Below are 115343 nucleotides of genomic sequence, written 5' to 3'. Positions count from 1 at the left end.
TTTATATTATCCATAGGTAGTGCTATTTCTCAGTCTAAAGATGATAAACGCTTTACAATTCTCAGAAATATATACTCCTGCAGCTTCGATTCTGCTGAAGCAAATATTAATGACTATATTTCTGAATACCCGAACGAACCTCAGGGACATTTTCTTTACGTCCTTTCCGACTGGTGGAAGATTAACATTGATAGAAAAAATGCTTCTCTCGACGATGCCCTCAACGAAAAAGTCAATAAGTGTATCGATTTCTGCGATGCTATTCTCGACAAGAATCCAAAAGATGTTGATGCTCTCATCTATAAAGGCGCCGCACTTGGTTATAGAGGTCTTTCAAAAAGCCTCCGCGAAAACTGGCTCTCCGCTGCGGACGACGGCAGGCAAGCTCTGAATCTTCTCGATGAAGCACTCGCTATTGCTCCGAAAAACAACGAAGCTCTTCTCGGTGTGGGTATCTATAATTATTTCGCCGAGTATATTCCGGATAGATATACTTTTCTTAAACCGCTAATGCTTATTTTTCCAAAAGGTGATAAATTAAAAGGTATCGAACAAATTAAAGAAGCTGAAACATCTAAACTTGCATGCTACGAAGCAAAATACATAATGGCATTTTTCAATATGCAATATGAAAGAAATTTTATCGAATCTGAAAAATACAGCAAAGAACTTTTTGATTTGTTTCCCTCTAACCCTGTATTCGAAAAAATGCTTTTCAACTGCTATTCCGGCTCGGGCAGATATTTAGAAGCCCTCGACGGCTGGCTAAAAGTTAGAAACAAAAATCTTGCTAAAGAAAACGGCTTTCAGTATGAATCTGTTCTTCGCGAAGCTGATTATTACATTACCCTTAGCCTCCTTAAACTCGGTAGAATTGATGAACTTGAACAGTACATCAATGAATGCGAATCACTCTCCGAAAAAATTGATTCAGAAGATACTTCTTTCAAAATCTATATTTACCTAATGCAAGGTATGAAAAACGATATAATCGGAAATCGAAGCAAAGCTATTGATTACTATAAAAAAGTCCTCGACTCCCGTGAATTCGGAAATAGCCACTCAGAAGCAAACCGCTTCATCAGCACTCCCTACCAAAAACCTTTCTGATTTATTAATAGAATTAAAATTAAATGCCTAAGAAGGAAATAAAAATGCTTAATTAATATTTGAATTAAAATTTATTGAATTCAATTCCTCTGAACTATAATAATATTATATCTGTTTCCAGACTATAATTTATTAATTAAATATTAAAATTATGAAAAGAATTTTATTCACTTCATTCATTCTAAGTTTGATGCTGATTGCTGTCACAGCAAACGCTCAGTATCTTTCCGAAACATTTGAATCATCTTGGACTGGAAATCCTGAAGCACCTTCAGGTTGGACACAGTCTCGTGTTGTACTTATTGGTAACGGTATTCCGGACGGCATTAGTACTACATCAGGTGAAAAAGACTGGCAGAGAAACGAAAATACCGGTACTGCCACATGGTCATTGACTCCATCTACTCCCGGTACTGTTCCTAATGCAGCAGTTTCGGGTACAGGTGTCGCCTGGATGCAAACAAGGGATTTTGGAGGTTCATCACAAAACTGGGGTTCAAGAAGGTTGGAATCCCCAACAGTAAATCTTACATCGTCAACCAGCCCTTATGTTAGATTATGGATGTATTCGGCAGACGGGAGTTCAACGATTAATTTTAAAATAATGGCGTCAAGCGACGGAGGCTCTAACTGGAAAGTACTTCAGCAGATTCCGTCTAACTTTGGACAAACAGCAGTAAATTCAGCTACTCCGTGGGAAAGAATTACTGTTGCAATTCCTTCCGATCTCAGGACTGCTAACATGAAAATTGGTCTGGAAATTAGTTCTGTATGGGGAACTAACAATCTCTTTATTGATGATGTTATAATCGAGGAATATACACCAACAACTATAACTTCTATTGCAACTGGAAATTGGAATTCTACATCAACCTGGTCGGGCGGTGTAATACCGACTTCTGATAACAATGTGGTTATAGATGCAGCACACACTGTTACTTCGAACGTAAATATTGCCAGAATGCAAAACCTTACAGTTAATGGTACTATGAATTACAGTTCCTCCACATTAACACTATTGAATCAGATATTTGGTAATTTAACTGTAAATTCAGGCGGTACGTATAATTCCTTTTTCAGCACTACAGGCAAACGTACGTACCTAACCGGAAACTTAAATAATGCAGGTACTATTAATTTTGGTATATCAGCAGTATCTACTTCAGAAGCTGCATTAGTCTGGCTTGGATTCGGAAATGCTACATTTACCAACACAGGTACAATTTCTTTCTCAAAGATAAATACTATTTGGCATGCTAAGGACGGCCAGATTACTTATAATTCTCCTGTTACTATTACTACAAGAGCAGTATTTGCGCTTGGTACCGTTAATCCAAACTCAAATTTAACGTTAGGAAATTCATCTGCTGCTACTACGATGACAATTGAACGTTTAAGAGGGTCATTAACATCTGCTCCCGCCTTCGGTTCAGGAGTTACGAGAAATCATTTGTACAATGACGGTACAGGTGTAACTAATCTACTAACAAATAATGTTGGACCATGCAACAGAATGAATACGGTTCCCGGTGTTGAAGTTGAAGATTTATCAGGTACAAATACTGTTACAGGGACTCTTACAATTAATACTCATGGTAATGTTGAACTTGCCTATCCTTTAAACGTTGGTACGGCAACTACTGGTAGTATGACTTTAACAAGAGGTATTTTTATTACTACTCCTGTTAATATATTAAGATTATCATCTTTTTTTACACCTCCGTCAGGTGTGGATGCTAGTAAGGTAACACCACCGACAACTCATGGCAGCTATATCTCGGGTCCTGTAAGAATTGATTTTCCAACTACTACTTCTACCAGAAACTTCCCTCTCGGAAGCGGTACAAATTATAACGATTCTGTTCCTACTTCAAATATAAGAAAACTTGTTTCTTTAGCTACAACAACTGCTTGGACATCCGGAACTTCAATTACGGGTTCCATAACAGGAAAACCATCCGGCTCTTTTGTAGCGGGTGATTCTTCCACAACAGTTACAGGCACCAGAAGTTATTACTTTGATTTGAACGGCGGATCTGATATTCCGACTACTGCTACTATTGCTATGATATTTGACAATTATGATTACGGAAACGGCGCAGGCAGTGATAGCCTTCTCGGCTCGCAGAACAATATTCGTATTATTCAATCTTCAGCATTGACGGGGACATGGTCTTCCAGAACAAATGCAAGCGGTTCCGGCTCGATTGTTGCTAACACAAACTACACAAGGACATCTCCGACTGTTGCTCCCGGACCCATTGGTCCTCTTGCAACAAACGGAGGTTATTTTGCTTGGGGAACTTCAGCTCTTTCAAACGATGCTGGAATTTCATTAATTTCACCCTCAGGTACATCTTTCTATGCAAACGGAACCACAAATATTCCAATGACAGGTAAAATTGTTAACAATGGAATTTCTGTAACAACGACTTCTATATCAGTAACAAGAAAAATAATTGGAACAGCTTATTCTGATACAAAAACAGTTCCGGCAGGATTAGCCCCAAGTGCAACTTCTGATATAAACTTCGCTGATTTTACTGGATTCACAATCGGTGCAACTTATACTATTAAGGATTCTCTTTATTTTGTTGGCGATGCTATTTCCTCAAACGATACACTTTCAGCAACCTTTACTCCTCAATTTGCTAAAACAACATTGGTCATATATGGTACTGATACAAGAAGCAGGGATTCATTAACTGCTCATATTAACGTAATCGGCTTACCGATAAGTGAATTCGATTTCTTAGCATCACTGCCAACCATTAGTTTACGCAACTGGAGAAGTGTTATTTATCTTATTCCGTCTGGCGGAACATGGACAAGTGTAATTAGAGATTCTTTAAAGTCATTTCTTGATAATGCAAATGACCCCGTTGATAAAAAAACTTTGTTAATATTTGGAAATGACATCGGTTATAACAACGACCCCAGAAGAAATGTTTCCGCAGCTTCTGCTGATACAACCTTCTACAGACAGTATTTAAGAGCTCAATATTGGTCTGATGATTGGGTAGATAATTTTCCTCTAACAGATAGTACTGTTAAAGGAACAGGATCTTTTGCTTCTCTTACAAATCAAAGAGTAAACGACCCTTATCCCGATTGTATTACGCCCGCATATTGGAACCAGGGAGCGGGTACACTGACCAGTGCTTTTATTCCGATAACAGAATCAGGTGACGGTGATTCATGCGTGGCTGTATCATACGTCGGTACATATTACAACGTATTTTACGGTTCTAATACATATTCTAGTTATAAAGCAACCGACGACTTGGATGCTCCGACTGGTATGCTATTTCAGACTATAAATACATGGGTTAATAATACATCAGGTGTTTTACCGGTTTCTCTTTCATCTTTCACGTCATCGGTTAACAAAAACTCTGTAGAATTGAAATGGAAAACCTCAAGTGAAATTAATAACTTGGGTTTTGACATTGAAAGAAAATCGATGAACGATGCTGCTTGGAAAAAAGTTGCCAATATAAAAGGGGCTGGTAATTCAAACACTGAAAAAAGTTATTCATATAATGATGCGAATTTACAAACAGGTAAATACAGTTACAGGATAAAGCAAATTGATTTTAATGGAAATTACAAGTATTATGACCTGCAAGGTGAAGTATTTGTCGGTGTTCCTTTAAAATACGACCTCAGTCAAAACTATCCGAACCCGTTTAATCCTGTTACGAAGATTAACTTCGAACTGCCGAATGACAGTAAAGTTTCGTTGGTTATTTACGATGTAACCGGAAGGGAAATAATGCGACTTGTGAATAATGAAGTTAGACAAGCTGGATATCATACTGTTGTTATCAACGGTAGTACTCTATCAAGCGGTATTTATTTTTACAGAATGAACGCAGAAGGCAACGGAAAGAATTTTAACATGACTAAAAAAATGGCACTCGTGAAATAAGGACATATGTCCTATCATATTATTTATAGATAGGTATTAGTATAAACATTTGGGGAGATTTAAAATACGAGTTATAATATTCGTTTAAATACTCCCCTTTTTTTGTCGCAAAGAATTATATTACTTCTATAAAACAGCAATATTTTATCTTAATTTCAGATCTAAAGTTGAATTCCCTGCCTTAAATTTCTAATAATAGAAAATTACTTCATTTAAAAAATTTAATTTAATTTACTTCATTATAGATTTTTCTACAAACACACAATTAAAATAATAATGCCATTACCTTTAGTCCTGCCTTAAAGTCTGTCTTTACACCTGCCTTCAGACCTGACTTTAGACCTGTCTTTAGACCTGACTTTAGACCTGTCTCTAGACCTGTCTTTAGGCCCGACTTTAGACCCGACTTTAGTCATAGGTTGTGATTATTTACCCACAGAAAGGCTTCAGCCCAAATCAATAACATAAAACTACCTCTCGATTCCAATCCATCCAATCCACATTAAATAAGATTGTAACTCAAAAAAATATGACTGTAATCTCTTTTTTTTAAAGAATTATCAAAAAGAACTTTGAAGTTCTGAAATGTTCTGTTTCTCTGCAAACCTCGGCAGTTATTTTATACCATCAAAATTAAGTAACTTTTCACCGGTACTTTCCTAAATATCTCTTCAATATATTCGTAAAATCTCTCATCTTTCTCCATCTTTTTTTCAAGCTAACCATAGAAATCAACCCAAATTATTCCACCCAAAATCTAAATATATAGTCTTATAGCTATATTTTTTCTTTCGAATACCTTAAAATCAAATTTCCTTTCCATAATCATTTATCTTGCGATTTTATTAACCTTCTCCACGATACATCGACCTAAATTCAATGAAATCTCAACGTAAAGTCAGTTTATCTACGCCATTTTTACGCCACATGTGCGCCACATCTACGCTATTTTCTTGATTCTTTTTTTGAAATGTTGTTTTGAAATGCTTTATCGAATTATGTAGTACCAATACTACATAATATCATAGATTTTTTCTTCTAAAATCTACTCCGCAAATCTAATTATTATTTTCTGAAAAGTCAAGCTATTTTTGATTCAACGAAACAATTTTTTTCTGCTTTTCTATTTCATTTACTGCTCCTTTTCTATAAATTATCTCATAAAAAACTATGGCTCGTTTCGATAGCGGAATATTAGGTTATATGAGACGTAAAGTCGGTAAGATTGTTGCACGTATTCGTTATAACAAAGTTTATATTGCCCAAAAACCCGAAAAAATCAAAGTCAGCCAAACACAAAAATCCATAAATAACCGTGCTGTTTTTTCACGCCGTCAAAGACTTAATTCCGCTCTACGTAAAGATAAGCGTATTCAGGAGTTCTGGCGAAAAACCGAAGCTCAGGGTCTAAACGATAATACTAAACTAATGATCCGAAACAAACCCTTCGTCAATAAAGACTTTCTCCTTCCTGGTTGCGGATTTACTCCGCCTTCCAAAAATAAAATCATTGTTAATAATATTGATTATTCGTCTTACAATTTAGCTTTCGACTTTAAAATCGAACGCTCCGATAAAAAAGTACTCGAACCGCCTTATAACATCTGGGCGGTCGTTATTGTCGATATATACTACGAAGATTGCATTAGATATATTCTAAGAAATAAAAACATAGTTACTAAATCAGAGTATACAACTGTAGATTCTGAACCCACCGATACATTTATTAATATCTTAATTAATTATAACAATAATGTTTTTCGTGAAATAGCAAATATTGCCGATAAACTCTACGTTATGATAGCAGCCGTTAAGTATAACGAACTCAAGAATAAATATGAGTGGTCTGACACTTTCTTTCAGGATATTTCCCATTTTGCTTACAAAAGAGAAAATTTTCTTGCTCTTTCACTTCCCTGCAAGTATCAAGACTGAATTCTATTGATTCTCCTCATTTTATACTTGACTGAAAATCAAAAAGAGATGCTTTTCATAATTGATTAATATCCATAAAAATATTATATTTATATTTCCAAATTTTAAAAATTGAGGTACATTTGATTAAAGTAATTATTCAGGATACAGAGTCTCTTGATAAAGCTCTTAAAAGATTCAAGAAGAAATATGAAAAAGCCGGGATACTTAAAGAATTCAGGAGAAGACAGTTCTTCGTCAAACCTTCTGTTGAGAAGAAGATGAACAAGGAACGTGCTATCAGGAAATCAAAGAGAATTGTAGAAGAGGAAAATACTTAATAAGTTCATTACTTTATTTATATTAGTTTTACGAATTCCCGCATACAGGTTTGTATGTGGGTTTTCTTTTTTAAATATTCCTTTATTATTATTTAGTAAAACAGTAACTTACATTAATTAATCTTTGTCGCTATGGAAAAAACTAAACTTCATATTTATATTACTCCAAGTCAGATTTCTAAAAGAGTTAAGCAGCTCGCTGCTGACATTAATAAAGATTATGAACATAAGATCCCTATTTTTATCGGAGTCCTTAACGGAGCTTTCCTCTTTATGTCTGATTTGATTAGAGAAATTAAAGTTAACTGCGAAATTGATTTTCTAAAACTTTCAAGCTATGGCGACAGTAAAATTTCTTCAGGTCAGGTGAAAACTCTGAAAGAGCTCAATTGCGAACTTAAAGGCAGAGATGTCATTATCGTAGAAGACATAATAGATTCAGGACTTTCTATGGATTTTATTCTTAAAACTATTAAATCTCAAAAACCCGAATCAGTAAGAATTGCGAGTCTGTTAATTAAAAAGGGTACCCCAAAATTTAACTTCAAAATCGATTATCTCGGTTTTGAAATTGAGAATAAATTTGTAGTTGGTTATGGACTAGATTTTGCCCAGAAATACAGGAATTTAAAAGGAATTTATGTGTTATAAATATTAAATTTTTAAGCATGGCACAAACGAATAAAGATAATAAAAACGAAGATTTTAATTGGAACAGAGTATTTAAAATTGTACTTGGATGGTCAGCTATTCTTGTTGGATTTTTTCTGATAATGATTTATACAAAAAGCGGTGATCCAAAAACTAATGAAGTTACGTTCGACCAATACCAAAAACTTTTAACAGAACAGAAAATTGAATCGGCTGTAATTAAAAAATCAGAAAATAATTATGAGTTTATAGGTAAACTTAAAGCCCCCGAAACTTTAACAATAAACGGAAAACAGCTTACAGTTGACAGAATTTCACTCTATCTTCCTTACACAAACACTGACGAAGCAGTAATTAAATCATGGAAAGACAACATACCTACCTATTCATTTGAAAAGAATGATGGTGGGTGGTTAACTCCCGTTCTTAGTGCTTTACCTTGGATTCTTATAATCGCTTTCTGGATTATCATTATGAGACGTATGCAGAACGGAGGCGGAGGTGGTACCAAAGGTATTTTCTCATTTGGTAAGTCGAAAGCAAAAATGATGTCAGGCACTCAGATGAAGGTCACATTTGCAGACGTTGCTGGTGCCGATGAAGCCAAACAAGAACTATCAGAAATCATCGAGTTCTTAAAAAGTCCGGGAAAATTTCAGAAACTCGGAGGTAAAATACCGCGCGGGGTTCTTTTACTCGGTCCCCCTGGAACAGGGAAAACTCTTCTTGCACGTGCTGTCGCAGGTGAAGCAGGTGTCCCCTTCTTCTCAATCAGCGGTGCCGACTTTGTTGAAATGTTTGTCGGTGTTGGTGCTTCTCGAGTTCGTGACCTGTTCGACCAGGGTAAAAAGAATGCACCTTGTATAATTTTTATTGATGAAATAGATGCAGTTGGAAGGCATAGAGGTGCTGGTCTCGGCGGCGGTCATGATGAACGTGAACAGACTTTAAATCAGCTTCTTATTGAAATGGATGGCTTCGAACAGAACAGCGGTGTTATTATTATTGCTGCTACTAACAGACCCGATATTCTCGACCCCGCTTTACTCAGACCGGGAAGGTTTGACAGACAGGTCGTTGTCGATAGACCGGACGTCAAAGGACGCGAAGGCATTCTTAAAGTCCATACAAGAAAAATTCCTCTGTCTAACGATATTAAAATTGATACTATAGCAAAAGGTACTCCGGGCTTCTCTGGGGCAGATCTTGCCAACCTTGTTAACGAAGCCGCCCTGCTTGCAGCAAGAAGAAATTCCGATGTTGTTACTATGAAAGACCTTGAAAATGCTAAAGATAAAGTCATGATGGGTACCGAAAGAAGAAGTCTCATAATCTCAGAAAAAGAAAAGAAAACTACAGCGTATCATGAAGCAGGTCACGTTCTGGTTGCAAAATATACACCTGAAGCTGACCCTGTTCATAAGGTTACTATCATTCCTCGCGGAAGAGCTCTTGGTGTTACAACATATCTCCCGATGGACGAAAAGCATACATACTCAAAGGAATACCTTGAAGCGATGATTACTTATGCTATGGGTGGTCGTGCGGCGGAAAAACTTGTTTTCAATGAATATACAACAGGGGCAAGTAACGATATTGAAAGAGCTACTTCACTCGCAAGAAAAATGGTGTGTGAATTTGGTATGAGTGAAAAACTCGGTCCTATAACATACGGTAACAAACAGGAAGAAGTATTCCTCGGTAAAGAACTACATGAACACAAGAATTACAGCGAAACTACTCAGATTTTAATAGATGATGAAGTAAAGAAAATTGTTCAATCGTGTATGGATAGAGCCATAAAAGTTTTAACTGAAAATATCGATGTCCTGCACAGGTTATCTCTCGTCTTGCTCGATAGAGAAATACTTGATTCAGATGAGATTGACAAGGTGATGAAGGGTGAAGAACTCCCGCCTGTCGAAAAAGAGACTGATAATAACGGTTCTGTAAAGGATACTGCTGAGATAGCGGGTACTGTGAAACCACCTGCTGAAACACCCGCAGCAGTTAATAACTAAAGTATTTTATTTGTATTTAAGTAAAAGCGGGTTTAGGCTCGCTTTTTTAATTAACATATTGAATTGAACGAAAAACTTGATATAAAGATTGAACTGTATAGAAAGCTAATTCATATATTTTCAACTGTTATTCCTGTAATATATTATTTTACTTCTAAAGAATTCATTCTAAGTTTAGTTGGTATAGGCACTGTAATTATGATTGCTCTGGATATACTTAAGGCTTATACCGTAACGTTTGAGAAACTATACAAAATGTTCTTTCATGTTATACTAAGAGAAGATGAAAAAGATTACAAGAGAAACCTTTTCACCGGAGGAACATATTATGCAATAGGTATTTTTCTGGCTCTCTTGTTATTTCCTAAGGAAGTTGCTATACTATCAATATTGATTATGATTTGGTGCGATACCCTCGCTGCTTTGATTGGAAAGACTTTTGGAAAGAGAAGAATTGTGGGGGAGAAAACTTTTGAAGGCAGTACAGCATTTACAATAACAGGATTTATTTTGATTTTTATATTACAGAATGTTTTCCCGGATTACAATTTTTACAAAGCAGGTTTCATTACTGTTCTCTTTGCAGCAATATTCGAACAATTAAGTATTCTGAAAATAAATGACAATTTAAGTCTGCCACTTTTTTCAGGTTTAGTTTTTATAATTATAAATAGTATTATCTAATATGGCTTTAAGATGTGGTATTGTTGGATTACCAAATGTTGGAAAATCAACATTATTCAACGCTCTCACGGAATCTCAGAATGCTGAGGCTTCTAACTATCCTTTTTGTACAATAGAACCAAATGTAGGTACTATCATCGTACCCGATAAAAGAATAGTCGAATTGGTTAAAATATTTAATCCAAAGAAAATTGTCCCTAGTACGATTGAGTTCGTTGATATTGCTGGACTCGTAAAAGGTGCATCAAAAGGTGAAGGACTTGGAAACCAGTTTCTGTCTCACATTCGTGAAGTTGAGGTTATAATACATATCGTTCGCTGTTTCGAAGATAATAATATCATACATGTTAGCAATAAAATCGACCCTAAAGATGACATTGAAATCATTGAGACCGAATTAATTCTTAAAGACCTCGAGACTATTGATAAACGTCTTGAAAAATCCGGAAAGAGTCTGAGAGTAGGAGATAAAAGAGTTGCAAGAGAAGTTGAACTACTAAATGGTTTAAAAGAACATTTCAATACTGGAAGACTCGCTAAGTACTATATCGAAAAACTTTCCCATGAAGATCAGCAGATAATGAGAGAAATGCAGCTTCTTACCGATAAACCGGTTATTTATGTTGCAAATGTTAACGAAGATGAAATTACTGGAAATCAATATACAAATATCGTCCAAAGAATTGCACAAAAAGAAGATGCTAAGTTCTTAGTCCTCTCAGTAAAAATCGAGTCTGAAATTGCGGCATTGGATACTATCGATGAACGAAATGAATTCTTACAGGATCTCGGCATTTCAGAATCCGGTCTTCACAGACTGATTCATGAAAGCTATGCACAGCTTGGTTTGATTACTTTCTTCACCGCTGGCGATAAAGAAGTACATTCCTGGACCATCGAAAAAGGACTTAAAGCCCCTCAGTCTGCTGGAAAAATTCACACCGACTTTGAAAAAGGATTTATTCGTGCTGAAGTTATAAAGTATAAAGACATGGTTGAGTATAAATCTGAAGCAGCTGTGAAAGATAAAGGATTAATGAAAGTTGAAGGCAAGGAATATATAGTTGAAGACGGTGATATTATGTTTTTTAGGTTTAACACTTAGCCTTGTTTTATTTTCAATATTTTTTAATTTTAATTTCAATATAGTATAATTTATGATATTTGTGAAAAAATCCCGAACACATATTATTTTGTTATATTACATACTAATTCCCCTTATCACAATTAGTTATTCTTCTTTATTAGCCGTTGATGATAGTTCAAAATTTAACATTGAATCTCTTTCGGGATTTTCAACAATAGATAAAGTAAAACTGTTGTCAGATTCTGCTGTTAAATACATCGATTCCAATTTCCCTAAATCAATTTATTTTGGAGAACTTGCTCTATCTTTCGTTGATGACGATACTCCGGATTCCCTCAAAATTAATCTTTATATACTTTTGTTCAGAGATAATCACATGCTGGGAAATTATGCTAAAGCTCTTGAGTATCTATATGCCGAACTGAAAATACTGGAAAAAGATTACAATCGCAATAAGTTAAACATCGCAACTTGTTACGTAAATATCGGAGAAACTTACAGGGCTGCAAATGACTATGACAATGCGATAAAATACATAACCGTTGCTATAGACATTTATTCAGGTATTAACAACGATGATTCGAATAAAGGATTAGTAAGTGCATACGAAAGAATGGCTGCTGTATACTTTGAACTTGCGGTTAATAAAGGAAATCTTGATTTCATTATCAAGTGTAAAGAATTTGCATTTATTTCAATTGAACTCGCTGATAAGTACAATCTTATACAACGTAAAATTAGTAATTGGAATATTTTAGGTGCTGCTGAAATGTACGATAATAAACCTGAAATAGCTCTTAAATACCTTAGAATGGCTCTCGCTGAATCACAATCTGAATCTGAGTATAATAATAGAATTAACATTCAATCAAATATTGGTGGCTGTTACGTTATCCTTAAAGAATATGAAAAAGCAATTGAAATTTGTGAACCCGCTTACAATGAGGCCAAAGAAAGATCTATTACCGTTTATATCAAAATGTCAAGCAAGATTCTTTACGATTCTTATAGTGCACTTAAACAATACGAAAAAGCTTTTTATTACCTGTCTGAATTTACAATAGCAAATGAAATAATTAGAAATGAAGAGAGGGATAGAAAAATCTCTATGATTGAGCAAAAATATTTAAATGAGATCAAAGACAGCGAGGTAAAAAAAGAAAGGGAAAGATATTTTATTCTTTCTGCTGCTGGCACAGTAGTTATTTTGGTGATATTATTGGGTATCCTTTTGAGAAACAGAGTTCTAAACAAAATTAATAAGCAATTAAAGGAAAACAGCGATTTAATTTCTGAACAGAAAACAAAACTGGAAGAAGTGAACGCATCACAGAATATGTTTTTTTCTATTTTATCTCATGACCTTCGCAATCCTTTCAATGGCATACTTGGTTTCCTCAATATCTTGAAAAATGATTTTGATAATTTAAGTATTAATGAGAAGAAACAGTACATAGATTACGTTAACATTTCAGCTAATCAGGTATTCAAACTCATCGAAAAACTGCTCGAACTTTCCAGACTTAAAGACGGCAGATACCAGTTTAAACTGGAAAATGTGAATATCCGCGAAATAACAGAACAGGTTTTACAACTTCAAAGAACTAATACTCTGAATAAAAAGGTCTCACTTGTGAATAATATCGCTGAAAATATTTTTATATATGCAGATAAAGTATCTGTTGATACTATTCTTAGAAACCTTACAGATAATGCCATAAAATTTACTCCGGCAGGTGGAAATGTTTCATTGGAAGCTGAAGTAAAAGATGGGAATGTTGTTATTTATGTTAAAGATAGTGGTGTTGGTATGGACATCAATGATATGAAAAATATTTTTAGACTCGATAAGAGAATAATATCTAAAGGTACCAATGATGAAAAAGGAACTGGTCTCGGTCTTTATGTTTGTAAAGAAATGATTGAAAGAATGAACGGAAACATTAAAGTTGAAAGTATAATCGGAAAAGGTAGTACTTTTATAGTCACTTTACCTAAAAAAGTTTGATCTATATCAGTCTATTCCTATTATTCGAAGACCATTCACTGTAAGAAACGTAAATAAATAAGCTAAACCAGTATAAAATACTACCTGCAAAATAGGTATTCTCCAGCCCCCTGTTTCTTTACGTGTAATAGCAATTGTCGATATACACTGTAATGCAAACACAAAGAATATTATCAATCCGGTAGTTGTAGCAGTAGTAAACAGTTTCTTGTCTGTATCACCATACTTAGCGTCACGCATCGCATTAACTAGTGATTCATTTATATTATCACCTTCCGCTGTTATCTTAAATATTAGTGCAAGTGAACTGACAAAAACTTCCCTCGCTGCAAATGTAGCAATTAAAGATACTCCTACTCTCCAGTCTAATCCAAGAGGTCTCATTACCGGTTCAATAAGCTTTCCTATTTCTGAAGCGTAAGAATTTGCTATTCTGTCTGCGTCAATTATTTCCTGAATTTGTTCTGAGTTCATACTTTCATCACTCTGTATAACAGGATTATTATTGGGGAAATATGTTAATGCCCAGAGAATTATCGAAAATACAAGTATCGTAGGTCCGGCTTTTTTGACATACTGAATTGCATTTGAGTATGTATTTTTCAGAACATTCCTGAACTTTGGAATTCTGTATACGGGTAACTCCATTATGAATGAAGAATTGTCTTCTGTTTTCAGAAATACTTTCTGATATTTATTAACAATTACTGATATTCCAAAAGAAGCGATAATTCCAAAAAGATATATAAGTGATAATATAATCCCACTTAGAAGAAACTTTCCGGGAAGCAGAAATGAAAGTAATAATCCATATACTGGTAACCTAGCGCTGCAGCTCATTAAAGGTATTATGAATATGGTAAGCAGCCTTTCCTTTCTGTTTGTTATAGTTCTTGCAGCCATAATTGCTGGTATCGCACAGGCAAACCCCGATAACATTGGTACAAATGACCTGCCGTTTAATCCTAATTTCGATAATGGTTTGTCAATAAGCATCGCTCCTCTCGCGAGGTATCCCGAATCTTCAAGTAATCCCAGAATAAAGAATAGCATAAATATCTGCGGTAGAAATACCATTACTGCTCCTGTTCCTCCTATGATGCCACTAGATATTAAATCCGTGTACCAATTATGTTCATGCCCGCTGACTACTAATGATGAAAGAGTTTGAAACAATGAATCTACTAAATCCATTAATGGAGATGCAATCCAGAATATCGAAGCAAATAATAGTCCCATTACAGATGCAAACGTAAACAAACCCCAGTATTTGTGTAACAGCAGACTATCTATCTTCAAAGTTAGTTCGTCAGGTTTGTTTAAAACACTTATTTGTCCTTTTATATGTAATGATTCATTTGCTTTTTCAAGATTTGTCTGTTCTTTTCTTTCAATTACATTATCTACTATTTCCTCTATTTCATTGTAAATTTCTATTATCGAATCATCTTCAAACTCTTTTGCAGATGCAATACTCGGTTTGATTTCAGCTGTCTCTGCCTTCAAATACTCTATTAGATTGTCAATTCCAAATCCCGTCCTCGAATTAATTTTTACAACTTTACACTTTAGCCTTTTGGAAAGTTCTGTTTCGTTTACACTGAATTTTTTCCCCGCAAGTATATCATTCATCGTCAATGCTACTATAACATTAAATCCACATTCAAGTATCTGTTTTACGAGTAGCAGATGCCTTGAAAACTGAGATACGTCAACTGTAACCACTAAAACAGCTGGCTTACCGTACACAGGGTGATCAAAAAGATTCGCTATAGTTACTTGCTCATCTGGGGAATTTGGAACCATGCTTACTATTCCAGGTGAATCCATTAAATTACTTTCAATATCAAACTTGTCAAGAAATCTTGTTATTGAATATTCAATCGTCGAACCTGGATAATTTACTGTTTTATACTTCTTTCCACTTAAATAATTGAATAGCGTGGTTTTTCCTGAATTCGGAGGACCAACGAGAGTTATTAATTTTAAGTTTAAATTAGTTTGAGGCATTCTATATGTTTACATCTATACATTCTGCATCGTTTTTCCTTATCGCAATCAATGTACCTCTTAATGATACAGCTAAAGGATCATTGAAAAAAGACCGGTTGATTAGTTTAATCTCCTGACCCGGGGTGAATCCGTATTCAAGTACTCTGAATGACGATGGATGGGAAAAATCAATCTTGGTTATTTTTGCTGTCTGTCCTGTATTCAAATCTGATAATTTCATATACTCTTATTTATATCAAATCTAAACAAGTTAACATGCATTTTCAAGGTAATCAAGTAATTGATATTGTCAAATAATATTCTCTATGAAAAAAGAATCCCTCTTTTGGAAGGTCTGATCATCTACTTTGCGGTATTTATCTTTATAAGTTCCTCTTCCCTTTTATTTCTGAATATATACAAAAGTACAATTCCCGATACTATCATTATTAGGGAAATTAATTGTGCTTGTGTAAATATTCCGATTACAATAGGATTTAACCTGATAAATTCTACAAGTAACCTTTCTGTTCCGCTAAATATTAAATAGATAAAAAACATCTGCCCGAAATACTTCATATGCTTTCTCATCAACATAAGTACAATAAATATTACAATTGCGGCTGCGAGCTCATATAACGGAGTTGGATGAACGAGTACTCCCGCATGTGTTGGGACAATACCCTTTACATAACTGTATCCAAGAAATTCAAAAGGAGTATTGTTCACAGGTAATCCGTAACACCCATCACCCGAAAGATGGCATCCAATCCTTGCGATACCGTAACATAACATCGTTGCAGGTGCCATAGCATCGATTACCTGAAGTAGGTTTAACTTCTTTATTCGGCAAAAAATAAAAATCAGAATAAAAGCTGTTATTAAACCGCCGTAGAATGTTAATCCCGAAGGAGAAAAAAGGACATCCGGATTAAAGTAAGAAAGAATTGCATTTCCCTTCCCAAAATTCCATTCTTCTATAATGTAAAAAAGCTTTGAGCCTACTAATCCTGCAATAATTGCAAGGAATGTTATAGTAACACCAATATTCTCATCAAGCTTCATTCTCTTCAGTTCTCTTGAAAATAGTGTACTGCCTATTAAAAATGCAATTCCCAGCATTAAACCGTAACTATGTACTGTTAAAGGACCTATCTTAAATAAATCAGGATACATTAAACCTCTACTTTCAGAAATTTTTTGGCAGGTTGCTTTGTAATTTTTATACCCGCTTTAGTTATTTTAATTTTAAATAAATTCTTATCTACATCAAGTTTTACCAGTTTTAGACAATACTCAGTGTTCTTGTAATCGAAAAGCTTGTACTCATAAACTGCATTCCCCGACTTTGCTATCGATATTACGGGTGCTGAAAGTCCTTCAATCAAGAATTCAATCATTTTATTATCAAGGTCAATTTTGGGAGTCACATTTATTCTGTATATAAAACTTCTGAATACTTTTGTTGTGATAAATGTAAACAAAATGTAATCCTTTTCCTGAACATTGTCTCTTCCCTTTCTTATATGAAGTTCATATTCGTACTTGAGTTTTTCTGGTCTTACTTGTTTTGTTCTCATAGATTAATTGAAATTGTAATTTGTTATCTCATCGAGCTTTATCCCACTCTCAGAACCATCAAGCATTCTTTTTATCTTTACTTCTCCTGTGTTTATTTCATCTTCCCCGATTACTGCAACATACTTACTTTTAATCTTGTTTGCTTCCTTCATCTGAGATTTGATGCTTCTGTTTAATAAATCCATTTCGCATTTTACACCTCTTTTACGAAGTTTGTTCGTTGCAACCAATGCTAATTTTCTTGCATCTTCTCCTGATGTTACCAAATATAGTATCGGAGTATCTTCACTTGCAAATTTGTATGCGTTCGATTGAAGTACTAATGTAAGTCTCTCAAGACCGCATGCAAACCCTATCGCAGGTGTAGGTTTTCCACCGAGTTGTTCTATTAATTTATCATACCGTCCGCCGCCCATAACTGCATTCTGAGCTCCAAGTGTATCAGAAGCAATTTCAAAAGTTGTAGATGTATAATAATCTAATCCCCTTACTAATTTATAATCAACCTCATACTTTATATTCAATGATTCAAGCCCATTCATCACATTCTCAAAATGCTTTAAATTATCAATCCCGAGAAAATTATTTATTGTCGGTGCATCTTCTATAATTTTAATATCTTTTGCATCTTTTGAATCCAATATCCTAAGCGGATTAGTAAAAAGTCTTCTCTTGCTTTCGTTCGATAATTCACTTTCAAACTTGTTTAAATATTCCTTCAGTTCATTTATGTATTCCGTTCTTTCTTCTAAATTTCCTATATTATTCAATTTAATCTTTAAATCGTTCAATCCAAAATTCGTCAGTGAAAATACACCAAGTGAAATAAGCTCAACGTCTGAAGTAAAATCACTGCTGCCAATTACCTCTGCACCAAACTGTGAAAACTCCCTGTAACGTCCTGCCTGAGGCCTTTCATGCCGGTACATATTTGATATGTAATACAATTTAATTAATGACGATACATTGTATAAACTATTTTCAATATAAGCTCTTATTACAGGAGCTGTCATTTCCGGTTTTAAAGTGAACTCATTTTTGTTAAAGGAGTACATTTCTTTTGAAACAATATCAGTTTCCTCTCCTATTCCCCTCCTGAACAATTCTGTCTTTTCAAATGTCGGAGTCCTGATTTCTTTAAAGTTAAAAAGTGCAGCAGTTTCCCTTAAACTTTTCTCAATTTGCTGTCTTATAAAAGCATCATCTGGAAGTATATCAAGAGTACCCTTTGGTTTCGATATCATATTTAAATTTGTATAAATAAAAAGTTACCGAATTACTCAAATATTTAAAAGGTAAAAGTATCGCATTTTGGGACTTTCTTATAAGTAAAAACAAAGTATGTAGGGTACCGAAATTTCGAATATAAATTAATTTATTCTATCTGTATATTTGTAAAATAAATTAAATCTAATCTCACAAAAAATGAACAATATTTTCTCTACTGATGTTTTTAAGAATCGTCATATCGGTCCGAATGATATCGATACAAAAGAAATGCTAAAAGTCGTTAAAGCCGAATCACTCGATAAGCTCATTGATGAAACTGTTCCTGCAAACATTCGCCTCAACAAGCCCTTAGACATTGATAAACCGATGTCTGAATTTGAAATGCTTGGTATGCTTAATTCTTTAGCTCAAAAGAATAAACTTTTTAAAAACTATATCGGTCTCGGCTACTATCCCGCAATTCTACCCTCCGTAATCCGGAGAAATATATTCGAAAACCCGGGATGGTACACGCAATACACACCATATCAGGCTGAGATATCGCAGGGGCGACTTGAAGCTGTACTGAATTTTCAGACCATGATTACTGACATGACAGGTTTACCCATCGCTAACGCTTCCCTCCTTGATGAAGCCACAGCTGCAGCTGAAGCTATGCTTATGACTAAAGCACTTCGTAAAGGTCCTAAAGCAAATGCAAACACAATTTTTGTTTCGGAAGAATGTTTTCCTCAAACAATTGATGTGATAAAAACAAGAGCACTGCCCGTAGGTATTAATGTAGTTGTTGGAAATCACAGAAAATTTGAGCTTACTGAAAATGTTTATGCCGTGCTCGTTCAGTACCCGGCTTCTGATGGTGAGATTTATGATTATACTGACTTCTTTGCTAATGCTAAATCTAAAAATATTTATACTGTTGTTATTGCTGATATTCTTAGTCTCGCAATATTAACGCCTCCATCTGAATTTGGTGCTGATATAGCGGTAGGTTCCACTCAAAGATTTGGTATTCCTTTAGGGTATGGCGGACCACATGCAGCATACTTAGCTACTCGCGATGAGTTTAAAAGACAGATTCCGGGCAGAATTATTGGTGTTACTATAGATTCTAATAACAATAGTGCATTACGTATGGCTCTTCAGACCAGAGAGCAGCACATTAAAAGAGAAAAAGCAACAAGCAATATATGTACTGCTCAGGTTCTTCTTGCAATAATGGCTGGTATGTACGCTGTTTATCATGGTCCCTCAGGAATAAAGCGTATTGCTAAAAAAATTCATAAGCTTGCTGAAGTCCTGAATAATCTCGTTAAATCATCTGGATATAAACAAACAAATAATCAGTTCTTCGATACACTAAAAATTCCTGCTGATAAAGCAAGGATTAATTCAATTAAACAACTAGCGGAAAGCAAATCTATAAACCTTAGATACGGTAACAATTTTATTGGTATCTCACTCGACGAAACAACGAGCCTCAATGATTTCTTTAAACTTGTTTCAGTCTTCGATGACAAGATTTCAAAAGAGAAAATCCTTGAAGCAATTAATAATACGGATAAGCACGAATGTATTTCTGCTAACCTCCAGAGAAAGAGTGAAATACTTTCTCATCAGATATTTAACAGGTATCATTCTGAAACCGAATTAATGAGATACATCAAATCTCTCGAAAACAAAGACCTTTCTCTCACGGGCTCAATGATTCCTCTTGGCTCTTGTACTATGAAGTTAAACGCTGCAACTGAAATGGCAGCTGTAACTTTCCCGGAATTTGCGGATATTCATCCTTTTGTTCCTGCAAATCAAGCTGAAGGATACACCGAATTAATTAATGAACTTGGTAAAGATTTATGCGAGATTACGGGATTCGCAGGTATTTCTTTTCAACCGAATTCAGGTGCACAGGGCGAATACACTGGGCTTATGGTAATTCGTCAGCATCACATTAAGAATGGACAGGGTCACAGAAATATTACTCTTATACCCGCCTCGGCTCATGGAACTAATCCTGCAAGCGCTGTTATGGCTGGCACGAAAGTTGTCGTTGTCAATTGCGATGACCATGGAAATATCGACATGAATGACCTTAAAAAGAAAGCTAAAGAAAACAAAGATAATCTTTCAACTATTATGGTGACCTATCCTTCTACTCACGGTGTCTTCGAAGAATCAATAGTCGAACTTTGTGATATTATCCATAAACACGGCGGACAGGTTTATATGGACGGTGCTAATATGAATGCTCAGGTTGGACTTACAAGCCCAGGGAAAATAGGCGCAGATGTTTGCCACTTAAATCTGCATAAGACTTTCTGCATTCCTCATGGAGGCGGCGGTCCAGGTGTCGGTCCAATTGCAGTTGCAAAACATCTTGTTGAATTTCTACCTTCTCACCCAGTCGTTAGAATTGGTAGCGATAATTCCATTACTTCAGTTTCTGCCGCTCCTTTTGGCAGTGCTGGTATTCTTGTAATTCCTTATGCGTATATTAAGATGATGGGTTCCGATGGTTTGACGGATGCTACTAAATACGCAATTCTTGAAGCTAATTACGTTAAAAATAAACTCAGCGGTTATTATAAAGTATTATACACAGGTGGAAATGACAGAGTTGCACACGAACTGATTTTTGATACTCGTGAATTTAAACACACTGCAAAAGTTGAAGTTGTAGATATCGCAAAACGTTTAATGGACTATGGTTTCCATGCTCCGACTGTTTCTTTTCCTGTTGCAGGTACTTTAATGTTCGAACCAACCGAAAGTGAATCTAAACAGGAGTTGGATAGATTTTGTGAAGCAATGATAAAAATCAGAGAAGAAATAGCTGAAATCGAAAATGGTTCTATGAGCAATACAGATAACGTTTTGCACAATTCGCCGCATACAGCAGAAGATGTTTCCAGAAATGATTGGACACATCCTTATTCAAGGGAAAAGGCTGCATTCCCTGTTGAATCTTTAAGGAAAGGCAAATTCTGGGCTCCTGTTGGCAGAATAAATGATGCTTACGGCGATCGTAACCTTGTTTGCAGCTGTCCTCCTATTGAAAACTACTTTAAAGAATAAATAATTTATTCTCCCCTTCCCAAGCCAGCTTGGGAAGGGGTTTGTTGATTAAATCGTGATCCGTAAAGAAAAAATATCTCTCTCACTAATCATTTTCTTTTCAATTCTCCACCTCGTCTGGCTTTTTGTACTACCCCTGCTGCCCTTCGTCGATTTACCGTTTCACCTTGCCGAGGCTGAAGTGTCAAAAAGTTTTAATAATCCCGATTATTTGTTCAGCACCTATTTTTCAATCCCATCAACTATTAAGTCAAACAGTATTTATATTTATTTTTGCTCTCTGAACGTTTTCCCAAATGTTGAAATCGCAAATAAGCTATTTTATGCAATATACATTATCCTCTTCCCTTTATCCGTATGGTCAATTATAAAAACTTTTAACGGTAATTCTTATTATTCAATCTTGTCGTACCTGTTCCTAATAAATCATAATGTCCACTGGGGATTTGTTAGCTACATGATGTCCTTACCAATTATTTTTTTCATATTCATTTCATTTTATAATTACTTTGTACTAAATAAATCCAAATATTTGTACTTTATTTGGATTCAGTTTATTTTAGTCTTCTTTCTACATTTTCAGATGGCTATCTTTATAGTTTTAATCTTCGCAGTTCTAACGATAATCTATCAAAGAAAATCCTTAAAACAAATCATATTGAATACTGTTTCAACCGTTCCAGTAATTGTCATAATGATTTATGCTTATTCAATAGATAGCCAAAATGGTACAACTCCATTATTTCCTTATATGTTAAACTATTATACCTCAAGTTATTTAAATACATTTTTTAATAGATTTAATGTGCTATTTGTAGTAGATAATTATTTCATTTTACGAAGATTTACAGGTGTTATTTATTCTCTTTTTATAACAATCCCCATAATATTAATTTTCATAGCTAAAATTTTTATTCTTGGTTGCTCAACGGTTCTAATGAATCATAATCTCAAATATCTTTTTATTCTGATTACTGTAACATTTCTATGCTTTTTTATTCTGCCCGACGTCATCCCCGGACAAAATATCATATTCGAAAGATATTCAGTCCCCTTTTTTCTTCTTATAATAATTATTTCATCAGTTATTCAAAGTAACATAAAATTTGAGAAAATTATTGCGATTATAATACCTTTCATCGTTTGTATTCATACTCTTTTCATTTCCGATTATATGTTTGAATTCAAAAACGAAACATCAGAGTTCACTACTGATGTATTTCCTGATAGCAGCAATTCGAGACTGGCTGGTGTTATACTGGATAATGATTTCCGAGGAAGTAAAGTATACGCACATTTCCCGATGTATTTTACAGTTTGGAAAAAAGGAATTACAACAGGACTTATTGATTACCGTTTTGGACTGATTAAAAGAAATGTTTCCCGTGATATCTTACCACAGTACATCGAATGGACAGAAAAACAAATAAATTATGATGATTACTATAAACCTGTCGATTACCTGCTTATTAAATCAAACTCAACCCCCATATATAAGAACTTCAAAATTATTAAAGACTTTGGTACCTGGAAAATTTATATAAACAATTCTATTATAAAATAATAACTAAAATCTGTTAAATCCGAAAATATGGTTTTTATGCCCATTTTTACATAATTATATCTATTTTTCTGTATGCTTGCGATACAACTATGATATAAATTTTTGCTATTATAGCATTAAAACAGGCTTTATTGAGTTTGAATTTTATATTACGATTCTGCACTTATTTGATCGATAATATTAAATATATTTATAAAATGAATGATTTTCAGAAAATATTTTCAAACGCACTAGCTCTCGCTCCGATGGAGGATGTTACTGAACCTCCTTTTCGATTGATAGCAAAACGTCTTGGGGCTGACTTGCTATATACGGAATTTATTTCTTCTGAGGGACTAATCCGTGACGCAATTAAAGCTCGTGCAAAGCTGTTTCACTACGAGGAAGAACATCCTGTTGGAATTCAAATATTCGGTGGAGTAATACCTTCTATGATTGATGCTGCAAAAATTTCAGAACTGGCTGATCCTGATTTTATTGACATTAACTGTGGCTGCTGGGTAAAAGATGTAGCTATGAGAGGTGCTGGGGCAGGACTTCTGAAAGATCTACCACGAATGAGACTCATTGCAGAATCTGTAGTTAAGAATGTCAACAAACCCGTTACTCTAAAAACTCGACTCGGTTGGGACAAAGACAATATAGTTATTGTAGATGTTGCAAAGTTAATGGAGGATATTGGAATTCAGGCTCTTACTGTTCATTGTCGCGTTCGTGGGCAGGGCAATAAAGGAGAAGCCGACTGGGAATGGGTCAAACGTGTAAAGGATGCAGGGGTAAAAATTCCTATTATACTTAATGGAAATATTAAAACACCGGAAGATGTTAAGTTTGTTTTCGATAACTATCAACCCGATGCTGTCATGATTGGACAGGGAGCAATATCAAATCCATGGATTTTCAGGCAGTCAAAATACTTCTTGAAAACCGGTACACACGAACCACTCCCTGGTATTCAGGAAAGAATTGATACTTGCATCGAACATCTAAAACTAGCTGTAGAACTCAAAGGTGAAAAGCTCGGAGTTAGAGAATTCCGCAAACATTATAGCGGTTATCTTCACAGCCTTCCAAATATTTCTAAATTTAGACTGGAATTAATGCAATTCGATTCCAGTGAACCTATCATTAATAAATTAGTTGATTTTAAAAATTATAATTACAACATTGTATCAACTTAAAATTAAAGGAGGATAATATGGGCGCTTTTTATACTTTAATTACAATTTTTATTCTTTTCTTTGGACTTATATTTTTTATAATATTTATAAGAATGTTCAGAGTTCTGAATGAATATGAGAGAGGTTTAATATTCAGACTTGGTAAATTTTCTCAGATTAAAGGACCTGGCTTAATTATTTTATTACCAATTCTCGATAAAATGGTTAAAATCAGCCTCCGTACTTTAGCCATTGATGTGCCTTCTCAGGATATCATTACGAGGGATAATGTTAGCGTAAAAGTTAATGCTGTTGTTTACCTTAGAGTAGCTAATCCTGAAAAAGCAATCATTCAGGTTGAAGATTATCTTTACGCATCTTCACTCGTATCGCAAACAACATTAAGATCAGTTCTTGGACAAAGCGACCTTGATGAGCTTCTTTCACATAGAGATATGATAAATGCAAAGCTGAAGGAAATAATTGACCGTGAAACTGAACCATGGGGAATTCAGGTCATGAATGTTGAATTAAAGAATGTTGACCTGCCTCAGGAACTTATCCGTGCAATGGGACGTCAAGCAGAAGCAGAACGCGATAAAAGAGCAAAGATTATTAACTCAGAAGGTGAATTTCTTTCAGCCACTAAACTGTCAGAAGCTGCACGTATATTAGGAGGTAATTCTAATGCCATGCAGTTGAGATATTTGCAGGTTATGACTGAAATTGCAGCTGAAAAAACTTCTACTATGATAATACCTTTACCTATGGAGATTATGAAGTACTTTACTAATATGAACACAAAAATTGAAAAAGAAGCTAATAAGTAATTAAAAAATGAAAAAGACTTTCCTAATTCTTGTATTGTTCTTCACATTGATTAATACTATTACTGAATCCAATTTAAACAATTTATATTCTGAAAATTTTACTTGGACTGATATGCGAATGAAGGAAATGACTCTTAGGGAAAAGATTGCCCAAATGATTATAACATATTCTGATGGATATTATAGTGGTAATAATGATAACAATTTTAAAAGACTAAGTAATCTTATCGAAAATGAAAAAGTTGGGGGCATTATTTTCTTTAAAGGCAGAGCACTTGAAGAAGCCAAACTTATTAATAAACTTCAAACTCTTAGCGAAACTCCTCTTTTAATTTCTCAGGATTTCGAAAGAGGAACCGCGATGAGACTGGAAGATGGTTCGCTCTATCCCAATAATATGGGTATCGGAGCTACTCGAAATCCGGACCTTGCTTATCAAATGGGCTTGCTAATAGCAAAGGAATGCAGAGCACTTGGTGTTCATCAGAATTACTCCCCTGTCGTTGATGTAAATAATAATCCTCTGAACCCGATTATAAACGTCCGTTCATTTGGTGAAGACCCTAATCTTGTAAGTGTTATGGGTGATGCTATGATTCGTGGCTTACAGGATGGAAAAGTAATAGCAACTGCAAAACACTTCCCTGGTCATGGTGATACTGATATCGATACACACAATGACCTCCCGGAAATCAGCAATGACATGCAGAGAATGAATGAAGTTGAACTCGTACCTTTTGTCAGTGCTATTAAATCTGGTGTAAAATCAGTAATGGTCGCTCATATTTCATTCCCTGCTCTTGATAAAACCCCTTTTATACCTGCTACCCTTTCACAGGAAATAATTAATGGTTTACTTATTGAAAAGCTCGGATTCAAAGGGCTTGTCATAACAGATGCTCTTAACATGGAAGGTGTAACAAAACACTTTAATGCTAAAGAAGTAGCAATAAGGTGCGTAAAAGCAGGTATTGACTTAATCCTTATGCCTCAGGGAGAAAAGAAAACGATCGATGCAATAGTAGACGCAGTTAAAAAAGGTGATATCTCAGAAGAAAGAATTGATATTTCTGTAAAGAAAATTCTTGATGCAAAAGAATGGTTAAAGCTTAATGATAACAAATATGTCAATGAAGATGAGGTGTTGAATAATATTAACAATCAGGAAGCACAAAAATTATCAGATAAAATTGCCGAAGAGTCAATAACCCTTGTTAGAAACCAAAATGTTCTTCCATTGTCTAAAAATAATTCGTTCAACAATTGCCTTATCCTATCTATGTTCACAGGCAAGGAACCAGAAAATGCACAGTATTTTTATGATGAAATTTATAGCAAAATTAAGAGTAAAAGCGGTACATCACCTGTTATCAAAATAATAGACAACGACATATCAAATCCTGAAGCAACCTTTAAGAATTTTAGTGATTATGATTACATTATCATCCCTTTGTTTATAAAAGTAAAGATGAAAACAGGAACTGTAGGAATGAATAATTCTCATGCTGAATTTATTAAGCAACTAACTGATGTATATGGTAAAAAGGTTGTTGTAATTTCGTTTGGAAATCCATACTTACTTTCTAACTTTGAAAATATTTCAGGGTATATCGCAGCTTATGGTGATAGTAAATCCGTTATTGATGCAGCAATAAAATCAATAGCAGGAGAAATTAATCCAAAAGGTAAACTGCCAGTCACAATTACTGATAATTATAAATTTGGATACGGTCTAAGCTATTAATATTATGATTGACAAAAAGAAACTTCAGGATATAAGAAAGAACTACAGCAAAAAATCACTCGATACAAAGGATGTCAATTTGAATCCGTTTCAGCAATTTGAGGATTGGTTTAATGAAATTCTAAAATCCGATATACTCGAACCAACTGCATTCGTTCTGGGAACTGCTGATATAAACGCAAAACCTTCTCTCAGAACTCTGCTCATGAAAGGTTATGATGAAGAGGGATTTTACTTCTACACCAACTACGAAAGCCGAAAGGGGAAAGAATTACAAGAAAATAAATTTGCTTCAATACTTTTTTTCTGGCCCGAACTCGAACGTCAAATTAGAATTGAAGGTAAAGTGGATAAAATTTCAGAGACCGAATCTTTTGAATACTTCAAGACAAGACCTTTCAAAAGCAAAGTTGGGGCATGGGCTTCGAATCAAAGCACGGTAATCGAAAGCCGAATGACGATTATTAAAAAATTCTTTTTGTATCTCTCCAAGTTTCATAGCAAAGACATTCCTTTACCACCCTATTGGGGCGGTTATAGACTAATACCCCATTATTTCGAATTCTGGCAGGGAAGAAAAAATAGGTTACACGATAGGGTCAGATACAGACTTCAAAACTCAACGTGGATAATTGATAGGCTTTCACCTTGAAATCAATAAGGAATTTGAAAACCCCTTATTAATTTAATACAACTCAAATACTTAAAATATCACATACGAAAATCCTAACGAGAGGATTTCCTTATACTGTGCCTTTAACGATTGATCTTTCTGATATATAAAATTAAAGTTAAAATTAACATTTATAAAATCGTTAACTTTTGCTGTTATTATATTATCCCAATTCACATCCCAGACATCAAGCGAGTTTAACCTTGAAAACAACCTAAGTCTTCCTGTATACATCATGTTTTTCATAAATTCATAGTTTGCCTCTGATACTGACTCAATACCGGTTTCTATTTTAAACTTCTCAATGTCAGTAGTATTAATATCATCACTATATGAATTGAATCTGTTTGTAAAGGTCTCCTGAAGACCAATGCCGAGACGTGTATTAAAATGCTTTTGATCATAAATAAAGCCTAAAGATTGATTTATATAGCCTGGGTCAAAGAATGCGCTAATTTGCTGCTCTGGATTAATTGAATAATCATAACCATTCGCTATTACTGTTCTTACTTCATTACTAAAATATGGATTTAATTTCCACCCGAATTCTTTTATAAGAACATTTTCAAGCCTGAGTTCATTATCTGTTGTATAGAACCTGTCTTTGGTCTTCGAAAATCCATAAGCAGCCTTTAACCTGTTCGATAAAAACCAACCGGGATGTCTGTAGTAATACCCAAAATTACCAATTGACGATAATGATATTGAATTCTCTCCTCCTTGTGTCCAGTTTTCAAAAGCAAATTGACTTAGATTAACACCTAAACTACCCTGAGGTGTCCAACCCATTTTTAATAAGGTATCTGTCTTGGGTTGTGCGATAATATTTGAAAAAGACAAAGCTAATGATAGTAACACAAAAACAGTAAATTTATTCATACTGAAATAGTTAATTTATTAGATCTAAAAAAGGTAGATAGATAAAAAAAGGGCTTTATTTCTAAAGCCCTAAATACGACTATTTAAAATTTATAGTTAAGTATGAGGAAGCAAGAGTAGTACCGTAACAGTCCCTTACATAAACATGGTAATAACCCGGTGTGTAGAATGTAACTTTCTTCCAAAACCAAACCCAGTCGTAGGATATACCATCCTGAGTAATGGTTGTGTTAAAACTTTCAGTATAATCACTATAAACATCATATATATCATAGTAAACTTCAGAGCACTCTACTGTGTATGGCAACCGAACAAGAAAATAAAAATAGCCTCCATTCCTTGGGATATTGAAAGTGCTGCTCTCTCCTTTTGGATATCCGGCATCGGTAACACCTTCACAGAAATATAACGTTTGTGTCATTGCAATTTCAGTAATGAAAAACAGTGCTACCAACGAAAATAGTACAAATAGTTTTTTCATAATTATAATTTTTTAAGTTTAACTTAATTAAATATAATAAGTAAATATTATTATTACAAGTAATATTAATTAATACTTGTATTCAGGGAATCATTGTTTATTTCCTTGGTAAAACATCTCCTCCTTTTGTGCTGTCTCGAATCAAAATATTTCCAGTGACTCTGTACGAGTAAATTCGTTTCAAGCTCAATGTTGCTCTCCGCCGATATTACTTTGTTTTTAATGCATGATCTGGTTATTTCTGTCATTAGGAGTGCATCTGCTCCTTTTCCTTGTAGTTCCGGTTTGATTGCACCCAAATATAGGTCAACGTATTTATTTGATTTGCTCAAAGCTTTAAGAATATGAATAAAACCAAATGGTAATAACCTTCCTTTCGATTTTTGCAATGCTCTTGTAAGTGATGGCATCCCGATTACAAATCCCTGAAGTTTATTCTCTGTATCAACTATTATTTTTAAATAATCTGGATTCACAAAGCCGAAATATTGCTTTATGTAATATTGTATCTGTTTTTCTGAAAGCGGTACGAATCCAAATAAATTCTTATAGGATTCGTTAATCGTTTCGAATAGTTGTTCCCCGTATGGTAAGAGATCTTTTTTAGACTTTGCTTCAAGTACACGAATTTTTAGTTTTTGCTGAACAATCTTTGCTATTCTGTCCGCTTTTTCCGGGATTGAATCGGGTACTTTTATTTCGAACTCAACCCAGTCAACTTCTTTTGTAAAACCCATTCTTTCAAAATGTCTGGGGTAATAATCGTAATTGTAAATAGTTGCAAGTGTTCCAACTTCATCAAATCCCTCTATCAGCGTTCCCTCATAATCCATATCAGTGAAGCCCAATGGTCCATGTATTATGTTCAATTCTTTTTCTTTTCCCCATTGAATTACTTCATTCAATAGAGCCAATGAAACCGACTCATCATCTATAAAATCTATAAAGCCAAACCTAATTGCTTTTTTATTCCATAACTTGATAAACTTATTGTTGATTATACCCGCTATCCTGCCCACAATCTTATCATCCTGATAAGCAAGCCATAATCTGGCTTCGCAATAATCATACGCAGGATTCTTGGTTTTAGTAAATGTATTAATTTCGTCAAATAATAACGGTGGCACAAATTGTTTGCAATCCTTATACAACTTCAAAGGAAATTTAACAAACTTTTTAAGATCCGATTTATTTCTGACTTCAGTTATCCTTGTTTCCAAATGTATGAGTAATGTTTGATTAAGTTAATGAAAAACTTGATTAATTAAAACCATAATCTTTGAAATATCAAATCGAAAATTGCTAAATTCATACAGAGATATAATAGCCCAATATTTTGTTATCGGGCTTGTTAATTCTATAATCTTTATTTTAAAACAACCATCCTTTTAACAGAGTTGTAATCACCGGCAAGTATCCTGTAAAAATACACACCGCTGGATACATTACTTGCATCGTACTTATAGTTGTAAGTTCCCGCATTCAGGTTCTCATTAACAAGAACTGATAGTTCCCTTCCAAGTGCGTCATACACAGCCAGTTTAACATTACTGTTTTTGGGGAGATCAAATATAATATTAGTAATTGGATTAAATGGATTTGGAAAATTTTGTTTCAAACTGAATAATTTTGGTATCTCTGACGAAATATTTTGAATTCCAACTGTTTGTTGTGATATAGAAATTGAATTGAGAGCTTTATAACCTGTTGAACCTATCTGAGTTGCTGCACCCGTTGAAGTATCATATTGGATCAATATTCCGAATGAGGCTCCGATTCCCGATGTCCCATATAATTTGCCCTGATAATTAAAAGTAATACTCGGTGTAATTGAGAATCCGGGAACACCTATCTGTACAGAAGCCGCAGTATTTTTATTTATTTTATAAATTTTGTTATTTGCCGATACTCCCCACATTTGTCCGTTAATCGGATTAATAGTGATCGCGTATAGGTTTGATATTGATGTATTCCCCACTAATTGTGTGTCATTAGTCTGAATGTTATACTTATACAAATAACCACTCGGTATAGCACAGTATAAATCATTATTTGTATCAAATGCTATTGCTCTTACTCCGCTTATAGGAATATCAATGTAAGGATAAGCATCTCCAAGTGTTGAGTTTATTCTAAATAATCTGCTTGTTATTGATCCTGCAGATATTCCAAAAATTATATTATCAGATGGACGAATACTAATAGAAGTAATGTCCGAGTATCCTGAAATTCCTATTAATGAACCTGTACCGGTTGATTTATCAATATTGATAAATGCTCCGTTAGATTGATTACCCGTAATTCCATAAATCGTACCCGCTGTTGCAGAGTTTATGAAAAATCCCTTAGCAAAAAGCAAAATTTTCCGTTGTGGGATTTGAGAATCGTTACTAAATATTGTCATAGAGTCACGAACAACTGCTGCTACCGATGGAGTAAATCTGAATTTTAATTCAGTAGTCTGATTATATCCAAGTTTTATTGGAAAACTAACACTCGAAAGAAGTTGAAATTGTGAATTTGGTAATTGAATACTACTTATAGAAAGTGTATCCTGTCCTTGAGAAGTTACCGATAATGAAACTGTATCAGACGGATAAGAAACTTCTCTGACTCCAAAATCAAGAGAATCTTTACTTGTGAATAATTTTGAACCTGAAAAAGGAATCAGCCTTATTCCTGATACCCATCCAGCCCAGGTATTTATTTGAGTATCTGCATACTGAGTCAATAACCAGAAATTATTCTGGTCAGTCGGGTCTCTCCAGATTCCTGAGTAATCACCCCATCTGTTTCTTTCGCTTCCAAAATCCTTTACATAATTAGACTTACCTTCTTGTATTAATTTGCTTCCGCTTAATCCTGGCGGATCACTGTTTAAGCGGGATGTATAAAATGCACCTATGTACTCTGTATTTCCAGAACGTGAATAAGTTATTGCAATATTATTATCCTTATCCACGGATAATGCAGGATAGAAATGCCAGTAACCATTAGCTCCCATTGCTACATCTTCGACGCTCTCATTAGTCGAAGTATTTATTTTCAAGTATCTGACACTCGAATATGATGTAAATGAAGAATTCCTGACAGAATGTACAGCCCAAAGAAATCCATCTTTAAAAATTGGCTCATACTTAAAGCTTACACCCCCTGCTTCTATTAACATCGTTCCGCCTCCAAGTTGACCTGCATTTGGTGGACCTGTGTAAGAGGTTACCGGTACGTTAACGGCTGTCATAACCGGATTCGTTATAGGATTTGAAATTTTGTATAATGTAACAAATGTTCCAGTATTAAAAGGAGAATTTACCAATATGTAATAATCTGTTGAGGGAGAGTACATAATTGTCGGTCTCGCTCCAAATGTTCTTGCAAAACTATTTGGTTCTCTTATATCCCAAATATCTTTCCAGTTAACTGGACCGGCATTGTTTGCATATATTTCAGATTTTGGTATAATTCTTATCTTTGTACCCTGGAAATTACCACCGAACGCAAACTGATTCGATGTCAGATATATTGCCTCATTATCAAAACCTACACCCTGATAGTCTCCCCAGCTGCCGGAAGGTGTTGAACCATTTACGGTTGATGGTAATGCGTAATTGTACCATGTGCCAAGTGGTATCGAATCTGCCGATACAGAAACAAGATAATACCCCCTTGATGTAGCATCATCCTGGTCAAGCCATACCATAATCCAACGTTTGCTAAAATGGTCATAAAGTATTTTCGGGTCGAAAGCACTTGCTCCGTTTAAAGTAGATGAAAACCAGGCATCTGCTGATAAGTTTTTCAGTAAATTCCCATTTTTATCCCATATTCTTATTCTTCCGTTATCAGTTCCGATTATGTGATTTGGACCTGCTGCTAAGTATAAATCTGGCGGAATATAACTTCCTGGATCATTAAATCCCTGAAAACTTTTGAATACCGTCGGTTCAGGACTATCATTTTGTATACCTATTAAAGGATCATTCATATAATTCGAACCTTCCGGTGCTTTTGGTGCTACACTATTCAAATAGTCTTGATATGGTGTAAAATTAATTTTATTTCTTACCTTTTTTCTTACATAAGGAGAAAGTTTCTCGCCTCCAATATTATACATTTGATCACCGGTTGAGACAATAACACCATTTGGAACAGAACCGGATGCTGGTCCCTGATATAATTGAGCCCAACTTACATTTGCTACTATTAGCAGAAATAATATTAATTTGTACATGAATTCTTTATTTATTAATTTTAATATTAAACAATTTTCTTGATTTAGAATTTCAAAATTTCATACGTAATTCTTTTATTAATTACTCTTTCTCTCGGTAATGACTATTTTGTTAAAACCATTTTCTTTACAGCTGCAAAATTTTCAGTCGTCAGTTTATAGAAATAAATCCCGCTCGATAAGTTTGAAGCGTTAAAATTAATCGTGTAACTACCTTTGCTCTTTTGTTCATTAAGTAAATTACCTGTTAATCTACCTGATGCATCATATATGCTAATATTAACATGCATACTCTTTGGAATTGCAAACGATATTGTGGTAATCGGATTGAATGGATTAGGATAGTTCTGATACAAATAATACCCCCCCGCCTCACTTTCATAATTGGTTATATTAGTGGGTAAGGGACTTCCTGCATTAATCCAGGCTGTATATATCAACCTTGCGAGATAGCTCGATGCGTTCTTAAACATCTTTATTGTAAAATTACCAGTTCTGTTCCAGAGCTGTTGTAAATAAGCTGAACCATAATTTCCGGCAATTGAATAAGATATACTATCTGCTTTTAAAAGTGAGTCTACGTATTTATAATTGCTGTATATAAATCCGAATACAAATTCGTTGACATTAGAAATATATCCGCTTGTATCTCCCGAATAAATAAGCCTGCTTGTATCTGCATTAATCATTTGTGTTTCGTAACGGCTGTGAACACCGGTTTGATTCGTATATTGGCCGTTATAGTTTCTTGTAATATGCAGTGGATTGTGAGCATCTGCAATGTAATGTCCTAAATCTGCTGCTTTTAACATTGCCATTTGCCAATTATGCTGTATAAAATACTTTTTTACGGAATCTGTTGCTGCAATAATCGCAAAAGGCAACGTTCCATTATCAATCACAAAATTAATTCCATAAATCGAAATAAGTGAATCCAAAGATTGCGGTATCCTGCCATTAGAAAGAAATCCTGAATAATTATCTATATCAATGTAATGTCTTGGACTTTCTGACGGATCAGTACTTTTCCTGTAATCTGCATCAGAACCATGCTTCGATAATGAATCGGACCACCAGTAAAAGGTACTCATGACTCCGGGAAATGAATATATTGATTTTTGATTAATTATCTTATGCCCGAAAAATCCCCAGCCATATATAGTTATACAAATAAAAAATAATATAAGAAATCTTATCCCAAATTTTTGCATCGTTAAAAATACAATAAAACCTGTGAATAATCTATATAAATGATACATTAACAGTGTTAAAAATGCCAAAATTTGACTGTATAAAAAGAAACACTAGTTGCTGCTCTCTTTAAGGTGAGCGTCAGATTCTCTTTCAAAATCAAACATTTTATGTAACAGAGGAATTTTCGTCGAAAAATATAAGATATTCATATAAGAATCGTCTTATGATCATCCAAATACCTCCAATAGTAGATTTTTTATGTGTGCCTGCGATATGCCTGCGATATGCTTGCGATATGCTTGCGATATGGAAATAAATTTATTTTGACTAAAATCCATCATACTTTCTGTCAAGAATGTGCTCTAAACAGCTATAATATCATATAATTAGAACGAATGATGATACTAGGACAAACTTATGTGATATTTAGTTATCTAAAAACAAGAATAATTTATAGCATTTATGTATTCCGAGGTAAAAATTATAAGGGGAAAAGTTAAGATGGAATAAGTCAAATAAATAAAAATGCCGATAACTCAGACAATAAGTTATCGGCTTTAATGCTAAAAAATACTATTTCCTAAAATATTATAAAGTGTGCTTATAATACTTAACTTGAATTTTCCCTGTCCCGTTGCAACTCATGCATTTGTACTTATCAACTCCGGTATTCGATACACCTCTTTGATTAACCGGGCGATTTGTACCATTACCGGTAAAAGATGGAGGTGCATTATATTTAAACCCTTCACCTAATATCCAGCCCCAACCCTGGCAATCAGGACAAGTAATATCCTTCCACTCAACAGTATATGTCTGCTTTGTATTCGGATCTATAACTTTTTCATTCTGAGCATTTACCGCAAACAGCGGCAGTAATGCAAATACGATTAAAAGAATTAATGTTTTCATTTTAACTCCCCTTCAAATATTAATTTGAAACAAGTCTTTAATTAATATAACGAAAATGTATCTATTTTGTTTCACTATATAAAGCAAATAATTTTATCTGTTTAATAATAAGGAAATAATGAGTTTAATCAGCTAATTAACCAATTTATATATTTTTTAAAAAGCCGGTGAATTCCGGCTTTTTAATTTGAAATTCGAATTAATACATGTTTATTTGATTAACATCATTCTTTTTGTACTAACAAAGTTTCCTGCTTTTAACTGATAGAAATAAACACCGCTGTTTAAGTTACTTCCGTTTAAGGCTACCTCATACTCCCCGGACTCGAGATTTTCGTTTATTAGAGAAACCATTTCCCTTCCAATTATATCATATACCTTTAATGAAACATGTCCGCTTTTCGGAATTGCAAATTTTATATTCGTTGTAGGATTAAAAGGATTTGGATAATTCTGCGATAAATCATATCTTGTTATTACCGAAGGATTCGAGGTTACGGACAGAGGAACGTTACCTTCATCAGCTCCTTTATAAGGTACCACAGTATTCCTGAGGTCATTATCAAAATCTGTTGTGATACCAACAATAGGGGTACCTGCAAGATTAGTATTTCCCAATGAACTGCCGGTTACATGTAAATCTGTTGTTGAAACAAAATTCACGTCGTAAAAAACTGAATTCTGATCGTTTGGTGTTGCTGCGGTTTTGTAGTCCGCAAGAGTATTATATCCTGTTGTCAACCAATATGCATGGTAGTTGTTTGGACCGGTTGCCGAATAATAACAATTGTTGTCGATATTTAAAGCTGCACCTGAGTTTAACAAAGCAAATCCAACATGATTAATATTACCGCCTGTTCTCATATTAATTGCAATGTTGTTTTTCATGTTCAAGGTTATAACAGCAGAACTCACCCTTATAGCTGCAGAAGTTGTATTGCCCACTGTACCTCCTGTATGTACACCACCGATTCTTGCAGTATTGTAATAAACATTTGCCGTATATGCATTCGTCGAACCTAACAATTCTATTCCGGTGTGGGTAGCTGCATTTTGATTATCAAGCGGCAATGATATCATATTATTCTCAATGTTTAAAATAGAACCTGCTGCCGGAGCTGAAAAGTAAATTCCTCTTATAGCAGTTGATGTTGAAGTTGATGTTGATTGTAAATTGTAGATCCAGTTTTTTCTAAAATTGTACGTACAGCCTGCAAATGTAGGTGCAATAATACCAGAGACAATGGTATTGTTAACACCGACAGTTTGATAAATTTTACAAGAATCTACATTAGTGTTTGCAGTAGCTGAAACGAACCAAATACCCGCATAACCCCAGTCATAAATTTCGCAATTGGAAATAGTTGTACTGTCATTTGGTGCAGTAGTCGTACCGGCAATACCAATACCGCTTCTGCCACCTTCCACTTTACAATACCTAATCTGGTTGTTTGAATTCCCGGTAGTAGTTGTAGTTCCTATGACAATAGTTCTTGGTCCAGCAGTACTTTGAGTATTGTTAACAGCGTGAACATATTTTATAACGTTATAAGAGGCGCTGTTTAATAATTGAATTGTATGTGCATTTGTTCCTGAGGTGGCTAAATTAACAAATTTCAAATCAGGTACACTTCCGACACCTCCGGGTCTTCCGTCAATAATTATATAATCAGCATCATTAAGAATCATTATACCGGTAGATGATGTACCTGTTATAACCTCGCCCGTATTACCGGCTGCGGGTCTTAATGTTATTGTATTAGATGCACTCGCCCCATCTTTTAGACCAAATGTGATGGGTAGTACTTCCATAGAGCCGTCATAGACAGTCAATATCTCTATTAAATATGCCTGTGTTAACGGTCCGGGAATAGCATTATATGCTTCCTGTATGCTACTATGCTGGCTTATAGGAGTACCCGTACCGCTCTTCAATGCGACTGAATTGGTCTGTGACGTAGCAGTGCCGGCAATCAATGCCATAAAACAAAATAGAATTATAGATTTTCTCATAATGTAAGTTAAAAAGTTTATAAAATAGTTGTGTAAATATTGAATATTTTATAAAGTTTATTAACAAAAGTCAATTGATAAATTGGGTTTATTTTGTGCGGTTTTTCCTGAGAAGATTAATCAAATCATTTAGTAAATTTGCCTGCTCACTTACTTTATGCATATAAACAGATTCCGAATCATCTGAATGTCCTGCGAAAATAATCGATCGGCTTGAGTTTATTAAAAACAAATCATTGCATAAATTCATCATAAGAGTCTCAAGGTCGTTTCCCTGAGCTCCAATACCGGGAATTAATAAAGGTATATTCTCTTTTGTTGACGAATATCTCTTGATTTCATTATAATGATTAGCACCGATAACGTACCCTATCTGATTTTTTGACCAAGTCAGTGCTTTAGTAGCAACTATATCAAAAAATTCTTTATTGCCGGACTTTAGTGCTTGGAAATCTTCCGCACCCTTGTTGGAAGTTCTTACAAGCAAATAGACAAATTTTTCTTTTCTTTTAAGAAACGGAAGAACGGAGTCATGTCCCATATAAGGGGATACAGTAATAGAATCAAAATTTAGGTTATCTAAATAAGCTCTGGCATAAAGTTCCGCTGTATTACCAATATCTCCTCTTTTTGCATCACATATTTTTATCAAATTCTGAGGAATTGTTTTTACTGTTTCTTCAAGAGCCTCTATACCTTTAATTCCCGAAGCTTCATAGAAAGCTAGATTAATTTTATAACCCGCACAATACTTTGACGTTGCTTCAATGATACGAAGGTTGAATTCGAGTATTGGATTCTTTGCGCTTCTAAATACAGTTGGAATTTTTTCGTAATCAGTGTCAAGGCCTATGACAAGATTTGATTTGGACTCTTTTATTAACTTTGAAAGTTTATCTTTGTACATCATAGAAATATATCCTTATGCCTATAAGTATTCATTGCTATCCCAACCATCAAGAGAAAAGAAAGCAATGATGAAACTCCATTGCTGACCAAAGGAAGCGGTATACCAATAACGGGAGTGATTCCAATTGTCATACCAATATTAATAAACATGTGAAAGAAAAAGATTGAACCGAATCCAATACAAGCAAGACTCAAAAATCTGTTCTTCGAGTAATAAGCATTGTTTAGCATTCTGAATATTACAATAATAAACAGAATGAGTATAACCATTGTTCCAAAGAATCCAAATTCTTCACCTACCATACAAAATATAAAATCCGTCCATTGTTCGGGAATAAATCTAAGCTGGGTTTGAGAGCCCTGCATATAACCTTTGCCCCATAATCCTCCTGACCCGATAGCGACTTTTGATTGAATAACGTTATATCCGCTTCCGAGAGGATCAGACGATGGATCAAAGACAGCTTTAATTCTGTTCTGTTGATATGGCTGCAGTTTTGAGAAAAGATAACTTACGGACAAACCCGAAATAATATTAAGTACAATTACGATTAATGATTGTATCCAGTGCTTTTTAAAAAAGAACAATGATATTAATATTACGATACAATAAGCAACAAAGAAATAAAAGTTTATAAAGGCAAGCACGACTGCAAAAACAGGAGTAATGACAGCGTATAAAAGAAATGGTGATACACCTGCCCAAAAGAACATGGGAATAAAGAAAGAAAGCATTACCAGCGTTGTACCTGTATCATTTTCCAGTTTTACCAACACTGCTGGAATTAAAACGAACATTAGCGCTTTAAAAATATCGAAAGGAATAATCTTTAGATTATCTTCATCTCCCTTATAGAAAAAATTTGCTATTGCCAGAACTGTTGCTACCTTAGCAAATTCAGAGGGTTGAATACCGAAACCAGCAATATAAAACCAACTCTTATTCCCGTTTATTGTTTTTCCAAATATCAAAACAAGGACTAAAAGAACCAGCGAGAATCCGTATAAATAGTAACTTATACTGGAAATATATCTGGGCGGAACGAATGAGACAACAACAACCATTACAAGTCCAATGATTGCGAAAGTCATTTGTTTAAGGTAATAATCAGCAGTTACAGGATTACTTTGAGTTGCACTAAATATTGCGAATATTCCGATAATTATCAGAGCAACAATAGCCAGGAACAGTGTAATATCAAATCTTTCAAAGATTCTTCTCTCCATTAATCGTAAGCCTCCGTACTGCTGCCTTCAATAAAAACATCGACTGTATTACCACTCAAAAACCTAACCATAATTGCACCAGCGATTGGAGCAGCTACCTGTGCTCCCCAACCTGCATTTTCTCCAAGTACACATATTGCTATCTTTGGATTGTCATAGGGTGCATATCCTACAAACCATGAATGATTAGCACCTTTAGTATTCTGTGCAGTTCCTGTTTTACCGGCAAGAAGATAATCATCGTTTTTAATATTCTTAGCTGTACCATTACCATTCACAACGAGAAACATTCCTTTTTTAACTGCATCAAAATAACTTTGCTGCAGGTCAATTTGTCTTTTTTTGAATTCAAGAGGATATTCCTGATTGGTGGATGAATTATAAATTTTTCTAACAATGTGTGGTTGTATATACTGCCCATCCATACAAATAGCGGCTGTGTAACTGACCATTTGAACGGGTGATACACCAAGTTCACCTTGTCCGATACCAAGACTAACTAGTAGTCCTTGCGACCATTTGTTAACACCATAAACTTTGTTAAAATAATCTTCGGAGGGTAACAATCCTCTCGTTTCATTTGGCAAGTCAATCCCCGTACGGTTACCAAAACCAAACATTTCAGAATAATCGTGATAATCCTTGATTCCGAGCATAAGACCGAGCTTATAAAAGAACACGTTAGAAGAAACTTCAATAGCTCTTGTAACACTTATTGCTCCATAGCTTCCGTGATCTTCAAAGTTCCTATTACCGTACATAAAAGAACCCGGGCAGCTGATTGTAGATGTTGTTGTGATTTTCTTAGAACCCATACCTGCAAGCGCCATCATCATTTTCCAGGTAGAACCTGGGGGATATTTCGTTTGAGTAACCCGATTAAATAAGGGCTTATCAGGATTGTTAAATAAACTGCTTACATCTTTGGCATCAGGAGCTCCTGAGAATACATTTAAATCATAGTCAGGTTTTGACACTAGGCAAAGTACCTCTCCCGTTCTTGGGTCGAGTGCTATGATTGCTCCTCTTCTGTTGGAGAATAGTTTCTCGGCGTACTCTTGTAAATCAGAATCAATAGTAGTGTAAAGGTCAGAACCATTTACCGGTTTGACATCACTATATCCGTCATTATACTGGCTAACTTCTTTACCATTAACATCAACGGAAATTAATCTACTTCCTTTTTCACCTCGTAGATATTTTTCATAAGTTCTCTCAAGACCTGCAGTACCAACAAGGTCTCCCTGCCTGTAATAACCCTCAGTTGAAGCAGCAAGCTGCTTTTCAGAAATTTCAGAATTATATCCAAAAATATGAGAGCCTCTGAATTTGTTGGGATAAGAACGGAGTGACTGAACCTGATACCCTACACCTTTTAATCTGTCACGATTTTCTTCAATAAAAGAAATTGTTTTAAAATCTAAATCTCTCTTAATAATAACCGGATTGAACCTGTTTGTTCCCTTAGCTTTGGAGAGCTGCTGCTTAATCTCTTCGGTTTCAATCCCAACTAAAGATGCAACCTCTTCTGTAAGATTTTTATCGAACTGAAATGGAGTTATCGTTAAAGTATAAGCAGGTCTGTTATCAACTATGATTTTACCCATCCTGTCAAACATTAATCCTCGAGCCGGGATTTCAGTAATTTTCTTAATCGAGTTCTTATCAGATTCTTTTCCGTATTCCTTTTGTTCAACAACCTGAAGCTGAACCAGTCTTACAACCAGTGCAAGAGATGCAACAAGTAATACACTTAACACGATGTATAGTTTTGTATCACGATTCACTTATAAATCTCCTGTCAATTTCTTTCTTTCGAGGAATTATAGTGTATATAAAACTGATAAGGGTGGTATAAGTCGATGATGTCATAACATAACTAAGCAGTACAAATGTAAAATTCAGTGGTGTTCCCTGAAAATAAAAGCTAAAATAAATAATATTCGCAACCAAGGAAGAAGAGAAAACGGTAATCATAAAATACCACTTGTAAATAAACTTATCATTTTCAGTTCTAAAGAATCCGGCAATAAATGCTGCGAGTGAGTATGATAGTGCCGAAAGGCCGAAGAAAGAACCGCTTAAAATATCGACAAGAAGACCGGTGAAAAATCCGAATAACATCCCCTGAATTTTACCTTCTTTTGCTCCAATGTAAGCAATCGCAATTATAACGAGGTCAGGTATAATGTTAAAATCTGACAAAGCAATGTAATTGATAAAAGTCTTTTGAATAAAGACAATAATTATTAGTATCCCTGTGTATTTTAGTAAAACTTTATAATCGAGATTCATTTTCGTCCAGGATTATAAGTTTTTTCCAGTAAATACTTTTCCTTGTTCGGGTAGGACTTAAGAACGAAAACGTTTTCGAGAGTATTAAAATTTACAAGCGGCTGTATTACAATCTTCATAAAAAGATTATCCAGATTTCCTGTTTCAGTTACTGTTCCTACCGGAATACCTGAAGGAAACAGATTGCTATATTCGGATGTAATAATAACATCGCCAATCTGCACATCGGCGGTTTTAGGCACATTAGTTATATTTAATGCTGTCACTCCATCAAACTGAAGAATTCCATCTACTCTGCTGCGCTGAACTTTGACGGTAATTCTCAAATCCTTGTTGTAAAGAATCTGGGCTATTGAGTAGTTCTTACTCATAGAAACAATTCTGCCAACAAGCCCTGCATCAGTAATAACCGGCATGTTCAGGTTCAAGCTATCTCCTTCACCTGCATTAATCGTTATTGTATTTCGAGTCTGGAAAACAGATTTGTTAACAATCTTTGCACTTACCAGACCCAGTCCTGAGGATTCCTTGAAAGAAAGAAGTTTAGACAGTCGGATATTTTCAAGTCTTGCTTCTTTGAGATTAGCGACATCATTTGAGAGTCTGATATTATTCTCTCTCAGTATTTTATTTTCTTCTTGAAGTTCGAAAACGTTAGGAATGGATGAGATACCGCTTTGTACTGTGCCAAACATCCCGACAGCAATTGCACGTAAGAACCTTATTTGAGTGTTATCGTTTGAGAAAATAAAAGCCAGAGAAAAAATAATAAGAACAGAAAGTATCAAATATTCTTTAAGGTTTAATATGAGTTGTCCTAATTTCTTCAATTAATATGTTCAAGCCTATCTGCTTAATAAAACTTTTCTGTATTTGCTAATGTCTTCAAGAATTTTACCTGTCCCTCTTGCAACTGCTGTTAAAGGTTCTTCAGCAACATGAACAGGAACACCTGTTTCGACTCTAATCCTTTCGTCGAGTCCCTGTAATAGAGCACCACCGCCGGTTAAGAAGATACCTCTATCGAGAATATCCGAAGATAGTTCCGGGGCTGTTTTTTCGAGAGCAACTTTTACGGCTTCAACCATCTGCTGAACGGGGGCGTTAAGAGCTTCCCTAATTTCGATAGAACTAACTTCAGTAAGCTTAGGAACACCTGCTACAAGGTCACGTCCTTTTACTTCGATAATAATTTCTTCTTCTAGCGGCATAACGGAACCGACCTGACATTTAATATTTTCGGCGGTTGTTTCACCAATTAGCATATTCTGGTTAGCTCTAAAGAATCTAATGATTGCTTCTGTCAATTCATCGCCTGCTACCCTTATGGAAACACCATTCGTGATACCTGAAAGAGCTATTACAGCAATTTCAGTAGTACCTCCACCTATGTCAATAATCATATTACCAAACGGTGCTGTAACGTCAAGTCCAATACCAATTGCTGCAGCCATAGGTTCGGAAATAAGGAACACTTCTTTTGCACCTGCCTTTTCAGCTGTATCCCTTACTGCACGCTTTTCAACTTCCGTAATACCACTTGGAACACAGATTACAATTCTTTTAGCAGGCATGAATCCCGAAGTAATTTTCTTTATAAAATCTTTAAGCATACCTTCAGCTATCTCAAAGTCGGCAATGACTCCGTCGCGCATCGGTCTGATAGTATTCAACTCTTTATGAACTCTACCCATCATCTTTTTTGCTTCTTCACCGATAGCAACAATCTTTCGTGTTGTAACATCGAAAGTAACGATAGAAGGTTCGTTTAATACTATACCTTTACCCTTCATATAAATCAATGTATTAGCAGTCCCCAAATCAATTGCTATATCATTCGAAAACATTCCTAAAAACGGCATATATAAATCCTTACTATATTTTTAAATTTATAATAAAATTATTTAAAATTGCGTAAATATAACTAAAATAAACATTAATGTAAAAACTTAAATTAATGTCTGAAATGTCTGTAACCTGTAAAAACCATGCAAAGGCCTCTAGCATCAGCTTCTTTTATTACTTCATCATCTCTGACAGATCCGCCTGGCTGAATAACTGCTGCAGCACCAGCTTCTGCTGTTGCTATAAGTCCATCCGCAAACGGAAAGTAAGCATCTGAAGCAACTACTGAACCATTAAGATTAAGTCCAAACTGTTTTGCCTTTGAAACTGCAATTTTTGTTGAATCGATACGCGACGGTTGACCTCCACCAACACCTACTGTCTGCTGATCTTTAACAAAAACAACGGCATTAGATTTTGTATGTTTTACGATTTTATATGCAAATTCCATGTCTTGCATTTGCTTAACTTCGGGTTGTTTAGAAGTAACACATTTAATCTCATCTTTATTAAAAACGATGTTATCTCTATCCTGATGTAGTATTCCACCTGTTATTTCCCTGCTTTCTTTAAAGCTTTCATAGAAATTAAAAATAATTAATCTTCTATTCTTCTTTTTCATTAACAAATCAAGGACTCCGTCGCCATATGCAGGTGCAAGAATAATTTCAGAGAAAATTTTGTCGGCTTCAATCGCTGTCTCAATATCAAGAGTTTTATTAAAGATTATTATTCCTCCAAAAGGTGAAGCAGTATCGGATTCAAAAGCTCTCAGGTATGATTCCCTCAAAGTCTTAGCGGTTGCCACTCCGCAAGGATTTCCGTGTTTTACTATTGCTGTTGTGGGTTCATTGTTAATGAATTCATTAATGAGTGAGTGAGCGGCATCCACATCCAGAAGGTTGTTGTAAGAAAGTTCTTTACCGTGGAATACTTCAAAGATGTCATCAAAGTTAGTTTTTTCAAAGCTTGCTTTCTGATGAGGATTCTCACCGTAACGAAGACCGGAATCATTTTTAGTTAAATCTCTGAAATAGTCTTTAATATCGTCATCGTATTTTGATATGAGAGTAAATGCATCCGCTGCAAGGTCAAGAGAAAACTGATTCGAAATGCTTCCGTTTGTTTTATCGAATTCATTCAGGTAATCGTCGTACTGAGACTGTTTAACAAGAACGCTGACTGAGGAATAGTTTTTAGCTGCAGCACGAATGAGACTAACCCCTCCGATATCAATCTTTTCTATTGCATCTTCGAGTTGGACTCCCGGTTCGGCAATAGTTTCAGCAAACGGATAAAGAGTAACTACAATCAAGTCAAAAGATTTAAGATTGTGGTTTGCGAGTTGTGAAATATGCTCCGGATTATCCTTTTGAGCAAGGATTCCAGAGAAGACGCCCGGGTGGAGTGTTTTCACTCTACCGTTTAGAACTTCGGGAAAGTTAGTGATTGATTCAACAGTAGTAACAGGAATATTATTTTCTGACAGAAATTTACTTGTACCTCCAGTAGAAACAATTTCAAAATTTCTGTCTATTAGTTCTTTTGCAAACTGCAAGAGTCCGTCTTTGTAGTAAACACTAATTAAAGCTGTCTTTTTCATTTTATAAAACTAATTTACCTTCTTCGATTTGTTTAATAACCTCTTTGAAATATTTATGTTCAAGGGTAAGAACCTTTTTCTGAAGAGTGAGCTCATCATCATTAGAATCAACATTTACTTTTTCCTGTAAAAGTATTCTTCCGTTATCATAAATTTCGTCGACTAAATGAATTGTGACTCCGGATTCTTTAGCACCCGAATCAATAACAGCTTTATGTACATTCATACCATACATGCCTTTTCCACCGAACGATGGAAGCAGAGCAGGATGAATGTTAATGATTCTGTTTTTGAATTTTCTAATAACAGCGGGTTCAATCATCTTCATGTAACCAGCGAGTACAATCAAGTTAATACTGTATTTATCCAGCAAGTCAGAGAAGAGTTTTGCATAATCTGAATCATTCAGGTCATGAAAAACTTTTCTACTGATATGAAAGCTTTCGACATCAAACTCCTTTGCAATATCAACGGCTCCGCAACGGGAGTTATTGGTAATTAAAAGTTTAAACTCAGACTTGATGTAGTTACTTTTTCTTGCTTCAAGCAAAGCCCTGAAATTAGAGCCAGAACCTGAAGCAAACACACAAATATTCAAATTCAAATAATTTAGTTAAGTTAAGAAATTTCAAGATGATATTAAATGGAAATAAAGGAATTATTACGATTTTTTTGAATTATGACCTTGAAAACACAAGGATGTATATCAAAAAGAGGATTTTATTCAAGTTTCACTAATACAGGCAAATAAGGGAAACAGAATAGAATTTCAACTACTGAGAGCCATCTGTATTACCGGATATATTTTTAATCTTTATCTTTTAAAATTACTTTATTTCGCTATCAAGGTACCATTTATTATTAAAAGCAGAAATATCGAACATTTTTGTATAAGTTGACGACCATTCAAAGCTATCGTCGATTTTCTTTGCAGCAGCGATAAATATATATAATTCTTTAAAATTCGGAATTTCAAATTCCGATAGTCTACTGTTGAAAGTTATCTGTACTTCTGTGTATTCAGAAATTTCTTCGGTAATATCTTTATATAAAAAATCTGCATAGACACCATCAATATTAGATGGAATAATACCATTAGTAAGCATAGCACAAATGAAAAGAGAGAAAGGAGCTGAGAGGTAATCATTATTTTTCCTGAACAGTTTGAAGCTGAATGATAAGGTATCTTTTCGCATAACAAGATTTTCAACTGATATAGGAATACTATCAGGAGTAATCACATTCTTTTCGGTTAATCCTTTATGAGTACATTTTGTTCGATTGTAAGAATGAACTTTAAAATAGGGTGAGCTGCCCTTGACATTTGCCGACTTCCAGAGGTCATAGATTTCTTTTTCATGAGTAATTATTTTGGAGAAAAAGTGAGAGTTAGCAAACTGTCTTCTGTTATTTTTAGCAAGAACAGAATTCTTCCAGGATTTTGCATGAGGTTTCTTACGTGATTTAACGAACTGAACATTATTTTTATAGAAGAAAGTCAGGTCGTTGAGAGTACCTTTTACCTTTCCGAGAATTGTATTGATTAATCTTGGCATACTATAATTAATTAAGGAACTTTTTTATACTAAACGATGTTCAAATTTATATAAGATAATACTTAGATGTAAAAGTTAACAAAGATGGCAATAATATGCAATACAAAATTTTATAGTTTTTAGGTCGCGAATTAGAGAAATGAAAGAAATTATCATTACACCGCAGTAACACCGCATTTTCACCGCAAATCAACTGCAAATCAACCGCATTTTCACCGCACTTTTACCGCATTTTTAGTACGAAAAAATCGCTTAAGAATCACCATTGAAATACCAAGCATAATTTGGAAATAGTTAGAGTAGAAGTCATAAATTGGTAATAATTTTTAATAAGTGACAAAAATGACATATTTATGTCGTTTTTGTCACTTTCTCGTATTTATGATGACGGGAAATGTTTACTATTTTTTATGATTTAAGGAGAGAAGATTGGATTAATTTATGAGTTATTTTATTGTATCCTGAAGTAAAAAAGGTGGTCTGAAAACAGACCACCTTGTATTATTGTTTCTTTATTTATTTTGCTAAATCAAAGCGATCGAGGTTCATAACTTTGTTCCAAGCTGCGATGAAATCCATTACGAATTTTTCGCCAGAGTCGGAACAACCGTAAACTTCTGCAAGAGCTCTCAGTTCTGAATTTGAACCGAAAACAAGATCAGCACGAGTCGCTGTCCATTTCTTAGCACCAGATTTGCGATCGAGGCCTTCAAAGATTTCTTTGTCTTCTGAAACCGGTTTCCAAACCGTACTCATATCGAGCAGGTTAACGAAGAAATCGTTTGTCAGAGTTTCGGGACGAGAAGTGAAAACACCGAGTTTGGAATTATCAAAGTTTGTGTTAAGCACACGCATACCACCGACAAGCACTGTCATTTCGGGTGCTGTTAACCTCAGCAACTGAGCTTTATCAACAAGCAGCTCTTCTGTAGAAACCGAGAATTTGGCTTTTAAATAATTGCGGAATCCGTCAGCGAGAGGTTCAAGTACTGCGAATGATTCAACGTCTGTCTGTTCCTGAGATGTATCCATACGTCCAGGTGAGAATGGAACTTTAACATCATAGCCTGCGTCCTTCGCTGCTTTTTCGACTCCAGCACAACCTGCCAGTACAATAATATCAGCAAGAGAAACCTTTTTACCTTTTGTTTGAGCTTTGTTAAATTCTGATTGAATTTTTTCCAGCTTTTCGAGAACCTTAGAAAGTTGAGAAGGATTGTTTACAGCCCAGTCTTTTTGAGGTGCGAGACGGATACGAGCCCCGTTAGCACCACCGCGTTTATCAGAGCCACGGAAAGTTGATGCAGAAGCCCATGCAGTTGAAACCAACTGAGAGACGGATAAGCCCGAAGCAAGAATTTTTGTATGTAAATCCGCTATATCTTTATCATCGATTAATTCATGGTCAATTGAGGGAATAGGATCCTGCCAAATAAGGTCTTCGATAGGAACTTCAGGACCGACGTAACGGGATTTCGGACCCATATCACGATGTGTAAGTTTAAACCAAGCGCGTGCAAAAGCATCAGCGAATTCATCGGGATTTTCGTAAAAACGTCTTGAGATTTTTTCATAAACCGGATCAAATCGCAATGCAAGGTCTGTTGTGAGCATAGTTGGCGCATGACGTTTATTGGGGTCGTGTGCGTCCGGGATTGAATTTGCACCAGCACCATGCTTTGGAATCCACTGATGAGCACCTGCGGGGCTCTTCGTAAGTTCCCAATCATAACCAAAAAGATTCCAGAAGAAATTATTGCTCCATTTAGTAGGGGTGCTTGTCCAAGTAACTTCGAGACCGCTTGTGATAGTATCGCCGCCTTTACCAGTACCGTAAGAATTTTTCCAACCGAGACCCTGCTCTTCAATGTCAGCAGCTTCGGGCTCAGGGCCGACATGTTTGGCGTCACCTGCTCCGTGAGTTTTTCCGAATGTATGACCGCCAGCGATAAGTGCGACAGTTTCTTCATCATTCATTGCCATACGAGCAAAAGTTTCTCGTATATCCTTAGCAGCTGCAAGAGGATCGGGATTTCCGTTCGGACCTTCAGGATTTACATAAATTAATCCCATCTGAACAGCAGCCATAGGATTATCAAGGTCACGCTCACCAGAATAACGTTTATCTCCAGCAAGCCATTGAGTTTCACTACCCCAATAAATATCCTCTTCGGGTTCCCATACATCTTCACGACCACCAGCAAATCCGAAAGTTTTAAAACCCATAGATTCGAGAGCAACGTTACCTGTAAGAATCATCAGGTCAGCCCATGAAATCTTCCTGCCATACTTTTGCTTTATTGGCCATAGAAGTCTGCGAGCTTTATCGAGGTTGACATTATCAGGCCAGCTGTTGAGCGGTGCAAATCTCTGCTGCCCAGTTCCTGCGCCACCCCGACCGTCACCAATTCTATAAGTACCTGCGCTATGCCAAGCCATACGAATGAACAGAGGTCCGTAATGACCAAAATCAGCAGGCCACCAGTCCTGAGAATCGGTCATAATTTTTTGGATGTCTTTTTTCAAAGCAACGTAGTCGATACTTTTAAACTCTTCAGCATAGTTAAAATCATCACCCATAGGGTCAGATAACGAAGAGTGATATCGAAGAGTATTAAGCTTCAACTGGTTTGGCCACCAGTCGCGGTTTTTAGTACCTGCAGCACCGACATTATGTCCAGCACCAGTTATCGGACATTTCCCGGTATTTTTGGAATTGTTTTCCATGATTAAATAAGTTTTAGTTTATAAGAATTTATGTTAATTAGTTAATTTACCGTTAATCTGTAGTTTTATTTCTTCAATTTTAAAACCTTTAATTTTCTTCTTTTTGAAATATTCTTTTAAGATGTTATCGAGTTCATCATCAAAGTAGTCCATAATTTTATCTGAATGAGTACAGTAAAGGTGATGGTGGTTTTCAAGAACCGCGTCATATTTCATGACGTCCTTATCGGTTTTGACCTTACGGATAATTTCTTCCGCGGCGAGGGTATCGAGGACTTTATAGACTGTACCAACTGCTATGTTCGGATGGCTTTTTCTAACCTGTTTAATGACTTTTTCGGCCTGAGGATGGTTTTTAAGTTTTATTAATGCACTTAGCACGGCAATCCTTTGCGGAGTAACTTTAAGCCCTTTTTCAGTGAGGCGATATTTTATTTCAGAAAACGACATATTATTGATTATTAAATGAGAATGATTCTTATTACATAATTATTAAAGATAGTAAAATGTTAATTAAGAATCAAGATAGTCGATTGTTGATTTTATCAGGATGAACAAGAACGAACGCTGATAAACGAAGAGGTTTTATAGAATTAGATTAGAGTAAGAGCGAACAATAATAAACAGGGATATAGATTTATTAGAATTACATCAGAGTAAGGACGCACTTGATTTACGAACAAAAAAGGCGATTCTGATGAATCGCCTTTTTGTTTTTACCTAAGCAATATTTTTCACTAATAATTACTTAATAAGAGTCATTTTCTTTACAGATGTGAAATCACCTGCCTGCAGTTTGTAGAAATACATACCGCTTGGAAGAGATGATGCGTTGAAAGAAACACTGTAAGAACCCGGAGCGAGATTTTCGTTAACCAGAGTCGATACTTCTTTTCCGAGGATATCATAGATTTTCAGAGAAACGTTTCTCAATTCAGAGACACTGAAGCCAATAGTCGTGCTCGGATTGAAAGGATTCGGATAATTCTGATATAACGAGAATGAAGAAGGAGATTCAGGATTACTGCCGATACCGGTTAAATTATCAAATGTCATAATGAATGCCAATGTCTTAAACAAATTCGTGTTATAGTCGATGACAACGCTATGATTGCTTTGATTCATATAATACATTTTATCAGACAATACAGTATAGTTACCCGGTAATAATCCTTCTACTTTGTAGATACCGTTTTGGTCTGAAACAGCATAATTTACGATATTATTATTTTCATCTAAAACATAAACAACTGCACCGATAATGTTGATACCAGTATTTGTTTTAACAGTTCCGCTAATTACTGCAAGACCTGTGTCCGGAAGCGGAATTACTCTAAAATCGATATTACTTACAATACCCGTAGAATCCACAATAACGGAGTCTGCCATCATCCAGTTTAAAGTAGGAACGTGATCGTACCTGAAGTATGAAGGTCTATATTCACCGAAAGGTTTTGCGAACAACTTATACTTTCCGGGGATCAAATTATTTATAACATAATTTCCTAGTGAATCGGAAAGAACGTTACCGTTTCTATTGATGTTAGTAATACTCGGAGTAATATGACCATATCGGAATGCCATAACTTTTGACATAACACCGATTGTATTTGCAGTATCTTTTACCTGCCCCGAGATTCCGTTCGGGAATACGTAAACATGCTGCAGAACGAAGTTTATGTTTGCTATATTACTGTTAACAAAAATCTTATCTGCTTCGAGGAGTGTACTCTTGTTATCCCAGTATTCCGGCAGATAATCAAAATTCAGCGGTTTTACGAATACAACCACGGAATCGCCGCCTCTTACGTTGAGCGAATAATTACCGAGAGAATCTGTCATAGCTCCGTATGAATAGAAGTGAGTATTGTTACCTCTAACTTTGTAGGCATGAACTCTGCTTCTGACAGGATTGTTCAAAGAATCCTTTACTGAGCCTGATAAGTTAAAAATGACAGGAGGAGTAAGAGGAGCAAGACCAATATTAATATTAACAGTATCATTTTCTGCGAGAATAATCTTATCAGCTGTCTGAATGTTAGGCTTATTGTTATAATATTCAAATCTAAATCCTTGTTTCGTAATATAAGCATAATATTGACCGACATTGAGAATAGCTTTAAACTTTCCGAGACTATCAGTATTAAACATAATACAATGAGTATTCGGTGTAGCAATAGCCGCAAAAAACTTGACCATAGCTCCTTTAACAGGTAGGTTTGTAGAATCATTGTAAACAATCCCTGTTACGACTGCTTTAACAGGCGGAGGCGGAGGGATGAGAGTAACCTGGACGGTATCAGAGGAAATACTCAGGACATTATTAACGACAGCTTTAACGAAATATGAATAAGTCTTATTCATCTGAACATTATAATCATTGACGAACTTACCATTTACATTACTGAATCTCTTCACAAATACTCCTGTATCACCTATTGCGCCAATTTTTCTGTAAACATTGAAACGCATACTTAATACAGGATGCACCCAGCTTACTTTTACGAATAGGTTGGCATTGGGTTGGACCATAACTACAGCTTTTACACTGTCAGGAGGAACAATTTGTGTCTGCCCCTCAATAACAAACACGGATAAAAGAAAAAGGGGAACAAAAAGTAAAAGTAACTTTTTCATTTCTTATGGGTTTAAAAGTTTAAAAAATATATAATTGTTTTTTTAATGACTTACATCCGTTTAAAAATCAATAAAAGGATAACAAAAGTCAAGATAAATTTTGTTGATTATTATTTTTTGTATGAGTTTAATATTTCTTGAAAAACATATTAGTAACGGGTATTAAGTAATTAAGAATAAAGTAATAGAAGGTTATTATGTAAAAAGTTGGTAATATATGTCATAAATTTTCAGTATACTGAAACACTAAAAAAGGGGGCTATCCCAAAAGGTCAGCCTCTTTTTGTTTAATGATGCATATAAAAATTAGTGAAAGAAATATAGAAAATCTACCTTCCCAAGCAAGAGCTTGGGAAGGAGATTTAAAATGAGGTGTAAAATTCAACGTTTAATATGAAAGAGGCTGACCTTTTGGGACAGCCCCTTTGTTTTTCCGACATTTAAAAGGTAAACAGAAATAATGCCGGAATTTATAAACAATTATTTGATGAGGAGCATACGTTTAACATCGGCGAAATCGTTAACCTGAATTTTATAGAAGTAAGCACCGCTCGTTAAATTTGAGCCGTTGAAATCGACAGAGTAGTGTCCTGCGGATTTAACTTCATTAACAAGATTCCTGACTTCCCTACCGAGCATATCGTAAACTTTAATAGAAACAAGACCCTGTTTAGGTAAAGCAAAATTAATTTTAGTTGTCGGGTTGAAAGGGTTAGGATAATTCTGGCTGATAGAATACTTATTAGGAATTTCAGAACCAATCTGTGAAATACCGACAAAGCCATTCGTGCTTGTATAGTAGAGAGCACCTGAAGCAGCAGACCCAATTTCACCCACAACGACACCCACAGACTCTTCCCTAAGAGATACACCGTACAAATGCCTGTTTTCGCCGTTCAACTGGTCAACAAAAGTAATTCCTCCATCGTTAGCAGTCATAATTTTTCCGTTATCTCCGCAAACTGTAACAATATTTTCATAATTATCAATAGAGCGAAGGTGTTCACCTGTGAGGTACTGAACATTAACGCTCCAGGTTTTACCCCAGTTTGAAGATCGCAGGATTGTTCCGTTATTACCGCAAATCATAGCAATTGCAGGAGACAGGAAAACCACATCGTTAAGATAATCGTAACGGTTAGTATTTCTCACAACCCACGTGGAGCAGTGATTGGAAGTATTCCAAACCTTGCCATCAGTACCACAAATGATACCCCTTCCGTCAGTGAGATATTCAGGTGAAAAAGCGATAGAGTGCATAGTGAACGGAATATCAAATCTTTGAGTAAATGAAGTACCCCCGTTAAATGTTTCAAAATAGGTACCCGCATATCCAATAAAAATTGCATGGTCTAAATCCCCAGGAGGAACACCGATACCTCTGATAGTATGGTCAGGAGTATCAAAAGGTCTGACGACTGACCAAGTATCTCCGTAATCCGTGGATTTGATAATAACACCGCCCATACCTGCAGCCCAGACGACACCTTCTCGGTTAGGGTCGAATTTTACATCGTTCATCCAGATATTAATGTTGGAATAAGTAACAGTCCATTCTTCACCTGCATCCGAAGTTTTGATAACAATACCGCCCTGACCGACGGCGACTCCAATTTGAGAATTTAGTTCAGAAAAGTCAACTCCAAACAATGAATAAGGAACACCAGTCTGGTAAAGAGTCCATGGAATAGAAGGTGGCGGCGGTGAAGTTGTGAAATTCCAAACAGAAGATGACGGACCCCAGCCTGATTCATCGCCAGCAAAAACACGCCAGTAATAAGTTGTACTATTACCAAGCACACCTGCACTGGGAGTGAACTTAGAATTTACGAGAGCATTTTTATTAATTACGTTTGTAGAAAAGTCGGCAACGGTAGAAACCTGAAGTTTATACTTCGTCGCATTAGGTACATCCGCCCAATCGAGCAAAGGACGCAATTGAATAGAGTTTGCATTGTTAAGCGGCTTTAATAATACGGGAGGAGTCAAATCCAACAATGAAGGATTTGTACCTGCGTGCGCACTCTGCCAATTAAATAAGGTACCTGATAGTGCTGCAAAAGTCGTAAAAATAATTACGGCTGTTAAAAGTCTTTTCATAATAGCAATATTTTAATTTAAGTTAACATATTATATATTATATAAATAACATAGTTATCATTTGTCATCGAAAAATATATAATCCCCAATGATAAATTTAATTATAATCCATATCCGCATAATAGTGTCCGTTAAAAGTTGCATAATGCGAAAAAATGAACAAATCAATATTTGAATACAACCATTATTACAGCAAATACTGAGCCGAATATTTTGCTTGAAAAATGAACGTTTTTGATGTTATTTAAAGTGATACAATAGTATGCAGACTTTATCTTAAGCAAACCAACTATGTTATTTGCAGTCACATTGAATTTAAAGATAAGAAACTATGGGGGAGATTGGAATACTGATTACGCGAATCAGATGGTTTGTGAAGATAGAATTATTTATGGGGCAAAAACCTGATACTATGGGATATTATAAGTCCGTTGCCTAAATGCAACGGCAACTTTTTATCGGGATTTTATAAATCCGTTGCCTAAATGCAACGGTAAGATTACACGAGAGAATATTAGTTCATAAAAGTTTATTTATTTACTAATAGTCGTTGCCGTAGAGAATCCGTAAATAGGTCATTAACAAGTCTTCGACCTGTGTTTCACGCAGGAGACCGTTATAATATAATATAATGGTACAGTCTTTTTCATTACTATGATACATCGAGGTCATGTAACCCGGCAAATCGCCCGAATGCCCGTAGAATGATCCATGACGGATTAGACCGAGACCGTAACTATCTTTTGCATTCAAATAATAAAAATCTTCGTTAAGACGTTTTTGCTGAAGTGAGTCAGGAAGTAATCCACCGCGTACAAGAGCTTCAACAAATCGTTGGAGTTCACGCGGTTTAGAATAAGCAGAACCGGCAGCCCAACCCCAAGAAAGGTCGAAGTATTCGGTTAAATCCTGCCCCGGAACATAGTCGATAAAGAAGTACCCTCTTCCGTGAAGTCCCGGCAATTCAGTACCGCTTGTGAGAAAACCAGTATTAGGAAGATTTAATTTTTGAAAAATTCTTGTATTGATTTCATGTTCAAGAGAATTATTTGTAATCTGCTGTATTATTTTACCAACAAGAATAGTGTTTGTGTTAGAATAATTGAATCCTAAACCCGGAATTGAATCGAATCCATTTGCGAATCCCTTGTCTATAAGCTCATCTACAGACCAGATTTTTAGCGGATTTGCCCACATCTCTGAAAAGAAATCAGGACCGGTATAGTTGCGGATTCGGCTTGTCATATTGCATAGCATCCTTATTGTAATACTGTCAGATTTTGGATATTGCGGATAGAACTTTGAGAGTTTATCGTTTAGTGTCAATTTCCCCTCGGAGACGAGCTGAAGTAAGACGGTAATGGTCATTGTTTTAGTAACACTTCCAACGCGGAAATTAAAGTTATAATTTGATGCGATACTATTCTGCAAATCTGAATAACCGGAAGCATAAATCCAGTCGAAGCCGCGTTTTTTATCAACGACAAGAGCAACAACACCAGGAATGTGAGTATTATGAGTAATAGAATCAGCAGAATTTTTCAGCTGAGAAATAATTTCGTTTACATTAACATACGGCGAAGACGATGAGAAATCGTCACTGCATGAATTAATTAGCAGAAGTAAAACTACTAATATAACCGCATATAAGTGTTTCATATAAAATTATTTAATATTTACGATACTTGTTTCTTCCATCATTGAATTTGTAACTGTGATTGAGTCCTTAAAATCGGGATTTAGGTATTCACGGATTTTTGTGTATTCTTTAATAACAAAAGGAATACTTGCAGACATAAGGAAATCTGGACCATCATTTACAGAAAAATGAAGGTGAGGCATTGTAGAATTACCCGAGTTACCGAGAAGAGCAATAGGCATCCCCTCTTTTACGCGTTCACCCTTCTTGAAAAGAATGGACCCGGGAATGCAGTGAGCATAAACGGCATAAAAACCATTATCGAGTTTCAGTATTATATGATTGCCTGCATACTCTTCAATATTGTTAAACGTAACGTCCTGAGCATCACCTTTATTTTCTTTCTGACCTTCGAGAACATGATAAACCACACCGTCACCTACCGCGTAAAGAGAATTGCCATAACAGAAATAAGAAGAATTCATTTTCGGGTCACCTTTTGAAAACTCATTATTTTCATTTATTTGAACTATATCCGAGGCATAACGTTCGCCGTACCCAACTTTACCATGCATGAAAAACAGTGTAAAGAAATGGTACTGCAACGTTGACTGATTCATAAAAATATAATCATTGCCTTTAACTGGAGAAGAGATTACCAAAGGTTTTTCGTCCTTACGCGGGGAGAAAGTACCTCCTTCAACGATTAATTCTTTATTGTTCACGGTATCTTTCATGAAGAACTTATGCGAAACGTCAGAGGGTAAAGGATTATTAATTGGAATGGGGAGTTGTATAGACATATAATAAGCATCTATTTTATCGAAAGTAATATCTTTAGAAGAAGGCAGCGGGTCTGTATAAATTGGCGGTAAATCATCTTTCTCAATCGTAAAAAGCTCTGCTTTAGAGTTATTGTCCAGCACAACAACTTTCATGAGAATAAGACCTTCATTTTTCCATTCCCACATTTTTAAGGTGTAACCTATACGAGTATATTTTTCAGTAACAAACGGAACATCATTCATGAATATTTCAATTTTTGATGCTGACTTATCAGAGTAATCTTGAAATGCAAAAGAAGTTAATACAGCCGTGACAGCAATTAATAATACAATAAGTTTTTTCATAATTTTACAAGTTTAATTAATTTTTCTTAAATTTCCAAAAGAGTCTGCGATTAGCATAGCATCGAGAACCTTATCGACAGTAACTATGCAGGATTCATGAAAAATGGAAGAACCCTCTATACATGCATTTTCAGCAGCCTTCATTATGTAATTTCTATCAATTTTAGTAATTCCAAGTTCTGATAATGTTGTTGGCAATCCGATTGACTCGCAGAATGAATAGACTGTGTTTATTTCTTCCGAAGATGCTGCATTAAGATGTAGTCCAGTAAGGACTCCGAACGCTACTTTCTCACCGTGATAATATCGATGAGTCTCTTCGAGAGCAGTAAGTCCGTTGTGAACGGCATGAGCTGAAGCAAGACCGCTGCTTTCAAAACCGATTCCGCTAAGGAGTATATTGGCTTCAGTTATGTATTCAAGTGCCAGGGTGATTTCATGGTTTTCGTTTGCAGTTTTTGCGGAAACACCATATTCCAGAATTGTTTCGTAACACAACTTTGCGATGTGCAAACCTGCTAGAGTTGTTAAACCGCCGCATTCGTTTTTTGATTGCGAATTCGCACAAGACCTTGCTTCGAACCATGTAGCAAGAGCATCACCCATACCTGCAACGAGAAACCTGACCGGTGCATTAGCGATAATATTCAAATCAACAATAACTGCAGAAGGATTTTTCTTCTGATAGTGGACAGCTTCGAAGACACCTGAGGGTGTGTATGTAACAGCACAGCCGCTGCAAGGTGCGTCGGTAGATGCTATAGTTGGAACTACTATAACAGGAATATCTGCCCTATCGGCTGCAATTTTAGCAGTATCAATAACCTTGCCTCCACCAGCGCCAATTATGACATCGATACTTTTCGATTTAATAATATGTGCAATTCGGTTGAGTTCATCCTCACAGCATTCACCGCTGAAAAGCTCGAAAGGAACATTCATAATTTCCTGAGATGCGAATTTGGGAAAGATATTATTCTTAACAGATTTTGAACACAGAATTAGTCCTTTGGAACCGAAGAGATTAATAAGTTCAAGTAACTCAGTGATAGCACCTTGCCCCTGAATATACTGACCCGGAAAAACAGCTTTCTTATTCATCAATTATTTTATTTAATTTCTGGGGTATAAGCCGCAAGTAAAAATTATGGTATTATTTAAAAATATGCAATGCAGATTGGGAAAAGTGAGTAAGTGTCCCGAATAGGTGTAAGGGATAGTGAAACAGCGGAAATTTATAAACTTTATGTGTATGTTTAGGATGAAGGATGAAATGGAACGGAATAATCCAAAAAAAGGCGGTCAATGAATGACCGCCTGATTAATATTCATGAATGTACAGGAATAAATTTATCGATAATTATTTGATTAACATCATTTTCTTAATATCGGTAAATCCTTCTGATTGCAGCCTGTAGAAATAGACACCGCTTGAAAATTCTGATGCGTTGAAGTCAACTGTATAGCTACCGGCTGACTTTACTTCGTTTACGAGTGTTCTAACTTCCCTACCGAGTACGTCGTAAATCTTTAATGTCACGAGTCCTTGCTTCGGAAGAGCAAAGTTTATTTTTGTCGCCGGATTAAATGGATTTGGATAATTCTGGCTTAAAGAGTAAACATTCGGAATCGTTGAGCCGACCGGATTAATGCCTACTGCAGTATTAATAACAAAGCATACATTAGGACGGGTTGATGAAGTTGATGTAGCTGTAAGACTACAACCAACAGCATTGTCAAGGTGATTATGAACAACAGTACCAGTCTGCGATGTTCCTGCGACTGTACTATTGCTTGACCAATCAGAATTATCAAAACAAATTTCAACAAGAAGATTACCTGTTCCATTCCAGTAGTAAGGCGTAGCAAGTTCAATATACTGTAGTCCGCTACCCGGAGGTGTGTAAGCAGACGATGTAAATACTTCACTCCATCCGATATTAGTCCAGGATGAAATGGTGGAAGCAGTTATAGTCTGCATCTTTACTGAAAAACCATTCATTGCCGGTGAACCTACGGTCAATATAGTAAACCCAATTTTATTTATAAATCCAGCGCCACCGCCTCCTGCGATAATTTCATCGGCTTTGTATAATATCTGTGTTCTCGAATCTTCGTAAAGTGTATAGAATGGATAACTTGTTGAAGTTGTACCTGTACCGATACACGATGTAGCCTGTGAAATAATCTTAAAAGTCCTCAAGGTAGTTGAATCCGTATTATGTGCGGCAGAGTTATCACGAGCAAAAACTCTATAAAATATCGAATCTCCAGCCTGAACGTCACTACCTAAAGAATTGAAAGCAGCAGAATATGTTGAGCCCCCTGAATTCAATAATTTAAACTGTTTAACACCCGTGCCTGTATTATTTTTGTACCACTTTACCCATGCTGAATCAACACCGATATTATCAGTAACTGTAGCGGTTACGGTTGCGGGCCATAAAGTTTTCGGTACGTCAGTAAGTGTCGTATGAACTATAACAGGTTTTGTAGTGTCAGGAGCTGCTATAAAAGAAACCGTGTTTGCGGGTGCTCCTGAAGGATAAGTTACAGTTCTGTTTAATGCGTCAGTTGCAGTCATGTAATATCTATAAAGACCTGCGCCCGAAAGCGGAAGATTAGCATTCCAGTTATCACCACCGCCGTTTGTCATTGTAACGTTTGAGGTTAAAACAGGATTATCTTTTGAGTAATAAAGTTTAACTGAAGATGGAGTAATCGGACTACCTGCGGGAATAATTACACAGTTAACTTCTCTGTTTCCTGAAACTTGCTCCGTATTACCGAGTGCCGTATGAGTTATTGCAGGACCGATATCAACTGAAGCAGTCCATGCCTGAAAATTACCGAATTTATTATCACACCAGAAAGGCCAAATTTTGTTATTTCCTGAAGTGATACCAATATAATCACCCATATATGTACCTGAGCCGCCTTCACCGCGCGGTCTCCAGCGATGGTCGGAAATTAAAATATCAGTCCACGTTAATCCGCCGTCGATTGAACGTGACATGTATGTTTCGCATGAATCGCCATATGAAGGATAATTTCTATTATCATAATAAACAACATTAACACCGCCGTTTTCATCAACTCTGATTGCAGGGAAGAACTGAACTTTACCGTTGTTCATTGCATCCTGGTTGACTCTAATACCTGCTGACCAAGTAGTACCGCCGTCAGTTGAACGATGAATAACAACGTCTGCATCGCTGCCTGCGGGTGCAAGATTGACCTGAGGTAGAACAATATAAATATAACCATTGTATGGTCCGCCGCTTCTATCAACACCAATACGCGGGAAACCGTTAACTCTGACACCCCAGCCATTGTATGAGGATGTACGTATACCATTACCATCAAAAGCATTTTCTGTAACAGTCCAGTTTGCACCGCCGTTTGTTGACTTTGCAAAACCATAGTAATCTTCAGTGTATGGACTAGATGAGAGTGGTGCTGCCCAAGTTACGTAAATAACACCGCCCGGACCTGTAATAATATCGCAGCCCTGCGAGTAATGATTTGAAGGAGGATTATTAATTTGAGACATTGTGCTCCATGATACACCGCTATTAGTTGTGTAAGAAAATACTATAGGAGGATTAGAAAGAGCAAAGTTACTCCAGACTGTGTAAGACCTTCCGTAGTAAGGACTTGCGGGATAGTCGTCAGTTCCTGAAAAGTTTTTATCTGAACTAACGCTAGTAATTGTATATGGCATCGACCAGTTTACGCCGTAATTAGTCGAATACTGACCGTACATAAAAGTCGTACCCGTAGTATTTAATGACGTAAAAACAATGACACCATTTTTATCAATAGTAGGTGCAGGGTCAGAAGTTGATCCAGGCTCGTTCGGCATTAAATCCGTGCCGTACCAGTTAAGACCACCGTTAGTTGTAACGTAACAACCCTGACCATAAGTAGAGCCGACGCTTGTATTTGCTGAACCAAACATAAAGTTCGGATTTGCAGTTTGACTTACGAGAACAACTTCATTCTGCTCGTTTGAATTCGGTAATACCCTGATATTGGGACTGACCGCCATTACACCCATCGGAGTATAATAAAGTGTCTGCTCTTTGTTTGGATTTTCCCAAGAAACGAATTTCTGAGGAAGTTTATTGTAAATCCCAAGAGGTTTTGAGGTTTGTGACCATTTTTCCTGAGAGAAAGCGATATTGCACACTAATGCGAGCAACATCAGAGAGAGAAACAATTTCTTCATTTTTTGTTATTTTAAATTGATAAAGGGAGATAATTTAGCTATAAATAATCTTAAGTTAAACGCAATTAAGTCTATCCTGAATGCGATTGCAATCCTTTGAAACAGCAATAATAATTTATACATTGACATTTAGCTGTAGAATAAAAAAATTAGTCGAAATTAAAATCATGAATATGAATATATTAAAATTACGCTTAAGATTTATAATAGTACTGATATCATTAATACCCTTAATATCGCAGTCTGGCTGTGATATAAAAGAACCGACAGCCCCCGAATGGGATATAACAGGCAATTTACCAATCATAAACAGGTATTATTACATTTATGATATGCTTAAGCATTCAACAAATATACTGTACGATAGTCTTAACAGTAACGTCATACTGACCGGAACAACGGCAAATACTGACCTCTTCAGTGAAATTAAATCAGACGGAGTTGGTCAGTCATTTTATAACGTACCGACAAACCTTACACAAGACTCTACGATATTTATTCAATTTGATGATTCTACACAGGCATCATTTATAAGTTTTCTGAGCGGTGAGTTAATTTTAAAATTCTGGGGAGCATCTATTAATTCTTACACAGTTAATTTTTCTTTAGAAAACCTTCGTTCGAGGAATGATACAACATTGAAATACACTAATACAATACAGGTACCCACAAATACACAAAGGCAGATAAATATTCCCTTACTTAACTGGGTATATAAATCAAACAACGGGGTATCGAATATAATATCATTGAAGTTAAGAACGATCTCAAACACGAATGAACCCACAACGTTTAGCTCGGAAGTCACTCCGTATACTGTGGAAAGAATCTTCGGCAGGATAAAGCCAACTTACATTGAAAGAGAATACAGCAGGACAGATTCTCCTTTTGGTACTGACGTACCAGAGGGATTTATAAATTTTGCCGATGTTGACGGTAACAACACATACATTTCATTAAAAAGATACGAGAATAATTACCAGCTTGATTTCGAACAGGTATCAATACAGGGTGTGAATAAGAACGGCAACAAGGTTAATTTAAGGTATAATCCCGGAGGTAATCCGACGATGAATGATACACTATTCAACCTAAAACTGGACAAGGATAAGGATTCGAGTGTTTTTTATTTAACAAACTTAAACAGTAATGTTGCAGAATTTATCGGCAATATTCCAAAAGATATTTATGTGGCAAAGACAATTTTAATTAATAAGCCATATACTATCGGGAGCACAAATTATCTTGACAGCTTTTCAACCAATACGAATTTTTCCGTTCCGATTAACATGAATATTTCGCAGACAAATGCTGTAATTCAGGAAGACACGACGGATTTTGGTATAAGCGATGAGGACCAGAGGAAGAAAATGCAAAACTGCCAGAGTATGGATATTGAATTAAGAATGTTCAATGCGATTGCTTTATTTGCTATATCAAAAATAGAAGTACTTGACTCATTCAACGTACCTTTGTTTTCTTTGTCTCAGATGTTAGGCAATTCATCTGATTCCACTATATGGGTAAACCGCGCACCAGTGGATATTAACGGGTTTGTAAACGGCATAAGTCTGCAGACATACAGGACGACTGTACCAAAAGAAGTAATAGATAAATTACTTCGAGCAGGGAAAGTTGTATATAATACAAGGTTCTATACTGATCAAAATCCAACATCTTACATTCGAGTTGTCAAAAATGATTATACGAAGCTATTGGGTATCGGCAAAGTAATTTACAGAATAAAGGAGGATTAAAAAACAGAATGAGAATACTTATGAATAAACATATTATACCTTTAATAATTATATTTATCGTTTTCATTTCCGATTCATTTGCCCAGTATCAGTTTACTGTGCGAAATTATTCTATGGGCAGGGCTTCGACAGCAGCTTCGTACAGCATAGATGCTATAGGTTTTAATCCCGCAAATATTATCAACCAAAGAAGTATTGATACGAGTGTTGTAGATTTTAGTGTTGCGACCAATTTCGGATTTATGTTCGACGCAACTTTTGCTCCTTTGAACCTGCTTGACCAATATTTCACAAAAAATGCAGACGGGTCGAAAAAATACTTAAACTCAGATGATAAAAACGATATTATAGAACAGGTTGGAAACTCCCCTATTAATTCTATCGGGAATATTAAACCTATATCTGTAGTTGTAAGAACGAAAGCCGGGACGTTTGGTTTTGGGATTGAAGAAAGAGTTGGAGGACATTTTTATTTTGACAAGGATTTTTTAGAAGTGGCATTCTTTGGTAATGAAGTAAATAGAAAATATGATTTCTCCGAACTTGATTTTAATACTTCGTGGACGCGGCAGATATCATTCTCATACGCAAGAAAATTAGATATTAAGAACAATAAAAACTTTAAGTACATTAATCTGGGTGCATCATTCAAGCCTCAACTTGGTTTCTACTATTCTGAAATAATTAATAACAACCTTTGGATATTCACGAATGACAGCAATCAAATCTCCGGTTCAGGAAGGATGACCTTGCTGTATTCAGGTATTTCATCCGAAAGAAAGTTAAAACCGCCTCTGAATAATGCGGGTTTCGGATTGGGATTCGATGTCGGATTATCGACAACACTTGAAAACTTTTTCAATATCGGAAAACTTAATCTTGGTTTCAGTGTTACTGATATCGGCTATATAAGCTGGAAATCAAATGCAGCAAATTACTATTACGACGGAAGTTTTTTAATTACCGATATAACGAAGAAAGAACAGCTCGATTCGCTTGAAGATGTTATTAACGGAACGAGGTCTCCTATTAGCGGTTTTACAAGGATGCTCCCGACTACAGTCAGAATTGGTGCACAGTATAAATACTATTCGGATAAACAAATGAGAAACGGTAAAACTCATTCAGAGGATATGGAATTAATGAGTTTTGCGCTTGACTACATCCAGGGATTTACTGACAATTACGGCGGAACGACAACTCCAATCGTTGCGTTCGGATATGAGATTAATCCGCTAAACTTTCTTTCGGGAAGACTTGGTTTGGTCGCCGGTGGGCGAGAGAAATTTGAGCTTAGTTTTGGTTTGGGTGTAAATGCAGGAGCGTTTTCGATGGATTTCGGAACGTACAACATACTAAGCGTATTTGCTCCAAAAAAGACTAAGAATTTCTCACTTGGACTAAACATGAATTTTAAAATTTAGAATTGGAAAACAACATCAAGATAAAATCTGTAGAAGAAGATTATGAGGAAACGGTAAATATATTTACTGAAGGGTTCATGGAATATCCTTTGCATCTTTTACTTTTCCCTGAATATAAAGAAAGAGAAAGGATTACGAGATGCATATACGAAATGATGGTTTATGATATTGTACCAGGTTTAAACTTACAGTTAAAAGGTTTGTATTTCAGAAATCAGGTTGCAGGATGTCTAATTTACACTAGACCCGATGTAAAAGAATGGGATGATAAAATGAACGAGGCAGTTAAGAAGATGAGAATAAAAGCAAACAATCCAAATGTTAAACACATCGGTGAATATGCCATGAAAACCGCATTGTATAAACCTAAAGAAAAGCACATATATTTAAATGAACTCGCAGTGAAAAAAATATACCGCCAAAAAGGATTCGCACGTTTGCTCATGGAGAGTGCTGAAGATGATGCTTTAAAGTATCCGGAAACTCAAAAAACAGTGCTGGATACTACGAATATTTTAAACGTTGAAATTTATAAAAGGATTGGCTATAATGTGTTCCATGAATTTAATTTCATGGAATTGACAGGTTATACGATGGTTAAAGGAATTAACTCAAAAGAACAATAAAGTAATTATTTAACAAATCAAATTATTAGGGAGAACAATTGAGAAAACTTATTACTTTTCTATTTGTACTGTTTATCAGTGCAGGCGTAACCAACGCTCAGAATCTTGAAGAAAAACTTCAGAAAGTCGGTCCGAATTATGCGAAACTTTACCTCCAGCCACTCGTTGATGCTTTAGGAACAAACCTGAATTCGAATTACTTTTTTGACGCTCATGTACCGTTTGACAAAAAAGTACCTATAGGCTTCAATGTTGGTATCAGGTTTAGACTTATGAACACTTTCATGAGCAGCGACGACCAAAAATTCAGTTACAGTTATGCTGATTCGATTGTTGCAGGCGGAAGTTACACTAAAGGTACTTACAGAGTCCAGGATGCACCAACAGCAATCGGGGAAAAGACTGCAGCCATTGGAAAGTTTTACGACGATAACGGTAATTACGTATCTGGACAGGATATTACGTTAATCGGAGGAGTACTTAAAACAACATCCGTACCATTCTTTATTCCGGAAATTACTTTTGGAACTCTGTACGGAACGGACGGTTCGATAAGTTTCCTGCCGAAAATTAAAGTCGGCGACGTCGGTTCTGTCTCTTATTTTGGATTTACGCTCAGACATAATCTTAGCCATTACTTTCCCAAAAGTCCTGTAGACTTTGCAGTGCAGGGAGGTTATCAGGGTATGAATTTTACAGAGCCCGATAACAACGACCTCTGGAAGTCAGGAAATTTCTTCATTAACGGACAGGTAAGCAAAACCTATAAATTCCTCACAGGATATGCCGCACTTCAGTATGAAAGTTTTAAAGCCGACTTCTCTTATAATTATGTAAGCTCAAATGGTACGAAAACACCAGTGAAAGTAACAGTTGACGGGAATAACAATTTCAGGTTTGTAATAGGAGGAACGGTTAGAACAGGTTTCTTCGCATTCAATCTTGACGCAAATATCGGTAAAAGGTTTGCGATTTCATCGGGTATTAATTTTATAATTTTATAAGAGATTAAAGAACGTTTAAAGGGTATCCGCAGCAAGCGAATACCCTTTTGTTTATGAAAATCCTCAATTAATCAGTACCCGACTGCCTTACCGCTTCCGCGTTTATCAGAGTGACCTGATAGCGTTCCGTCCCGATTAAACACGATTGCTTCAACCCTTCCGAAATCAGATACTATTTTTAAATCATAACCAAGTTCGGAAAGTTTTTTAATTTTATTCCTTGACAACAAAGTTTTTTCAATTTGAAGTAAATCAGGAAGCCACTGATGATGAAAACGGGGAGAATCAACTGCTTCGCTAATATTCAAATCAAATTCTATTACATTCAATAATGTTTGAAGTACAGAAGTAATGATTTTGCCGCCTCCGGGTGAACCGACTGTCATAAAAGGTTTAGAATCTTTGAGTAATACAGTGGGGGTCATTGAGCTCAGCATTCTCTTACCCGGCTCTATCGCATTTGCTTCATTACCAACTAAACCGAAAATATTCGGTACGCCGGGCTTTACTGAAAAGTCATCCATTTCATTGTTAAGCAGAAATCCCGCTCCGTCAACAACAACTTTGCTCCCATACGTATCATTAAGAGTAGTTGTAAGTGAGACCATGTTCCCTTTTGAGTCGGCTACTGTAAGATGAGTCGTTTGTGTACTTTCCTTGTTGATATTTCCAGGTTTAATGATATCCGAAGGAATAACCTCACCAAATTTAAAATCTGCAAATCTTGTTTTTGCGTATGACTTTGAAATCAAAACATCAACAGGAACTTCATAAAAATCCATGTCACCCATATATTCACTCCTGTCTGCGTAAACGAGTTTCATCGCTTCTGAAAGAAGGTTTACATATTCTATGCTTGCTATGCCCAATGATTCCAGGTTGTAGTTTTCGAGTATATTTAGCAAGTAAATTAAGCAGATTCCCCCGCTCGAGGGCGGTCCCATAGTTATAATATCGTAATTTTTGTACTTCCCCTTTATAACTTTTCTTTCGACTGGTTTATAGTTTGCAAGGTCTTCATGTGTAATTATTCCTTTTCCCTTTTGCATCTCTCCAACTATCATATCAGCAACGTTGCCTTTGTAAAATCCATCCCTTCCTTTTAATGATATTTCTTTCAATGTATTTGAAAGGTCAGTCTGAATAAATAATTCATTCTGATGAAATTTCTTCCCGAATATCTTTGAGGAGCCTTCAAATTTATCAAAATCTTCTCTGTGGCTGTTTATCGAGTTTGCATGTTCGCTGTTGATTTTAAAACCCTTTTCAGCGAGATTGATAGCATAAGAAAGTACCTTTTCTCTCGGCATAGTTCCGTATTTCTCAAGTGTATAAAGTAAACCCGCAACAGAACCGGGTACTCCCGATGCAAGATACCCCAGAGTGCTTAAGTCAGCAATGACGTTACCATCGTTATCAAGGTACATATTCTTCGATGATAATCGAGGTGCTGTTTCCCTGAAATCAATCGATGTTTCATACCCCTCCGCAGAACGCAGTACCAGAAATCCACCTCCGCCTATATTACCCGCCTGAGGATAAACAACTGCAAGCGCAAATGCTACACCAACAGCTGCATCAATAGCATTCCCACCATCTTTTAAAATGCTTATCCCGACTCCGGAAGCTATTTCATTAGCTGAGCTAACAACCGCATTCTTATAATATACATTCTGAGAATAAAGATATGAAACGGATAGAAAAAATATTATTATGATTCTGGTTATCATGACAAATCATTGTCCTTTAAATTCGCAACGACAGGCGGCAAGCCCTTAAATTCATTACGCTTTATCATTCTTTGAACTTTTTCTATGTACTCCTTTTCAAAACCCATACCTTGCAAATCCGCATCTGATTTTCCTTCATCTACCATTGATGCAAGTAATTTATCAACACTCGCATATGTAATCCCCATTTCCTCTTCATCTGTTTGACCAGCCCATAAATCAGCAGAAGGCTTCTTATCTATTATTTCTTTTGGAACGTTTAAGTGCTTTGCAAGCTCAAAAATCTGTGTTTTATACAATTGACCGAGCGGATTAATTGCACAAGCTGAATCACCGTGTAATGTTGAATAGCCAAGAAGTAACTCAGTCTTGTTCGAAGTCCCTACTACAAGTCCGCTTTCTTTTGCCGACTCATCATAAAGTACAATCATCCTCATTCGTGCCATCACATTACCTTTTCTAACTATTGAAACATCACCTTCGAGCGTATCTACATAAGCATCAACCATTTTCGAGATATCAACTACCTTCGACTTTACGTTTAAAATCTTAACAACTTTTTGAGCGTCTTCAAGACTGTTTTTACTGCTCGTTTTATACGGCATCATTACGCATAACACGTTCCCGGGTCCTAAAGCCTTCGCTGTCAAGAATGCGGACACAGTCGAATCAATACCTCCTGATAAGCCAATTACAGCTTTTGTCAGTTCGATTCTTTTGAATTCATTTTTCAGAAAAGCAGTAAGAATCTGCTCAACTTTTTCATAATTAATCATAGTAATAATATTTTTCAGGGAAATTAAACAATAGAAGGGAATAAAAAAAGCCGATAGATAATCTACCGGCTTTTAAAAATTTGATGACAATTATTATTTAGATACCTGATACACTATTTTTCTTATTGTATCAAACTGAAGGTAGGGAAACATTTCCTGAATTTTATCAATTGCTTCGCCTGCGCTCATTTCACGTCTCATATCTTTATACATTTGTCTGATTTTATAGTCCCTTATTGCTTTTTCATCGAGTAGTTTATATTTCTTCAAAGTATTGAATACTTCATCGTCGATAAGTTCACTTAGAGGATTGTCATTCTTTGATTTAGTTTTTGCTGCCGGTTTCAAATTTTATCTCCTTTGTTATTGTTTATAAATCTCAAAAAGAATTAAATTTTCATTTACAATATACAAAAATAGCATAAAATCAAGAGATAATCAATACGTTAAGTATTATACAGGCTTTTTCCGTTGATTATAACACGTATTCAACATAATTTTATTATTTATAAAACAATTATTTCATACTATGAGGCGTTCAATTCTAACTATATTATTATTGATTTTTGCTGTAAATATTCTTGCGCAGGAATCAGAACATCTTTCTTACAAAATTTACAGCAACAGGAACTCATACTCTGTAAAAGATACTGTTAAAATAGCAATTAAAGTTAAAATTAATGAAAAGTACCACATAAATTCATACAATCCCTCTGACGATTCATACATTAAGACAGAGGTAATTTCAAAATCAGAGAATCTTAATCAAATAGCGGTTTTTTATCCGCAGCATAAAATGTATAAATTCTCTTTTTCAGATACGGAAATTCCTGTGTATGAAGGTGAAATTTTCATAGGACTTACATTTTTACCGAAAGAAAATGCAAAGGAAGGTGAGAATATAATTCAAATAGAAATGACATATCAGGCATGCGATAACAATGCATGTTACCCACCTAAGACAGTAAAAAGTGAAATAAAAGTTAATATCTCAAAAACCGGTTCTATTGCTAATAATGAGATTTTTGAAAAGATCGACTTTTCAAAACCTGCAGGAACAAATAATCAGGTATCAGATAAAGAATCGTCTTTGAAAGAAAACGTAAGACAGGAAGGGCAAAATCCTGATGAGATGAAAGTTTCAAATTTCATCGAAGAAAGAGGATTGCTTTTGGGCATACTCATTATTTTCATCTGGGGGCTTGCTTTAAACCTTACTCCATGCATCTATCCATTGATTCCAATCACGATTAGTTATTTCGGTGCTCAGTCCAGCGGCAACAAACTGCAAAGTATTCTAATGGGTGTCTTTTATGCTGTCGGGATGGCTGTAACTTATTCATTAATGGGACTTATTGCTGCTTTGACAGGAAGCATGCTCGGAACTGCTTTGCAAAATCCAATAGTCGTAATTTTTATTGCAGCAATTTTTCTCGCACTGGCATCCTCAATGTTCGGTTTGTGGGAAATCAGGGTTCCGCAGTCTCTTGCGCTCGCGGGGAATAAAAACCGCTCGGGATACTTCGGTTCTCTAATGATGGGTTTACTCGTAGGATTTATTGCCGCACCATGCATAGGTCCTATTGTGCTGAGTTTGTTGGTTTACGTTGGCAAACTCGGAAATCCATTCACGGGTTTCTTCCTTTTCTTCATTTTATCATTAGGGTTAGGTGTTCCTTATATTTTTCTTGCGGCTTTCTCAAGCTCAATCAGTAAACTTCCTCGTTCGGGTGAGTGGATGATAAGTGTAAAAATTATTTTCGGACTCGTGTTGATTGTCATGGCAATTAATACACTTGGTCCCCTAATGCCTGAGAGTGTTTATAATATCGTTTTCCCGCTCTCGATTCTGTTATCGGGTGTTTACCTTATCATATTCGATAACAAAGGTCTCAACGCCAAAGTGTACACTAAAGTTAAGTACATAATTGCTATTTTAGGTATCGCAGCGGGTACATGGCTTTTAAAACCCGAATCACATTCGGCTGAAGTCGCATGGACAAACCTGACCTCTCTTCAGCAAATTGAATCATCAGTTAAAAATGAGAACAAACCCGTCGTAATAGATTTTTACGCTGACTGGTGTGCACAGTGCAAGGAACTCGATAAGTACACGTACACTGACGAGAAAGTTGTTGAACTTTCTAAAAATTTAAACAATATTAAGATTGATTTAACAAAGGAAAATCCCGATATTACGGCTAAATACGGCATTAAAGGACTTCCTGTAGTTATTTTCATGAAACCAAACGGCGAAGAGATAAAAGAACTTCGAGTTACAGGATTTTTAGAGCCTGAAGAATTTTCTAAAAGAATTGAAAAACTATTAAATGAGAAATAAGATAACCTTAATAATAATGATGGTTTTCCTGGTTATAGGAAATCTGTCAGCTCAACACATAAAGGACAGCGATAAAAGTTACAGGCTTTTGGAACTTTCGAATGAACTTCTCAAGGATTCATTGAGCAGCCAAAAGGAGTCAATTAATTCTGGCTCTGACAAAAAATCACCGGCTATTTCGATACTGCTTTCTGCACTGCTGCCGGGTGCAGGGCATTTTTATGCAGGTCGAATGGACGTCGGAGCTTATTTCCTTGGTGCTGAAGCAGCAATGTGGCTTGGAATTTTCGGCGTTAATTACTACGGCGGTATATTAGAAGACGATTCCCGTTCTTTTGCTGCTGTACATGCAGGATTAAATAAAGATGGAAAAGATGACGATTATTTTGCGAATGTCGGTTCTTTCCTTAGCATTTATCAGTACAACAACGATAAACTGCAAAGTGGCCAGTACGATAAAATTTATGATATTAATACTCATTTCTGGAACTGGGATTCTCAGTCTAATCAGGGAGAATTCGACCAGCAACGGAAAAAAAGTGAGCGAACTTACAATCTGAGTACAATTTTTGTAACAGGACTTATAATTAACAGATTGGTAAGCGGAATCAGTTCTCTGGTTTTAACAAATAAAGTAAATTCTTCTGGTATAAAAGTCAGTAGCGGTTTCACACAATCACCCGGAAATAAAATAGACGGAATTAAACTAAACTTCGTAAAGTCTTTTTAATATTATCCATACGTGAACAATTATAAAATCACGGTCGAATATGACGGTAGTGGATTTTACGGCTGGCAAAGACAGAAAAAGTTCAGGAATACAATTCAGGAATGTATAGAAGAAAATTTAAGTAAACTCTTAAAAGTAAACATCTCTGTTACTGGTGCGGGAAGAACGGATGCAGGAGTTCATGCTTACAACCAAACAGCAAATTTTAAAACTGATTCTTCAATTCCTGATTCAAACAAATTCCTTTATTCTTTGAATTCTCTACTCCCATCTGCAATTACAGTTAAATCAATAAGAAAAGTTAGTAATGATTTCCACTCAAGGTATTCTGCGAAGAGAAGAGAGTACTTATACAAGATTACAACTCGTGAAATTTCTATCGGAAGGAAATATTATTTAAAATTAAATTACAAACTTGACTTTAAAGTTATAGACGAATTTATTAAAATACTCATCGGATATCATTCTTTTAAGTCATTGTGCAGGAATAAAGAAGATAAACACGGTTTCTTTTGTAATCTTATGAAACTGGAATACAGGATAAATAAATCAAAGAATACAATAGTCTTCAGGATTCTTTCGGACAGGTATCTGCACTCTATGGTTAGAGCAACTATAGGTGTGCTGATTGACCTCGGCCGAGGGAAACTGCAATTAAAAGATACTTATAATAAATTAATAAAAGGTGAAAAAATCAAGACTACATATCTACCTGCTAACGCATTATTTTTAAATAAAATCTATTATTAATGAATAAAATAATCATCACAGTAATAATTGCTGTTCTTTTTGCCGCGGGTGTTAAAACTAACGCACAGGACTCGTTCGGAAATTACGATAATATCGATAAAAATAATTCCATGCAGATAATAAAAGAAAAGTTTCTGGAAAAAGAGTCTCACGCAGGTATCACAAAACCTTTATCTTTAAACGTAGATTCCTCAAAATTGAAAAGCCCTATTCTTGGTGCAACTATGTCAGCTGTCATACCCGGAACAGGACAGATTTATGCAAAGAGCTTCATTAAGTCAGCAGTATTCCTTGCCGTTGAAGCAGGTTTGTGGATTACTTATGCTGTTTTTCAGGGAAAAGGCAACGACCAGACAAAATCTTACGAAAACTACGCTAATCAGAACTGGAATATGAGAAAGTATGCTCAATGGCTTAAAGACCAGAGTTTTCAGCGTGCTGACCAGATAAATATGTCTGCCGATGATTATACTTTAAGGCTTCAGATTAATTACTGTGAGGAAATAAATTTTTCTCATCAATTACCTCCTCCGGGCGATCAGCAGTATTATGAAGTTATAGGTAAATATCAGAATTATGTTACCGGATGGTCAACCGCTGACGTATCAGTTATTAATAAAAATAACTACGGAACAACAAAACTTTCTCAGGTAAGCTTTTACATGGATGAAAGACAAAAGGCTAACGATTATTACAATAACGGAACCACAACTTTAATGGTCGTTGTTCTTAATCATCTTGTATCGGCAGTGGACGGATTTCTTTCCGTTAATTCTTATAACAATAAGTACGTTCTTAAAGGAGGTGTCAGCTTTCAGCCTGTGTATTCGTATAAGCTCGGGAAATCAGTCGTTACACCTTTTGCAAATGTAAGTTTTACATTTTAAGCCATGTATGAGGATTTAATAGTAAAAGCACTGGATGCAAGAAAGACGTCGCATTCTCCGTACTCAAAATTCAAAGTCGGTGTAGCTCTGCTTACAAAAGATAATAAAATTTATACGGGAGCTAATGTAGAATGCTCTTCCTATTCGCTAACCATTTGTGCAGAAAGAGTCGCCGCTGTAAAAGCGATTACAGACAAGCATAAAGTCTTTAAAGCTGTAGCAATAGCTTCAAGCGGTAAGGAATTGATTTTTCCCTGCGGTGCATGCAGGCAATTCCTTTCCGAATTTTCAGATAATATGGACGTTATACTAATTAAGTCGAAAAATAACTACCAGATTTACAAATTACAAAATCTTTTCCCTCATAAATTTATATTCAAATTACTTTAATGAAAGGGACGTAACATGGATATGAATGAACATTTGCAGATTAGAACTTTTAAGAAAACAGGACATATTGAAGTAATTTGCGGCAGTATGTTCTCCGGCAAAACCGAGGAGTTAATCAGAAGAATTCGAAGAGCCGAAATTGCTAAACAAAGAGTAAAGGTTTTTAAACCTAAAATCGATAACAGGTACAGCGAGTTTTCAATCGTTTCGCATAGCGAGCAATCATACCCTTCCGAAGTAATAGAAAACGCAGAGGAAATGCTCGAGAAAAGTTTTGATGCTGAAGTTATTGGTATTGATGAAGCTCAGTTTTTTGAGAACAATCTTGTTCAGGTATGCCAGGACCTCGCTGATTCGGGGAAAAGAGTTATTGTTGCAGGTCTTGACCAGGATTACAAAGCTGTCCCGTTTGAACCTATGCCTCAGCTTCTTGCTGTTGCTGAGTACATTACAAAAACTATGGCTATCTGCATGGTTTGCGGTGCTCCAGCTAACCGTACTCAGAGAGTTACAAAAAATTCCGATAGGGTTCTTGTCGGTGCTGCAAATCATTATGAAGCAAGATGCAGATTGCATCATAATGTTTCAGAATAAATTATCACTAAAAAGCTTACAAATATTTTTATATGAATAAATTATATATTTTTGTTTTACTGATTTTTGCTGTTCTTCTTTCTTCTTGCGGCAAAAAGAAAGAAACATCAGAAGTGAGTAATGACCCGTCAAAGTTTAAAGTCGGATTGGTATTTGATGTTGGCGGTAGAGGTGACAAATCTTTTAACGATGCGGCATACAACGGTCTCGTCAGGGCTAAAAAGGATTTCGGTATCGATTTTGAAGTTATCGACCCGGGAGACGGAGCAGACAGAGAATCCGCACTCAGAAAACTTGCAAGCAAAAATGATATCAGTTTGATATTCGGAGTTGGATTCATTTTTACTGAAGATATTACTAAAATTGCTAATGATTTCCCGAATAAGAAATTCGGATGTATAGATTACTCAATTAATCCCGATACCAAAATACCTGATAATCTTTCTGCACTCGAATTTAAAGAGGAAGAGGGTTCATTCCTCGTTGGAGCAATAGCAGCACTGAAAACGAAAACGAATACAATAGGATTTATAGGGGGCATGGAATCATCTCTTATTCGAAAGTTTGAAAAAGGATTTTCCCAGGGAGCAAAATTTGTAAAACCTGAAATTAATGTAATCGTCACCTACATCTCTGTTACTGGCGAGGGCTTCAAAAATCCAGGCAAAGCAGAAGAAATTGCAATTAGCCAGTATTCAAAAGGTGCTGATATTATCTATCATGCTTCAGGCCTTTCGGGTATCGGATTGTTTAAAGCGGCTAAAGAAAACAACAAACTCGCCATTGGGGTTGACCTGAATCAGTACGAAGAAGCTCCCGGTTTCATTCTAACGAGTATGGTTAAAATAGTTGATGAAGTAATCTATCAGACTATTTCAGACTTTAAAAACGGTACTTTCAAAAGCGGTATCAAATCTCTTGGTCTTAAAGAAAAAGGTGTAGGATACGTTTACGACCAGAAAAACAAAGAATTGATTCCGGATGAAATTAAGAATAAAGTTGACGATATAAGGGATAAAATTATCTCAGGTGACATAAAAGTAAAATCCGAGTAAATAAATTATATCATAATATTAAAACCGCTGATTCATAACAATCAGCGGTTTTTTTGTTCAAAAATTTCATTCTAATTTAACTGCAAAAGAAAAGTATATTTTACTGTATCGTAATCCTTACATTTAATCCCCCCTCGTTATTCGTCCTTGGCTGCGTGTTTGCATTTCCCTCTGTAGGCTCTGACTTCGAATACTTGTAAAATACCATGATCTGTACCTTCGAGCTTAACGAATATGATATAGAAGGATTAAATGCTGTAACAGTTGAACCCGCACCGAGTATTGTCTGCTTTCCCTCATTCGGCTGGAATTTATAATCCGTGGGCTGATTCTTGTTCTTCGATATCGTTAATGAAAATGTTATGTCATTCTTTAATGACAGCCCGAACAACGGAATGTCAAACCCCGATTTTGCAAAGTTTGCATTCAGGCTCCAGTCACTCGTTTTGTTTTCCTGAATTAGACTGCTTGAAGGTGTAAGTATATTACTCGTCGATGAGTTTATCCTTAAATTCGCCGTAAGATTGCCCCCGAAAACCTGCTTAAATGTTACGTTCAGCCCTATCAGCGGATTAAAAGATTGTGTAACCGATTGTCTTTGTATAACTTCATTGTTGTTCGCATCAACGAACGACGCTTCCGAAAATTCTGATGTGAAAGAATTTTCAAGCGTTACTGTCTGTGCAAATTCCGAGAATAACGGAAGTTTTTCAAGCCCCGTCAATGTAAGGTTCCAGTTTGGAAATGGAAATGAACCGATCTGACTCTTGAACTCCGATGAAATTTTTTGTATGTTTTCATTTACGTCTCCCGAAGGTTCGTAATTAAACTTCTCTACACTCCCCGCAAAGAACATGCTGTAGCCGTCAGTTCTGTTGCTGCTGCTGTTTATCGGCGTTCCTAAGCCTCCAAGACTGTCCGTTATAAACGTACCGGAATTGTTAAAACCCCAGATTTTCTTAAATGAAAGATTCATCCTTATCGTCTGTGGAAGTATCGGCGATATTGTTGTATTAAAAGTAATATTATTCGATAAGTTATAAACGTCCTGTATATTAAGTCCCCCCACCCTCTTCCCGGGGTATCTGTTAAATCCTAACTGATACATTCTCGCAGGTCCGTATTCTTCGACTGTTTTCAATGCCATCCAGAAATTACCGAATCCCGGCCTGCCAACTACTCCCGGGTTTACGACTGAATTCGTCTGATTAAAATTAACCGTCACAAGGTCGGGTATGAATGTACCGAGTATTTTCAATATGTCGGCAAACTGTATTTTGTCATCAACATTGCTTGCGGAACGCAGATTTTTATCGCTCACTAAACCCCTGTACCCGCTCGGATTTTTCTGTATTCCGAATAAATTAAGCATTTCGTTGAACTTGATAGTCGCACCCGTCGTAAATGTATTCGCAAATCCAACATTGTATCCCACATTCGTTACAGTATTCGGGTTCGTCCATGCATATGTAACATTATAGTTCATGTTGATATCAAGAAACTTGTTTATAACAGGTATGTTAAATTTCGGGTTGAATGTCGTCGTCTGCTGATAGTCGAGGTCCTTTCCGAAATTTATCAATCCGTTATTAAAGAATACTTCATTTAGTATTTCTTTCTCTGATTTCTGTGTTCTTGCGGAGTCATTGTACGTTTCAAAATCTACAAGGTCGCTTCCTACTTTGAAATTGTAAGTTCCCGTTAAATCGACTATCCAGTTCTCAATAAACTTCCAGTTGAACCCGAATCCTCTGTTCGCCCTGAAAAGCCTGCTTATCGGGTCATCCTGAGCCAGTAACCTCTGCCGGGATTCGCTCCTTGTTCGGTTATAATCAATCGTTGCATTAAATCCTTGACTGAATGCAGGAATAAATGGCAGCAGCGGAAAGAACATGTATATTTTTGCATCCTTGTACTGTTCACCAAGATTAACGAGACTGTTTAAGTTTAAATTCAGTATTTCCGACAGCCCGAAATCTGTGTTGTAATTCAAGCTTCCCGTTACGTTAAAATCATCCTTCCTCTCAAAAGTGAAATCGCGCTGCGAGCCGTATGAACCCGTAAAGTTTATTGAAAATGCATTAAGAAATGTCCTCGTTATATACCCCCCGCCCGGAAATTTAAAACTCATTCCTTGTATTGATATATCGTTCCTCACAATGAGTGTCTGCGTGGATTTTATAAAATCCTCTCTTTGCTTTGAAGCAAATTCAGGATCATTTGTCTGTGCAAGTACCTGTTTATACCTTTCATCAGCCGCCTTTTCAAGCTCAATGTCAGAACCGGGGTAGTATCTCGGATTTATCATGCTTTCGCTGTGTCTGAATGTTATCGGTATGTTCAGAAAATCTTTCCATTCAGGCGAAAAAACCGATGCAAGCATATTATTGATTAATGAATGAGCATTCAAAGATATCCCAAGATCCCAGTTTTCTCCCGTTGTTCTCGAACCCGACCTCGCATCGAGCGCATGAAAGTTCGGGTCAACTTTTGACATGTTGAAACTAACATTCGCAAAATTTGCTATCTTCAGGCTCGTGTTTACATTGTATGCATATCCGTTATCATCGTTCACCTTTAAAACCCTTATTTCGTTAAACCAGACACTTCCCGATATCGATGAGTTTAATCCTGTTCGGTTTTTCTCTACACCTACAGTAAACTCTCGTATTGAATTTAACGCAGGTACACCTCGAACCCTGTAGTATGCTCCCGGTGGCCCGTTCGGTACAGGCATATCAACCACCTGATTCGCGGAATCCCTCGATATCTTTAAACTTGTTAAATCCGCAAATACTATCGCTACTTCATTCTGTGCACTCCAGGGCTGCCCCGGACGAATGTCTGGATGTATCGGTGCTCTGTACTCATAAAAATTAGTAGAGTCTGAACCAAACCTTACAACCATGGTAGCATCGTATATTAACTCATTCGTGTAGTTAAAAGTCGGGTCTCCGTTCACAAATAGCTTCATCATCTTGTAATTAAACAAATCAAGTACCTGGCTTCTGTAGTCTTTAACCGCAATCTTCTGCATTCCAACAGTTAAGTTATTGAAAGATATCGCTAACGACTGCTCGTTCGATTTAGTATTGACTCCGTTCGTGTTTCTGACAGTCTGCCTTAATACGTCTCCGGGTACAGGACTTTGATATATCTGTGAATTTTCTTCAATACTCACAACCGATATGTTGTAAGTTGTATCCGACTTATCTGGTTTATACCACTGGTTTCCAACGAGATTGAAATCGATAAGTCCTAACCTTACTTTTCCGTTTGCACCCTTTATCCATACTCTTATATACTTTACGTTTGAAAGTGTTGCCGCATTTATTTTCTTCTTGAATTCCGATAATGGTATCCTGTACTGGAACCAGCCGCTTCCCGGAGCACCTCGTCCTGAAATTAGCTTATTATTCGTTGTATCTAAACTAACGAAGTATTGGTAATACTGGTTCGTCGGGTCCATCGTTCCGTTCCTGTCAAGGTCTTCAGCATCAGGCCTCGTACCTCCTTCCGTAAACCTGTTACCCTCTGTTCCGTTAATCAGGTTTAAATCTATTGTCTGCGATTGCGAGTTATTATCAAGCGCCGGATCTTCATCTCCGTAGATACTCTTGTACTGAGCCATCGTATAGTTTGTACCGTTGAAACGGTTAAACTCATCAAGTTCTTTATCGCTTCGCATGTAATCAAGTCCTATATCCTCGATTTCCTGAAGCGTACCGTTTTCTATCGAATCCTCGGTATCCCGCTTTCCATTCGGTATTGCGTCTTCGGAAATCAATCCAAGGTCTATGTACATCCTCGCATTGTTAAGATTAGCATTCCCGAAATTTTCAACACGCATGTTAAACTCAATGAAATTAATATTCTCATTTATCAGGTCTGATGAGGTCGTGTTCAGGTACTTCATGATTCCGTTCCAGTTATCTCCCTTATTTATCGTATCATAATTAACCTGATTGTAATTATAGGTCCCGCGCTTAGAAGGGTCATAATCGAGATAAAACGGCGATAGCCTGTCCTGTCCGGCTTGTACATCCCTTAATGGATATACCGACCTCACCTCAACATCGTTTGGCAGTGTATACCATTTTAAACTTGCTCTTTTCATCTGAAGTGTATCCACCGATGTGTTCAATGAATCTACAGGTATTGACGAAATGGTCCACGTCTGGTAACCGGTTCCAAGTGATATTATTTTCTTCGCTCCCTCCATGTCATCAATGTATGCAATAGCTTCATTGTTATCCGAAGGTATCTGACTTTTCTTCGTGTTAGGGTCAGGAGTCAGGTATGCAAACTCACCCCTTAGCGAAAGCACTGATTCTTCTTTAGTGTTAAAACCCGGTAGCATGTTCAATGCTTTTGTAATAAAATTGGGCTTTAATTCTGTCGTTAAATCAATGCCGAACATTGAATTGTTCGTTGGCTCCTCACCAATTCTGACCTTGTCGTTCAGTGTTTCTTGTATTAGATTCACGAACGTAAAACCAAGATTTGTCTTATCGTTAATCTTGTAATCTCCGCGAAGCCCTATAAATGTCTTCGAAGCGAGTGTGAATAAATCGTTTGATTCGTAAGTTATTCGCAAATCCTTCGACGCCAATGCTGCTGCATTCCTTATTATCACTATCCCTGTCGTATAATCAACCGAATAATCTACGTTTTCTGTTAACTTCGTCTGTCCGAGAAATACTGCAACACTTCCCTGAACAACATTTAATCCAAGATTGAAATTACTGCTGAGTCCGGATTCTCCTTTTGCACTTCCTTTTATCGTGTAAAGGTTTGCCTTTAATGAAAGCTGTGAGTTTGTTTTCCTCTGTGTGTAAATTTCTTCATAAACCAAAGATGTATCACCGCCCGCATTACTTATGTTGTCAGCAAACGGACGAAGATTTGGAAATATTATATCTCCCGATTCTGTCAGTATTGTCTTCCCTACCCTGAAATCGAACACTCCGTCTGGTGGGGGCAGAGACGTCTTTCCCGTGTACCTGTCAATGTTTAACATAGTCGAAAGTGACTTGTTGTCCATTCCCGCAATGTTTTTCTGCCAGACGTTGTTGTTGTTGTACAAAGCATCAAGTACAAATCCGTCTTCTATTATTCGCGAAACCGGAAGCCTGTATATGTTCTTTAGCTTCAGCTCCCATGCGACTGGAGTTAAGTCCGGACTCTGATTATCTACCTTTACTAATTTCAGTATCAGCGTGTCGTTCGATAGTGAATTGTAAGAACCTTTTCCGTAAACATCATTCTTATAATCTGTGTAAACTACCCCGACATGAAAGTTCTCTGGTATGCTTATCCTTAAACTTATAAATCCCGCAAACTGGTCAAGGTAATATTCTGTCATTTCAAGTTTTCTGAAATATCCCGCAAACTTATCTCCTACTATTATTTCAGGTCTCTTTATTGAATCGCTGTATCCGCCCGCAGGTAACTTTCCAAGCATTACCTTTCCCACTGCAAATCTCTTCGTCGGCTCCGTTACGTCGCATTGTACCCATACTTCAAATGAATTAGTTAATGTGTTTATTCGATGCTCGTTAACAAATGCCGAATATTGATTCCCTAACGAGTCATTAAATACTTCAGTAAACGACTGCTTATAAAGTATATCCAAAAAGAAATGATTATCAGAATAATCCCAGACCTTTAACTCAAAATTCTGGTCCTGTACTCCCTGTGTGAACGTTTTTTCTTCCTGCTTGCTCTTTTTCTGAGATACTACAGTCGAAAGCGTCAGAGGTCCAAGTTTAAACTCACCCCTCACACCGAACAATGCCTGTGTTGACTGTATTAAAGATGATTTTGTATCAAGTGATACGTTACCTGCTTCAATCTTCTGTATAACTTCATCCGCATATCCCGTGTACTTAATCTTTAGTTGATTCTCGAAATCAAACACACGCTGAGTATTCCAGTCTGCATCAATTGTTAATTTATCTCCTATTGAACCCTTCGCCGTTACCTGTACTTCCTGTTTGAAGTTAATATTGTTCTGATTGTTGCTTATAAATGATAAAGACGATGCATCGCTCTGAGAATTCTGGTACGATGCAGTAATATCCACAGCTCCATTTATTCTTAAGTTAAATGTAGGAGGTCCGAATATTGTTTCCGTCTTGAACGGCAATGGTATCGTTATATCAGTAAATTTCTCAAATAAACGCGATAAATCGTCAGTTACTATTCCCTTAAATTTTTCATCATACAATTCATTAAAAATTCTGTCCTGTGTCTGCACCTCCTTCCTGTCAAGATATTCGTTTATATCCATCACAAGAGGCGCCTTTATATCCTCGCCATTGAGAGTTTGCGTAAGTATAACCTTGTTATTATCGCCAAAGATTACATCCGTCTTTATTAGGGATGAGTTCTCCAGTAATAATGGATGTGTCTTTTCCTTTAATTTTATTCCGTATGAATATTCAGGCTTGTATTGAAAATACTTTATTCGTGCAGTTGAATCTACCGGCTGAAGGAAGGTCGAATCTATGGCTAATCCGAGTGAATCCGCTATTTTCTTCCTTATTGAATCGTTTAACTCGTATTTGTAGTTAGAAAATACTCCAAGGTCTCTTCTTCCTTGAGAAAAAGTAACATTGTTTATGGTTAAAATAATTACTATTATTGTCAAGGAAAATAAAAACTTCCTGAATAGGAACTTGTCAACCTTATATTTTGTATTTATAATATTAAAACTCAAAAATAATGATAAAACGTAAAATCAGAGTCTATATTAATCCTTTTTTAATTAATAAAATAAGTTTTATTTTTGCAAATCAAATCAAATATCCCTGACATATTACTACAATTTTAATCTAAATTAAACAATAATAAACAGTAAAATATATATTTTCAATGATTAATAGAAGAGAAAAATTTTCTTTCTTTTACATTACTTTAGCATTATTGTGCCTTTTCTCAGGTTCTGCATTCTCGCAGTTTGATTCTCATCCTGAAGAAGATTGGTTCACGATAGAAACTAAGCACTTTACTGTCACCTACCATACAGGTGCGGAAAGAACTGCTCAGATTATTGCTAAAATTGCAGAAGAAGTTTACGGTCCGATTACAGATTTATACCAGTTTCCCCTTAAAGATAAAGTCAATTTTGTCGTTAACGACCTTTCTGACGTCGCTAACGGTGCTACTGATTACTTTGGAAACAGAATTGAAATTTTTGCTTCCGCTCTCGATTTCGAACTTAGAGGTACCCATAATTGGCTCAGAAATGTCATAACGCATGAATTCACTCACATGGTTCAGCTGCAGGCATCTCTGAAGTTCACGAAAAATATGCCCGCTATTTACCTCCAGTTTATCGATTATGAAAACGAAAGACGACCCGACGTGCTTTACGGTTATCCTAATGCTATTATTTCTTATCCTATTTCAGGAGTCGGTGTTCCTGCATGGTTTGCCGAAGGTACAGCTCAGTACCAGCGTCAGCAATTGGGCTACGATTACTGGGATGCAAACAGGGATATGATTCTTAGAAGTTACGCTCTTGATAATAATATGCTGACATGGAATGAAATGGGACAGTTTTCTTCAATCACAAGCTTAAAAGCCGAATCTATATACAACTCCGGCTATGCTTTAACTCAATACATCGCAAGAGTTTACGGCGAAGATAAACTTAAAAAGATTACCAAAAGCCTCGGCGACTTCACTAACTTCAGCGTTGATAAAGCTATCAGAGAACACCTCGGTAAGGATGGCTCTGACCTTTATAATGAATGGAAAGCTTTTCTACAAAAAGATTACGCTGAAAGAATTGCCGACGTGAAGAGTACCCAAATGGACGGTCAGATAATACATCTTGAAGGCTTTGCAAACTTTTATCCTAAAATTTCTCCTGACAGTAAGAAGATTGCTTACTTGACTAACAGTACTTACGATTATGCTACTACACAGCTTATTGTTCTCGACCTTAATACACAGGAAAAAGACGTTGTTGACGCTCCCGTCGCTTCTAATTATGCCTGGTCGAATGACGGTAAGAAAATTATTTATGCCAAAAGAAACTCTCCGCCATCTATCGGCGATGCAGTGCTCTTCGATATCTATGAATACGATTTTGACGTAAAGAAAGAAAGAAGACTCTCGGAAAATTTAAGAGCTTTCTCACCTTCTTATTCCCCCGACGGCTCAAAGATTCTTTATATCAGCGGAAGCGATGGTACTCTTAACCTTTTCGTGGCTGATAAAAATCTTAACAATAAAAAACAGATTACATTCTTTAAAAACGGCGAACAGATTTATAATCCTGTATTTCATGCCGACGGTAAAACTGCTGTATTTGATTTCTCTCATACTGAAGCCAGAAAAATTGCTAAGGTTGACGTTGAATCCGGTAATATGGAATTCATATTCGACTCAGAAGTTATTGATTTTAGAACCCCGGTGGTTTCGTCCGACAGTGCTAAAATGTACTTCTCATCCAACGAAACCGGTATATTTAATATTTATTCCTACGATTTTTCAACCAAAGCCGTAAAACAAATTACTAATGTTATCGGCGGTGCTTTCATGCCTTCAATCGATAATAAAGGAAACATTGCATTCACTACATACAAATCCGACGGTTTTAAGATTGCTTATCTCAAAAACTTTTTGGAAAAGAATAAAAGCGATTTCGGCCACTATAAAGCTCCCGATAAGCTCGTTCCTAAGTATTCATCACTCGATACTACTGGCGGGAAAGAAAATAAATACGACTGGAAATACCTTCGTAATTTTAACGATGATGACGTCAAGAAACTTGAAAGCAAAAACTATAAGAGCATCTTTAATCAGCTTTCAATATTTCCTGTTCTCAGATTCGATAACTACACAAAGGATAATAACTTTCTTGACGCTATTAAACCCGGTATTTATCTTTATTCCGACGAATTAATGACAAGATTTTCCATCTTCGGTGGCTTTGCAATTAACAGAAAAGCTGAACGAGATATTTTCCTCGAATTTACTTACAACAACGGCTTCCCTATCGGACAGAAGTTCTTTGCTAAAAATCTAAGCTTCGAACCTAAGTTCACTCTCGCAGGTTATAACATTACTCGTAAAACGGATGCTTTACTCTATGCAGGAGTCGATACTCTCAGCGTCGGTGTTGCTTACGACTTGCTCGAATTCGAACTCGCTATGGACTTCAAACTCATTAATTATAATCACGATTTCAGGATTACATACGGCATCTCAAAATACGCTTCGAGCATAAACAATTTCTACCTCCCAAGCAGCGGTATTGCTGTCAGTGCCTCTTCTCAGGACTATTTCAGAGCTCAGCGTATTTCCCTCGACTATAAATACGAAAAGAGTTTTTATAACAAAAATTCTGATATCAACCCGGCAGGAAGAAAAATTAACCTTAGATACGAATACGAAGCAAGCAGCATTAATCCTGAACTTCTCGTTGACGACCAGGGAAATGTATCGACAATCTTTACTCATAATAATCTCCACAAAATTGAAGGTGTATGGTCTGAAGGTATTTATCTCTTCAGAAATCATTCCCTGAACATGAAACTTCGCGGTGCCGCAATACTCGGCAAACCCGTAGATAGTTTTTATGATTTCTATGCAGGCGGTATGATTGGAATGAGAGGTTACCCGTTTTTCTCACTAGGTGGCGGAAGAGTTGCACAGGCTAACCTTACGTATAGATTTCCTCTTATTTCAAGAATCGATACAAGGATATCACCGCTTTACCTCGATAAACTATATCTTTCGCTGTTTGCTGACTACGGCGATGCTTGGTACGGAACCGCCCCTCAGCTTAACGAATTTAAAAAAGACATCGGATTCGAACTCAGACTGCAGGCGTTCTCGTCTTACGTATTCCCGACAAGTATTTTCTTCAGCATGGCTTACGGTCTTGATAGCTTCACAAAACGCTTTCAGGGTACTGACGTAACATACGGCAAAGAAGTAATTTACTATTTCGGTATGCTCTTCGGCTTCGATATGTAAACAAAATTTCGTATGGGGCTATCCCAAAAGGTCAGCCTCATCATATTAAAAGTTGAATTTTTCACCTCCTTCCCAAGCTCTTGCTTGGGAAGGTATATTTTCCATATCTCTTTCACTAATTTTTAAATGTATCACTAAACAAAAAGAGTCGGACCTTTTGGGACAGCCCCGACTTTTTATAATCTGGTTATCCGCGAAATACAATATTTCATTTCCCACCCATTTTCAATATTTTACACAATGTTATTTGAACTCGCAGTTTTCGACTATAATACAGCACAGAACGCTTATTCAGCAAATGTGAACAGAATAGAACTGTGCGAAAATTATAATGAAGGAGGAATCACTCCTGACATTTCTTTTCTAAAAAAAGTTCTCACTCTTGGTAATATCGATATTTTCGTAATGATAAGATGCCGCAGCGGAAATTTTGTTTTCAATAATGATGAGGTAAACTTCATGCTTAATCAAATTAATCTATTCAAAAAATTAAATATTCAAGGTTTCGTCTTCGGCGCATTGACATCCGATTCAAAAGTTGACATCGAATCCTGCCGCTCTGTCATAAATGCAGCTCATCCCCTCCCCGTTACATTTCACAGAGCCTTCGACCATTGCTCAGATATGCATAAATCAGCAGAAAAAATCATCAGTTTAGGCTTTAAACGAATTCTAACTTCCGGAGGAAAACCAAACGCTTTCGAAGGCAGATTCATCATAAAAAACTTAATCTCTATATACGGCAATCAAATTATCTTTATCCCTGGCGGTGGTATCCGTAATCACAACCTCAAAGAAATAATCAAGACTACAAGCGCCTCAGAATTCCATTCCTCAGTTATCCTCACACATTGACAAAATATTCACTTTTGTGACAATTTCGTCACTCCCTTATTTGACCATCCCCTTAATATTGATACAACCTTGGGCAAACAGTGGCATTTCAGTAGCCTAAAAATGCGGTTGAAGTGCGGTGGCAATGCGGTTATTTTGCGGTTGAAGTGCGGTGTTATTGCGGTGATACTGCGGTCGTTATTTCTATTTTTATTCTTAAGACCATTTTTCTCAAAATGATACTACTATTTCTACAATCGACATACTTAAAACACTCATTATAATAAAAATGTTCCCTGTTCTGTAATCCGAAATTCAAATCAGGGAACACATTAAATTACTCCAATAAATATCTATTCCAAAAGCATCATTTTTCTTGTTTCCACGAAATTATTCACCTGTAATTTAAGAAAATATACGCCGCTCGATAACTTCCCCGCATTATAATTGTATTTATAAATTCCCATCTGCATCTCTTTATTAACTATTACATCAACTTCATTCCCCCGTATATCATAAACTGAAATCTTAATCATCGATTGCTTTGGTATTTGAAATTCAAATGTAGTTGTTGAATTAAACGGATTCGGATAATTCTGCTTCAAACTGTAAACGCTCACCATACCCGGATTCTCTTCTATTCCCGATATAGTCAATATCCCCTTCTTAATAAATATATCCGATGCAACCGTTCCAAACCTCGAAGCCGTCGGATCAAATGCAATCGCTATATCCCCGTTTCCTTTCGCCGTAACCGATGAAGACCCTTTACCTAAATAGTTCACCGCATCCTCCCATATAAGAATCGGATCGCTAAACGTCGCTCCGGGAAGTCCATGAACAAGGAAAAATCCTTTCGGTGCAGTCGCATTGCTATTTTGAAATGTAAAATATATTCTCCCAGTCTCATCAACATCAAATCCCCTCCAGTAACTCGGATACCCCAACCCTGCCGCCGTCACAGCATAAGGAGTCGAAAAAACTCCCTCTGAATTCCTTGTCAATAAATATACACGCCTTTCCGATGTATGCCTGTAAATAACATGAACTGAATTCGTCTTTGGGTCAAGACAAATACTCGGATATTCAGCATTGCTGTTAATACCTGTCGGCCGCTCTGTCAGCACACCGTTGCTGAATGTGTAATACTTCAATGCATAAGGAGATGATGCTGAACTGTTAGTCGTATATACAATATGAACTACTCCGTTTGTATCAGCAACACATTCAATATCATTCTCGCTTCCGGTTTCTGCAATCCCCATCTGATATTCTTGACTTAAAACTCCTGTAACGTAATTATAATTCCTGTAATATGCATAATCGACAACGCTGTTCACAAACGTATAATATACAAAATGCACGAGACTGTCATTCTTTCCCGCACACATAAATGGCGTTGCCTTATTCACTCCGCCCGTCGTTATCCATATCGGCTCAATAAAGACATTAGAATCGTTTCTGTTATTTGAATAAATAAGCTGAAAGTTATTACCTGCATCCCTGCGCTCCCATCCTATATGAACTTTCCCGTTCCTGTCAAAATCATGTATCGCATAATTGTCATCAATCGAATTGTTCGTTAACTTCGTTGGCACAAATGTACCGGATTTATTCGTCCAGTAAAATATCTCCCTCGTATTGCTCTGTGTGCTGAACTGCGAAGAGTTCACCAAATGTAAATACCCCTGACTATCGAATTTTATCAAACTTCTGTAATTGTAATTCGAATCCTTTATCAACGTATCAAGTGGGAAATTCAACTGTTGAGAGGAAACTGTGTTCACAGCAGCTGCTGTTAAGATGAATAGCACTAAGCTGATGATTTGTTTTTTCATTTTCTATAAATTTATTTCTATAGAATTTAATTTAATTTTACAATCATCGCAATATAAATTACTTTTTAAATCAACCTCTTCTACACCGCTTGAAGAATGCATTACGCACTGCCAGTCCTTGCAGTGAAGTAAGCCAAAGTTGTGCCCAAGCTCATGCATGATTTCTTTGAATGTCCTTTCAAGCAGAAGCTCAGGATTCCTTTCTGAAGTATAAAATTCCTCGTGAAGCCTGCATGTGCTTACAATTGAGTATCTTCCCCTGAGTTCTGCCTCACCGTATATGTGAGTCAGAACAGGTACAAATAAGTCCTTCTCCGTGAGTATTAAAACGTATCCCTCAGTTTCTGAATACACTTTCTTTACAGTTTCAATTATATTCGTTGAATAATACTGCTGCCTTTGAATGTTGTATGTTTCTTCTATATCAATATACGTGTTCAATACTTCTATCGAATTAAAATGTAAACTTAAACGAAGCTTTAGTTCTTCAAGTAACTGAAGATTTGCGAACTTCAGCGGTAGTATCGTCAGATTCATTACTTAAGCTTGCGTAATCCGTACTTGTTTATCTTGTTGTAAAGCGTAACTCTTTCAACTCCCAGTATCTCTGCACTTTTCGAGATGTTCCATTTGTTTTCACCCAGTACTTTTATTATATACTTCTTTTCTACATCTTCAAGACTACCAACCGAATCATCTTCAAACCCGTATGCGTCCCCGTTAATTTCAAGGCTCAAATCTTCAAGCTGTATTATTCTTCCTTTGCCGATTACTATTGCCCTTTCAATCGTGTTCTCCAATTCCCTCACATTTCCGGGAAAATCATACTTCAAAAGAAAATCCATCGCTTCGTCTGTAAATCCGGTTATATTCTTGTTCATCAGTTCGGAATATTTCTTCAGAAAGTAATTAGCCAGTAATGAAATGTCGTCTTTTCGTTCTCTCAACGGCGGAAGTATTATTGTAATCACGTTTAATCTGTAGTATAAATCCTTTCTGAACTTACCCTCTTCCATCAGTTTTTCGAGTTGCTCGTTGGTTGCGGTTATCAACCTGAAATCGCTCTCTACAAGATCGTTGCCGCCTACCCTGCTGAATTTCTTCGTTTCTATTACTCTTAGCAAATCAACCTGTGTCTTCTGGGATATGCTTCCTATTTCATCCAGAAATATTGTCCCTCCGTTTGCTATTTCGAATTTTCCTTTTCTTCTGAAATGAGCACCCGTAAACGCTCCTTTTTCATGGCCGAATAGTTCGCTTTCAAGTAATGATTCTGAGAGCGCTCCGCAGTTTACCGTTATTATCGGGAAATATTTTCTTCTGCTGTTTGCGTGTATCGCCTTTGCTACAAGCTCCTTACCCGTACCGCTCTCTCCCCTTATTAATACTGTTGAATCCGAATCTGAAACTGTTCTTATAAGTTCTGTTATCCTTTTCATTTGTGGACTTTCCCCGACCAGATTCTCAGGTACAGTCATATCTTCAAGTCGTCCTTTTAGTTTCTTGTTTTCCGTCTTTAGCTTAACACTTTCCAGTGCATTCTTAACAATGTTATTGAGCTCATCAGGATCTATTGGTTTCGTAACATAATCGTATGCTCCATCCTTTAATGCCTGTATGGCAGACGGGACTGAAGCAAATGCGGTAATCAATATCGATACACAATTTTCATCTATCTCTCGGATTTTCTTCAAAAGCTCAAGACCGGTCATTCCTGGCATCTTCATATCCAGTAATGCGAGATCATATTTATTTACTGAGAATTTTTGAAGTGCTTCGTTGCCGTTTTCTGCTGTGTCGATAATATAACCTTCCTCCTCGAACCAATGCTTCAGAGATTCTCTTACTATTCTCTCGTCGTCTACAATTATTAATTTGTGCTCCATATTATCTCAAATTCTTTTGTTATTTTATAGGTATTTTTATTTTAAATGTCGTTCCCATTACTGAGGTTTTTTCTACTGTTATCGATCCTTTGTGTGAATTCACTATTCCGTAAACAACCGACAGCCCTAATCCTGTACCGCTTAATTTATCTTTTGTTGTGAAAAAAGGCTCAAATATAAATGGTAAGTCTCTTTCTGCTATTCCCGGACCTGTATCTGTTACACGTAAAATCGCATTTTCACCGTCATGCGACAGGGATACTTTAAGTGTGCCGCCTTTGCCTGTCATTGCTTCAATTGCATTTATGAACAATGATAAAAGTGCTTGCTGGAGTTTCTGTGGATTACATGTCAATACCAGCGAATCAATATCAAACTCCTTCACAAGCTTTATACTATTCATCTCAAGGTGATGCTCTATGAGAACCGTGCTCTTCTCGACTATTTCAACAAGATTGTACTCTGAAAAAGCATCTACTTCCCTGTGTGAAAATAACAGCAAATCCTTTACTATGTTACCGCATCGTGATGATTCGTCAACTATTAGTTTCAGGTATTTGCTCATCTTCTCTATATTTTCATTCGTTTCAAGTTGCCCAAGTTTCTTTAGTATTAACTTACTGTAAGTAAGTATCCCTTCAAGAGGATTATTGAGTTCGTGTGCAACGGTTGCCGATAATTTACCAAGCGATGCCATCTTTTCCATCTGCACTACTTGCTCATAAATTGATTTTAATTCCTTCGATTTTTCCTCAACCTTAACATTTAAATTCTCCGACCAGTCTTTAATCTCATTGTATGCCTCTGCAAGCTGCTTCGACATTGCGTTAAATTCCTTCGCAATTTCTCCAAGTTCGTTCCGCGACCTGATTAATATCCTGTAATCCCAGTTTCCCTTCCCAAGTTCGTTTATACCTTCCTGCAGCTTCTTCAGTGGTCTGTTAACTAGGAATAATATAAATACCCCTACAAATCCCGAAATAATTATTGTAATGAATACAGATGATAATATCGTCTGCTTCTTGTTTTCTTCTACTGTTGCATCCGCATCCTTCATTGTCATCATCACATCAAGTACTCCGAGTAAAGTAGACTTTGAACTGTGCGCATGACATTCTGATGTGTAACAATCTTTGTTGTTTCTGATTGGATTAATTAATCCAAGTATCCTTTCTCCGTTTTCCGTCTCAAAAATCCTAATACTGTCAACAGGCGAGGATACGTACTTTCTTGATGTCTTATCATGGCAAACAATACACGCTTCTGCTGTCATGTCCACTGTCTTCATTAACTCGGTCGAATCTGTCGAATATGTAATGACACCTGTCTTATTGTATATCCGTACTCTTTTGACACCCTTTTCACGTCCAACAGCCTTTATAATCTGGTATATATCTTCTCTGTTGTTATGTAGCATACTGTATCTTGTCGAGTTCTTTATTAGGTCACTAATGTTGTAAGCCGTTTGCATGTATAACTTTGTTATGTCTCTCTGTAAATTATATACAGTAAAATATGTGTAAGTGGTTAGAAATGCTACCAATAGTAGAAAGGTGGATAAAAATAGCTTAAAGCTGAGTTTATTAAAGAAGCGGGGTTTCATAATAAAATTAATTATACAATATTAATCAAGTTTCCTGTTTAATTCAATTTATAAATTAATCCTAATAAAAAAGGGTACTGTTTTGGACAGTACCCCTTAACACAGTTTAACTTATTTTTACACTTTCAGGAAAAGCTCTTCGAAATCTTTTATCACGTTCTCGTCAAAGTAGTTTATTGCGCCTTCCGCTATGTTTCCACCGTCGTACATTGTCGCTGTTGCGAGTCCTGTTGGTTCAGATGAATAAATTAGTAAATCTTTTAATCTTCTGAATTCACTCTTGACCCATTTTGTGGCTGAACTTGAGGATATTAAATTTGATAAATCTTCTTTCATTGATACCGGTTTTATACATACGCACCATTTCTCAGGATCCTTGTATGAACCGTCAAAGTTATTCACTTCCGTAACTGTTCCGTGAATTGGTGAGCGAAATCTCAGGTTTACATGATTTACGTTGCTTTCGAACAATACATCACCCTTTTTTACTTCAGTCCCAACATTAACAAAATTCTTCGGATGCACTGATCCAAGTGAATTTAGAAGAAAACCGTCTAATCCGATTCTTGCCTTACTTTCATTTTCCAAATTTACCCATGTATGACCCTTTGAATAATAATATTCCCTCGGCATTATTGTGTCTTTTGAGTTAAATACTTGCATTGCTCTCGTATTACCGGCTCTCTTTGGACTTCTGTTAAATACAATGATGTCTATTAGTACTAATACTGCGAATGTTAAAATTACTAATACTGCTACCATGATAACCCCCAGTTGTTTAATGATATATTATTTATTTTTATTGTTTTCATCGTCTATATATAAATTATACTATCAAATATCGTGCCAGTATTACTTCTTAATTTAATGCGTTTAAATTGTTTAATGTAACTTATTATGTACAAATTTTATACGTGTGTTTAATATAAATACACTCGTTTAATATAAGAATATTATACCCTGTTTAAACAATATATTGTAGTGTATAATAAACAAACAGTGGTTTTGTATAATTATTATACGTTTTGGTTTTATCGATAATGTACAGGAATTGAAGGTTTAATTATTCTCAGTTGGAGTCTTCACCGAAACCTGTACTGAATTTGTAGTTCTCTTTTAACGAAAAGTAGAATCCTGAAACCATAATACCTAAGAATCCTAACAAATGACATACTATTGCATACCCGATAGCTGTCTCAGGATTAATCCCGTATATGCTTACTAATGCAGTTTTTACAAACAAATAATATGAACCGGCACTGTTCCCGGGTAATGGTAAGGTCATTGCAAATGACATTATTACCAAAATTAGGTTCGCGTCAAGGTATGTAAGGTCTATTCCAAAAGCAAAGAATGAAAGATAAGTCGATAAAGCATAACTAATCCAAATAAGAGCTGAAGTAAAAAATATGTAAAAATATGACTTTGGATGCTTTACAAACAGAAATCCGTTTATAAGTGATATGAATATTTTTTGAATCTTTGGTTGATATTTTGCCGGTAAAATCCTTTTTGTTATCGTTTCTATTATGTCTTCTGTCTTTTCAAGGTTGAAGATCATCAATACAACCACGAATACAAACGCTAATATTACCAATGATGACCATAATGAAATCATTTCTATATCGTATGGATAGAATGCTACTGATATCTTTTCTCTGAAAAAGAACAGACAAAATCCAAAAACAAAAAACATTGTCAGCATATCAATAATACGCTCCACCACGATAGTACCAAACGTTGAGGCTTTAGAAATTCCCTCTTTCTGAGCAGTTAATACTGGTCTTGCAACTTCTCCTCCCCTTGGAATAAGAGCGTTCATCATGTAACCTATCATTACAGACGGGAAAAGACAGTAAACCTTAATGTTTGGCTTTAAAGGATCTAAAAGATATTTCCACCGCCAGGCTCTAATATAACTGCCAAGAAACGTACCAATAAGCATACCTACAATTGCATAAATATAACTCGTTCTTGAAAGTTCCAGAAGTAGACGCTCAAAATCAACGTCCTTAAAAGCAAGATACATGAAAAACAGTAAAAGAACTGTAAGTAAAGTGAATTTAAATATTGTCTTTGTTTTTTTCATTCAAACAGACTAAGATAACATTACCTTAAGTCTATTATTTCAACATCTGCAGGTGGTGAGAATGTGAATTTCGATGAACTAATTCCGCTGTCTAGGTTTATTTTCTTTAATGTGTAAGTATCCGTTCCCTCTTTTGAAACTATGGAAATCTTTCTAATGAGGTTCTCTTCTTTGTCAACCCATATTTTTGCCGATTTAACATTACCTTTGCTCCTTGGTGTAAGTTTAAGCAAATAACAATCAATCCCAGATATAGTTTCTGAACCTTCAAGGTCTGAGTAAAAGTTTTCTGGATAGTTGAAAAGAAATTTATTCGGTGAGAATGTGTTGCCGTCTTCTTTGTAATTATCTATTATTACCTGCTTCTTTTTTATCGAATATGACCATGAAGTCACACCGTCTGTTACTAATACCTGTCCTTTTGTCTCAATTCTGTACTTACTTTCCTTCTGTATGTAAATTGTACCCGATTCTGATATATTTTTACCTGTATGAGAAAAACTGGCTTTTGCATCATTTATGCCGTTGTAATTTGCCTGAACTTTCTTAATTATTTCCTGAGCATCCTGCCCGTTTACTGAGTTGCATAAAAATATAAATATTAACAGATATAATATGTTTCTAATCTTCATTTAATTTATAATTTAACTTTACTTTTACAAAATTAACAATTTTTAATAAATAAATCATTGTATTATTGTTACTTTACAAATGCAGGGGCCTTCCATCCTCTTTTCTTGAAACTTTCAAGTTCAAGAGTAATCGAGCCTATCGTAACATTAAATTTCGCTTTAAGAGGTACTCTGTAATCATCGTCTGAAAACCAACCTGCAAATTCACCGGTTAATCCGAATACACCCACAAAATCCGCAACTCCGGCTACTCTGATGCACCTTGCATCGTAATTTAGCATATCAATTTCTACTTCTTCTGGTTTGAAATTGTATGAATACCTAACAGACGACTCCTTTTCATTAATGTAAACAGGTACATTGAATCTGTTGCTGCTGTTTTTCGTCTTATCCTGTATTGACTGAAGCCTTGCATTGTACATAAGCGACAAGCCATCCTGAAAATTTTTCTCCAAGTCCATGTTAAAGTCTTGCTTTACGCTTTCGTATCCGTCAACTTCTTTAAGAGTTCTTATTTTATTGTCATCGTAATCAAAAGTGTAATATATGTTTGTAATAGATTTTTCTTTGAATTCGGTTGCAGTGAATTTATTCGAATGTACCTCGCCCTTATTGTAATTCATCTGAGACTCGAATATATAGTTGATGTTCACAAGAGGTATTGCTTCAAAACTCTTGATTGATGCAGTAGCTGTGTAAACATCATTCTTATCTTCTTTATTTTTTCCAGTTATTTTGAACTTGACTTCACCCAGTTTAATAAATCCGTAGTAAACTGAATAATTCAATTCTTCACCTATCTCCAATATCTTCTCGCTCTGCGGTATTGCAGGGGTTACCAGCATAAAAATTAACAATATTAGAAATGTTTTTTTCAATCTATAACTTAATTAGCTTTGCTGCTTCCTCAATAAGGTTTATTGCTTTCAATACTTGATCGTCCGACAGCATAAACACAGCATAAAATCCTTCGTTACCCCAAATATCGCGGGCTATTTGCGCTTTAATGGAAGTTTCAAGAAATTTCTTGTCTATATTAAAACCCGATTGATCAAACGGTATTTCCCGTGATTTGCCAAGTTCTGTCAGGTTATCTAGCATTTCACTGCTAACAGTGTACCCTTGTATAAATTCTTTGTAATTCTTATACTTGCTCTCAATACTTTTTCTATTGCTTGTCATGTATTTCTCTGTATATTCATAAATTAAATTAAGTCTTCTCAGCTGTACTGAATATTTTGTAAGTGTATCCAGTTTCACAAAGAAATCCGGAGTAATACCTCCACCGCCAAATACTGTCCTGCCTCCGAATGTCTTGAAAACCGGTTTTGTAGTATCTTTCGTGTCTTTATCATGATTAAAATTCTCACCCTGAAGAGTGTCAAGTCTCATTGGATCTTTGTATTTTCCGCCTTCATATGGCTTCTGAATAGTCCTTCCCGACGGAGTGTAATACCTCGCTGTCGTTACTCTAATCGCTGAACCGTCTGAAATCTCAAACTGCCTTTGTACCAAACCTTTTCCGAATGTCGTTTCACCAACTACAAGACCTCTGTCCCAGTCTTGTATTGCACCGGATACAATCTCACTTGCCGAAGCCGATCCTTCATTTACAAGAACAACCAATGGTATATCCGTAAACTGCCCTCCGCTCGAATTGTATACTTCTTCAAATTCTTTTATTCTGCTCTTTGTATAAACTATTTTCTTACCTGCAGGTAAAAATTCACTCGCCATTTTAAATGCCTGATCCAGAAATCCGCCCGGATTGCTCCTAAGGTCAAGTATTAACTTTTTCATACCCTCACCTTTAAGCTTATTCAATGCAGTGACAAACTCATCGTATGTTGTTGCAGCAAATCTCGATACTTTAATGTATCCAATATTCTCATCTATTATAAACGATGCATCTACGCTGTATAGAGGAATTTTATCCCTCGTTACTGTAAACTCCAGTAATTCATTCATTCCCATCCTTACTATCGATAGCTTTACTTTTGTACCTTTTGGTCCTCTCAGTTTTTTGGGTACGTCTTCACGTGTAATCTTAACAGCAGAAACATCATCAATCTTCACAATCTTATCACCTGCAAGTATTCCAAGCTTTTCTGAGGGTCCACCGCTAATCGGAGAAACAACTGTTAAAGAATCATTTATAACATCAAACTCTACACCTATCCCCTCAAAACTTCCCTGAAATTCTTCGTTTACTCGCTTTAACTGATCAGAACTGATGTATATCGAATGCGGATCAAGTTCATCAAGCATCCCGCGTATCGCACTCTCGGTTAACTTTTGACTGTCAATATTATCCACGTAATACCTTGAAGTAAGATTTAGTACTTCACTGAATTTTCTTACCTGATCCGAAACTTTATCATCGGATATAGCATCCTGTATTTTCATCCCTATGAAAATACTAACTACTGTCATTATTATAATGACCGGAATTATTATCTTTTTATTAAACATATTTGATATTTGTCTATAACATTTAATACATATTATACGGAAATAAGTTCCTGTTCAATTAATATTTTAATTAATGTAAAAACAGTAATCTAAATCCGGTTTCTGTATACTTTTAGAAATATTAATCTTTATTCTTAATTATATACTAAAATAACTATTAATTAATCAATATTCAAAAGAATACGAACCAGATTATAATTAATATAGGTAGTAAAATCAGCAGTGAATACCTGTACATATACTCAATAAATCCCGGCATTTTAATTCCGCTGTGTTCGGAAATTGATTTTACCATAAAATTCGGGGCGTTTCCAATGTATGTCATTGCTCCAAAGTATACAGATGCGATTGAAATTGCGGAAAGAAATTTCACATTATTAACTGAAAAATTAAGCACCATTAATGGATTATCAATTGACAGTTTGTCAGCACTCATGGCACCCGTAAGAAAATTCAGGAATGTCGGAGCATTGTCCAGAAAACTTGTGAGCATACCTGAATACCAGAAAACATTACTAAGCTTGTCAAGACCAAACCTGACAGAATTCTCAGATACAAACGTAAGCGCCGGTATCATGGTTACAAAAATCCCGAAGAACAAGATTGCAACTTCTTTAATAGGTCCGAATGTAAAATGATTCTTTATATGTACTTTTTCAGGTGTAAACTTGTAAGACAAGACAGCCGCTAATAGCATGATTATTTCTCTTAAATATTTTGGTTCATTTATTAGTACAGATAATACTATTATTACTAATGGTATTATGTTCCACTTTCCCTCAATCATCACTCTCTCACCCATTTTTTCAATTTCATCCTGCTCTTCGTATTTCACTTTATCAAAGAAATATTTATCTATAATAAAAAATATTATCAAAAGTAATGCTACGGTAAAAAGCCAAATGTGATAAAGATTTATAAAATACCATATGAAAGGTATACCTTTTAAATATCCTATTAATAAAGGCGGGTCGCCTACTGGAGTCAAGGAACCTCCGACATTACTCACTATAAAAATGAAAAAGATGATCTGGTACGGTTTAAGTCTGTATTTATTAGTCTCTAAATAAGGTCTTATTAAAAGCATGGATGCTCCTGTCGTACCGAATAAATTCGAGATTACTGCACCGATAAACAGCAGTAATGCATTTCTAAGCGGTGTTGATTTTCCCTTAAGTTTTATATAAATACCACCCGAAACTAAATAAAGACAGAATAAAAGAGTTATGAAACTAAAATATTCATCGATGGAATGAAAAACTTTTACAACATTTCCCTCAAAAATTATGTAATATGCTATAACAATAATAGCTAATGAAAAGGATATAATGGAATATTTTCTCTCCCAGAATTCATGATACGTTATCGGTAGTATTGCAATTGATAATAATAAGAATAGAAATGGTAATATTATCAGTATGTCAGAACTCAATTAGTCTTAGGTTCTTTCGGATGTATTTGTAAGTCCTTTAACATTTGAATTTTAGCATTGTCATAATTCAAGAGCACTTTCTTTACTGATTTCTCCGATACCTTCAGGAAAGTATTCGGATATACTCCGATCCATACAATGAAAACGAGCAGAGGAATAATTGTAGCTAATTCTATTCCTGTTATGTCGGTCATATTTTTATTTTCTTCCTTCTCTAACGGTCCTAACATTACCCTCTGGTACATCCAGAGTAAATAAACTGCAGCAAATATAACAGCCGTAGCAGAAAATACTGTATACCAATATGAACCTAAATTATAAGAATTAAAAGAACCGACAAGTATTAGAAACTCTCCGATAAATCCGTTAAGCCCAGGAAGTCCTATCGATGACAAACTGACAACTAAAAGAAGAGCTGCAAACTTGGGCATTACTTTTCTTATCCCACCAAATTCAGCTATTAGTTTTGTGTGTCTTCTTTCATATATCATTCCGACAAAAAGGAATAAAGCACCAGTTGATAATCCATGATTTATCATTTGAATAACGCTGCCTTGCATCGCTACATCCGTTAATGCAAATATACCAAGAACAATAAATCCCATATGGCTAACAGATGAATAAGCTACGAGTTTCTTCATGTCTTTCTGAACTATTGAAAGTAAAGCTCCGTAAATAATACCTACAACCGCAAGTACCGCAATGTAAGGCGTTAATTTAATCGATGCAGCTGGAAAAAGATTGAGCGAGAATCTTATCAAGCCGTATGTCCCCATTTTAAGCAGCAATGCTGCAAGTATTACGCTTCCTGCTGTTGGTGCTTGTACGTGTGCATCCGGAAGCCATGTATGGAAAGGGAATAACGGCACTTTAATCATAAACCCGAGTGTAAATAATATGAATAATACTATCTGTTTATCAACAGGAATGTACTGTGTAAACGTAGCAATTTGCTGCAAATCTACCGTAAATCCTCCTGCGTATGGTGCTACTAAAAACCCTACCCATATTATACCTATTAGCAATAAAACACTTCCAAACATTGTGTATAGAAAGAATTTTACTGTAGCATACACTCTTTCCTCTCCGCCCCATATTCCTATAAGGAAGTACATCGGTATTAGTATGAACTCCCAGAATACATAAAATAGTATCATGTCAAGTGACGTAAAAACACCTATTAAAGCACCCTCAAGTAAAAGCATCAGAAAGAAGTACTCGCGTACCCTAACTTTTATCGTTTGAAATGAAGCAATAATTGAAATAAGAAAAATTAGAGTCGTTAACATAATCAGCAAAAGCGAGATTCCGTCTACACCAACATAATAGTATGAATTTATTATCTTAATCCATAAAATCTTTTCTACAAACTGAAACTCACCGAAGTCTGTATTAAATGAAAAATAAAGCACCACTGATAGCGCAAAAGTAATCATTGATACAACTAAAGCGTATGACTTAACTGCCTTCTCATTATCCTTCTTAAAGAACATAACTGGTATTGCAAGTATTATGGGCAGAAATATCAGTATACTAAGTATGTTTGCCAATTATTTCTATTATTTAATTATTTGTTTTACAATATCCTAAAGAAGCCCTTTTAGGGCTCCTTCTCAATACTATCCTTTCATTCTAAGACCTTGCTCTTCATTAATGAAGATCCATCCAACGATTTTGCCAATATTTATTTCCTCAAAATTATGCCAGTAATTATGATGGAAAATTTCTCTCGAACTGAATGTACTGTCATAATTTTTCTCTGTTTCTTTCATTATGTTTATAAACCGATGCCTCCAGTTTTTCCAGTTTGATTCTCTGAGGTCAAGCCAGCAGTCTTTGGTCCACTTCTCTACATTTTGCTTTGTAAGTTTTAAGGTGTCTCCTTTAGACATCGCAGGTATTTTCACATCAGGGCCTCTGAATATTCTCTTCCCGTCGGGCAGCAATATTGGTACACCGATTGAAACAATTTCGTTCCTTAATCCGTTATTCTTCTTTATTAAGTTATAAAGCTTAATAGTATTGTTCTTAGGTGAATCATTAATAAATTTCTTGAAACTTCCGTAAACTAACTTAATCAAGTGTGATTCATAGAGCAATTTTGTAAGCCTCGGCGGACCTAACATTTCAAATGCAACAGAACTCGTTTTATGCTTCTTCTCAAGCTGTTTTATCTTCTCAACTGCACTGTGTTGCAAAAATCCTGCTCTGTAAGAGGGTTCCATTGTAGATGAATCGAGAGCACTTATTATATCGTTACCTGTATTCCCGCCTGTTAACTCACGATATATATTTTCGGCTATCTCTTGCGGGGTTACAAACTCCATTTGTCCATTCGTGGTTATTGCTTCAAATTCTCCTCTTGAAAAAATTCCGTTCTCGCCCGTATCAATGTATACTGTCTTTAGAGATCCGCGTTTTCTGTATTCTTTCTCTGATTTTGGGGAAAATGTACTGCCAAGTTTTTCAGGTTTATTGATATCTATTTCGTAAACTGGAATAGGTTTCCCCTTTCTTTTTATTTCACCGTATGTGATTTTCTTCCAGGCTATCGATGCCGTAGGTTTAATTTCCTTTATCATAGGACCTTTGGGCGTTCTTGCCATCAGAAACAAAAGAAGAGTTTGAGCCCCTGCAACCGATGACTTGCTCAAAAGAACTCTGGACGGTTTTTCCTCACTGTGTGTAAACGGAATGTTTAAACCCATACCTCCTGTACCGCTCGTTCCTACTTTAAAATAATACTTTGTGTTGAACTTCAGCATTGAATTGTAAATTATCTGAACATGCCTGATTAACTGGGGTACGTATGACGAGCAAATCATCTTTTCCGATGCTACTCTTAGTTCATCAAAATCTTTATTTTTGCTGTTGGTTATTTTTAATACATCATAATACGATTTGTAAATATTCTGGTATGCTATCGCAGTAGCAGTATTAATGCAATCGATAATAATATCAGGTTTGAATTTTTCTAGAAGTTTGTACAAAGCTGAAGCCTTTAGAATATGCTCGTCCAGTTCATTAACAATATCAGCAATAACAACTGCACGTTTCTTGTCGTCATTCATGTACGACTCTCTGCCCATGTCTTTAAAAGACTCGCGTACGAATATGTTACCCCATGCAGGTACGAAAAAATTCCTCTTCCTGAACTCTTTGTTCAGCAATGAACAGATATCTTCTGCTTCTGTTCTTAAAAGTGACGTAAGTACTACTTGTTTTGGATTTCCTTTCACAATACGTCTGGCTATTGCGGAACCTACTAGCCCCCAACCGCCAAGTATCAGGACCTTCTTATTTTTTATATCCATAAAATTTTATAATTATTTGATTAGGGAAATTTTCAGACAATACTACATATAGAGATATGGTTTCCAACCCTCATCTATACTGCCTACAAAGTTCTTTATAAAAGTGATATGCGACGGTTTCTTCGGAACAGACCTCAAATTCATCCTCGCCTCATCTGGCGTTCTGTTCCCTTTCTTATTGTTGCATTTAACACACGCCGTTACCAGATTTTCCCATATCTCTTCACCGCCGCGTGACTTTGGAATTATATGGTCAACTGTAAGGTTTACAACTGAACCGCAGTACTGACACCTGTGATTATCACGGCGTAATATATTTTTCCTCGAAAGAATAATTTTCTTATATGGAACTCTAACAAAAAGTGCTAATCTTACTATACTCGGACAGTCAAAACTCCTGTATACCGTGTGCACTTTTGTTCCGTTTTGTGTATATACTATTTCGGCTTTTCCCAGATAAGATAATACTATAGCACGCTTCACATTACATATTGTTACCGGTTCATAATTCTGATTCAGAACTAGAACTTTGTCATTCAGTACATTATTACTGCTGCCATATTTTGCAGCTTCATTACCGTGGAAGACATGCCCCCTTTCTAATTTCAATTATTTTGTGAAATTAATCATAATGCAAAGAATAATCAATTTAAAAGAAAATCCTTATAAAATGATTTTATGTGTTAGTATTAAATAAAAAACCCGCAATACTTTTCTATATTGCGGGTTTCAAACAATTTCTAATCCCTGCTTATACTCAACTTTACTTAATTAACATCATCCTCTTAATATCGCTTAATCCATTGCTCTCAAGTTTGTAAAAATATACACCACTCGTTAAACCTGTCCCGCTAAAATCAACTGTGTAATTTCCTGCATTTTTTACTTCATTAACGAGCGTCGCAATTTCCTTACCAAGTATATCAAAAACCTTTAAATTAACAAGTCCTGATTTCGGCAATGCATAAGAAATTTTTGTTACAGGATTAAATGGATTCGGATAGTTCTGAGATAATCTAAATTCGATAGGTGCTTCAGTATTCACAATATTAGTTATCGTTCCTGAACATCCTGTCGCAGCCCACATATTAACAGGTCCCGAGGCAGAATACAAAGCAAAGCAACTGTCATTACTAACAAACCTTAATCCGACTGCAGGTGAGTATGCACCTGTAGTAAGAGCAATTCCATTCATTTTTGCAGAATTCGTTGTAAATCCTCCGGAAGAATTAACTGAGATATACTTAAGTGAGTCTGTTGCACCCCAAAAGAAAAATCCTATTCTGTGTGTATTAGCTTCCCTTACACCCATTATGTCGGGTGGCGATACACCTCCGGAGGCTGTCCATATAACACTTTGGAATATTGTATTAAAATTACCGTAATTTGTTGTTCTGAAATACTTCACTCCTTCAGTCGTACCTGATTGATTAAAAATACAAATTATACTGCCGTTGTCAATCCCATTTGAGGATAACTTTGCAGAATGTTTGTAATTATTTGGTTCACTTCCGCCTACCGAACTTATATACTGTCCTGATACTGATGGGGATATACCACTAATAGCCATCTTGGAGAAAAATATTTTTGTACTGTCCGGAACACCACTATAAGAAACTATAAGTGAATCACTTGTTCCATTTTTGAAATATGCTATATCAGTGTAAAGCATTCTTTGTGGAGCGGTTGAACCACCTTGTTGCCACCAGATTTTATCTGCTTTATAACTCCATACTGGGGAAGTAGTATACGGCGAAGTGCATCTTACAAGCTTTTGAGTATTAATACCTCCAGAATCAAACGATATTGCGATATATAACCATGAATTACCTGGATAGGAGGCATTATCGGAAGTTATTCGGGGCATATAATATCTTAACGCTGCATTATTTCCGGGCCATGAAAACGCATAAGCAACTCCTGCAAATGTTGTTATGTTTAATGATAATCCTCCTACAAAATACTTTCCGGTTCCGCCTGTTCCTCTTAAACCATAAACAACATGAAGAAACTTATCTCCGGTTGTGCTTTCTATTATCTCGCAATCTATTTCTCCCTGATTTATTTTATCTGTACCTCCTAAAGTTGCCAAAGCATAAAGTACCCAAGTTATTCCTCCATTTGTTGAATAAAAAATCCTTAAAGAATCAGGACTTGCAGATGAACCCGCGCCCTGAAAACCTGCTACAGCCCATATTTTCCCGGCATTTGCTCCGCGCTGTTCTGTCGCAGTCGCAATTCCTTTCATACCGTTTTTAATAAGTACTGCTGAGTTACCAATTGCATCCACCTCCTGTATTTCTGAACTTTGATACAAATTTCCATTGTAAAACTTCCCCTGTTCAGTTACACCTTGTTTAGTTTCAGCATCGATTTGCTTTTGAAGCTCAATATAATTACTTCCTACATTATTTCCACTTAATTTTAATGCACGCATTTTTGTTTCAAATTGGAAATATCTTTCTGATAAATTTTGTGGAAGTGTGTTATCACCCTTTACACCTTCTGTATTGGATGAACCCGTACTTGGTCCAACATGATTAATTGCATTTTGAACTTCTTGAGAAAATGTAATGATTGGCAAAAGTACGAAGGCTAATAAAAGTAGTAATTTCCTCATTGTTACCCCCTGATAATATTTTTTTAAAAATAACTTATTTTAAGATACTGTTGTTGAAAAAACAAATTCAAATTAATTGCTTGAATATTTTTTCTAATCCTGTATCTCTAAATTCAACGTTATAAATAAATCATATATAATCAAGTGAAATATTTCCCCCCTAATAAGAAAATATTTTTTTAAAAAAGTCTATTTAAGAAGGTTTAAAACTTTACTTAAGAATTCAACATCCTTTTCTAAAGCTTCAAGAGGCTTGTTGTTAACTACTACGAAATCTGATTTTTCTATTTTTTCTTTCTCATCTAATTGAAAACTCATTATCCTTTCAATGTCCTTCTTCTTTGCACCGTCTCTATGCATAATTCTTTGCAGTCTGTTCTTCTTGTTCGAATAAACCATAATTACATAATCAAGATATTTGTGAAATTCTGTATCGAACACAAGAGCAGATTCTATTATGATAATCTTCTGTTTTATACCCTTTATCGACTCCATCAGATGCTTAATTACTGTAGGATGGACTATGTCGTTTATTTTTTTAAAGTTGCTCTTATTTGCAAAAACAACTTCTTTTAATTTTGAAAGGCTAATTACTCCTTTATAATTTAATATATCCTTTCCAAAAGCCTTTACAACTTTACGGGCGAGATTTTTATCCTTCTTGTATAAATCTTTCGCTATAAAATCTGCAAATAATACTTTGTAGCCGTACTTCGAAAGGAGCCTGCATACTTCAGATTTGCCGGAACCTATTCCGCCCGTTATGCCGATTAATATTTTGTTCTTAAATTTTATTCCCATGATACAAATTTTGAGTTATACCATATTACTTATTTTATTTTGCATAAGCAATACTTCTTCTTTCCCTTATTACATTTATTTTTATCTGTCCGGGATACTCCATTTCTTCCTGAATCTTCTGAGCAATGTCTTCTGCAAGCTGGTCCTGAAGTGTATCACTTATTATTTCCTGCTCAACTATTACTCGCACTTCTCTGCCTGCCTGTATTGCATATGTCTTGGATACTCCCTCAAACGATGTCGCAATTGCTTCAAGCTTTTCTAAACGCTTTGAATATGCTTCTACAGATTCCCTTCTTGCACCAGGTCTCGCACCGCTTATTGCATCTGCTGCCTGAACAAGTACTGCAATTGGATGCTCCATAGGTATCTCATCGTGGTGAGAACCTATTGCATTGCACACAATCGGATGCTCTTTGCATCTTTTTGCTATCTCATATCCGAGTATTGAATGCGGTCCTTCTATGCTTCTGTCAATTGTTTTTCCTATATCGTGTAGAAGTCCTGCTCGTTTTGCCATCTGTGCATCAAGTCCCAGCTCTGCAGCCATTATTCCGGCTAAATGTCCAACCTCTATTGAATGGTTTAATACATTCTGTCCGTAACTCGAACGGTATTTCATCCTTCCAATAAGAGTAACAATATCTCTATTAACTCCCTGCATTCCCATATCCAGTATCGTTTGCTCCCCTACTCTTATAATCTCTTCATTCAGTTCCTTCTCAACCTTCTGTACAACCTCCTCAATCCTCGCTGGATGTATTCTGCCGTCAGTGATTAATCTCTCCATTGCAATCCTTGCAATTTCCCTGCGGAATGGGTCAAACCCTGATATGATAATTGCCTCAGGTGTATCATCTACTATTATATCTACACCAGTCGCAGCCTCGAACGCTCTTATGTTCCTTCCTTCTTTTCCTATTATTCTTCCCTTCAGCTCATCCGATGATATCTGAAGTACGCTCACTGTCGTTTCAACTGAATGGTCTACTGCCGACCTTTGTATTGCTTGTATAACGATGTTCTTAGATATCTTATTTGCATCAAGCTTTGTCTGTTCCCTTACTTCCTGAAGCTTTTGCGCTGACTCAAGCTTCACTTTGTTCATTAAAGAGTCAAAAAGCAGGTTCTTTGCTTCTTCCTCGCTCAGTCCCGATATTCTTTGTAGCTTTGATTTCTGCTCGTTTATCAGGTTATTGACTTCTTCTTCCATTTTGTCAACCTGATTCTTTTTCTCCGTAAATTCCTTTAGCTTTGCTGTGTATTCAGCATGTGCCTGCTGTGCATTCTTTTCCTTCGTAATTAAATCGTTCTTTATCTTTTCTGCTGCTTCTTTATCAGCTTTAATTCTTTTTTCTATTTCACCAATTTCTTTTTCTCTTGACCTTACTTCCTCGTCATATTTCTGTTTGCGTTTGTAGAATTCATCTTTAACTTCTAAAAGTTTTTCCTTCTTAAGGTTGTGAGCAGATTTTTCTGCTTCTATTCTGAAGTTCTTTGCTCTTTTTTCAGCTTCTGATACTAATTCTGTTGATTTTGTTTCTGCATCCTTTAAGATTTTCTTCGCAACGTTTTCTGCTCCGTCAACTTTACTCTTATTTATCTTTACCTGAATGTACCATCCGAGGAAAAATGTTATAAGACATAAAACTACTAATATTGGAAGCAATATGTATAATTCCATTTCCGGCATATTATTATGTTATTTTGTTATTTAAATGTTGTTTATTAAAAATAAAAAACCGCAAGTCACCGTCAAAGGTTATATAGAAACCTTAGTAGCAAACAGTGGGGGGCGCCAAAGTGTCGCGGTCTTCCAATGATGCCCTTTTTCCGTCCGCAGACAGAGAACATTTCCCGAAGGAATAAGGCCTGACCTAGCACCTGTGAGAGCTTACCTCCCAGCTTATAGAAATTTGATGGTTCTATATAATGTTTGATTTTTTCGGCTGGCTTGCGGTTAAAATCTACATTGTTTATTATGTTAAAGAACTATTATAAACTGTCGTCTATAAGTTTTGATAATGAATCAAATCTTTCCGTACTCGTTTTCAGGTTCGCTATGTATGATTGCTCTGTATCTACTCTCATATCCTTCTCTTTAAAGTAAGATTCGGAAATATTTAGGGCAGTAACAACCGCAATCGACTCAGCGGATGTGTTCGGTGATTGAAAGTTAATCCTTTGCATGATCATATCTACATACTTGGCGTATCTTTCCACTTCCTGTGGGTTTTCTCCCAGCAGGTTATAGTCACTGTTAAATATTTTTACTTTAATACCTGAATTTTTCATTTTGATTTTTTAGTTTACCAGCCTTTTCAGTCTTCAAAATCTTTTGACTGATCTTCATATTGTTCTAAATGAACATCAATTCTCGAGATTAATTCCTTTAATCTCGATTTTACTAACTCTTTATCTCTTATACTCGTGTTGTCATTTTCAGAGTTTAACAGCATGCTTTTTAATTCGGATATCTCTTTATCCTTATTTATTGTGTCCGAATCCAATTTGTTTAACTGAAGCTTCAATTCTGTGATTTTATTGTTCAGGTCCTTTATATTTTCTTTTAGTGAATGATTCTCCGTGCTGGCATTGTTGTATTTCTCTATCAGTCCTTTGACTTTGTTAGATAAACTTTCATACGATACCGCCAGAAGCCCTTCCAGTTTTATTATTTCTTCTCTGTTTAATTCAGATTTACTGTCCATTCTTTGAATTTAATTTGACCTTAATTTAACTCCGAGCTTATTTTCTAAATTTTTTACTATCTTTTTTATGACCTTTGTTACTTCCTCATCAGTCAGAGTTTTTTCCTGCGACCCAAGCTCAAGAGAGAATGCCATACTCTTGATTCCGTCACCTAATTTCTTATCTTCAAATACATCAAACAACTCCGTCTTCTTCAGAAAATGTCCGCCTGCCTCTTTCATTACCTTCAATACCTGTTCGTAATTTGATTCTTTGTTTACCAATAATGCAAGATCCCTTTTTGCAGAAGGATATCTTGATATCTCTTCATAACGCTTCTCAACTTCTGACTTCTTATACAGTGCCTTCGTATCTAACTCCGCTATGTATATACTGTTTTCTGATTCAATCACTGCTTGATTTTGTTTATCTAAAACAAAAATCCTCCCAATCTTTTCTTTTTTTAGAAAAACATCGAAACAGCAATCCTTATCCTCTGCATTATAATAAATTAATTCATCACTTTCAATATTCAATTTTGAGAGAAACATTTGAAGCTCCCCCTTTAAATCGAATAGATCAAAATCCCTGCCCGTCAATTCAAATGATTTGTTGTCGTAAAAACCGCTTATCCCGAAACATATATGGTCTTCTTCATCAAATTTATCCCCCGAATCCTTAAATACTTTCCCTGATTCAAAAAGCTTAAGAGGTACATCCTTCCCGATAAGGTTGATGTTGTTTATGATTGTTGTAAGCATCCCGTAAAATAGGTTTACCCTCATCGAATTCATAAGTACTGAATTCGGGTTCTCCAGCATTACAGGCTTTATTCCGAATCCTGATATTTTATTATCATCCTGCTGTGAGTATGTAATAATCTCATTAAATCCTCTGCCAATGAAATACTCTTTAACAGTGTTTAAAAATTTCTGGTATTTATCATTATAATCAACGTGTTTCGATACGTCTAAAACAAACCGGTAATCATTTTCAATATTCGAATATCCGTATAGTCTCGCAATCTCTTCTATCAAATCTATTTCTCTCTGAAGGTCCTCTCTCCTGAATTCAGGTATTCTGAAATAAAGTCTGTCATCTTCCTTTTTAACAAATAAAATTTCTATGCTTTCAAGCATATTATTTATTTCTTCTTCAGATAGTTCTACTCCCGTAATTTTGTCGCAGCGCTCTTTTCTCACAGGTACCGTTAAAGGTTCGAATCTTTTCGGATAAACATCAACGATTCCTTTTAATACGGTTCCGCCTGCTGCTTCATGCATAAGAGATGCCGCTCTGTCTGATACGTACGGAATATTCTCAATATCAACTCCTCGCTCAAATCTCTGTGATGCATCGGTCTGAAGTCCGAGTTTCTTTGAATTCTTTCTTATCGCTACAGGATCAAAATAAGCCACTTCAATAAGTACATTCTTTGTATTAGTCGATATCTCTGAGAACTCACCTCCCATTATCCCTGCTATTGCCGATGCCTTCTCGCCGTCGCAGACCATTAGCGACTTATCATTTAGTATTCTCTGCTTTGAATCAAGAGTTGTAAACTTATCTCCTTCTTTTGCAGTTTTTATTATTATTTTCTTCCCCGCTATTTTGTCATAATCAAACGCGTGCAGCGGCTGACCTGTCTCCATCATCACATAATTTGTTATGTCAACAATGTTATTGATCGGTCTGAGTCCTACCGATTTTACAGCCCTTTGCAGCCATTCAGGAGATTCTTTTACTGTAACATTCCTGACAACCCTGCCCGTAAATCTTTTGCAGTATTCATCATTTTGAATCTCTATTTCAATGTAATCATTTGAAAATTCGTTAGACTCCTCTACTCTGACTTCGGGTAATTTTGCCTTTAACGAATATGTTGCAGCAATTTCCCGCGCCATTCCAATCTGAGAAAAAAGGTCTCCTCTGTTCGGAGTAACACCAATCTCCATAAAACAATCATTCGAACCTAAATAATCTGCAAAATCAGTCCCCGGTACAGCATCATTTTTTAAAATCATTATACCTGTATGATCATCGGAAAGATTTAGCTCATCCTCAGCACAAATCATGCCTTCTGAAACTTCCCCTCTTATCTTTCCCTTTTTTATCTCGAAATTTCCATTAGGTATAATAGCACCAATTTTTGCAACGCAAACTTTCTGACCTGCTTCAACATTTGGTGCTCCGCATACTATTGAGAGTACACTATTTCCTGTATTAACCTTGCATAATGTCAGTTTGTCTGCATTAGGATGCTTTGAAGTCTCAACTACTTCACCGACAACAAAATTTGCAAAAGTGTCCTTTTCATTTTCTATCGATTCAATATCAAGACCTGCATCAACCATTCTTTTGAACAGGTCCTCATAAGACGTTATCTCAAGTCCGGGTATTAATGATTTAATCCAGTTTATACTAATTCTCATAAAAACATAAATGTTAAATATAAACAATTAAAAAATTACATTAAATACAGAAATCATTTTTTACATTAATTTTCTAAAAATTTCTGATATGTTTTGTGTATATTTTGAACAATTATTTATTGAATTTTATTATAATTTAATTTATGTAAATATTTGTTATATTAATACTATGTTAAACTAATTTTATTATTATGAAACTTAAAACTCTCTCATTAGTTGCTTTGCTGTTAATTTCAGCAATTGGTTTTACAGCTCCAATCGAAGATTTTAATACTGTTTATACAAGAGCAGAATTAAACCCTGCTGTACAAAAACAGGCAGAACAATTAGCGTCCACTCTCGGTCATCCTTTAAGAATTTATACTGAAGATTTTAAATTCATTGAAGCTAAGGGTGTGGAGAACGGACAGGTTGTTTATACTGTTATCGTTGACAGGTACAATATCTACAATGGAGCTTATACTGCTTTCCACAGTGATATCGTTTCATCCTTCGACCTTTCAAAGTCAAGAATTGATTACGGTAATGGAAATGTAGTCGACAATACTGGTGGTTTATTTAATCCTGTGGTTTCATCTCAAAGTCGAAGTTCCTTTTGGCTTTTGATTCCTGAATGGACTAATGACAAGGTTTATGCTTTTGATTCTCAAACGGGTGATTTGATAGACCCTGATTTTATACCGAGTACACCTGGGACATTAAATAGTCCAAGACATGCATTTGAATCACCTTGGGGTACAATCATGGTTGCTGACCAGATAAGCGATGCTGTCCAGGAATTTGATACAAGCGGCGTCTTCATCAGAACGTACGCTCCAACTGGAGGCCCAAATCCGTCTATTATAGATAACATCAGAGGCGTTTTCTTTAGACCGGATAATAAACTCCTCGTTACAGTCGGCTCAGGTGCAAACCAGAATACTATTCAGCTTTTTGATACTGGTGGTGTTCCTATGGGAGCTTTTATTCCGGTAGGAACTCTGAACAGCCCGTTTTATATCATACAGAGAAATTCTGAATATCTGATTGGTAATTCTTCCGGGACGAATGATGTTCAGAAATACGATTTAAGTGGTACATTCTTATCTACATTTATTTCGTCTTCTTCTCTCGCTTTTCCACAGCAAATGATTAAACTTCAAGGCGGTATTATTGCAATATGTGGCTTTAGTTCTCCATCAGGTCTCGTATTCTTCGATTCCGTAGGAACGTATTTAAACACTTTCAATGCCATAACCGGAAATCGTGGTGTTTATAAACTCGGTAACGGTAACTATCTTGCTACAAACGGAACCGGTGTTCATGAAATTGATGATACTACAGGGGCTTTAATTAGAACAATCGCATCAGCTTCAAATTTCCAGTTTATCGATCTTTATAATCCGTCAGGACTAACAGGTATTGGAAATGAATTTAACTCAGCTCCAGGTGAATACAAGCTGTATGATAATTATCCGAATCCCTTTAATCCTGTCACAAATATTCGTTTCTCTATTCCTAAAAACGGATTTGTTTCTCTCAAAATATACGACGCACTCGGAAGAGAAATTTCATCTCTCGTTAATGAATTCAGACAGGCAGGTGAATACACTATCAATTTCAATGCATCAAAACTCGTTAGCGGTGTTTATTTTTATACACTAAAATCTGAATCTTTCCACGCTACTAAGAAAATGATGCTCGTAAAATAATTTAACATCAGATTTTATACCTCCTTCCCAAGCTCTTGCTTGGGAAGGTTTAATTACCATATCGCTCTCACTAATTTTTAAATGTGACACTAAATAAAAAGAGGCTGCCCCAAAAGGTCAGCCTCTTTCATATTAAACTTGAATTTTTCACCTCTTTCTTAAGCTCTTGCTTGGAAGAGTATTCTCTATATCTCTTTCACTAATTTTTCGAAGTATCACTAAACGAAAAAACCCGTCTTACGACGGGTTTTAATTTCTCGAAATCCGAAAAACACAAATTAATTATTACCGCTTTCTTCTTTCTTTGGTTCCTTCTTAACCGGTGATTCAGAAGTCTTCTCTTCGCGGTTATACTCTCTGCCTTGATTTTCTGAATCTTTTTTCTCGGGTTCATACTTTTTAGGAGGAGTGTATGTGTTTCCGTTGTTGTCACTCGGCGTGTATGTCCTTGGAGTAGTCGTTGTAGTTCTTGTCGTCTTTCTCTTTGAACTCTTCTTCTTGCCCTTTGACTTTGTGTTCTTCTTCTTTGTAGATTTTTTCTTCGAAGTTGATTTCTTCTTCGAAGTTGATTTCTTCTTCGAAGTTGATTTCTTCTTTGAAGTTGATTTCTTCTTTGAAGTTGATTTCTTCTTTGTTGTAGATTTTTTCTTTCCCGAAGATTTCTTCTTCTTTGTACTCTTCTTTGTTTTCTTCTTCTGTTGATTAGAAGTCTGTTCAGTCGTTGAATTTGAGACATTGCTCAAATTTGTTGTACCAAACACACCACTAAACGTGAATGAAAACAAAACTGCGAGTACCGCTAACCGTAGTTTTGTCAATTTAACTCCTTCTTTTAATTACTTTTTAAAAATACTTTGAATATTCCAATATTTCAACATATATACGAATTATTTTCTTTCAAAATCCACGTTTTTTGAACACTTTTTTCATTGTTTTGCTCCCTGTTCACTTATATTGTTCACCTTTTAACCGCATATCCTGTCTAACCCTTCCTCCATTTCTTCTGGTTTTGTCAGCAAACTTAAAACCGCATAGCCCTCCGTAAAGAAATCATAATAATATCCTGGATGTATTAATACATTTTTCGTGTCCAGCAGCTTAAACACATACTCATCCTCCGGAATCAACAGATTCTCATAATTTAGTATTCCTGACCACCCTCCCTCACAATTTAACACCCTAATATCAGGATTTAAAAGATACTTTGTCTTTAATAAATCATAGTTTCGACTTATTCTTTGTTTTATTTCTTCTTGTATCTTTTCCCTCGTTTTAAATAGTATCTTTGCAGCATACTGTATCGGTGTAGCAACCGAAAGATATGTATCCGCTATTACTTCAAGCCTCTTTATTGCTTCTTGCTTTTTCCCTTCCTCACCCTGTATCAATATCCATCCGAATTTCATCTGAGGTAAACCCAGCATCTTTGAAAAACCGTTAAGTATGAAAGCCATACTACTTTCAGTTCCTGCCGCTGATTTCAACGCTGTTTCAGCCGCACTTATTTCGTAATCCGAAAAAACTTCATCCACAATCAGCGAAAGATTGTACTTTTCAGATAACATATTGAATCTTTTATAATCATCTTTCTTTAAATATGATCCGGTGGGATTGTTTGGATTTATAATTAATATTGCTTTTGTTTTCGAAGTTATCTTCTTCTCAAGCACTTTAAAATCCGGTGTCCACCCGTCCCTGTAATCATATACCAATGGATAATAAACAACCCTGCCCATGTCAAGTTTCGCAAGAAACTCAAAGAGCGGATAACATGGCTGAGGTATTAGTACCTCCTCATCAGAATCAAGCAGCAGCTTGAATAAATATGAATAAGCCTCACTCGTGCTCGGAACAATAAATATGTCTTCAGGATGTACATATTTCCCGATTTCAGTATAATATACAGCTATTTCTTCTCTTGCTGAAAGCAATCCTTGCGGGTCAGGTTCATATACAAGCGACCTTTCATCTATAAAATGCTTTACAATCTGCTTTGTATCATAACTAAAACCCAACTTCGTCGGATTCGTTGACGTCAAATCAATAATCCTCTCATTGTATTTCCTCTTTGCATAATAAAGAAGTGTCAGCTCATTCGGTTCTACATTAATATTCAATCTTTTTGAGAACATATATCTAAAGTAAATAAAAATATCGAATAAGAAAATTGAAATAATTCTATCTTACTATGTCATTATTCTCGAAATATGTTAATAAGCTTATCTGTCAAAATGAAATAATTTTGAAATTTTTACCGGAATATCTATACATTTTTAAATTCGAAAACTCTTTTATAGTACATTATTTACATGAAAGTGCGCATAAAGTGCGCATAAAGTGCGCATAAAGTGCGCATAAAGTGCGCATATTTTGTTCTTACATCCTTCTTAATAAAGTGAAAAACTGTGGATGTAACTTTTTGCCAATAAAAAAGGTGCCGGTTTTCACCGGCACCTTTTTATTATAATTTCCAGCCCTTACAAACTGGATTGAAAAATTTGATTCTTATTTTACGAGAACCATCTTCTTTGTCGCTATTAAGTTATTATCAACAAGCAGTGAATAGAAATAAACACCGGAAGACATCATAGAGCCGTTAAACAGCTGTGTCTGATATCCTGCGTTCATATTCTGATTGTTGATGAGTCTCATAACTTCGCGGCCTGCTACGTCATAAATCTTTAACGTAACTATTCCGGCCTTCGGTAATGAGAACTTGATTGTAGTTGTCGGATTGAACGGATTTGGATAGTTCTGCTCAAGCGAATACTTTAATGGCAATTCAGCACCCTGGTTGCCTGCAATTCCGGTAAGGATATTGTTGTTCTTTAAAATGTATCCATTTGAACCAACTATAAATGCCTTTGTATCCGAAGTTACGTATACATCATTCATAGTCGCACCGTTTGTATTCGATAGTGTCCATGTTGCTCCGCCATCCGTTGTTGCAAATGCGGTTCCTGATGATCCGGCAATATAACCCGCACTCGGGCTTATCATATAAATACTGTAGTTCGTATAACTTCTTGTCGGAATTGATAGTGTATCCCAGAATGTACCGTTTGTTGTTTTGTAAACTTTGCCGCTGCTTCCAACTGCATAGCCTAAAGTCGGTGTAAACATCTGTACATCATAAAGGTAACCACCAAATGTATCCGCTAATGTATCAAGGGTCCACGTATCACCGCCGTCTGTGGTATGATATGGTCTCGGTGTGTAGTTAACAAGCGTACCGTGTGTTGCACTGACCATGTCTGCACCATAAACGCCTCTGCTAGAGCCTGATAGAACTAAATATTGCCTAGTCCAGTTTGCACCGGCATTAGTCGTCTTCCAAATTGTTGCAGAGTCTGATACTGTATTTGTAAAGGTAGAGAATAACCAGCCAGTATTGGCATTTACGAAATCTACCTTACGGAAAGTAACAGAACTTGTTGAACCATCAACTACCACTGAATCCCAGTTCAATCCACCGTTTGTTGTCTTATAAACGCCACCTCGCGTACCGCAAATCCAGCCAGTATTATTGTCAATCATCTGAATACAGTTAAAAGCGGCTGTAGATGTAGCTGAATAAGGAACAACTTCCCATGTTGTACCACCGTTTGTTGACCTTACTATCTGATCGAAAGATGAACCTGCTACTGTCGGTGCACCAACTGCAATTACCGTACCCGTTGAACTTGCCGCCCAAACGTCATTGTGCGCTCCGGGTTTCATTAAATATGTATATACTGTGTTTGTCG

84 protein-coding genes (2 of these 84 cut by a window edge) are annotated in these 115343 nt (G+C 36.0%); 29 read left to right on the top strand and 55 right to left on the bottom strand.

Translation table 11 applies throughout. The annotated features are described in order from the left end of the window. The 9 genes from WC644_09935 to WC644_09895 all read left to right on the top strand — a co-directional run. Positions 1 to 1110 carry the 3' portion of a hypothetical protein gene (locus tag WC644_09935; GenBank protein MFA5012255.1) on the top strand. The gene continues 36 nt to the left of window position 1, outside the view, so the window shows 1110 of its 1146 coding nt (coding positions 37-1146); its start codon lies beyond the left edge, outside the window; it ends in the stop codon at positions 1108 to 1110. Between the two features lie 151 nt (positions 1111 to 1261). Then, a complete protein-coding gene (locus tag WC644_09930; protein MFA5012254.1) occupies positions 1262 to 5041 on the top strand; it encodes a T9SS type A sorting domain-containing protein in 3780 nt (1259 codons plus the stop codon). A gap of 1170 nt (positions 5042 to 6211) precedes the next feature. Then, the gene (locus tag WC644_09925; protein MFA5012253.1) at positions 6212 to 6976 is read left to right on the top strand and encodes a hypothetical protein; all 765 of its coding nucleotides are present in this window, start codon (positions 6212 to 6214) and stop codon (positions 6974 to 6976) included. 122 nt (positions 6977 to 7098) lie between these two features. Then, a complete protein-coding gene (rpsU, locus tag WC644_09920; protein ID MFA5012252.1) occupies positions 7099 to 7296 on the top strand; it encodes a 30S ribosomal protein S21 in 198 nt (65 codons plus the stop codon). A gap of 132 nt (positions 7297 to 7428) precedes the next feature. After that, positions 7429 to 7947 carry a hypoxanthine phosphoribosyltransferase gene (gene hpt, locus WC644_09915; GenBank protein ID MFA5012251.1) on the top strand — a complete coding sequence of 173 codons (519 nt, stop codon included), beginning with the start codon at positions 7429 to 7431 and terminating at the stop codon, positions 7945 to 7947. 17 nt (positions 7948 to 7964) lie between these two features. Beyond that, positions 7965 to 9968 (top strand): ATP-dependent zinc metalloprotease FtsH, encoded by a 2004-nt coding sequence (gene ftsH, locus WC644_09910; GenBank protein ID MFA5012250.1) that lies wholly within the window; start codon positions 7965 to 7967, stop codon positions 9966 to 9968. 63 nt (positions 9969 to 10031) lie between these two features. Beyond that, positions 10032 to 10652, top strand: a complete 621-nt coding sequence (locus WC644_09905; protein ID MFA5012249.1) for a diacylglycerol/polyprenol kinase family protein — start codon at positions 10032 to 10034, stop codon at positions 10650 to 10652. A 1-nt stretch (position 10653) separates the two neighbouring features. After that, the gene (gene ychF, locus WC644_09900) at positions 10654 to 11757 is read left to right on the top strand and encodes a redox-regulated ATPase YchF (GenBank protein MFA5012248.1); all 1104 of its coding nucleotides are present in this window, start codon (positions 10654 to 10656) and stop codon (positions 11755 to 11757) included. Between the two features lie 61 nt (positions 11758 to 11818). After that, complete coding sequence (locus WC644_09895; GenBank protein ID MFA5012247.1) at positions 11819 to 13747, top strand: tetratricopeptide repeat-containing sensor histidine kinase; 1929 nt, start codon at positions 11819 to 11821, stop codon at positions 13745 to 13747. Between the two features lie 6 nt (positions 13748 to 13753). Here the strand turns inward: WC644_09895 and feoB are convergent, their stop codons facing one another. The 5 genes from feoB to hisS all read right to left on the bottom strand — a co-directional run bounded on the left by feoB (position 13754) and on the right by hisS (position 18564). Then, a complete protein-coding gene (gene feoB, locus WC644_09890) occupies positions 13754 to 15757 on the bottom strand; it encodes a ferrous iron transport protein B (protein MFA5012246.1) in 2004 nt (667 codons plus the stop codon). Position 15758: 1 nt separating this feature from the next. After that, the gene (locus WC644_09885) at positions 15759 to 15980 is read right to left on the bottom strand and encodes a FeoA family protein (GenBank protein MFA5012245.1); all 222 of its coding nucleotides are present in this window, start codon (positions 15978 to 15980) and stop codon (positions 15759 to 15761) included. Positions 15981 to 16102: 122 nt separating this feature from the next. Then, positions 16103 to 16915, bottom strand: a complete 813-nt coding sequence (locus WC644_09880) for a prolipoprotein diacylglyceryl transferase (GenBank protein MFA5012244.1) — start codon at positions 16913 to 16915, stop codon at positions 16103 to 16105. Further along, positions 16915 to 17319 carry a hypothetical protein gene (locus WC644_09875; GenBank protein MFA5012243.1) on the bottom strand — a complete coding sequence of 135 codons (405 nt, stop codon included), beginning with the start codon at positions 17317 to 17319 and terminating at the stop codon, positions 16915 to 16917. The genes WC644_09880 and WC644_09875 overlap by 1 nt, the downstream gene beginning before the upstream one ends. Positions 17320 to 17322: 3 nt before the next feature. Continuing rightward, a complete protein-coding gene (hisS, locus tag WC644_09870) occupies positions 17323 to 18564 on the bottom strand; it encodes a histidine--tRNA ligase (protein ID MFA5012242.1) in 1242 nt (413 codons plus the stop codon). Positions 18565 to 18745: 181 nt separating this feature from the next. Here hisS and gcvP point away from each other — a divergent pair, with 181 nt between their 5' ends. The 6 genes from gcvP to pdxH all read left to right on the top strand — a co-directional run bounded on the left by gcvP (position 18746) and on the right by pdxH (position 27575). Continuing rightward, positions 18746 to 21625: an aminomethyl-transferring glycine dehydrogenase gene (gene gcvP, locus WC644_09865; protein MFA5012241.1), complete on the top strand. Its 2880-nt coding sequence runs from the start codon at positions 18746 to 18748 to the stop codon at positions 21623 to 21625. Between the two features lie 1174 nt (positions 21626 to 22799). Continuing rightward, complete coding sequence (locus tag WC644_09860) at positions 22800 to 23189, top strand: hypothetical protein (protein ID MFA5012240.1); 390 nt, start codon at positions 22800 to 22802, stop codon at positions 23187 to 23189. Positions 23190 to 23386: 197 nt separating this feature from the next. Next, positions 23387 to 24370 carry a tRNA-dihydrouridine synthase gene (locus tag WC644_09855; protein ID MFA5012239.1) on the top strand — a complete coding sequence of 328 codons (984 nt, stop codon included), beginning with the start codon at positions 23387 to 23389 and terminating at the stop codon, positions 24368 to 24370. A 92-nt stretch (positions 24371 to 24462) separates the two neighbouring features. Beyond that, entirely contained in the window at positions 24463 to 25179 is a 717-nt protein-coding gene (locus WC644_09850; GenBank protein MFA5012238.1) for a slipin family protein, read from the top strand. 7 nt (positions 25180 to 25186) lie between these two features. Continuing rightward, complete coding sequence (locus tag WC644_09845; GenBank protein ID MFA5012237.1) at positions 25187 to 26923, top strand: glycoside hydrolase family 3 N-terminal domain-containing protein; 1737 nt, start codon at positions 25187 to 25189, stop codon at positions 26921 to 26923. Positions 26924 to 26927: 4 nt separating this feature from the next. Then, positions 26928 to 27575, top strand: a complete 648-nt coding sequence (pdxH, locus tag WC644_09840) for a pyridoxamine 5'-phosphate oxidase (GenBank protein ID MFA5012236.1) — start codon at positions 26928 to 26930, stop codon at positions 27573 to 27575. A gap of 51 nt (positions 27576 to 27626) precedes the next feature. Here pdxH and WC644_09835 read toward each other — a convergent pair whose 3' ends face one another. The 24 genes from WC644_09835 to WC644_09720 form a co-directional block, all read right to left on the bottom strand. Further along, on the bottom strand, positions 27627 to 28475 hold the full coding sequence (locus WC644_09835; GenBank protein ID MFA5012235.1) for a DUF3078 domain-containing protein: 849 nt from the start codon (positions 28473 to 28475) through the stop codon (positions 27627 to 27629). 79 nt (positions 28476 to 28554) lie between these two features. Further along, positions 28555 to 28956 (bottom strand): hypothetical protein, encoded by a 402-nt coding sequence (locus WC644_09830; protein MFA5012234.1) that lies wholly within the window; start codon positions 28954 to 28956, stop codon positions 28555 to 28557. A gap of 65 nt (positions 28957 to 29021) precedes the next feature. Beyond that, on the bottom strand, positions 29022 to 30083 hold the full coding sequence (locus tag WC644_09825) for a hypothetical protein (GenBank protein MFA5012233.1): 1062 nt from the start codon (positions 30081 to 30083) through the stop codon (positions 29022 to 29024). A 239-nt stretch (positions 30084 to 30322) separates the two neighbouring features. Then, the gene (locus WC644_09820; protein ID MFA5012232.1) at positions 30323 to 33187 is read right to left on the bottom strand and encodes a T9SS type A sorting domain-containing protein; all 2865 of its coding nucleotides are present in this window, start codon (positions 33185 to 33187) and stop codon (positions 30323 to 30325) included. Between the two features lie 104 nt (positions 33188 to 33291). Next, entirely contained in the window at positions 33292 to 34278 is a 987-nt protein-coding gene (locus tag WC644_09815; protein MFA5012231.1) for a T9SS type A sorting domain-containing protein, read from the bottom strand. Between the two features lie 691 nt (positions 34279 to 34969). Next, positions 34970 to 35293, bottom strand: coding sequence for a hypothetical protein (locus WC644_09810; protein ID MFA5012230.1), 324 nt, complete (start codon positions 35291 to 35293; stop codon positions 34970 to 34972). A gap of 210 nt (positions 35294 to 35503) precedes the next feature. Continuing rightward, positions 35504 to 37306: a T9SS type A sorting domain-containing protein gene (locus WC644_09805; protein MFA5012229.1), complete on the bottom strand. Its 1803-nt coding sequence runs from the start codon at positions 37304 to 37306 to the stop codon at positions 35504 to 35506. An 88-nt stretch (positions 37307 to 37394) separates the two neighbouring features. Then, positions 37395 to 38216: an orotidine-5'-phosphate decarboxylase gene (pyrF, locus tag WC644_09800; GenBank protein MFA5012228.1), complete on the bottom strand. Its 822-nt coding sequence runs from the start codon at positions 38214 to 38216 to the stop codon at positions 37395 to 37397. After that, positions 38213 to 39442, bottom strand: a complete 1230-nt coding sequence (gene rodA / locus WC644_09795; GenBank protein MFA5012227.1) for a rod shape-determining protein RodA — start codon at positions 39440 to 39442, stop codon at positions 38213 to 38215. The genes pyrF and rodA overlap by 4 nt, the downstream gene beginning before the upstream one ends. Continuing rightward, the gene (gene mrdA / locus WC644_09790) at positions 39442 to 41229 is read right to left on the bottom strand and encodes a penicillin-binding protein 2 (protein ID MFA5012226.1); all 1788 of its coding nucleotides are present in this window, start codon (positions 41227 to 41229) and stop codon (positions 39442 to 39444) included. The genes rodA and mrdA overlap by 1 nt, the downstream gene beginning before the upstream one ends. Beyond that, a complete protein-coding gene (gene mreD, locus WC644_09785) occupies positions 41219 to 41737 on the bottom strand; it encodes a rod shape-determining protein MreD (protein MFA5012225.1) in 519 nt (172 codons plus the stop codon). Before mreD ends, mrdA begins: the two co-directional genes overlap by 11 nt. Further along, entirely contained in the window at positions 41734 to 42567 is an 834-nt protein-coding gene (mreC, locus tag WC644_09780) for a rod shape-determining protein MreC (protein MFA5012224.1), read from the bottom strand. Before mreC ends, mreD begins: the two co-directional genes overlap by 4 nt. A gap of 15 nt (positions 42568 to 42582) precedes the next feature. Beyond that, positions 42583 to 43599 carry a rod shape-determining protein gene (locus WC644_09775; GenBank protein MFA5012223.1) on the bottom strand — a complete coding sequence of 339 codons (1017 nt, stop codon included), beginning with the start codon at positions 43597 to 43599 and terminating at the stop codon, positions 42583 to 42585. 92 nt (positions 43600 to 43691) lie between these two features. Next, positions 43692 to 45185, bottom strand: coding sequence for a bifunctional phosphoribosylaminoimidazolecarboxamide formyltransferase/IMP cyclohydrolase (gene purH, locus WC644_09770; protein ID MFA5012222.1), 1494 nt, complete (start codon positions 45183 to 45185; stop codon positions 43692 to 43694). Position 45186: 1 nt separating this feature from the next. After that, entirely contained in the window at positions 45187 to 45783 is a 597-nt protein-coding gene (purN, locus tag WC644_09765) for a phosphoribosylglycinamide formyltransferase (GenBank protein ID MFA5012221.1), read from the bottom strand. 229 nt (positions 45784 to 46012) lie between these two features. Then, complete coding sequence (locus WC644_09760; GenBank protein MFA5012220.1) at positions 46013 to 46741, bottom strand: hypothetical protein; 729 nt, start codon at positions 46739 to 46741, stop codon at positions 46013 to 46015. Between the two features lie 516 nt (positions 46742 to 47257). Continuing rightward, the gene (katG, locus tag WC644_09755) at positions 47258 to 49468 is read right to left on the bottom strand and encodes a catalase/peroxidase HPI (protein MFA5012219.1); all 2211 of its coding nucleotides are present in this window, start codon (positions 49466 to 49468) and stop codon (positions 47258 to 47260) included. A 33-nt stretch (positions 49469 to 49501) separates the two neighbouring features. Then, positions 49502 to 49918: a transcriptional repressor gene (locus tag WC644_09750; GenBank protein ID MFA5012218.1), complete on the bottom strand. Its 417-nt coding sequence runs from the start codon at positions 49916 to 49918 to the stop codon at positions 49502 to 49504. A 294-nt stretch (positions 49919 to 50212) separates the two neighbouring features. Beyond that, entirely contained in the window at positions 50213 to 52105 is a 1893-nt protein-coding gene (locus tag WC644_09745) for a carboxypeptidase regulatory-like domain-containing protein (protein ID MFA5012217.1), read from the bottom strand. Between the two features lie 480 nt (positions 52106 to 52585). Next, a complete protein-coding gene (locus tag WC644_09740; GenBank protein MFA5012216.1) occupies positions 52586 to 54205 on the bottom strand; it encodes a YCF48-related protein in 1620 nt (539 codons plus the stop codon). Between the two features lie 540 nt (positions 54206 to 54745). After that, positions 54746 to 55864: a serine hydrolase domain-containing protein gene (locus WC644_09735; GenBank protein MFA5012215.1), complete on the bottom strand. Its 1119-nt coding sequence runs from the start codon at positions 55862 to 55864 to the stop codon at positions 54746 to 54748. A gap of 6 nt (positions 55865 to 55870) precedes the next feature. Then, positions 55871 to 56974 (bottom strand): M23 family metallopeptidase, encoded by a 1104-nt coding sequence (locus tag WC644_09730; GenBank protein MFA5012214.1) that lies wholly within the window; start codon positions 56972 to 56974, stop codon positions 55871 to 55873. A gap of 12 nt (positions 56975 to 56986) precedes the next feature. Next, on the bottom strand, positions 56987 to 58075 hold the full coding sequence (locus WC644_09725) for a glycerol dehydrogenase (protein MFA5012213.1): 1089 nt from the start codon (positions 58073 to 58075) through the stop codon (positions 56987 to 56989). A gap of 259 nt (positions 58076 to 58334) precedes the next feature. After that, the gene (locus WC644_09720; GenBank protein ID MFA5012212.1) at positions 58335 to 61205 is read right to left on the bottom strand and encodes a T9SS type A sorting domain-containing protein; all 2871 of its coding nucleotides are present in this window, start codon (positions 61203 to 61205) and stop codon (positions 58335 to 58337) included. Positions 61206 to 61378: 173 nt separating this feature from the next. Here WC644_09720 and WC644_09715 point away from each other — a divergent pair, with 173 nt between their 5' ends. Genes WC644_09715 through WC644_09700 form a run of 4 tightly spaced genes read left to right on the top strand, consistent with a single transcriptional unit; the run spans position 61379 to position 66016 of the window. Continuing rightward, positions 61379 to 62962 (top strand): hypothetical protein, encoded by a 1584-nt coding sequence (locus WC644_09715; protein ID MFA5012211.1) that lies wholly within the window; start codon positions 61379 to 61381, stop codon positions 62960 to 62962. 20 nt (positions 62963 to 62982) lie between these two features. Beyond that, on the top strand, positions 62983 to 64386 hold the full coding sequence (locus tag WC644_09710) for a DUF5723 family protein (protein MFA5012210.1): 1404 nt from the start codon (positions 62983 to 62985) through the stop codon (positions 64384 to 64386). 2 nt (positions 64387 to 64388) lie between these two features. Beyond that, the gene (locus tag WC644_09705) at positions 64389 to 65012 is read left to right on the top strand and encodes a GNAT family N-acetyltransferase (GenBank protein ID MFA5012209.1); all 624 of its coding nucleotides are present in this window, start codon (positions 64389 to 64391) and stop codon (positions 65010 to 65012) included. 38 nt (positions 65013 to 65050) lie between these two features. Further along, positions 65051 to 66016 (top strand): DUF6588 family protein, encoded by a 966-nt coding sequence (locus WC644_09700; GenBank protein ID MFA5012208.1) that lies wholly within the window; start codon positions 65051 to 65053, stop codon positions 66014 to 66016. A 71-nt stretch (positions 66017 to 66087) separates the two neighbouring features. On the opposite strand, the gene ggt is transcribed toward WC644_09700, so the two are convergent. From ggt to WC644_09685, 3 genes are all read right to left on the bottom strand, one after another. Beyond that, the gene (gene ggt / locus WC644_09695) at positions 66088 to 67746 is read right to left on the bottom strand and encodes a gamma-glutamyltransferase (GenBank protein ID MFA5012207.1); all 1659 of its coding nucleotides are present in this window, start codon (positions 67744 to 67746) and stop codon (positions 66088 to 66090) included. After that, on the bottom strand, positions 67743 to 68522 hold the full coding sequence (locus WC644_09690; GenBank protein MFA5012206.1) for an NAD+ synthase: 780 nt from the start codon (positions 68520 to 68522) through the stop codon (positions 67743 to 67745). Before WC644_09690 ends, ggt begins: the two co-directional genes overlap by 4 nt. Positions 68523 to 68615: 93 nt before the next feature. Further along, positions 68616 to 68870 carry a hypothetical protein gene (locus WC644_09685; protein MFA5012205.1) on the bottom strand — a complete coding sequence of 85 codons (255 nt, stop codon included), beginning with the start codon at positions 68868 to 68870 and terminating at the stop codon, positions 68616 to 68618. A 181-nt stretch (positions 68871 to 69051) separates the two neighbouring features. On the opposite strand from WC644_09685, the gene dsbD reads away from it, so the two are divergent. Genes dsbD through WC644_09650 form a run of 7 tightly spaced genes read left to right on the top strand, consistent with a single transcriptional unit; the run spans position 69052 to position 75269 of the window. Next, a complete protein-coding gene (dsbD, locus tag WC644_09680) occupies positions 69052 to 70863 on the top strand; it encodes a protein-disulfide reductase DsbD (protein ID MFA5012204.1) in 1812 nt (603 codons plus the stop codon). Continuing rightward, positions 70853 to 71593, top strand: coding sequence for a hypothetical protein (locus tag WC644_09675; protein ID MFA5012203.1), 741 nt, complete (start codon positions 70853 to 70855; stop codon positions 71591 to 71593). The genes dsbD and WC644_09675 overlap by 11 nt, the downstream gene beginning before the upstream one ends. A gap of 12 nt (positions 71594 to 71605) precedes the next feature. Further along, positions 71606 to 72343, top strand: a complete 738-nt coding sequence (truA, locus tag WC644_09670) for a tRNA pseudouridine(38-40) synthase TruA (GenBank protein MFA5012202.1) — start codon at positions 71606 to 71608, stop codon at positions 72341 to 72343. Then, positions 72343 to 73230, top strand: coding sequence for a hypothetical protein (locus WC644_09665; protein MFA5012201.1), 888 nt, complete (start codon positions 72343 to 72345; stop codon positions 73228 to 73230). The genes truA and WC644_09665 overlap by 1 nt, the downstream gene beginning before the upstream one ends. Positions 73231 to 73233: 3 nt before the next feature. Continuing rightward, entirely contained in the window at positions 73234 to 73620 is a 387-nt protein-coding gene (gene cdd, locus WC644_09660; GenBank protein MFA5012200.1) for a cytidine deaminase, read from the top strand. A 21-nt stretch (positions 73621 to 73641) separates the two neighbouring features. Continuing rightward, on the top strand, positions 73642 to 74214 hold the full coding sequence (locus tag WC644_09655) for a thymidine kinase (GenBank protein MFA5012199.1): 573 nt from the start codon (positions 73642 to 73644) through the stop codon (positions 74212 to 74214). A gap of 32 nt (positions 74215 to 74246) precedes the next feature. Continuing rightward, positions 74247 to 75269: a BMP family ABC transporter substrate-binding protein gene (locus WC644_09650; GenBank protein MFA5012198.1), complete on the top strand. Its 1023-nt coding sequence runs from the start codon at positions 74247 to 74249 to the stop codon at positions 75267 to 75269. Between the two features lie 100 nt (positions 75270 to 75369). On the opposite strand, the gene sprA is transcribed toward WC644_09650, so the two are convergent. Then, positions 75370 to 81921 (bottom strand): cell surface protein SprA, encoded by a 6552-nt coding sequence (gene sprA / locus WC644_09645; GenBank protein MFA5012197.1) that lies wholly within the window; start codon positions 81919 to 81921, stop codon positions 75370 to 75372. Between the two features lie 224 nt (positions 81922 to 82145). Here sprA and WC644_09640 point away from each other — a divergent pair, with 224 nt between their 5' ends. Further along, positions 82146 to 85262: a biopolymer transporter Tol gene (locus tag WC644_09640; protein ID MFA5012196.1), complete on the top strand. Its 3117-nt coding sequence runs from the start codon at positions 82146 to 82148 to the stop codon at positions 85260 to 85262. A 240-nt stretch (positions 85263 to 85502) separates the two neighbouring features. Next, on the top strand, positions 85503 to 86117 hold the full coding sequence (locus tag WC644_09635) for a copper homeostasis protein CutC (GenBank protein MFA5012195.1): 615 nt from the start codon (positions 85503 to 85505) through the stop codon (positions 86115 to 86117). A 332-nt stretch (positions 86118 to 86449) separates the two neighbouring features. Here the strand turns inward: WC644_09635 and WC644_09630 are convergent, their stop codons facing one another. The 19 genes from WC644_09630 to pheT form a co-directional block, all read right to left on the bottom strand. Further along, a complete protein-coding gene (locus WC644_09630) occupies positions 86450 to 87934 on the bottom strand; it encodes a T9SS type A sorting domain-containing protein (protein ID MFA5012194.1) in 1485 nt (494 codons plus the stop codon). Positions 87935 to 87937: 3 nt separating this feature from the next. Beyond that, entirely contained in the window at positions 87938 to 88471 is a 534-nt protein-coding gene (locus WC644_09625; protein ID MFA5012193.1) for an archaemetzincin family Zn-dependent metalloprotease, read from the bottom strand. After that, a complete protein-coding gene (locus WC644_09620) occupies positions 88471 to 89820 on the bottom strand; it encodes a sigma-54 dependent transcriptional regulator (GenBank protein ID MFA5012192.1) in 1350 nt (449 codons plus the stop codon). Before WC644_09620 ends, WC644_09625 begins: the two co-directional genes overlap by 1 nt. 19 nt (positions 89821 to 89839) lie before the next feature. Then, on the bottom strand, positions 89840 to 91237 hold the full coding sequence (locus WC644_09615; GenBank protein MFA5012191.1) for a HAMP domain-containing sensor histidine kinase: 1398 nt from the start codon (positions 91235 to 91237) through the stop codon (positions 89840 to 89842). A 303-nt stretch (positions 91238 to 91540) separates the two neighbouring features. After that, the gene (locus WC644_09610) at positions 91541 to 92185 is read right to left on the bottom strand and encodes a hypothetical protein (GenBank protein ID MFA5012190.1); all 645 of its coding nucleotides are present in this window, start codon (positions 92183 to 92185) and stop codon (positions 91541 to 91543) included. A 307-nt stretch (positions 92186 to 92492) separates the two neighbouring features. Then, complete coding sequence (locus tag WC644_09605) at positions 92493 to 93512, bottom strand: lysylphosphatidylglycerol synthase transmembrane domain-containing protein (protein MFA5012189.1); 1020 nt, start codon at positions 93510 to 93512, stop codon at positions 92493 to 92495. A 20-nt stretch (positions 93513 to 93532) separates the two neighbouring features. Further along, complete coding sequence (locus WC644_09600; protein ID MFA5012188.1) at positions 93533 to 94144, bottom strand: outer membrane lipoprotein carrier protein LolA; 612 nt, start codon at positions 94142 to 94144, stop codon at positions 93533 to 93535. 68 nt (positions 94145 to 94212) lie between these two features. Next, positions 94213 to 95022 (bottom strand): DUF3108 domain-containing protein, encoded by an 810-nt coding sequence (locus WC644_09595; GenBank protein ID MFA5012187.1) that lies wholly within the window; start codon positions 95020 to 95022, stop codon positions 94213 to 94215. 1 nt (position 95023) lies between these two features. Then, entirely contained in the window at positions 95024 to 96616 is a 1593-nt protein-coding gene (locus WC644_09590; GenBank protein MFA5012186.1) for a S41 family peptidase, read from the bottom strand. Positions 96617 to 96788: 172 nt separating this feature from the next. After that, complete coding sequence (locus WC644_09585; GenBank protein ID MFA5012185.1) at positions 96789 to 98048, bottom strand: sodium:proton antiporter; 1260 nt, start codon at positions 98046 to 98048, stop codon at positions 96789 to 96791. Continuing rightward, positions 98045 to 99598, bottom strand: coding sequence for an NADH-quinone oxidoreductase subunit M (locus WC644_09580; GenBank protein ID MFA5012184.1), 1554 nt, complete (start codon positions 99596 to 99598; stop codon positions 98045 to 98047). Before WC644_09580 ends, WC644_09585 begins: the two co-directional genes overlap by 4 nt. A gap of 69 nt (positions 99599 to 99667) precedes the next feature. After that, complete coding sequence (locus WC644_09575; protein ID MFA5012183.1) at positions 99668 to 101362, bottom strand: short-chain dehydrogenase; 1695 nt, start codon at positions 101360 to 101362, stop codon at positions 99668 to 99670. A 42-nt stretch (positions 101363 to 101404) separates the two neighbouring features. Beyond that, entirely contained in the window at positions 101405 to 101971 is a 567-nt protein-coding gene (locus WC644_09570) for an HNH endonuclease (protein ID MFA5012182.1), read from the bottom strand. A 154-nt stretch (positions 101972 to 102125) separates the two neighbouring features. Beyond that, entirely contained in the window at positions 102126 to 103982 is a 1857-nt protein-coding gene (locus WC644_09565; GenBank protein ID MFA5012181.1) for a T9SS type A sorting domain-containing protein, read from the bottom strand. Between the two features lie 189 nt (positions 103983 to 104171). Continuing rightward, positions 104172 to 104783, bottom strand: coding sequence for a dephospho-CoA kinase (coaE, locus tag WC644_09560; GenBank protein ID MFA5012180.1), 612 nt, complete (start codon positions 104781 to 104783; stop codon positions 104172 to 104174). Between the two features lie 34 nt (positions 104784 to 104817). Then, complete coding sequence (gene rny / locus WC644_09555; protein ID MFA5012179.1) at positions 104818 to 106467, bottom strand: ribonuclease Y; 1650 nt, start codon at positions 106465 to 106467, stop codon at positions 104818 to 104820. Between the two features lie 311 nt (positions 106468 to 106778). Then, a complete protein-coding gene (locus WC644_09550) occupies positions 106779 to 107078 on the bottom strand; it encodes a cell division protein ZapA (GenBank protein MFA5012178.1) in 300 nt (99 codons plus the stop codon). A 26-nt stretch (positions 107079 to 107104) separates the two neighbouring features. Further along, positions 107105 to 107494, bottom strand: a complete 390-nt coding sequence (locus tag WC644_09545) for a hypothetical protein (GenBank protein ID MFA5012177.1) — start codon at positions 107492 to 107494, stop codon at positions 107105 to 107107. Between the two features lie 9 nt (positions 107495 to 107503). After that, a complete protein-coding gene (gene pheT, locus WC644_09540) occupies positions 107504 to 109906 on the bottom strand; it encodes a phenylalanine--tRNA ligase subunit beta (protein ID MFA5012176.1) in 2403 nt (800 codons plus the stop codon). Between the two features lie 191 nt (positions 109907 to 110097). Between pheT and WC644_09535 the strand changes: the two genes are divergently transcribed. Further along, complete coding sequence (locus WC644_09535; protein MFA5012175.1) at positions 110098 to 111597, top strand: T9SS type A sorting domain-containing protein; 1500 nt, start codon at positions 110098 to 110100, stop codon at positions 111595 to 111597. 278 nt (positions 111598 to 111875) lie between these two features. Here the strand turns inward: WC644_09535 and WC644_09530 are convergent, their stop codons facing one another. The 3 genes from WC644_09530 to WC644_09520 all read right to left on the bottom strand — a co-directional run. Beyond that, entirely contained in the window at positions 111876 to 112415 is a 540-nt protein-coding gene (locus WC644_09530; protein MFA5012174.1) for a hypothetical protein, read from the bottom strand. 147 nt (positions 112416 to 112562) lie between these two features. Further along, positions 112563 to 113714 carry a pyridoxal phosphate-dependent aminotransferase gene (locus WC644_09525; protein MFA5012173.1) on the bottom strand — a complete coding sequence of 384 codons (1152 nt, stop codon included), beginning with the start codon at positions 113712 to 113714 and terminating at the stop codon, positions 112563 to 112565. A gap of 388 nt (positions 113715 to 114102) precedes the next feature. Further along, a protein-coding gene (locus WC644_09520; GenBank protein ID MFA5012172.1) for a choice-of-anchor J domain-containing protein crosses the window boundary here: on the bottom strand, positions 114103 to 115343 show its end. The gene runs 1513 nt beyond the window's last position; the window shows 1241 of its 2754 coding nt (coding positions 1514-2754); the start codon falls outside the window, past its right edge; its stop codon occupies positions 114103 to 114105.

The sequence above is a fragment of the Ignavibacteria bacterium genome (genome assembly GCA_041649015.1).
In the GTDB taxonomy this organism is placed as follows: Bacteria; Bacteroidota; Ignavibacteria; order Tepidaquicellales; family Tepidaquicellaceae; genus CAIKZJ01.
This window is presented reverse-complemented; position numbering and strand designations above follow the sequence as displayed.

Bases quoted from the DNA above. Each gene is read 5' to 3' on its own strand.
- WC644_09930 (MFA5012254.1), top strand. From the start codon at position 1,262: ATGAAAAGAATTTTATTCACTTCATTCATTCTAAGTTTGATGCTGATT.
- WC644_09925 (MFA5012253.1), top strand. From the start codon at position 6,212: ATGGCTCGTTTCGATAGCGGAATATTAGGTTATATGAGACGTAAAGTC.
- hpt (MFA5012251.1), top strand. From the start codon at position 7,429: ATGGAAAAAACTAAACTTCATATTTATATTACTCCAAGTCAGATTTCT.
- ftsH (MFA5012250.1), top strand. From the start codon at position 7,965: ATGGCACAAACGAATAAAGATAATAAAAACGAAGATTTTAATTGGAAC.
- ychF (MFA5012248.1), top strand. From the start codon at position 10,654: ATGGCTTTAAGATGTGGTATTGTTGGATTACCAAATGTTGGAAAATCA.
- feoB (MFA5012246.1), bottom strand. From the start codon at position 15,757: ATGCCTCAAACTAATTTAAACTTAAAATTAATAACTCTCGTTGGTCCT.
- WC644_09885 (MFA5012245.1), bottom strand. From the start codon at position 15,980: ATGAAATTATCAGATTTGAATACAGGACAGACAGCAAAAATAACCAAG.
- WC644_09880 (MFA5012244.1), bottom strand. From the start codon at position 16,915: ATGTATCCTGATTTATTTAAGATAGGTCCTTTAACAGTACATAGTTAC.
- WC644_09875 (MFA5012243.1), bottom strand. From the start codon at position 17,319: ATGAGAACAAAACAAGTAAGACCAGAAAAACTCAAGTACGAATATGAA.
- hisS (MFA5012242.1), bottom strand. From the start codon at position 18,564: ATGATATCGAAACCAAAGGGTACTCTTGATATACTTCCAGATGATGCT.
- gcvP (MFA5012241.1), top strand. From the start codon at position 18,746: ATGAACAATATTTTCTCTACTGATGTTTTTAAGAATCGTCATATCGGT.
- WC644_09860 (MFA5012240.1), top strand. From the start codon at position 22,800: ATGTTTGAATTCAAAAACGAAACATCAGAGTTCACTACTGATGTATTT.
- WC644_09855 (MFA5012239.1), top strand. From the start codon at position 23,387: ATGAATGATTTTCAGAAAATATTTTCAAACGCACTAGCTCTCGCTCCG.
- WC644_09850 (MFA5012238.1), top strand. From the start codon at position 24,463: ATGTTCAGAGTTCTGAATGAATATGAGAGAGGTTTAATATTCAGACTT.
- WC644_09845 (MFA5012237.1), top strand. From the start codon at position 25,187: ATGAAAAAGACTTTCCTAATTCTTGTATTGTTCTTCACATTGATTAAT.
- pdxH (MFA5012236.1), top strand. From the start codon at position 26,928: ATGATTGACAAAAAGAAACTTCAGGATATAAGAAAGAACTACAGCAAA.
- WC644_09835 (MFA5012235.1), bottom strand. From the start codon at position 28,475: ATGAATAAATTTACTGTTTTTGTGTTACTATCATTAGCTTTGTCTTTT.
- WC644_09830 (MFA5012234.1), bottom strand. From the start codon at position 28,956: ATGAAAAAACTATTTGTACTATTTTCGTTGGTAGCACTGTTTTTCATT.
- WC644_09820 (MFA5012232.1), bottom strand. From the start codon at position 33,187: ATGTACAAATTAATATTATTTCTGCTAATAGTAGCAAATGTAAGTTGG.
- WC644_09815 (MFA5012231.1), bottom strand. From the start codon at position 34,278: ATGAGTACCTTTTACTGGTGGTCCGATTCATTATCGAAGCATGGTTCT.
- WC644_09810 (MFA5012230.1), bottom strand. From the start codon at position 35,293: ATGAAAACATTAATTCTTTTAATCGTATTTGCATTACTGCCGCTGTTT.
- WC644_09805 (MFA5012229.1), bottom strand. From the start codon at position 37,306: ATGAGAAAATCTATAATTCTATTTTGTTTTATGGCATTGATTGCCGGC.
- pyrF (MFA5012228.1), bottom strand. From the start codon at position 38,216: ATGATGTACAAAGATAAACTTTCAAAGTTAATAAAAGAGTCCAAATCA.
- rodA (MFA5012227.1), bottom strand. From the start codon at position 39,442: ATGGAGAGAAGAATCTTTGAAAGATTTGATATTACACTGTTCCTGGCT.
- mreD (MFA5012225.1), bottom strand. From the start codon at position 41,737: ATGAATCTCGATTATAAAGTTTTACTAAAATACACAGGGATACTAATA.
- WC644_09775 (MFA5012223.1), bottom strand. From the start codon at position 43,599: ATGCCGTTTTTAGGAATGTTTTCGAATGATATAGCAATTGATTTGGGG.
- purH (MFA5012222.1), bottom strand. From the start codon at position 45,185: ATGAAAAAGACAGCTTTAATTAGTGTTTACTACAAAGACGGACTCTTG.
- WC644_09760 (MFA5012220.1), bottom strand. From the start codon at position 46,741: ATGCCAAGATTAATCAATACAATTCTCGGAAAGGTAAAAGGTACTCTC.
- katG (MFA5012219.1), bottom strand. From the start codon at position 49,468: ATGGAAAACAATTCCAAAAATACCGGGAAATGTCCGATAACTGGTGCT.
- WC644_09750 (MFA5012218.1), bottom strand. From the start codon at position 49,918: ATGTCGTTTTCTGAAATAAAATATCGCCTCACTGAAAAAGGGCTTAAA.
- WC644_09745 (MFA5012217.1), bottom strand. From the start codon at position 52,105: ATGAAAAAGTTACTTTTACTTTTTGTTCCCCTTTTTCTTTTATCCGTG.
- WC644_09740 (MFA5012216.1), bottom strand. From the start codon at position 54,205: ATGAAAAGACTTTTAACAGCCGTAATTATTTTTACGACTTTTGCAGCA.
- WC644_09735 (MFA5012215.1), bottom strand. From the start codon at position 55,864: ATGAAACACTTATATGCGGTTATATTAGTAGTTTTACTTCTGCTAATT.
- WC644_09730 (MFA5012214.1), bottom strand. From the start codon at position 56,974: ATGAAAAAACTTATTGTATTATTAATTGCTGTCACGGCTGTATTAACT.
- WC644_09725 (MFA5012213.1), bottom strand. From the start codon at position 58,075: ATGAATAAGAAAGCTGTTTTTCCGGGTCAGTATATTCAGGGGCAAGGT.
- WC644_09720 (MFA5012212.1), bottom strand. From the start codon at position 61,205: ATGAAGAAATTGTTTCTCTCTCTGATGTTGCTCGCATTAGTGTGCAAT.
- WC644_09715 (MFA5012211.1), top strand. From the start codon at position 61,379: ATGAATATATTAAAATTACGCTTAAGATTTATAATAGTACTGATATCA.
- WC644_09710 (MFA5012210.1), top strand. From the start codon at position 62,983: ATGAATAAACATATTATACCTTTAATAATTATATTTATCGTTTTCATT.
- ggt (MFA5012207.1), bottom strand. From the start codon at position 67,746: ATGATAACCAGAATCATAATAATATTTTTTCTATCCGTTTCATATCTT.
- WC644_09690 (MFA5012206.1), bottom strand. From the start codon at position 68,522: ATGATTAATTATGAAAAAGTTGAGCAGATTCTTACTGCTTTTCTGAAA.
- dsbD (MFA5012204.1), top strand. From the start codon at position 69,052: ATGAGGCGTTCAATTCTAACTATATTATTATTGATTTTTGCTGTAAAT.
- WC644_09675 (MFA5012203.1), top strand. From the start codon at position 70,853: ATGAGAAATAAGATAACCTTAATAATAATGATGGTTTTCCTGGTTATA.
- WC644_09665 (MFA5012201.1), top strand. From the start codon at position 72,343: ATGAATAAAATAATCATCACAGTAATAATTGCTGTTCTTTTTGCCGCG.
- cdd (MFA5012200.1), top strand. From the start codon at position 73,234: ATGTATGAGGATTTAATAGTAAAAGCACTGGATGCAAGAAAGACGTCG.
- WC644_09655 (MFA5012199.1), top strand. From the start codon at position 73,642: ATGAATGAACATTTGCAGATTAGAACTTTTAAGAAAACAGGACATATT.
- WC644_09650 (MFA5012198.1), top strand. From the start codon at position 74,247: ATGAATAAATTATATATTTTTGTTTTACTGATTTTTGCTGTTCTTCTT.
- WC644_09640 (MFA5012196.1), top strand. From the start codon at position 82,146: ATGATTAATAGAAGAGAAAAATTTTCTTTCTTTTACATTACTTTAGCA.
- WC644_09635 (MFA5012195.1), top strand. From the start codon at position 85,503: ATGTTATTTGAACTCGCAGTTTTCGACTATAATACAGCACAGAACGCT.
- WC644_09630 (MFA5012194.1), bottom strand. From the start codon at position 87,934: ATGAAAAAACAAATCATCAGCTTAGTGCTATTCATCTTAACAGCAGCT.
- WC644_09625 (MFA5012193.1), bottom strand. From the start codon at position 88,471: ATGAATCTGACGATACTACCGCTGAAGTTCGCAAATCTTCAGTTACTT.
- WC644_09620 (MFA5012192.1), bottom strand. From the start codon at position 89,820: ATGGAGCACAAATTAATAATTGTAGACGACGAGAGAATAGTAAGAGAA.
- WC644_09615 (MFA5012191.1), bottom strand. From the start codon at position 91,237: ATGCTACATAACAACAGAGAAGATATATACCAGATTATAAAGGCTGTT.
- WC644_09610 (MFA5012190.1), bottom strand. From the start codon at position 92,185: ATGGTAGCAGTATTAGTAATTTTAACATTCGCAGTATTAGTACTAATA.
- WC644_09605 (MFA5012189.1), bottom strand. From the start codon at position 93,512: ATGAAAAAAACAAAGACAATATTTAAATTCACTTTACTTACAGTTCTT.
- WC644_09600 (MFA5012188.1), bottom strand. From the start codon at position 94,144: ATGAAGATTAGAAACATATTATATCTGTTAATATTTATATTTTTATGC.
- WC644_09590 (MFA5012186.1), bottom strand. From the start codon at position 96,616: ATGTTTAATAAAAAGATAATAATTCCGGTCATTATAATAATGACAGTA.
- WC644_09575 (MFA5012183.1), bottom strand. From the start codon at position 101,362: ATGGATATAAAAAATAAGAAGGTCCTGATACTTGGCGGTTGGGGGCTA.
- WC644_09565 (MFA5012181.1), bottom strand. From the start codon at position 103,982: ATGAGGAAATTACTACTTTTATTAGCCTTCGTACTTTTGCCAATCATT.
- coaE (MFA5012180.1), bottom strand. From the start codon at position 104,783: ATGGGAATAAAATTTAAGAACAAAATATTAATCGGCATAACGGGCGGA.
- rny (MFA5012179.1), bottom strand. From the start codon at position 106,467: ATGGAATTATACATATTGCTTCCAATATTAGTAGTTTTATGTCTTATA.
- WC644_09550 (MFA5012178.1), bottom strand. From the start codon at position 107,078: ATGAAAAATTCAGGTATTAAAGTAAAAATATTTAACAGTGACTATAAC.
- WC644_09545 (MFA5012177.1), bottom strand. From the start codon at position 107,494: ATGGACAGTAAATCTGAATTAAACAGAGAAGAAATAATAAAACTGGAA.
- pheT (MFA5012176.1), bottom strand. From the start codon at position 109,906: ATGAGAATTAGTATAAACTGGATTAAATCATTAATACCCGGACTTGAG.
- WC644_09535 (MFA5012175.1), top strand. From the start codon at position 110,098: ATGAAACTTAAAACTCTCTCATTAGTTGCTTTGCTGTTAATTTCAGCA.